This is a genomic window from Pseudomonas putida (assembly GCF_028682175.1).
In the GTDB taxonomy this organism is placed as follows: Bacteria; Pseudomonadota; Gammaproteobacteria; order Pseudomonadales; family Pseudomonadaceae; genus Aquipseudomonas; species Aquipseudomonas putida_AD.
This window is the reverse complement of record NZ_JANHKS010000010.1, coordinates 56,356-149,299: the sequence shown is the minus strand read 5'-3', so window position 1 is coordinate 149,299 and position 92,944 is coordinate 56,356. Positions and strand designations below refer to the sequence as shown.

The following is a 92,944-nucleotide window of genomic DNA, read 5'->3' as shown; positions in this document are numbered from 1 at the left end:
GATCGCCCCCGCCGGCAAGCCGTGCTGCTGCGGGACGGTGTAAAACCAAAGCTCTTGACCTTGATCTTGATCTTCTTACGCGATGGCACAGGCGCCGCCGAACGCGACGTCAAGGCGCCAGGCCGAACGGAGGTGTCGTGGAGTGGGTTGAGCGGCAGGAAGCCGCGAAAGCCGTGCAGGCCATGGATGGCCCATCACGGCGGACCCACGGAGCGGCGCCGGAGTGAGGGAACCGAGACGAAGTCGCGGCCCAGCCTTTCGCAGGGCTTTTTTGGTTACTTTTTCAGCTCTTGGAAAAAGTGACCCGCCGTAAGGGCGGAAAGGTGAATCAGTGCCACCATCGCAAATGGATATGCTCCCCAGAATCTGAGCCACTACCACTGGGGACAGATCCGTTAATGCGGTGGCTGAACTGAAGGGTTTCGCCCCTTACGGGCGACCTACTTTCCTTACGGGGAAAGTAGGCAAAGCCATTGCGACAGGCTGGGGCCCTTCGGGCTTCCCTCGCTCCGGCGCCGTTCCGGGGGCACGCCGTCCCGTCCATCTGAGCGCCGTCCCTGGCCAGCACGGCTAGCGGCATCCCTGCCGCTCATCCCCCTCCACGACACCTGCGCTCGGCCTGGCGCCTTGACGTCGCGCTCTGCGGCGCCTGTGCCATCGCGCACGAAGATCAAAAGCTCACCACCGATCCGTAGCAGCACGGCTTGCCGGCGGGAGCGATCTTGAGAACGCCATCGCGAGCAAGCTCACTCCTACAGGGTTGAGGTCAGCCACACCCGTAGCAGTCCGGCTTGCCGGCGGGAGCGATCTTGAGAACGCCATCGCGAGCAAGCTCACTCCTACAGGGTTGAGGTCAGCCACACCCGTAGCAGTCCGGCTTGCCGGCGTCGGCGATCTTGAGTACGCCATCGCGGGCAAGCGCGCTCCTACAGGGTTGAGGTCAGCCACACCCGTAGCAGTCCGGCTTGCCGGCGTCGGCGATCTTGAAGACGCCCCCGCCGGCAAGCCGTGCTGCTACGGGGTTGTGGTTATTTCTTCTGGGCGTCGAATGCCTGGCCGTTGATGCCGCTGCTGTCGGGGCCCATCAGGTAGAGGTAGACCGGCATGATTTCTTCGGGTGTCGGGTTGTTCAGCGGGTTTTCCGCCGGGTACGCCTGGGCGCGCATGTCGGTTCGGGTGGCGCCGGGGTTGATGCTGTTGGCGCGTACCGAGGCGACGTCTTCGAGTTCGTCGGCCAATGTCTGCATCAGGCCTTCGGTGGCGAATTTCGAGACGCCGTAGGCGCCCCAGTAGGCCCGGCCCTTGCGGCCGACGCTGCTGGAGGTGAACACCACCGAGGCGTCTGCGGACAGCTTGAGCAGCGGCAGAAGGGTTGCGGTGAGCATGAAGGTCGCGTTGACGTTGATGTGCATCACGCGCATGAAGTTCTCGCCCGACAACTGTTCGATCGGGGTGCGCGGGCCGATGATCGAGGCGTTGTGCAGCAGGCCGTCAAGGCGCCCGAACTCGGCTTCGATCATCGCCGCGAGTTCGTCGTATTGGTGGGGCAGGGCGGTTTCCAGATTGAACGGAATCACCACTGGTTGCGGGTGCCCGGCGGCCTCGATCTCATCGTAGAGGGCGGACAGGCTGGCTTCGGTCTTGCCCAGCAAAAGCACCGTTGCACCGTGGGCGGCGTAGGTTCTGGCTGCTGCAGCGCCAATGCCGCGGCCTGCGCCGGTCACCAGAATGACGCGATCCTTGAGCAGTTCGGGGCGAGCGGAGTAGTTGAACATTGTGAGCCTCTTCAGTTCTTGAACAGTCTCTGTAGGAGCGCGCTTGCCCGCGATGGCGTGGCGTCAGCCACCACCGATGTCACAGGCATACCGCTATCGCGGGCAAGCGCGCTCCTACAGGTGTTGCATTCAGCAACTGCACAGCGCGTTATCAAGCACCCGGCGCAATTCCAGCGGGTGATCCACCACCACGTCGGCGCCCCAGTGATCCGGGTTGTCGTGGGGATGAATATAGCCGTAGCGCACGGCGGCGGTCCGGGTGCCGGCATCGCGGCCGGATTCGATATCCCGCAGGTCATCGCCGACGAACAGCACGCTGGCCGGGTCCAGGTCGAGCATCTTGCAGGCCAGCAGCAGTGGCTCGGGGTCCGGCTTGCTTTTGGTCACGTGGTCCGGGCAGATCAGCACGGCCGAGCGTGTGTCCAGTCCAAGCTGCTCCATGATGGGCTGGGCGTAACGCACCGGCTTGTTGGTCACCACGCCCCAGATCAGCTTCGCCTTCTCGATGTCCTCCAGCAGCGCTTCCATGCCCTCGAAGAGCTTGCTGTGAACGGCGCAGTCCTGCTGGTAGCGCTCCAGGAACTCCTGGCGCAGGGCTTCGAATTCCGGCTCGTTCGGCGACATGGCAAATGCCGCCGAGACCATGGCCTTGGCGCCGCCGGAAATCTCGTCTCGAATCAGTTTGTCATCGATGGGCGGGAAGCCACGCTCGGCCAGCATGGCCTGGCAGATGGCGATGAAATCCGGCGCGGTGTCGAGCAGCGTGCCGTCCATGTCGAAAAGAACTGCCCTCAAGCGCATGACTCAGGCCCCCTTGAGCGTCTGGATCATGTAGTTGACGTCGACGTCCGAGGCCAGCTTGTAGTGCTTGGTCAGAGGGTTGTAGGTCAGCCCGATGATGTCCTTGACCTCGAGCCCCGCCTGGCGGCTCCATGCACCCAGCTCGGACGGGCGGATGAATTTCTTGAAGTCATGGGTGCCGCGCGGCAGCAGGTTCATGATGTATTCGGCGCCGATGATGGCGAACAGGTACGCCTTCGGGTTGCGGTTGATGGTGGAGAAAAACACCTGGCCGCCCGGCTTGACCATGCGATAGCAGGCGCGGATCACCGAAGACGGGTCAGGCACGTGCTCAAGCATCTCCAGGCAGGTGACCACGTCGAACTGCTCGGGCATTTCTTCGGCCAGGGCCTCGGCGGTGATCTGCCGGTATTCCACGCTGACCCCGGATTCGAGCTGGTGCAACTGGGCCACGGCCAGCGGCGCCTCGCCCATGTCGATGCCGGTCACCGTCGCGCCGCGCAAGGCCATGGCCTCGCTGAGGATGCCGCCGCCGCAGCCGACGTCCAGCACCTTCTTGCCGGCCAGGCTGACGCGCTCGTCAATCCAGTTCACCCGCAGCGGGTTGATGTCGTGCAGCGGCTTGAACTCGCTGTTGCGATCCCACCAGCGATGGGCCAGGGCTTCGAATTTGGCGATTTCGGCGTGGTCGACGTTGCTCATGTGTGATCCCTCTAAACTTGAATTTCGGTGGCCGGTCATGGGTCTGGCCATGATCGCGCGGCAATGTGACGATGCTGTTCGGTTCAGGTGCTGGCGGCGATGCGATTGCCCCAGGCCCGGGCGGTTCGGGTCAGGGCCTGTTCATCCATGCGCGTCAGGCGCTTGTCCTGCAGGAGTTGCTTGCCCGCGACCCAGACGTGACTGACACAGTCCCGGCCGCTGGCGTAAATGAGTTGTGACACCGGGTCGTAGATCGGCTGCTGCGCCAGGCCCGACAGGTCGAACGCGACCATGTCGGCAGCCTTGCCCAGTTGCAGGGACCCTGTGACGGCTTCGATGCCCAGCGCCCGGGCGCCATTGAGCGTGGCCATGCGCAGGGCGCGATGGGCGTCCAGGGCAGTGGCCGAGCCTGCGACGGCCTTGGCCAGCAAGGCGGCGGTGCGGGTTTCGCCCAGCAGGTCCAGGTCATTGTTGCTGGCGGCGCCGTCGGTGCCCACCGCCACGTTGACCCCGGCCTGCCACAGGCGCTCCACGGGGCAGAAACCGCTGGCCAGCTTGAGGTTCGACTCGGGACAGTGAATCACGCTGGAGTTGCTTTCCACCAGTATCGCCAGGTCTTCGTCGCTGATCTGGGTCATGTGCACGGCCTGGAAACGCGGCCCCAGCAAGCCCAGGCGCTGAAGGCGGGCGAGGGGGCGTTCCTGGCACTGTTGCACGGCGTCGTGCACTTCAAAGGCGGTTTCATGGACATGCATGTGAATCATCGCGTCCAGCTCGTCGGCAATCACCCGGATCTTCTCCAGGTTCTCGTCACTGACGGTGTACGGCGCGTGCGGGCCCATGGCGATGGAAATGCGCTCGTGGTGCGCCAGATCGTTGAACAGTTCGACGCCGATGTGCAGCGATTCATCGGCGTTGCGCGCGCCGGGAATCGGGAAGTCCAGTACCGGAACGGTGATCTGGGCGCGCATTCCACTGTTATGCACGCGTTCGGCGGCGACCTTTGGGAAGAAATACATGTCAGAGAAACAGGTGATGCCGCCCTTGAGCTGTTCGGCGATGGCGATATCGGTGCCGTCGCGAACGAAATCCTCATCCACCCACTTGGCTTCGGCGGGCCAGATATGGTTCTTGAGCCAGGTCATCAGCGGCAGATCGTCCGCAAGCCCCCGGAACAGGGTCATCGCGGCGTGGCCGTGGGCATTGATCAGGCCCGGGGCGAGCAACATGCCGGGCAGTTCGCGCACTTCTATGGCATTTTGCCGTAAGGCCTCGGCTTTCGGGCCGATGTAGACAATCATGCCGTCACGGATGCCGATACCGTGCTGCTTCAGGACCACGCCGGCGGGTTCGACCGGCACCAGCCAGTCTGGCAGCAGCAACAGGTCGAGCGGTGCAGCGGAGTGGGGCATGGGGCGGCATCCATTGGCTTATTACGGGGAGGGCGAAGTATACCCGAGCGTCCGGACGGACGGCTCGCTATAATCCGCGGCTTTTTTCATCTGCTGGCTTGTGTTTCGATTTCAAAATCATATGTGGGGTGTGCAATGCGCGATCGATTACTGGCTGCGGAAAAAGTGAAGGCCATCGATTGGCGGGACGGCACGCTGTACCTGCTGGATCAGCGGGTCCTGCCGCACGAGCAGACCTGGCAAGCCTGTGACACGGCCCTCGGTGTGGCCCAGGCTATCAGCAGCATGGTCGTGCGCGGCGCGCCGGCCATCGGCATCGCGGCAGCCTATGGCCTGGTGCTGGCGGTCATCGAGCGTTACGCCGCAGGCGGCGACTGGCAGATGGCGCTGGAAGAAGACTTCGACCTGCTGGTCAACGCCCGACCTACCGGCGTCAACCTGTTCTGGGCGCTGAACCGCATGCGCGAGCGCCTCTATCGCCTCAAGGATCACGAAGATCCGCGCGCCGTCATGGAAGCCGAGGCGCTGGCGATCCACGAAAGCGACCGCGAAGCCAACCTGACCATGGCCCAGTTGGGCGCCGAGCTGATCCGCAAGCATCAGGGCAACCTGCAGACCGTGTTCACCCATTGCAACACCGGCGCGCTGGCCACCGGCGGTTTCGGCACGGCCCTGGGCGTGATCCGCGCAGCTTATATAGAAGGCATGATCGAGCGCGTGTATGCCGGGGAAACCCGCCCCTGGCTGCAGGGCTCGCGCCTGACGGCCTGGGAGCTGGCCAACGAAGACATCCCGGTCACGGTGACGGCGGATTCGGCGGCTGCGCACCTGATGAAGACCAAGGGCATCACCTGGGTCATCGTCGGCGCGGATCGCATCACCGCCAATGGCGACATCGCCAACAAGATCGGCACCTATCACCTGGCGGTCGCGGCGATGCACCACGGCGTGCGTTTCATGGTGGTTGCGCCCAGCTCGACCATCGACATGAACCTGGCCAGCGGCGAGGACATCCTGCTCGAGGAGCGCGACGGTCGCGAGTTGCTGGAGCTCAACGGCCACCCGGTCGGTGCGCAGGTCGATGCCTTCAACCCGGTGTTCGATGTGACGCCTGCGGACCTGATCGATGCCATCGTGACCGAGAAAGGCATCGTCGAGCGTCCCGATACGGCCAAAATGGCGCAACTGATGTGCCGTAAGCGCCTGCATTGAGCCCATTGTCGTCAGTGCTACCGACGTTCCGGGGGAGGGCTGTCGGGCCCTGTAAGCCCTTCTCAGGCGCCTAATGGCGAAATGGCTCACTTTCAAGGGCTTCAAACACTTCGTGCCTGACGGCGTTTGTGGTAATATCCGGCGGTTTCCAGGAGGGCGCACTGCGGCCCTCTTCATTGCGCAAATCCATGGCTTAACTCGCTGATTTGTCGTAAGTCGCCCCAGGCACAGGCCTGCGGCGGCGAGCTTCGTTTATCCCGGATGGATGCGCGAAGTTTCACCAGAAAAAGGAATCAGGCTTCTCATGGGCGAACTGGCCAAAGAAATCCTCCCGGTCAATATCGAAGACGAGCTGAAACAGTCCTACCTCGACTACGCGATGAGCGTCATCGTCGGACGTGCTCTGCCCGATGCGCGCGACGGCTTGAAGCCCGTGCACCGGCGTGTTCTGTACGCGATGAGCGAACTGGGTAACGACTGGAACAAGCCGTACAAGAAATCCGCCCGTGTGGTCGGTGACGTCATCGGTAAGTACCACCCCCATGGCGACACCGCTGTCTACGACACCATCGTGCGTATGGCACAACCTTTCTCCCTGCGCTACCTGCTGGTAGACGGCCAGGGCAACTTCGGTTCGGTCGACGGCGACAACGCCGCGGCCATGCGATACACCGAAGTGCGCATGACCAAGCTGGCCCACGAGCTGCTGGCGGACCTGCACAAGGAAACCGTCGACTGGGTGCCCAACTACGACGGCACCGAGCAGATCCCGGCGGTCATGCCGACCCGTATCCCCAACCTGCTGGTCAACGGTTCCAGCGGTATCGCCGTGGGCATGGCGACCAACATCCCGCCGCACAACCTGGGCGAAATCATTGATGGCTGCCTGGCGCTGATCGACAACGGCGACCTGACCGTCGACGAGCTGATGCAGTACATCCCCGGCCCCGATTTCCCGACCGCGGGCATCATCAACGGCCGCGCCGGCATCGTCGAAGCCTACAAGACCGGTCGTGGCCGCATCTACATGCGCGCCCGTTCCACTGTCGAAGACATCGACAAGGTCGGCGGCCGCCAGCAGATCGTCATCACCGAGCTGCCGTACCAGCTGAACAAGGCGCGTCTGATCGAGAAGATCGCCGAGCTGGTCAAGGAGAAGAAGCTCGAAGGCATCACCGAGCTGCGCGACGAGTCCGACAAGGACGGCATGCGCGTGGTCATCGAGCTGCGTCGTGGCGAAGTGCCTGAGGTCATCCTCAACAACCTCTACGCCCAGACCCAGCTGCAAAGCGTGTTCGGCATCAACATCGTTGCGCTGATCGACGGCCGTCCGCGGATCCTCAACCTCAAGGACCTGCTGGAAGCCTTCATCCGTCACCGTCGCGAAGTCGTCACCCGTCGCACCGTGTTCGAACTGCGCAAGGCTCGCGAGCGTGGTCACATCCTCGAAGGCCAGGCGGTTGCCCTGTCCAACATCGACCCGGTCATCGAACTGATCAAGGCTTCGCCGACCCCGGCCGAAGCGAAGGAAGGCCTGATCAGCACGCCGTGGGAATCGAGCGCCGTGGTGGAGATGGTCGAGCGCGCTGGCGCCGAGTCGTCCCGCCCGGAAAACCTCGATCCACAGTACGGCCTGCGTGACGGCAAGTATTTCCTGTCGCCGGAACAGGCCCAGGCCATCCTGGAACTGCGTCTGCACCGCCTGACCGGTCTGGAACACGAAAAACTGCTGACCGAGTATCAGGAAATCCTGACTCAGATCGGCGAGCTGATCCGCATCCTCAACAGCTCCACGCGCCTGATGGAAGTCATCCGCGAAGAGCTGGAACTGATCCGTGCCGAATACGGCGACGTGCGCCGCACCGAGATTCTCGATGCGCGCCTGGACCTGACCCTGGGCGACATGATCCCGGAAGAAGAGCGCGTCGTGACCATCTCCCACGGTGGCTACGCCAAGACTCAACCGCTGGCCGTGTACCAGGCCCAGCGTCGCGGAGGCAAGGGCAAATCGGCTACAGGCATCAAGGATGAGGACTACATCGCTCACCTGCTGGTCGCCAACAGCCACACCACGCTGTTGATGTTCTCCAGCAAGGGCAAGGTCTACTGGCTCAAGACCTACGAGATTCCGGAAGCGTCCCGCGCTGCCCGTGGTCGTCCGCTGGTCAACCTGTTGCCGCTCAGCGAAGGTGAGTACATCACCACCATGCTGCCGGTCGATCTGGAAGCCATGCGCAAGCAGGCTGACGAAGAAGAGGCCGAAGGCGTCGAGTCCGATGTCGACGACATCGAGAACAGCAACGAGACCGAAGAAGAGCGCCGCGCGCGCATCAAGGCCGCCGACAAGAAGAAGGCTCCGTTCATCTTCATGTCCACCGCCAACGGCACCGTCAAGAAGACCCCGCTGGTGGCCTTCAGCCGTCAGCGTAGCGTCGGTCTGATCGCCCTGGAGCTGGACGAAGGCGACATCCTGATTTCCGCCGCCATCACCGACGGCGAGCAGGAAATCATGCTGTTCTCCGACGGCGGCAAGGTCACCCGCTTCAAGGAATCCGACGTCCGCGCCATGGGCCGTACCGCCCGCGGTGTGCGTGGCATGCGCCTGGCCGAGGGCCAGAAGCTGATCTCCATGCTGATTCCGGAAGAGGGCAGCCAGATCCTCACCGCCTCCGAGCGCGGTTATGGCAAACGTACCGCCATCACCGAGTTCCCTGAATACAAGCGTGGCGGCCAGGGCGTGATCGCCATGGTCAGCAACGAGCGTAACGGCCGTCTGGTCGGTGCGGTTCAGGTGCAGGACGGTGAAGAGATCATGCTGATCTCCGACCAGGGCACCCTGGTTCGTACCCGCGTCGACGAAGTGTCGAGCCTGGGCCGCAACACTCAGGGCGTGACCCTGATCAAGCTGGCCAAGGACGAGAAGCTGGTGGGCCTGGAGCGTGTCCAGGAGCCTTCCGAAGTCGAGGGCGATGAGCTCGAGGGAGAAGGTTTCGACGGCGAAGTGCTGGAAGGCGAGGTCACTCACCTCCCTGACGCCGACGACGCTGCCGGCGACCTGCAAGCCGATGCCGGAGCCGACGAAGAAGAGTCGCAGGACTGATAGACGTTGTATTTGAGGGCCCATTCGTGGGCCCTCTTGGCTTTGGCCAGAACTGCAGCTTCGTCGCCGGGCGCGTGGTTGCGGATGTTTCGAATTCAACGATTTGACGAGAGTGGATATGAGCAAGCGAGCCTTTAACTTCTGCGCTGGTCCCGCCGCGCTTCCTGAAGCAGTCCTGCAGCGTGCCCAGGCCGAAATGCTGGACTGGCGTGGCAAGGGCTTGTCGGTGATGGAGATGAGCCATCGCAGCGACGATTACGTGGCCATTGCCGAGAAGGCCGAGCAAGACCTGCGTGACTTGCTGTCCGTCCCCTCCAACTACAAGGTGCTGTTCCTGCAGGGCGGCGCCAGCCAGCAGTTCGCCGAGATCCCGCTGAACCTGCTGCCGGAAACCGGAACCGCAGACTACATCGAGACCGGTATCTGGTCGAAAAAGGCCATCGAGGAAGGGCGCCACTTCGGCAACATCAACGTTGCTGCCAGTGCCAAGCCCTACGATTACTTGGCGATTCCGGGCCAGAACGAGTGGCAGCTGACCAAGAACGCCGCCTACGTGCACTACGCCTCCAACGAAACCATTGGCGGCCTGCAGTTCGACTGGGTCCCTGAGACAGGCGACGTGCCGCTGGTGGTCGACATGTCTTCGGACATCCTCTCGCGCCCGATCGACGTTTCGCAGTACGGCCTGATCTACGCCGGTGCGCAGAAGAACATCGGCCCGAGCGGCCTGGTGGTGGTCATCGTGCGTGAAGATCTGCTGGGCCGCGCCCGCAGCAGCTGCCCGACCATGCTCAACTACAAGGTCTCGGCCGACAACGGCTCGATGTACAACACCCCGGCGACCTACTCCTGGTACCTGTCGGGCCTGGTGTTCGAATGGCTCAAGGAGCAGGGCGGTGTCGAGGCCATGGAACAGCGCAACCGCGCCAAGAAGGACCGCCTGTACGGTTTCATCGACAGCAGCGACTTCTACACCAACCCGATCAGCCACAACGCCCGTTCGTGGATGAACGTGCCGTTCCGCCTGGCTGACGAGCGCCTGGACAAGTCGTTCCTGGCCGGCGCCGACGCCCGTGGCCTGCTCAACCTCAAGGGCCACCGCTCGGTGGGCGGCATGCGCGCCTCGATCTACAACGCCCTGGGCCTGGACGCGGTCGAAGCCCTGGTGGCCTACATGGCTGAATTCGAGAAGGAACACGGCTGATGTCTGAACAAGAGCTCAAGGCGCTGCGGGTTCGCATCGACAGCCTGGACGAAAAGGTCCTGGAGCTGATCAGCGAGCGTGCACGCTGCGCGCAGGAAGTGGCGCGGGTCAAGATGGCCAACCTGGCCGAGGGCGAGGAGCCGGTGTTCTACCGTCCCGAGCGTGAAGCCGCCGTGCTCAAGCGCGTCATGGAACGCAACCGTGGCCCGCTGAGCAACGAAGAGATGGCGCGTCTGTTCCGCGAAATCATGTCGTCGTGCCTGGCGCTGGAGCAACCGCTGAAGGTCGCGTACCTGGGCCCTGAAGGCACCTTCACCCAGGCTGCGGCACTCAAGCATTTCGGCCATGCCGTCATCAGCAAGCCGATGGCTGCCATCGACGAAGTGTTCCGCGAAGTGGCCGCCGGTGCGGTCAACTTCGGCGTGGTGCCGGTGGAAAACTCCACCGAAGGTGCGGTCAACCACACCCTGGACAGCTTCCTCGAGCATGACATGGTCATTTGCGGCGAGGTTGAGCTGCGCATTCACCACCACCTGCTGGTGGGTGAGAACACCAAGACCGACAGCATCAGCCGCATCTACTCCCACGCCCAGTCGCTGGCCCAGTGCCGCAAATGGCTGGACGCCCATTACCCGAATGTCGAGCGCGTGGCGGTGTCCAGCAACGCCGAGGCGGCCAAGCGGGTCAAGGGGGAGTGGAACTCGGCGGCCATCGCCGGTGACATGTCGGCAAGCCTGTACGGCCTGACGCGCATTGCCGAAAAGATCGAAGACCGTCCGGACAACTCGACGCGTTTCCTGATGATCGGCAACCAGGAAGTGCCACCGACCGGCGACGACAAGACGTCGATCATCGTGTCGATGAGCAACAAGCCTGGCGCACTGCATGAGCTGCTGGTGCCTTTCCATGAAAACGGCATCGACCTGACCCGTATCGAGACCCGACCTTCACGCAGCGGTAAATGGACCTACGTGTTCTTCATCGATTTCGTCGGCCACCACCGTGATCCTCTGATCAAGGCGGTGCTGGAGCGGATCAGTGGCGAAGCCGTGGCCCTCAAGGTGCTGGGTTCCTATCCAAAGGCCGTGCTCTAAACGGTTTTGATCTTGTAGCAGCACGGCTTGCCGGCGGGGGCGTCCTCAAGATCGCCCCCGCCGGCAAGCGGAGCGCCGCCCGGCCGGGCTGCTACGGTCCGGGTAACCATCGATCTGCGTTTTAGAAGAGGTAAAGCGGTAAATGAGCGGCGACTTCCTCGCGCTGGCACAGCCTGGCGTGCAAAAACTTTCGCCATACGTTCCCGGCAAGCCGGTGGACGAGTTGGCCCGTGAGCTGGATATCGATCCGGCGCGCATCATCAAGCTGGCCAGCAACGAAAACCCCATGGGCGCCAGCCCCAAGGCGTTGCAGGCCATCCAGGATGCGCTGGTCGAGCTGACCCGCTACCCTGACGGCAACGGCTTCGACCTCAAGCAGGCGCTGTCGGTGCGTTGCGGCGTCACGCCCGCTCAAGTGACGCTGGGCAACGGCTCCAACGACATTCTTGAAATCGTCGCGCGCGCCTATCTGGCGCCGGGCTTGAATGCAGTGTTCAGCGAACACGCCTTTGCGATCTATCCAATCGTCACCCAGGCCGTGGGCGCCAGTGCGCGCGTGGCCAAGGCCAGGGACTGGGGGCATGACCTGCCGGCCATGCTGGCGGCCATCGACGGCAATACTCGGGTGGTTTTCATCGCCAACCCGAACAACCCTACCGGCACCTGGTTCGGTCCGCAGGCCCTGGCTGACTTCCTCGCCGACGTGCCCAAGGATGTTCTGGTGGTGCTGGACGAGGCCTACATCGAGTACGCCGAAGGCGCCGAGTTGCCCGATGGCCTGAACTTCCTGGCCGATTACCCGAACCTGCTGGTGTCGCGGACCTTCTCCAAGGCCTACGGCCTGGCCTCGCTGCGGGTCGGCTATGCGCTGTCTTCGCCGGCGGTGGCCGACGTGCTCAACCGCGTCCGCCAGCCATTCAACGTCAACAGCCTCGCGCTGGCCGCTGCCTGTGCCGCGCTGGACGACGCCGATTACGTGAGCCGCAGCCGTCTCCTGAACGAAGCGGGCATGCAGCAACTGGAAAATGGCCTGCGTCAGTTGGGGCTGGGCTGGATCCCGTCCAAGGCCAACTTCATTGCCGTGGACCTGGGCCGTGAAGCGGCGTCGGTCTATGACGGCCTGCTGCGTGAAGGCGTGATCGTGCGCCCTGTTGCCGGCTACGGCATGCCGAACCATCTGCGGGTCAGCATCGGCCTTGCGGATGAGAACACCCGTTTCCTCGAAGCATTGAGCAAGGTTCTGGCGCGTGGTTGATGTCATTGCAGTGCAATCCGCTGCACCTATGATCGGCCGCCTGGTGGTGGTCGGTCTCGGTCTGATCGGGGGCTCGTTCGCCAAGGGCTTGAAGGAAAGCGGTCTGTGTCGCGAAGTGGTCGGCGTCGATCTCGACCCGCAGTCGCGCAAACTGGCCGTCGAACTGGGTGTGGTCGACCGTTGTGAAGACAATCTTGCTACAGCTTGCGTCGGGGCCGATGTCATTCAGTTGGCCGTGCCGATCCTGGCCATGGAGAAACTGCTGGGCGTGCTGGCCAAGCTCGACCTGGGCGATGCCGTGCTGACCGACGTGGGCAGTGCCAAGGGCAACGTCGTGCGTGCTGCACGGGAAGCCTTCGGCGAAATGCCTGCGCGTTTCGTGCCCGGCCACCCGATTGCCGGCTCCGAGCAGAGCGGGGTGGAGGCCTCCAACGCCCAGTTGTTCCGTCGGCACAAGGTCATTCTTACGCCGCTGCCGCAAACCGATGCCGACGCCCTGGCGCTGGTGGACCGCATGTGGTCGGCGCTGGGTGCCGATGTCGAGCACATGCAGGTCGAGCGTCACGACGAAGTGCTGGCCGCGACCAGCCATCTGCCGCACCTGCTGGCGTTCGGCCTGGTGGATTCGCTGGCCAAGCGCAATGAAAACCTGGACATCTTCCGTTACGCAGCCGGCGGTTTCCGCGATTTCACCCGCATCGCCGGCAGTGATCCGGTGATGTGGCACGACATCTTCCTCGCCAACCGCGAGGCGGTGCTGCGCACCCTGGACACCTTCCGCAGCGATCTGGACGCCCTGCGCGACGCCGTGGACGCTGGCGACGGTCACCAACTGCTGGGCGTGTTCACCCGCGCCCGGGTGGCCCGCGAGCATTTCGGCAAGATTCTGGCCCGCCGCGCCTACGTTGAAAAAGTCTCTGCCCAAGAGCAGGTCTTTGTCGCGCAGCCCGGCGGCAGCGTCAGCGGGCAGATTCGCGTGCCGGGCGACAAGTCGATTTCCCATCGCTCGATCATGCTCGGCTCGCTGGCCGAAGGCACGACCGAAGTCGAGGGTTTCCTCGAAAGCGAAGACGCCCTGGCGACCTTGCAGGCGTTTCGCGACATGGGCGTAGTCATCGAAGGTCCGCACCACGGGCGCCTGACGATTCACGGCGTCGGCCTCAATGGCCTGCAACCCGCGCCGGGTCCGATCTACCTGGGCAATTCCGGCACCTCGATGCGCTTGCTGGCCGGGCTGTTGGCGGCGCAACGCTTCGACAGCGTGCTCACTGGCGATGCCTCATTGTCCAAGCGTCCGATGGAACGCGTGGCCGAGCCGCTGCGCCAGATGGGTGCGGTCATCGAAACCGCAGCCGACGGGCGCCCGCCGCTGACCATTCGGGGTGGCAAGCTTCTGTCGGGCATCAGTTACGTCATGCCGATGGCCAGCGCCCAGGTCAAATCCTGCCTGTTGCTGGCCGGTCTTTATGCAGATGGCGCCACCACCGTGACCGAGCCTGCGCCGACCCGCGACCATACCGAGCGCATGCTGCGCGGTTTCGGTTATGCGGTGGCGGGCAACGGCGCGACGGCTTCGGTGAAGGCGGGCGGCGCGCTCGTGGCATCGCGCATCGAGGTCCCGGCGGATATTTCCTCGGCGGCGTTCTTCCTGGTTGCGGCGTCCATCGCCCAGGGTTCGGAATTGTTGCTTGAGCATGTCGGCGTCAATCCGACTCGTACCGGGGTGATCGACATTTTGCGTTTGATGGGGGCGGACATCGCCGTGCAGAATCTGCGCGAAGTCGGTGGCGAGCCTGTGGCGGACCTGCGTGTTCGTCATGCCAGACTCAAGGGCATCGAGATTCCAGAGGCCCTGGTGCCACTGGCCATCGACGAGTTCCCGGTGCTGTTCGTCGCCGCAGCCTGCGCCGAAGGGCGTACCGTGTTGCGAGGCGCCCAGGAGTTGCGCGTCAAGGAGTCCGACCGCATCCAGGCGATGGCCGACGGTCTGACCGTGCTGGGCATCAAGGTTGAACCCACCGCCGATGGCCTCATCATTGAAGGTGGCACGCTCGGTGGTGGCGAAGTCGATGGTCACGGCGATCATCGCATTGCCATGGCATTCAGTATCGCGTCGTTGCGCGCAGCGGCCCCGATCCGTATTCGGGACTGCGCGAACGTCGCGACTTCATTCCCCAATTTCCTGGCCCTGTGTGGCCAGGTGGGTATTCGTGTAGCGCAAGAGGGGCAATCGTGAAAGTTCAAGCTCCGGTCATTACGATCGACGGACCAAGCGGTTCCGGGAAAGGGACGGTAGCGGGCCTGTTGGCCAAGCGCCTTGGGTGGTGCCTGCTGGATTCGGGCGCGCTGTATCGTCTGCTGGCGTTCGCTGCCCGCAACCACGGCGTGGACCTGACCAACGAGGAAGCGCTCAAGCTTCTGGCCGCGCATCTGGATGTGCAGTTCGAGGCGGCGACCGACGATCATGGTCAGCGCATCATTCTCGAAGGCGAAGACGTCACCCTGGCGATTCGCAACGAACAGATCGGCAGCGGCGCCTCGCAAGTGGCTTCGTTGCCTGCTGTGCGTGAAGCCTTGCTGCAGCGCCAGCGGGCATTCCAGGAGTTCCCGGGCCTGATCGCCGACGGCCGCGACATGGGCACCGTGGTGTTCCCGGCCGCGCCGCTGAAGGTTTTCCTGACCGCCAGCGCCGAGGAGCGTGCTCGTCGGCGATATTTGCAGTTGAAGGCCAAGGGCGACGATGTTAGTCTGTCGAGTCTGCTAGATGAGATACGTGTCCGTGATGAACGCGACACCCAGCGAGCGGTAGCCCCGCTCAAGCCGGCGCAAGACGCCATTCAGCTGGATTCCACCGAATTGTCCATCGAGCAGGTGCTGGAACGCATCCTGAGTGAAGTCGCTCTTCGCGATCTCGCTGGATGACCAGAAAGCCATACGGGAAGACCAGTCATAGTCCCGTAGGCTTTCTTTCATATGAACGAAACCCACGTGGTCTGGAACGTGGCAGATGGGCGGCTACTTCGCCCTTATCCAACAGGAATTAAAATGAGCGAAAGCTTTGCAGAACTTTTTGAAGAAAGCCTGAAGACCCTCAACCTTCAGCCAGGTGCCATCATCACCGGTCTGGTTGTCGATATCGACGGCGACTGGGTTACCGTACACGCTGGCCTGAAGTCCGAGGGCGTCATCCCGCTCGAGCAGTTCTACAACGAAGCTGGCGAGCTGACCATCAAGGTCGGTGACGAAGTTCACGTTGCGCTGGACGCGGTCGAAGACGGCTTTGGCGAAACCAAACTGTCCCGCGAAAAAGCCAAGCGTGCTGAGTGCTGGATCGTTCTGGAAGCGGCTTTCGCAGCTGAAGAAGTGGTCAAGGGCGTTATCAACGGTAAGGTTAAAGGCGGCTTCACTGTCGACGTTAACGGCATCCGTGCGTTCCTGCCAGGTTCTCTGGTTGACGTCCGTCCAGTGCGCGACACCACGCACCTGGAAGGCAAAGAGCTGGAATTCAAGGTCATCAAGCTGGACCAGAAGCGCAACAACGTTGTCGTTTCCCGTCGCAGTGTCCTGGAAGCCGAGAACAGCGCCGAGCGCGAAGCTCTGCTGGAATCCCTGCAGGAAGGTCAGCAAGTCAAGGGTATCGTCAAGAACCTCACCGACTACGGCGCATTCGTCGACCTGGGCGGCGTCGATGGCCTGCTGCACATCACCGACATGGCCTGGAAGCGCATCAAGCATCCATCGGAAATCGTCAACGTTGGCGATGAGATCGATGTAAAAGTCCTGAAGTACGATCGCGAGCGCAATCGTGTTTCCCTGGGTCTGAAGCAACTGGGTGAAGACCCATGGGTTGCTATCAAGGCTCGCTACCCGGAAAGCACCCGCGTTACCGCGCGTGTAACCAACCTGACCGACTACGGCTGCTTCGCAGAGCTGGAAGAAGGCGTGGAAGGCCTGGTACACGTTTCCGAAATGGACTGGACCAACAAGAACATCCACCCATCGAAAGTCGTTCAGGTTGGCGACGAAGTGGAAGTCATGGTTCTGGACATCGACGAAGAGCGTCGTCGTATCTCCCTGGGCATCAAGCAGTGCAAATCTAACCCATGGGAAGATTTCTCTGGCCAGTTCAACAAGGGCGACAAGATCTCCGGCACCATCAAGTCGATCACCGATTTCGGTATCTTCATTGGTCTGGACGGCGGCATCGACGGTCTGGTTCACCTGTCCGACATCTCCTGGAACGAAGTGGGCGAAGAAGCCGTACGTCGCTTCAAGAAGGGCGACGAGCTCGACACCGTGATCCTGTCTGTTGATCCAGAGCGTGAGCGCATCTCGCTGGGTATCAAGCAGCTGGAAAGCGATCCGTTCTCCGAGTACGTCACTGTCAATGACAAAGGCGCTATCGTTCGCGGTACCGTTAAAGAAGTTGACGCCAAAGGCGCCATCATCACTCTGGCCGACGACATCGAAGCTACCCTCAAAGCCTCCGAAATCAGCCGTGACCGCGTTGAAGACGCGCGTAACGTTCTGAAAGAAGGCGAAGAGATCGAAGCCAAGATCATCAGCGTTGACCGTAAGAGCCGTGTGATTTCTCTGTCCATCAAGTCGAAAGACGTTGAAGACGAGAAAGAAGCCATTCAGAGCCTGCGTAGCAAGCCTGAAACCGCAGAAAACACTGGTCCTACCACTCTGGGTGACCTGCTGCGTGCTCAAATGGAAAAACAGAACTGAGTTCTGTCTGACCATTGAAAAAGGGCGACTTCGGTCGCCCTTTTTTGTGGGCGGTGTTTTTTTCGGCAATCACCAGGCGCAAGTGATCACATAAGTGGGGCAGTGGGGCTGTTCAAATCCATTCGGTCATGCTAAAACCTTCAAAGCGCTTTACCTAGCTGCTTGAAAAAGAAGGGAAAAATATGACGAAGTCGGAGTTGATCGAACGAATTGTCACCCATCAAGGACTGCTCTCATCCAAGGATGTGGAGCTGGCCATCAAGACCATGCTTGAGCAGATGTCGCAATGCCTCGCCACAGGCGACCGTATCGAGATACGGGGCTTTGGCAGCTTTTCCCTGCATTACCGCGCGCCTCGTGTAGGCCGCAATCCAAAGACCGGACAGTCGGTCAGTCTGGACGGCAAGTTCGTCCCGCACTTCAAGCCCGGCAAGGAATTGCGTGATCGGGTGAACGAAGAGGAGGAGCATGAGCTCCAATAGCGTTCTAAAGGAGTGCTGAATGCGAAATCTCAAACGCCTGGTTTTTTTTATAGTCGTCGTGCTGATCGTCTCGGCGACGGTAGTATTCATGCTTGAAAACCAGCAGCCGGTGGCGTTGGTGTTCTTTGGCTGGTCGGCGCCCGAGTTTTCGGTGGCTGTACCGGTGATACTGGCGTTGTTGCTGGGCATGGCGATTGGGCCTGCTCTGGCATGCCTGATGAAACTTAATAGAAAATCCACCCCGAGGGCTCCCGCCACTCGTCAGGTTTAGACATGGCTGCGGCTGCCGCGCAGCACACATTTTCAATACTCGTTGCCGTCCACGTCTGTGCCCCCCGCTCGAGAGGTGCAGCGCTGTGCGTTCTTCGATTTCTTGACCCCACACGTTAGGACAAGGCCAGCCACAATGGCAAATAGCTCATCGACTGAAAAAACAACTGACGAAATCGATGTCATGGAAGTACTGACGGTGCTTTGGCAGCAGAAAGTGCTCGTGCTGGCCGCCGTTGTCGTCTGCACGCTGATCGCGGCCGCCTATGTGTCGCAGATCAAGCCGGTGTACGAGGCGCGAGGGTATCTATTACCTCCGACCAATGACGACATCAAGGAGATGAACAAGGGCCGCGGTGAGGAGTTGAGCCTCAAGCCCTTTACCGACAAGGACATGTATGACGTCTACACGCGTGAGCTTCAGGCAGAGGCAACGCGCAAGGCCGTATTTGACCGGGTCGTCCTGCCCGCCAACGCCGCTGCGGCTAACGGTGAGTCCCGGGAGGCGGCCTATGAACGCTTCCTGAAATCCGTGACCGTTTCGCCTGTCGGTGCCGAGCTGGACAAACGCTTTGCGATCACCGTTCAAGGCCAGGACCCGGCGCAGGCCGCCGCAGTGATCAAGGCCATGATTTTCGAGGCCCAGGAGGTAGCCGTTCCGGAAGTGATCGCATGGAGCGGGCGTCAGACCACCGTGGCCCTGGCCGATATTTCCCGGGACATCGCTCATCTGCGCGAAATCGAGAGCGAGACGCGCGAAGATGAGATCACTCGTCTTCAGGAGGCCCTGTCTGTCGCGCAGGCGATGGGTCTGGAGAATCCGGCCCCTGTCTCGGCATCGGGCAAGGCCCAGGTGGATGCTCTCGTGAATGACAAGCTCAGTTACATGCGCGGGACCAAGGCCCTCGCTGCGCAGATCCAGGTGCTGTCGGAGCGCAAGTCCGGTGACCCCTTCATCCCGAATCTGCGGACCCTGCAGATGAAAGAGCGCTTCATCGACAATCTCCAGATCAATCCCGAGCGTGTTCGCCTGTATCGTCTTGACGGTTCAATCGATGTACCTACCCAGCCGATGAGTTCGCGCAAGCGCCTGATTCTCGCGATGGGCGTGTTGGGCGGAGCGGGTCTGGGTGTATTCCTGGCCCTGGCCCGTTATTTCCTGATGGGCCGCCGCAAGATAAGTTGAGCCTGAAGGAGCATGTCGGCTAGCTGGATGAATGTCTGGCTGGCCGACATGGCTTGTAAGATTTTTGCCCAAACAGTCGGTCAAGTGCTCTGTAAGCTTGCGCACCCTTATGTGCAGTGTTGCCATGGTGTAGTGTAAAGAGATGTCAATGCGCCATGAATGATCCGGCATCTGTAACCCGGGCGGGGCAATTGTGTAATGGGCGGGAGCGCAACGGTCGAAATATTTATCGGCGACCAACTCTTTCAGATAATCGAAGGCATAATGTCCGGCAGTTCGGCGTCATGTGTTCAGACTTTGGCGACGGCGGCCGCAGGCACGTATCTTCCTTGATGTGGCGTGCAGGCGGAACGGGCTGAAGAAAGCGGGCAATGTTCGGCCAATAGCCGTAACAAATAACGATTATGGTCTCGCTGCTATCAAATTCATGATCTGAAGGTATGACAGGATGGCTTATCTTACGGACTCCCAGTTGGCCGAGGCAGGCTTCAGGAAACTGGGTAAGCACGTGAAAATCAGTGACAAGGCGTGCATCTACAATGCCGACCAGATCGAGATAGGAGACTACTCCCGTATCGATGACTTCTGCGTGATTTCAGGCAACGTGCGGCTGGGCAAATATAACCATATTACGCCCATGTGCCTGATCGCCGGAGGAGTGCCCGGTGTCTTCCTCGAAGACTTCTGTACGCTGGCTTATGGCGTCAAGGTCTTTTCGCAGTCTGACGACTACAGTGGTCACACCATGACCAACTCCCTGGTGTCGAAGAAGTTCAAGAACGAGACCTTTGCCGCCGTGCATCTGGGCAAGCATGTGATCATTGGTGCCTCCGCTGTCGTCTTCCCAGGTGTGACGGTTGCCGAAGGCTGTGCGATTGGCGCCATGGCGCTCGTCACCAAAAGCACCGCCCCATGGGGTGTGTACGCGGGGATACCGGCCAGGAGGGTCAAGGACAGGGAGAGAAGAATTCTGGAACTGGAGCCCTTGTTCCTCGAGGAACAGGCTCTGGCGGGCAATTCATAGGAAGGTGCCGTCAGCGGCACACATTCCCCCCATGGTTCGCTGATGCGCAGCGACCAGGGGCGTAAACACTTAAAGATTTGACTTAAGGCTATAGAATGAAAAGTATCGAAAACATCAAGTTGGCCATCGTGGGCCTGGGTTATGTAGGACTTCCGCTTGCCGTGGAGTTCGGCAAGATCCGCTCGGTGGTGGGATTTGATATCAACCAGTCCCGCATCGATGCCCTGAACGCCGGGCAGGATTCGACCCTGGAAGTCAGCGAAGAAGAACTCAAGCAGGCCAGACACCTGGTCTACAGCGCCGACCTGGAACAGCTCAAGCAGTGCAACACCTACGTGGTCACGGTGCCTACTCCGATCGACGAGTACAAGCAGCCTGACCTGACCCCCTTGATCCGTGCATCCGAGACCATCGGCAAGGTGCTGAAGGCCGGCGACATCGTCATCTACGAATCGACTGTCTACCCGGGTGCGACCGAGGAAGACTGCGTGCCGGTACTCGAGCGCGTCTCGGGCCTGAAATTCAACGTGGACTTCTTCGCGGGCTACAGCCCCGAGCGCATCAACCCGGGCGACAAGGAGCACCGCGTCACCACCATCAAGAAGGTGACTTCCGGTTCCACCCCTGAAATCGCCGAAGTGGTCGATCAGCTCTACAACCAGATCATCATCGCCGGTACTCACAAGGCCAGCAGCATCCGCGTTGCAGAAGCGGCCAAGGTCATCGAGAACACCCAGCGCGACCTGAACATCGCCCTCATCAACGAACTGGCCATCATCTTCAACAAGATGGGCATCGACACCGAAGAAGTGTTGAAGGCAGCCGGCACCAAGTGGAACTTCCTGCCGTTCCGTCCAGGTCTGGTCGGTGGCCACTGCATCGGCGTTGACCCGTACTACCTGACCCACAAGGCCCAGGCCATCGGCTACCACCCTGAAATCATCCTCGCTGGCCGTCGCCTCAACGACAGCATGGGCGCTTACGTCGTTTCCCAGATGGTCAAGTCCATGCTCAAGCGCCGCATCCATGTCGAGGGCGCGCGCGTCCTGGTCATGGGTCTGACCTTCAAGGAAAACTGCCCGGACCTGCGCAACACCCGCATCGTGGACATCGTTCAGGAACTGGCTGAGTACAACATCAGCGTGGACGTCTTCGATCCATGGGTCGATATCGCAGAAGCGCAGCATGAATACGGCATCACCCCGGTCACTGCTCCTGCAGAGGGCCAGTACGACGGCATCTTCCTGGCCGTGGCGCACAATGAATTCCGTGAACTGGGCGCGGCCCGGATTCGCAAGTTCGGCAAGGCGGAACACGTTCTCTACGACTTGAAATACCTGCTGACGGCTGAAGAATCGGATATCCGTCTGTAATCCGGGTGTTTCAAATTGCGTGTATCTGTCACGCTGAATGATTGGTTCAAGAGGTAAACATGAGTCGATATGACGAGGTTTTGAAGTCCCTTGCTTCAGAACCGAAAAAATGGCTGGTCACCGGGGTGGCCGGCTTCATCGGGTCGAATCTGCTGGAGACCCTGCTCAAGCTGGGTCAGACCGTCGTCGGCCTGGACAACTTCGCCACCGGCCATCAGCGCAACCTCGATGAGGTCAAGTCGCAGGTGGGTCCGGAGCAGTGGGGCAACTTCACCTTCATCGAGGGCGACATCCGCACGCTCGATGATTGCCACCGCGCCTGTGCCTCGGTCGATTACGTACTGCACCAGGCTGCGCTCGGGTCTGTTCCGCGTTCCCTGAATGACCCGATCACGACCAACGCGACCAATATCGACGGCTTCCTCAATATGCTGGTGGCTGCCCGTGACGCGAAGGTGAAAAGCTTCACCTACGCGGCCAGCAGCTCCACCTATGGCGACCATCCCGGCCTGCCCAAGGTCGAGGACGTGATTGGCAAGCCGCTGTCGCCCTACGCTGTGACCAAGTACGTCAACGAGCTGTACGCCGACGTGTTCGCGAAGAGCTACGGCTTCACCACCATCGGGCTGCGCTACTTCAACGTCTTCGGCAAGCGCCAGGACCCGGATGGTGCCTACGCCGCCGTGATTCCGAAGTGGACGTCGGCGATGGTCAACAATGAAGACGTCTTCATCAATGGCGATGGCCAGACCAGCCGCGACTTCTGCTTCATCGAGAACACCGTGCAGGCCAACATCCTGGCAGCGGTCGCCGAGGATGAGCAGGCGCGCAATCAGGTCTACAACGTGGCAGTCAGCGGCAGGACTGACCTGAATCAGTTGTTCGACCTGATCAAACTGAACCTGGGTGCGAACGGCGTGGTCTACGACAAATCGCCTGTATACCGCGATTTCCGTGCCGGCGACGTCCGTCATTCCCAAGCGGACATCGGCAAGATCACCCGCATCCTGGGGTATCAGCCAGATTTCGACATCGGGCAAGGAATTGCCAAAGCCATGCCGTGGTATATCGACTTCCTGTAAGTTCGATAAGGGGCCAGGTTTTCAGCGGTAACCTGGCCCTCTCTACGGAAAAAGCAAAAATTATAATGATAGTGACCGAATCATGATTCCATTCAACCGCCCTCCCTACACTGGTAACGAAGACCAGTACATTCTGTCTGCCATCAAGAGCGACAAGATTTCCGGCGACGGTGCATTCAGCAAGCGATGCCAGGCCTGGTTCGAAGAAGACCTGGGCTGCGCCAAGGTACTCCTGACCTCTTCGTGCACCCATTCGCTCGAAATGGCGGCGATCCTGATCGACGTGCAGCCTGGGGATGAAATCATCATGCCCAGCTACACCTTCGTCAGCACGGCCAACGCATTCGTACTGCGCGGCGCCACGATCGTGTTCGTCGATATCCGCCCGGACACGATGAACATCGACGAGACGCTGATCGAACAGGCCATCACACCCCGGACCAAGGCGATCGTTCCTGTTCACTACGCCGGCGTGGCCTGTGAAATGGACACCATCATGGACATCGCCAGGCGCCATGACCTCTACGTCGTCGAGGATGCCGCACAGGGCATGACGTCTTTCTACAAAGGCCGTCCACTGGGCACCATCGGTCACCTGGGTGCGTTCAGCTTCCACGAGACCAAGAACTACACCAGCGGCGGCGAGGGCGGGTTGCTCATCATCAATCACGAAGACTTCGCCAACCGGGCGGAAATCATTCGTGAGAAGGGCACCAACCGCAGCCAGTTCTTCCGCGGAATGGTCGACAAGTACACCTGGGTGGACGTGGGCAGCAGTTACCTTCCTTCGGACTTGCAGGCCGCATACCTGTGGGGGCAACTTGAGAAGTGCGACGAGATCAAGCGCAACAGACTGGCGACATGGAACACCTACCATGAGCTTCTGACGCCGCTGATGGCTGCCGGGCATATCGAGCTGCCGACGCTGCCAGAGGGCTGCGAACACAACGCCCACATGTTTTACGTGAAGGTGAAGGACATCGACGTGCGGACGGCACTGCTCAAGCATCTGTCCGAGAACGGTGTCTACGCAGTGTTCCATTACGTACCTTTGCACACCGCGGTCGCCGGGCCTCGGTTCAGCCGTTTCCATGGGCAGGACACCTACACGACCCTGGAAAGCGAACGGCTCATCAGGCTGCCGATCTTCTACGGCCTGAGTTCGACCGACTTGCAACACATTGCCTCGCAACTGGAGAGGTTCTTCAGTTGAAGTTGAAGGCTGTTGCTGTCTATGCCACCGGTACGGTACTTGGCGCTTTCTTCAGCTTGGTCACCCTGCCGGTCATGGCATGGTTCTTCAGTCAGGAGGATGTAGGTCGAATCGCACTGTTTCAGGTCGTGCTGTCGCTAGCGGTCGTCGGACTGAGCCTGGGCCTGGATCAGGCGTACGTCAGGCGGTTCAACGAGGAGCAGGGCGGCGAGCGGCTGGCCAAGACCTGCCTTGTGCCGGGCCTTGTGCTGCTGCTGGTGCTCGTCGCGGTGCTGGCCTGCTTTGGTGACAGGCTGTCGGGGCTGCTGTTCGATCTGGACAGCTTTGCCCTGTACGGACTGGCCGCGCTGACCCTGCTGATTCTGTATCTCGAACGCTTCCTGTCCGTGTTCCTGCGGATGAAGGAAATGCCGTTCGCGTACTCGTTGACCCGAATCATCCCCAAGGCGCTGATCCTGGGGATGGTCGCGGCCGTCTACCTGTTTCCCGAGTACAAGAACTTCACCTATCTGGTGATAGCGCAAGTCGTGGGCTGGGGCATGGCGGTCGCGATCATGTTCTATTACTTGCGGCCCAGTCTTACCCGGTACTTCGGTGCGCCCGTCGACAAGGCGAGTATCAGCACCCTGTTGTCGTTCGGCCTGCCTCTGGTGATCAATGGCATCGCCTTCTGGGGGCTGAGCTTCATGGACCGGATCATGGTCAAGGCGTACTCCTCGCTCTCGGAGTTGGGCGTGTATGCCCTGGCGTCGACCCTGGCCGGTATTGCCATCCTGTTTCAGCAAATATTTTCGACCATCTGGCACCCGATGATCTATAGATGGGTGGCAGAAGGCGTTTCGGTCGACAGGATTGTCGAGGTGAGTGAAGGCCTTCAGGTCTTTTCCTTCGTGCTGGTGTGCATCGTCGCCATGTTCGCGTGGTGCGTGCCTTACTTTCTGCCGGCAGGTTATGGCGCTATCGAGTACATCCTGATGGCCTGCCTTCTACCGCCGTTGTTCATCATGATTGCAGAGGCGACAGGTGTTGGAATCAACATCTCCAATGCCACCAGGTTCGCGCCTCTGGTGACGTTGCTCGCGCTGCTGATCAATGCCGGACTCAACGTGTGGCTGATTCCAGCCCACGGCGCTGCCGGTGCTGCTGCCGCTTCGGCGATTTCGTTTTATGCGTACGTGGTGTTTCGCACGGAAGCATCGATCCGGGTGTGGAAATATATGCCAAGACTACGTTTTTACTTCTGCGCCCTTATCGTGACTGCGATGGCCTGTGCCCAGGCATTGGCAGGGACGCTGCTGGGTTCCTATTCGCCTGTGATGTGGGTTTTTGCCTTGGTCACCTGTCTCATTGCTTATCGGCATAGCCTGGTGGCGTCGGTTTTGTATATACGGAAATTTGATTGATATGCTTCTAATCCATGGTTCGTTGGCGATTGGCGGGATTGAGACATTCTTCGTGCGCCTGGCAAAGGAGAGGGCTGCCCAGCATCTGCCCACCAGTATTCTCCTGTTGAGCCCTCCGTCTAAAAGTAATGCGGAACTGGTTGAGAAGGCGCGTCTTTACGCAAACGTCTATTTCCTGACCGACTGGATCAACCCTGTGCTGGGTCCCTTGACCCGCCGGGTGCCGTTTCACCTGTCCTCCATGCTTCCGTTGAACAGGAAAGCCGTGAAGGATGCATTTGCAACCGTTGACTCAGTCCATGTTTCCAACGGGTTCTGTGCGCACTTTGCATTTCGCCTGATGGCGCTGGCCAAGGTCAATGTGCCCATCAGCATGGGACTTTATCATTCGCTCGAGTACTGCTGGGGCGCCCCCCGTCTGCCGCACTACGAGCGATGCAATCGTCGGCTGTTTTCCCAGGTGCTGCAGCGCAACAACCTGCTGTTCTTCAATGAAGTGCTGGTGGATTTCTACCAACGCCAGTACCAGCAGAGTTTCGCCGACGTGAATGTGTTCCCGTTGGGTGTCATCGATTTGAACACCCGGCAGACTTACGAACGCGCACCCGTGCCTGAATTTGTGCTGGGCAGTGTGGGCAGGCTGGTGACGTTCAAGAGTTACAACTTCTGGATGCTGGATGTCGTCAAGGCACTGCGTGACCAGCAGATCCCCGCGAAATATGTCATCTATGGGGAAGGGCCGCAGAAAGAAGAGATGGCCAGCAAGATCGATGCATTGGGTATTCAGGAGTATGTCAGCCTGAAGGGTAATCTGGAGCACTCGAATTTTGTCCGCGAAGTGAGCCAGTTCGACGTCTTCGTAGGCTCCGGTACTGCCATCGTGGAAGCCGCGGGTGCGGGTGTTCCGTCCGTCATTGGCATTGAGAACCTCAACGAGCCCCTGACGTATGGCTTCTTCAGCGACATCCCCGGTTTCTCGTACAACGAAGATGGCCTGTACCCGAAACAGCAAGCCCTGCAACTGTTGCTCGACTACTACGCCTCGTCGCCCGAGCAAAAGCGTGAATTGAGCGCCCGGCAGGTCGAGAAGGCTGCGCTGTTTTCCATCCAGCAGTGCTCGAACAACTTCCGTGACCTGAAGTTGACACCACTCAGTGATGCCGAGATCCAGAAACGAGGCGGCTTTCTTTTCCGCCTGGCGTATGGCACCAGCTTCCTGATGTTTTCGATAGGGGTCAGGCTGAGCGGGAAAACCTTGAACGATGTTATCAGCACACCCGCCGGTGGCTGAGCAGTTAAATAGAGCAGGGATTTATTCAAGGTGAGATCTAACCTTATGTACCCACCGGTGACCTTTCAGACGATTGTTCATCATCATCGCTACAGGTGTCTGTTCCTGGCTTTCGTCTTCGCGGCCATCCTGGCAAGCCTGCCAGTGGACATGTTTATCGATCGCGATAACTACATCCTGTACGCCATTGACGCCGTGAACGTGTTCAAGTCGAACTTGAGCCAGGGCTGGCTCAGAAGCCTGACCAATGAACCGGTCTGGCTGGGCATCAACATACTGCTGGGAAATCTGGCCGACCCGAAGGGCGTCCTGCGGATCATCATCTTCATATCGTCGTTCGTGGTCGCTTACCTGACGTTGCAGACCGAGCCCCGTGCGCTGATTATCCTGGTGCTGTTCCTGTTGCTCCCGCAGATCCTCAAGAACCATGTGATCCACTTGAGACAGGGCGTCGCGGTGGCGGTGTTCCTGCTGGCGTGGTTCGGTGCAAGCAAGTCCACCCGGGTCGTGCTGTTGTGCCTGACACCGCTTATTCATGCCTCGTTCTTTTTCGTCATCTTTCTCTACGCATTGAACTGCTTTTTCGTCAGGTTCAACTTCTCCGCCGGGTTGCGGCTTCTCACTTACCTGATCGTCAGTTTGCTGCTGGCCGGTACGAGTCTCTGGCTGGCCTCGCAATTGGGCGCCAGGCAGGGTGATCAATACCAGTCCGCCGCGTTGGAAATCAGTGGCCTGGGCTTTGTGTTCTGGCTGGGCTTTTTCACGCTCTTTATCTTGCAGGGTCCCACTTTCCTGCGAGCCAACAGCTTTCAGGCGGGGCTCTTGCTGTTCTACCTGGTCAGCTACTTTGCGCTTCCGATCGGGGCGAGGATCTTTGAAAGCGGACTGATCCTCATCATGTTGGCTGCCCTGCAACTGACAGGCTGGCGCAAGCAGGCCTTCTATCTGATGTTTGCTTTCTACTTCTGCATGCAATGGTTGCCGAGACTGTTCTTGCCCGGGTTCGGCTGGGCGGTCTGAAAAAGAGCTGTGCATGCACGCTCTCTTGAATTCGGCCTTCTCGAGAGCAATGGCGATGTCACGTATGATGCCGGATGGACGTAAATGGAGTTGCAATGAATCGCCGTATTTTGTTTGTAGTCAATGACCCTGCTTTTTTCGTATCCCATCGCATGGCGATCGCGTTGAAAGTCAGTGCCATGGGCTGGGATACCCACGTGGCGACCATGCCGGGCGCCGCAGTCGAGGAGATAACGGCACAGGGTTTGAAACACCACCCCCTGCCTCTGGATCGAAGTGGTCGTAACCCGTTGAAGGAGCTGGTGCTGTTCTGGGCGATTTTGCGGCTGTTTCGCTCACTGAAACCGGATCTGGTCCACCTGGTGACGATCAAGCCTGTGATCTATGGCGGTATAGCGGCTCGAATTGCCCGCGTGCACTCGGTCGTCGTCGCGGTGTCGGGGCTGGGTTTCATCTTCATGGCCCAGGGCTTGAAAGCCCGCATCGTGCGGACACTGGTCACGACCCTGTACCGCATTGCACTGGGCAAGCGAAACCTGACCGCCATTTTCCAGAACACCGACGACCGCGACACGCTGATCGAGGCTGGCGCCCTGTCGGGTGAAAAGGCCTGCATCATTCGCGGTTCGGGGGTGGATCTGTCCCTCTACAAGGCCAGTGACGAGCCTGTGGGCGACCGTGTTGTCGTGGCCATGGCGGCCCGGCTGTTGAACGACAAAGGGGTAAGGGAGTTCGTGCGCGCCGCGCAAATTCTCCAGCAGCGCAATGTGCCCGTGCACTTTCGTCTGGTGGGCGACATCGACCCGGGCAACCCGACCTCGATTTCGGCGCAGGAGCTGGACGTCTGGCGTCAGGCCGGCACCGTGGAAGTGATGGGCTATCGCCGGGATATTGCCGGGATCTTTGCCGATTCGAACATTGTCGTGCTGCCGTCCTACCGCGAAGGCCTGCCCAAGGTACTGGTCGAAGCGGCTGCGTGCGCCCGGGCGGTGGTGACCACCGATGTCCCGGGATGTCGCGATGCCATCGAGCCCGGCACCACCGGGCTGCTGGTTCCCGTCCAGGACGCCGAGGCCCTGGCGGACGCCATCGAACGCCTGGTCAGGGATGCCGAACTGCGCGCCCGGCTGGCACGCAACGGCTGGGAGTTGGCGCAAAGAGAATTTGGCATCGACAAGATCGTCGATGCGCACCTGCACATCTACCAGCAGTTGGAGGCCCGAGCGTGAGCCAGGAACGTGATGGCAAGATCCTGATTACCGGCGCCAACGGTTTTGTAGGTGGGGCTTTGCTGCAGGCATTGCTCGAGCGCGGCAGTGGCGAACTGGTTGCCGCCGTTCGCCGTGCAGATGCCCATTTGCCCGATGACCCGCGTGTCAACAGGCTGGTGTTCTCGCTGGCCCCGGACTTTTCCTGGGCCCAAGGGTTGGCAGGGGTTTCGACCGTCATTCATGCGGCCGCCCGGGTTCACATGATGGACGACCAAAGCGCCGATCCGCTCAGCGAGTTCAGGAAGGTCAATGTGGCGGGCACCCTGACCCTGGCTCGCGAAGCTGCAGAAGCGGGTGTGAAACGCTTCATCTTTATCAGTTCGATCAAGGTGAACGGGGAGGGGACACCCCCATCCTCGGCGTATACCGCGAACGACACGCCGATGCCGGCAGACCCCTATGGCATCTCGAAACACGAGGCTGAACAGGGCTTGCTGGAACTGGCCGCTACCACCGGGATGGACGTCGTCATCATTCGCCCGCCTCTGGTCTACGGGCCGGGCGTGAGGGCCAACTTCCTGAGCATGATGCGCTGGCTCGACAAGGGCGTTCCCTTGCCGCTGGGAGCGATCCACAACCGACGCAGCCTGGTGGCGCTGGGCAACCTGGTGGATCTGGTGGTGACCTGTATCGAGCATCCTGCGGCTGCCAATCAGGTCTTCCTGGTCAGCGATGGAGAAGATCTGTCCACCAGCGATCTGCTGCGGCGGATGGCCCAGGCCCTTGGCCGGCCCGCGCGCCTGTTGCCGGTACCAGAAAGCCTGTTGCGCGCCGGTGCCGGGTTACTGGGCAAACAGGCCTTTTCACAACGACTCTTCGGGTCGTTACAAGTTGATATCAGCAAGACTCGCTCCCTGCTGGGATGGGAGCCTCCGTTGGCGGTGAATGATGCATTGAAGCTCGCCGCCAGGCATTTTCAGGAACATCAAGACAAATGATCTATTGGTTACTGTTTCCCCTCGTGGCCGTCGTTTCGCTGCTGCTGACCTGGCAACTGCGTCGCTATGCCCTGGCCCGCAGCATCATCGATATCCCCAACGCGCGCAGCTCGCACACCATCCCCACGCCACGCGGTGGCGGGGTGGCGATCGTCGTCTCGTTCATCGCGTCGCTGCCACTGCTGTACGGGGCAGGTCTGGCCACAGCCAGCCAGGTCATTGCCATCGGCGGGGCAGGGGCACTGATCGCCGTGATCGGTTTCATGGATGACCACGGTCACATCGCCGCAAGATGGCGCCTGCTGGGGCATTTCGCGGCTGCTGTCTGGGCGTTGTTCTGGATGGGCGGGTTGCCGACCGTGATTCTGTTCGGGGTGAGCATCGAGCCGGGCTGGATCGGCCTGGTGCTCGCCGCCTTCTATCTGGTCTGGATGCTCAACCTGTACAACTTCATGGACGGTATCGACGGGATCGCCAGCGTCGAGGCGATCTGTGCGTGCCTGGGCGCGATTCTGATCTACTGCTTCAGTGGCGCCGCCGATCTGATCTGGCTGCCACTGGTGCTGGCCATGGCAGTGGCTGGCTTCCTGTACTGGAACTTTCCGCCTGCACGTATCTTCATGGGCGACGCCGGCAGCGGGTTCCTCGGTATCGCACTGGGCATCATCGCGCTTCAGGCAGCATGGTCCTCCACGCAGCTGTTCTGGGCCTGGTTGATCCTGCTGGGCGTGTTCATCGTTGACGCGACCTTCACCCTGGGCCGTCGCCTGCTGCGTGGAGACAAGGTCTACGAGGCTCACCGCAGCCACGCCTATCAATACGCATCGCGCAAGGTCGGCAGGCACTTGCCGGTGACGCTTGCAGTTGCCGCGATCAACCTCTTCTGGCTGCTGCCGGTGGCATGCTGCGTGGCGCTGCTGGGCCTGGATGGCATCGTCGGGCTGGTCCTGGCGTACGTGCCGCTGGTTCTGCTGGCGGTCAAATACCACGCCGGCGAACTCGAGAAGGCGGCGTAGACAGGCCATTGGCCATGGGGACCCGGGCCAGCCAGGCACGGGTTCCGCTCATCGACAACTGGCGGTTTTCCTTGCGATCCGCGCAGCTATGACGTTATCTGAAACGATTGCCCCTGGTGGTTGCCAGACTTTGTAACACTTTGTGTGATCGGTACGATCGGACATGTGTACAGCGCTATCTTGGCAGGGTGAATGTTCAGCAACTAACAATAATCAAGCTCGCGTGATTGCAAGGACGGTGACATGACGAAAGCTAGTGCGACTACCCCCACCCATGAACAGGAAATCAAGACCGGCGAACGATTCGAGTTTGGCGAAAACTGGACCCGTTTCCTGAAGTTGCTCGATGAATCAAGAATCCAGCAGGCCGTCGACAGCCTCAAGCAGATGTTGGGTGTCGATGATCTGACCGGGAAGCGATTCCTCGATATTGGCAGTGGCAGTGGCCTGTTTTCCCTCGCGGCACGGCGCCTGGGCGCAAAAGTGGTTTCCTTCGACTATGACCCCAAATCGGTCGCGTGCGCAGTAGAACTGCGCAGACGCTATTTTCCTGCCGACCGCGATTGGGACGTGCAGACAGGTTCGGTGCTTGATCGTCAGTATCTGGCAGGCCTGGGGACTTTCGATATCGTCTACTCGTGGGGTGTGCTGCACCATACGGGCAAGATGTGGGAAGCCCTGGCCAATGTCGACGCCAATGTGGCGGAGCAGGGGAAGTTGTTCATAGCCCTGTACAACGACCAGTCATTCGTCAGCCGGTACTGGACCTTCGTCAAGAGGACCTACAACAAGTATTCCTTCACCCGCCCGCTCTTCGTTTTCATCCACGGCCTGTATCCAACACTCCCCAGCATACTTCTGAAGGTATTGAAGAACAGGACCTATCCTCGGGGAATGAACGTCTGGTATGACCTTTACGACTGGTTGGGCGGTTATCCGTTTGAAGTCTCCAGCCCTGGGCAGATCTTCGACTTCTATAAAAACCGGGGCTATGAGTTGCGCACACTGAAAACAGTGGGCGGCAAGATGGGCTGCAACGAATACGTGTTTCAAAAGAATCGCGCAATAACCTCTCCCCAATAAAAAAGCCGCCGGGAAGTTCCGGCGGCTTTCTTTCAGGTCTGGGGCTGCTGATGTGCGGCAGCCCCTGTTCTGCGTGTCCCGGTCCGTCTCAGACCAGCGCTGGTCTGAGCCGTGGCCGTTCTTTCATTCGCCAGAGCCAATACCATCCGAGTGCCGAGAACGAGTACATGACTGGCATCATGAATACCCGCTGGCGCGTACTCCATTCGCCAAAGAACACGATGTAGGCTACGGCGATAATGCCCAGGAGCGCGACCAGCATCAGGGTTTTCAGGTTTCTCCTGGCCATGATGATCAACCCCAGCAGCGTGCCCGGTAGCGCGATGACCCAGGTCGTCGCTGCCAGCATGTAGAGCTCGAGCTGGTTGTTGCCGGCCAGGCCGTGGGTGAGGGCGACCCATGGGTACGGCGCAAGCAGCGTGCGAACAACGGCCCGCGCCAGTGCGCTGACGGGTTGGTCATGCAGGTAGGAACGCCAGCCGATCACCGAGCCGTCCGCCCCTTCCTCGTTCGCCGTGGCGGTCAAGGTAGTGGTCTGGCCCTGAAGGGTGGTGGCCTGTGCCTTGAGGGTGGTCGTTACGGTGGTGGTCAGCGAAAACGAGGCCGTTTCGGTCGGCTTGCTTGCGCTTGGGGCAGCAGGCGGCGTGGTCTTTGCCGGAGGGGCGGCAGTCAGTACCTGCTCTACCTGGGCGGGAGTGGCCTTCGCTGGAAGCGGCGCGGTGGCCACGGTCGCCGGTTGGGTCAGCTTCTGCTCGAATGGCACGTAGTAGAGCACGCCCCATATCATGACTGCCGCCATTGACGCCGAAACGAAGGCCGCTGCCGTTGCCCTGGGCTTCTTCACGACAAAATAGAGCGCCAGCACGCAGAAGACCATGCAGAAGGAGATGAACGCGACGTACTTGACCGCAGCCAGAAAGCCCAGCGAGACAGCAAGGATACTGGCGAACTTGAGGGTCGGCTTGTTGCACAGTTGGCAGGCGCTGATGATGACCACCATGCACAGCAGCGTGGCCAGGGTGTCTTTCAGCAACCAGGCACTGTTCAGTGCGATGGACGGCTCAAGGGCGACCAGCAGTGCTGCAAAGTGGCACACCTTCGGTGGCCCGCCCAGTTCACGGGTAATGATATAGGCAGCGGCCGGGAAGGCGCCTGTCAGTATGGAGTTGGCGATGATTGCCGAGGCAAGGCTGTTGCCTGCCAGCGTCCACAGGCCAAGCAGGCCCGAGAATATCCACTCGTGGCTGCCGAACACGCCCGCGTAGGGAATCTGGTCAGTGGGTAGCCAGACGGGATGCCCGCCGTGTGTCCACATGTTGAGCAGTCCCGCCAGCTCGTACACATTCGCGTCGACGGACTGGCCCGTCCAGTGAAGAAACAGTGCCTGGGCGTGGTGTTGATAGATGAGCGAGTCCAGAGGGGTGTCCAGCCACTGCGGGGTCATCTGGATCAGCAGGCTCTTGCAGACCCCCAACGAAATGCCGATCAGCGTCCAGCAGGCAACCGTTTTCCGGATCTCTTTGTCGGCCAGCATCTTCATTGAAAACACCAGCACCACGACGACTACAGCCAGGCTCAAAAACGTTGAATTCATTGTCTTCCGTTGATATTCGTGGGGCAGAAATTAGTGTCGAGAGCGCGTTCACCCAGGCCAGATTCACTGCGGGGCGCACTGTGCAGACTGCCATGTCTGATTTTTCGCGTTTGCTGACCCCGTGTCGGTGGCAGATTGTAGGAGATGTGGTTCGTGAACTCCAGAAACAAGTTGTTGTCCCTTGCAATCGGGTTTTTCGCAGACCTGCTCTAATCCCCGAATATGCTGGGCGAAGAGGCGATTTGATGAGGTAATGATGCGCCTCGAAAGATGGCGGGTGACATGTTCTGTGCGTGGCCTGCGACCGGTGATCCGCTGTTGAGGGCCTCGGCAATGTGGCTGATATTTTCACTTGGCACCTGAGCGTTAATATGTTTCCTTGAAGATGGAACGCTTCTCAAGGGTCCATGCTTGTGGCAGTATGGGCGCGCAGTCTGCGCTAAGTCTTTAATTAAAAGGCGCATTTTTACTCTTCTATTGGCTTGTTTTTGTTTTAGTTGCGGTTCTTTAAATGAAGCAGCAGTTGATTGCAGTGGTGGTATTGACGGCCTGTTCTCAGTTGGCCGCTTTTTTCAAGTTGTGGTTTACTGCGGGCGTCTTCGGTGTTGGTAGTGAACTGGACGGTTATAACCTGGCGCTGGTCGCCCCGACTTTTCTGTCGGGCGTTCTGTCTGGCGTGCTTCAGGTAGGTTTTTTCCCGGTCCGGGCACGCTTGCATGCCGCCGGGGATGCCGCCGCCACCATGGCATTCGAACGTGCGGTGTTCTGGTGCTGCGGATTGATCGGAGTGCTTGTTGCACTTGCGATTGCACTGGGCAGCCCGTTGTTGGCTCATTATTTTGTGCCTGATAATCAATTGGCGGTTCGCGATACTTTCTTGTTTGTATTGCCGTTAGTTGCTTTTCTGATTCCGCTGAACATGGCCGGTGACAGTGCCGGTTATATGCTCGCCATGCGTGACCGGTTCGGCTACGCGGCGGGGGCGCCCATCGTCAACGGTATAATCGGCGGATTGTTGCTGTTTGCCTTTCCTGAACTTGGAATGGTCAGCATGGTATTGGGCACGCTGATCGGTTTGTTGGCGCAGTTTCTGATCTGCATCTATGGCCTGCACCTGAGCGCATTTTCGTTTTTTGGCCGGTTGCCGACCCGCAGCAGTTTTCTGGAATCGGGCAAGTCCATGTTGACCCTGGGCGGGTGGATTCTTCCCGGGATTTTCTTTTCCAATATCGTCGCCTCGATACCGCCAGTGTGGGCTGCATCATATGGCGAAGGTGTGGTTTCGGCGTTCGGATATGCCTACCGGTTGCACATGTCGGTGGTTCAGCTTTTGATCATGTCGAGTTCGACCCTGATTCTTGCGCGATTTTCGACACTGGTTTCACAGAATGACCAGGCGGGCATCAAGATTCTGGTGAAGCAGGCGACATTAATGTCGATCGTGCTGGGCGTGATATGCCCGCTCTGCGTGCTGTTCCTCGGCGAGCCGGTTCTTGCGTTGCTGTTCAGCGGGCGTTTTGACGCTGCCGCAGCGCATCAGGTGACGCGTCTGTGGTTCTGGCTCACGATCGGAATCGGCCTGATCATCTTGAGCAATGTGTTTGGCAAGCTTTGGCAGGCGCAGGCGCGGCCCAAGCTGATGTCGATGATGTCGGCGTTCAGTTTGCTGGGTGTGTACGGCTCATATTTCATCTTTCGGCAATTTCTGGATGAAAGGTCAGTGGCCCTTGCGCTGCTGGGAAGCCCTGCAGCGGTCATTTTCGTCGGCTTCTGGCTTCTCAATCCGTTGAAACGGGCAAAGTCTGAAAGAACGTCTTGATGTGTGCCGGTTTCTCGAAAACAATCTGAGTTTTTTGGTGGCGTGGTCGTACGCTTTTTCACTTTAGTGGTTTTTGGTCCCCAGAGCGTAATATGAAATTGCTTTATGTCATCGGTTCCATGGAGGTTGGAGGCGCAGAGCAACACTTGCTGCGCGTCTCCAGTGAGCTACGCCAGAGAGGCTTCAAGCCGGCGGTGTTCGCGATAACGACTGGAGGACCTCTCACCCAAGCCTTTGTCGAGGCGAACGTTCCCGTACACGGCATCAAGCTGCCTGCCTGGATCAGGAGAATCCTGCCGAGCGAGCGAGCGCGAGTGCGCGTCGAGCTGGTGTATGCATCCTTTGCCCTGTGGTGCCTGTACTGGCGGATGCGCCCTCAGGTCGTCCATTTCTTTCTTCCCGCAGCGTATATCGTGGGCGGCATCACCTCGCTGGCTGCACCTCGCGCACGCCGTATCATGAGCCGCCGGAGCCTGAATCATTACCAGGCCAAGCATCTGACCCTGTCACGCCTGGAGCACTGGCTTCATACCAAGATGGACGCTGTTTGCGGCAACTCCAAGGCGGTAGTGCGTGATCTCGAGGGAGAGGGTGTCAGGTCGGAGCAGTTGCGACTGATCTACAACGGCCTGAACCTGCAGCGTTTTGCGCGCACCCGTACCCGTTCCCAAGTCAGGGCCGAGCTGGGTATTGCGGACGGTGCCCTGGTGTTCACCATCGTCGCCAACCTGATTCCCTACAAGGGTCATTCCGACCTGATCGAGGCGTTTGGCATGATCCGTCAGGCGCTGCCACAGGACTGGCACTGCCTGTTCATTGGCAGGGACGACGGCATCGGTGCATCGCTCAAGCAGCAGGCCGAATCGCTGGGCATCGGCGAGCGCATCCATCTCCTGGGATCCAGAAAAGACGTGCCGGATCTTCTCAATGCTGCGGACATCGGTATCCTCGCCTCCCACGAAGAAGGTTTTTCCAACGCGATCCTCGAGGGGATGGCTGCCCGGCTTCCCATGGTGGTTACCGATGTCGGCGGAAATGCCGAGGCGGTCCTGCACGAAGTCACCGGGCTGGTAGTGCCTGCGCGTGCTCCCCGCGAGCTTTCGCAAGCGTTGCTTGCCGTTGCCAGCAATCCAGAACGGAATCTCATGGGAGAGGCCGGGTTCCACAGGATCGAGACCGTGTTTTCCATGGAAGCCTGCCTGCAAGGTTATGCTGACCTGTACGTCGCTCCTGCGATCCCCGAGATTTCCCTTAAAAAAATCAAGTGACCTAATTACCTATGTGCGGAATCGCTGGACAGTTGAAATGGCCCGGGCAGGCGACGCAAGCGTCGCTGCACGACGAATGTTTGCGGATGGCCGATGCCATTCTTCATCGCGGCCCGGACGATCATGGTGTCTGGGTCAGCCCTGACGTCAGCGTGGGTCTTGCCCACCGTCGCCTGGCGATCGTCGACCTTTCCCCGGCCGGCCACCAGCCGATGCTGGCGGATTCGGGGCGGTACACCATGGTGTTCAACGGTGAGATCTACAATCACCTGGACCTGCGCCGCCAGCTCGATGAAACGGGCAGGGTGCATGCATGGCGCGGTCACTCCGACACCGAGACGCTGCTGGCTGCGTTCGATGCCTGGGGCATCGAGCAGACCCTGAAACAGTGTATCGGCATGTTCGCCATTGCCCTGTGGGATCTTCAGGAGCAGACGCTGATTCTCGCCCGTGATCGCCTGGGCGAGAAGCCGCTGTACTACGGCTGGCAAGGGCAGGGCGAGCAGGCGGTGTTCATGTTCGGTTCGGAATTGAAGGCCCTGCGCGCGCACCCTTCGTTCAGCCCGTCCATCGATCGCAACGCCCTGGCGCTGTACTTCCGGCACAACTACATCCCTGCGCCGCATTCGATCTACCAGGGCATCAGCAAGCTGCAGCCAGGCTGCATCCTGCGTGTGTCGGTCAAGCAGCCAGAGCCTGTCATCCAGGAATACTGGTCGGTGCTTCAGGTGGTGCAAGACGGTTCCGCCTCGCGCCAGCAGGAGCGCGACCCCGTTCAGGCGGTCGACGAGCTTGAAACGCTGCTCAAGTCGGCTGTTTCGCAACAAATGATGGCGGACGTTCCCCTGGGCGCGTTCCTGTCGGGCGGCATTGACTCCTCCACCATCGTGGCGCTGATGCAGGCGCAGTCGAGCCGGCCGGTGAAAACCTTCACCATCGGTTTCCACGAAAAGGGCTATAACGAAGCCGAACATGCCAAGGCCGTGGCCGCCCACCTGGGCACCGACCACACCGAGCTGTACGTGACTTCGCAGCAGGCGCTCTCGGTAATTCCGTCGCTGCCGGGCATCTACGACGAGCCGTTTTCCGACTCTTCGCAGATTCCGACCTTCCTGGTTTCCCAACTGGCGCGCCAGCACGTCACCGTGTCCCTGTCGGGCGATGCCGGGGACGAGCTGTTCAGCGGATACACCCGTTACACCGCCGGTGCCAGTGCCTGGAGCAAGATCGAGCGTCTGCCTGTGGCCCTGCGCAAGCCGCTGGCCAGTGCCATCACGTCGATCTCGCCGGATACCTGGTCGAAACTTGCCGGCTGGCTGCCATCGCCGATCTTCCGCAACCGCTTCGGCGACAAGGTGCACAAGGGCGCTGGCGTGCTGGCAAGCACCTCGATCAACCAGTATTACCACGCGCTGGTGTCGCACTGGTCCGACCCTGCACAGGTGGTGATTGGCGGCCAGGAGCCGACCACCTGGCTGACCGGAAACGTCCCGCAGATCGACGCCCTGGACCCGATCGAGCGCATGATGGTCCTGGACCTGCTGACCTACCTGCCCGATGACATCCTCACCAAGGTGGATCGTGCCTCGATGGCGGTGACGCTCGAGTCCCGCGTGCCGATGCTCGACCATCGTGTGGTGGAGTTCGCCTGGCAGTTGCCGCAGTCGCTCAAGCAGCGTGACGGCGTGGGCAAGTGGGCCTTGCGCCAGGTGCTGTACCGGCACGTGCCGCAGTCCCTCATCGACCGTCCGAAGATGGGCTTCGGCGTACCGATCGACGCCTGGCTGCGTGGCCCGCTCAAAGACTGGGCCGAGGCGTTGCTGGACGAGGGGCGCTTGCGCAGGGAAGGCTATCTGCACCCTGAGCCGATCCGGCAGAAATGGGCCGAGCACCTGAGCGGTAGCCGCAACTGGGCCTACCACCTGTGGGATGTCCTGATGTTCCAGGCCTGGCTGGAAGAAAACCCGGTCTGATCCGTTCTGCGCCATTCTGGCGCGGATGCACCTGCCGTCTCGAATCCAGCCCCGTCGTGCTGGATTCGAGGCGTGCAGGCCCCTTCGCTACACCTTCCTCACGCTTTTCCCGCCGTTCGTCACTTGCTGCGCAATGCACGCAAAGGGCCGGGTTTGAGCACTCGAGCACATTTGACACCCCTGCAAACACATTCAGCCAGGCACTGCCTTGCCAGCGCCGCAGGTGCGGCTATCGTTCTTGCCGTACAGGGCAGGTGTGGGGGTGGCCGAGATAAATGTCGTGGTATTGATAACAAATCCGCTTTTTCGGTGCCTAAGGGTCGCCTCACGCTGTTATGCACGAGGGTAGCGTGCAGTCCGTTCAGAGGGCTGCTTCATACTAAACAGAGGAGCCTTCGGGCTGTTTCGTCGCATAGGTCTTACACATGAAACCCGACTATCCCGTAATTCAGACCCGTTGTTTCAAAGCCTACGATATTCGCGGGCAGGTCCCAACCGATCTGGACGCCGACATCGCCTATCGTATCGGGCGCGCCATGGTGGCGCAGTTGGGCGCGAAAACTATCGTCGTCGGCAGGGACATGCGTCTTGAAAGCCCTGGCCTGGCCCAGGCTCTGATGAATGGCATCCAGGAAGCAGGCGCGGATGTGATCGACATCGGCCTTTGCGGAACCGAAGAAGTGTATTTTGCCACCAGCCATTACAAGGCTGATGGCGGGGTGATGGTGACCGCCAGCCACAACCCCAAAGGCTACAACGGCATGAAACTGGTGCAGCGCGAATCCCGTCCCATCAGCGGCGACAGCGGCCTGGACGCGATCCGCCAGCGTGTCGATGCCGGTGATTTCGGCCAGGCTTCAGCCACGCCAGGCAGAGTCAGACAGGCGCCAGACAAGTCCGCCTACATCGCTCACTTGCTGACCTACATCGAAGGCGCGCAACTGCGCCCGCTGAAGATTCTCGCCGACCCGGGCAACGGTGCAGTCGGCCCGGCACTTGAAGCGATCAAGGGCAAGCTGCCCTTTGAATGGGTGATCATCAACGCCGAGCCTGACGGCAACTTCCCCAATGGCGTGCCCAACCCGCTGCTGCCGGAAAACCGCACCATCACCCGCGAAGCGTTGCTCAAGCACGGCTGCGACATTGGCCTGGCCTGGGACGGGGACTTCGATCGCTGCTTCTTCTTCGACGAGCGCGGGCGTTTCGTCGAAGGCTACTACCTGGTAGGGCTGCTGGCGGAAATGTTGCTCAAGCAACATCCGGGTTCCAAGATCATCCATGACCCGCGCCTGACCTGGAACACCATCGATCAGGTCCAGCTTGCCGGCGGCACGCCAGTGCTGTGCAAAACCGGTCACGCGTTCATCAAGGAGCGGATGCGCAAGGAAGACGCCGTGTACGGCGGCGAAATGAGCGCACACCACTATTTCCGCGATTTTGCCTACTGCGACAGCGGGATGATTCCGTGGTTGCTAGTCACGGCGCTGATGTCGGTGTCGGGCAAGCGCTTTTCCGAGCTGGTCGATGAGCGCATGGAAGCCTACCCGTGCAGCGGCGAGATCAACTACAAGGTGTCGGACGTCAAGGGGATCCTGGCCAAGGTGCTGGAGCATTATTCGGCCTTGAGCACGAACGTCGACAAAACCGATGGTATCAGCGTTGAATTTGCCGAGTGGCGGTTCAACCTGCGTGGCTCCAATACCGAGCCGCTGTTGCGTCTGAACGTGGAAAGTCGCCGTGACATGCCGCTGGTCGAGGCCAAGGTAAAGGAAATCGAAGCGCTGTTGAACGCCGGGTAACGCCCGGCCCATCACGGCCACCGGACCTGAACGTCAGGTGGCCGTCAGGGTTTTTTTCTGTTTCCCACGACATCTGTCCGGCAATCGCGAGGTGAATTTCTCGCGGTTTTCCAGTGTATGGCTTATTCTTGCCCAGAATTTTGTCGTAGACACTGCAGTTACCCTCATTTGCCGGCCTCAGTGCGGCAGCAAAGTATTGGGGCTCCGGGAAGCAGTGCCGTCTCACCGTTGAACCACGGTGAGCACAGCTTCAGGTGATGCCTGATGTCGGTGTGATCATTTTCTGATCGTTGTCACTCGCCAAGCTGTCGCGATTTGCGCGCATGATGTCCGCGTCGTCGGGCAGCCATGGAGCCGTCGTGGGGCACGAGGATGGCTGTAGTCAGCGCTGAGGCGATTTTTCCGCCTTTGTGGGGACCCTTGCATGGCAGGGATACATTCCCGGTATTTGCGGGTCGATAGGAGATAGAACATTTGTTCGAGGGAAGCATGGATAAAGTACGCGCTTTGCTGCTCGCGTTGCCACGTCGCAAGAAACGCATCATTCAGGTCATCACAGACATCTTTCTAGTCTGGTTCTCGCTGTGGATGGCGTTCGTGGTTCGTCTCGGCATCGACGAGATGATCAACCCGTTTGAAGTGCATACCTGGCTTTTCCTCTGCGCCCCCGTCGTGGCCATTCCCTTCTTCGTTCGTTTCGGCATGTACCGTGCGGTCATGCGCTACTTCGGCAACGATGCCCTGGTGGCGATCATCAAGGCCGTCAGCCTGTCTGCATTGAGCCTGGGCATGGTGGTGTACCTCTACAGCAACCACCAGCATGTGGTGCCGCGCTCGCTGATGTTCAACTACTGGTGGCTCAGCCTGGTCATGATCGGTGGCCTGCGGCTGGCCATGCGCCAATATTTCCTGGGTGACTGGTTCTCGGCTGCGCAGCACGTGCCGTTCACCAGTCGCGACAATGGCCTGCCAAGGGTTGCGATCTACGGCGCAGGCGCTGCCGGCAACCAGTTGGCCACGGCACTGCGCATGGGCCGGGCGATGCGTCCGGTCGCGTTCATCGACGACGATTCCTCGATCTCCAACCGGGTCATATCCGGCTTGCAGGTCTACAAGCCCAAGCACATCCAGCAGATGATCGACGTGACGGGGGCGCAGGAAATTCTCCTGGCCATCCCTTCGTCGGCCCGGGCACGGCGCCGGGAAATCCTGGGCTTCCTCGAAGGTTTTCCGCTGCATGTGCGCAGCGTTCCGAATTTCTCCGACCTGGCCACTGGTCGGGTCAAGGTCGATGACCTGCAGGAAGTCGATATCGCCGACCTGCTCGGCCGGGACTCTGTGCCCGCCCAGGAGGGCCTGCTGGAGCACTGCATCAAGGGCCAGGTCGTACTGGTGACCGGTGCGGGCGGCTCCATCGGCTCGGAGCTGTGCCGGCAGATTCTCTCCCTGCGCCCCAGCACCTTGCTGCTGGTCGATCACGGCGAGTTCAACCTGTACTCGATCCTGTCCGAGCTTGAGCAGCGGGTGAATGCCGAATCCCTGCGGGTGAATGTGCTGCCCATCCTTGGCTCGGTGCGCAACCACGAGAAGCTGCTGGACGTCATGAAGACCTGGAAGGTCGACACCGTCTACCACGCCGCCGCCTACAAGCATGTGCCAATGGTCGAGCACAACATTGCCGAAGGTGTGATCAATAACGTCATTGGCACGCTGAATACGGCGCAGGCTGCGTTGCAGGCCGGTGTGGCCAACTTCGTGCTGATTTCCACCGACAAGGCCGTGCGGCCCACCAACGTGATGGGCAGCACCAAGCGCCTGGCCGAGATGATCCTGCAGGCCCTGAGCCGCGAAGTGGCACCGGTGATGTTCGGTGACCGCTCCCGGGTTCACCAGGTCAACAAGACACGCTTCATCATGGTCCGCTTCGGCAACGTGCTGGGGTCATCGGGCTCGGTCATTCCGCTGTTCCACAAGCAGATCAAGTCAGGTGGCCCGGTAACGGTCACCCATCCGCGCATCACCCGGTACTTCATGACGATTCCGGAAGCGGCCCAATTGGTGATCCAGGCGGGCTCCATGGGGCAGGGCGGCGATGTGTTCGTGCTCGACATGGGTGAGCCGGTCAAGATCATCGAGCTGGCGGAGAAGATGGTGCACCTGTCGGGCCTGAGCGTTCGGTCCGAAAAGAACCCTCACGGCGACATCGCCATCGAGTTCACCGGGCTGCGGCCGGGTGAAAAGTTATACGAGGAGTTGCTGATCGGCGATAACGTTGTTGCCACCAGCCACCCGATGATCATGAGTGCCCACGAAGACTTCCTGCCCTGGGAAGGCTTCAAGCTGGTGCTCTCGGACCTGCTCAAGGCCGTGGAAGAGGACGACTACGACCGGGTCCGGCAGATTCTGCGGGACACCGTGAGTGGCTACGCACCGGAAGGCGAAATCGTCGACTGGATACACCAGCAGCGCCGCCAGGAGCCCTGATCCGGATCCCTGATGCGTTGCCCCGGCCTCCCGTTGCGGGGGGACATATCCGGTGACGCATCATCGCGGGTGAGTTCATGAGATTGGTCTAGGTTAGGGAAGCAGCTCAGGAAAGCTGCTCCCTAATCAACGATGTCATGGAGTATTACTCATGCGCATGTCCTACCTTTCTTCCCTCGTCCTCGCCGTGGTCGCCAGCTTCTCGATGGCTGCCAACGCACAAACCCCAGCCGCGACAGCCAGCCCGGCGCCCGCCACGACGATGGCCGCACCCGCAGCGCAGTCGGGCAAAGTCAACATCAACACCGCTTCAGCGGACGTCCTGCACAAGGAACTGTCCGGCATTGGCGCAGGCAAGGCAGCGGCGATCGTCGCCTATCGTGATGAAAACGGTGCGTTTGCGTCGGTCGACGAGTTGATTGAGGTCAAGGGCATCGGCAAGGCGCTGGTCGACAGGAACCGGGAAAAGCTGGCGCTTGACTGAGCCGCGGACGCAGCAGAAGACCGATCGATGATCGGTCTTTTTTTTCCAGTGACAGTTGGGGGATGAGGTTGCAGTCATCGCCCGGGCTTGACACTTCAAATGACAAAAATCATATAATCTTGAAAATTACGGTCGTAATATACCTCGATTGCTACGCTCAACGCCCATGGACACAGACTCATGGGCAATCGCAGGCACGACGTTACACATCTGGCGCTTGAATCTGCGCCTTTCCATGCAATGAAGGTTTAAAGGGTGAAGCCATGAACGCACGTCGCATCGTAGTCACGGGGATGGGGCTGGTGACGCCTTTGGGTACGGGAGTCGAGGCCGTCTGGCAGCGGCTGCTCGAAGGGCGCTCCGGTATCGTCCGGCTGCCTGAGGAAACAGTGGCTGATCTGCCGGCCAAGGTCGGCGGGCCAGTGCCGACGCTGGCCGAGGATGCCGAAGCCGGGTTCGACGCTGACGCCGCAGCGCCGCCCAAAGAGCAGAAGAAGATGGACCGTTTCATCCTGTTTGCCCTCGGTGCGGCCCAGCAGGCGGTGGCGCAGGCGGGCTGGGCACCCTCCACTGATGAGGAGCGCGAGCGCACGGCGACGATCATCGGTTCCGGGGTGGGCGGTTTCGTCTCGATTGCCGATGCGGTACGCACCACCGACTCTCGTGGGCCACGCCGGCTTTCGCCGTTTACCATTCCATCGTTTCTGGTCAATCTGGCGGCCGGGCACGTTTCTATTCAGCATGGTTTCCAGGGACCGCTTGGCGCGCCAGTGACCGCTTGCGCCGCAGGTGTGCAGGCCATCGGCGATGCGGCGCGGATGATCCTCGCCGGTGAGGCGGACATCGCCATATGCGGCGGGGCCGAGGCCTGCATCGACCGAGTGTCGCTGGGTGGATTCGCGGCGGCGCGGGCGCTCTCCAGTGGCTTCAACGACACGCCAGAGCGCGCTTCGCGGCCGTTCGATCAGGACCGCGACGGCTTCGTGATGGGTGAGGGTGCCGGCATCATGGTCATCGAGTCTCTTGAGCATGCGCTGGCGCGAGGTGCCAAGCCAATTGTCGAACTGGTGGGTTATGGCACCAGCGCCGACGCCTATCACCTGACCGCCGGCCCCGAGGACGGCAGCGGCGCACGTCGGGCCATGCAGGCGGCCATTCGCCAGGCCGGCATCAAGCCGTCCGACATTGCGCATCTGAACGCCCACGCCACTTCAACGCCGGTGGGTGACAAGGGCGAGATGGCGGCGATCAAGACAGTGTTCGGCGATCAGGGCGGGGTGGCGGTGACGTCGACCAAGTCAGCGACCGGGCACCTGCTGGGTGCGGCGGGTGGCATCGAGGCGATTTTCACCGCGCTGGCGATTCGGGATCAGATTGCGCCGATGACGTTGAACCTGGAGAAGCCGGATGAGGCGGCAGCGGGCATCGATATCGTCCACGGCAAGGCGCGTCCGATGAAGATCGAGTATGCGCTGTCCAACGGCTTCGGCTTTGGCGGCGTCAATGCGAGCGTGTTGTTCCGCCGCTTCGAAGCCTGATTGAAACGCCATGCCCCTGCCTGTGGCGGCAGGGGCATTTCACCTCATGCCTGAGGGATCTGCAGCTTGAGCTGCTCGCGGGTGGTCTTGAGGATGCGCTCGGCCAGTTGCGGGTCTTTGGCGCTACGGGCCAGGACCAGGGCGCCGACCAGGCTGGACATCATCATCACGGCCTTGTCGCTGTTCTCGGAGCCCTCGGGCATGCCGGCCTGAAGTGCCGCGAGCATGCTGTTGATCAGCTCGTCGGTGATTTCGCTCGGCTGGCCGCGCTGGCCGAGTTCCGAGGACATGGTCGGCAACGGGCAGCCGTTCTCCGGCTCCAGACGATGAGCCGGGGCCAGGTACATATCAATGAACGCCTCGGCCGAGGTGTCATTGCCCAGCTTTTCAGCGCGCGATGCCTGCAAACTGTCCACCGCGCAACGCAGGGCCTTTTCGACCAGATCATCCTTGGATTTGAAGTGGGCGTAAAAGCCACCGTGGGTCAGCCCCAATGCCTTCATCAGCGGCTGCAAACCGGTCGCGCCGATACCGTCACGACGAAACCGCGCGCCCGCCTCGACAAGGATGCGCTGATGGGTTTGGGCTTTATGATCTTCGGCGTAACGCATTGAAAGGAGCCTCCCGACTATGGCTCTTGAAATGTTGATCGACATTCTTACATGGATGAACAGCCGGCGCAGTATCCACGGTTCGGGAGGGGGCGACCATTGGTCAGAAGGTCACAGGGGTATTACAGACATCTGCGTCGCCTGACAGGGCCCTATCGCGAGCAAGCTCACTCCTACAGGACTGTGCATTTCAAATAATCGGTGGACCGCTGTAGGAGCGCGCTTGCCCGCGATGACGGTGGTACATCCGCCACATCGCTATCGCCTGACATGGCCCCGTAGCGGGCAAGCGCGCTCCTGCGGGGTGTGGCAAATAATCGATGCGCCGCTGTAGGAGCGCGCTTGCCCGCGACGACGGTGGTACATCCGCCACACCTCTATTGCCTGGCAGGGCCCTGTCGCGGGCAAGCGCGCTCCTACGGATGGATGCGAGGCGAGGGAATGCTGCAATCCTGTAGGAGTGAGCTTGCTCGCGATGAGGCCGGTACACCCTGCACAGCTCTCGGGCTTATTTAGGCCCCATCATCTTCGCCAGCACGTCAGGCCGCGGTGCGCCTTGTTGCTGTTGCAGGTGGCCATTGGCATCCTTGTAGAAAATCGACGGTGTCGCCGACAGGCCCATGTCGTCCATCAGCTTCATGTTCGCATCGAGCTTGGCCTGGATGTCTTTGGGGATGGTGTCCATGGCCTTGAGCGTGCTGCTCTTGCCCGCCTGTTCGTGCTTCTGCAGGGCCAGTTCAGGGTTGGCATCAGCCAGCAGGGTGGCGGCCTTGGCGGCGCTGTCTTCGCGGATCACTCCGACCATGATGTGACGCAACTGCACCTTGCCGGACTTGACCCAGGGCCGCGCCTGTTCCCAGAAGATGTTGCAGTACGGGCAGTTGGCGTCGCTGAACAGGTAGATGACCTTGGGCGCGGTCTTGGCGCCGTCGGCGATCCAGGTGCTGTTTTCCATCTGGTTCCACATCTCTTTGGTCATGGGCTCGTAGACCAGCTTCTGCAGCGGCGCCTCGCTCAAATCTTCGCCTTTCTCGTCAAACAGATTGCCCGCCAGTACGTGCTTGCCATCGGCGGTCAGGTACAGCGCCATGGCTTGTTTCTGGTATTCGGCGGCGTAACCCTTGAGCCCACCGGGCGCATCGAAGCTGCCCTTGATCGTGGCACCCTTGGCTTCCAGCGCCTTGATCGGCGCGGGCAGTTCTTCGGCCTGCAACAGGGCGGTCTGGAAGGTGAGCAGGCTGGCGACGGCCAAGGTGGAAATCCGCATGTAACTCATTGAGTACTCCTGATTCGGGAGGAAGCCTGTGCCGCCGGTTCAGCGAGCTGCCCAAGGGCATGGGTCAGGCTGGCGTTGGACAGTTCGCCCAGGTGGCTGGCCGAAAGGCGGCCATCGGGGCGGTAGAAAAGGGTGGTAGGGAGCGCGGCCGAACCGACGCGTCGGGCCAGTTCACCAGAACCATCGAACAGCAGATTGTCTAGTTGCAGACCCTGGCTCGTCAGAAAAGTCCCGACCTCCCGTGGAGTCTCGGCCTGATTGACGAACAGGAAGACCACATCGGGGTTCGCCTGCTGGGCCGCCTGCAACACCGGCATCTCGCGCCGACACGGCGGGCACCAGGTGGCCCACAGGTTGATGACCAGTTTCTTGCCTTGGAAATCGCTCAACTGCACAGGCATACCTGCGGCGTTGCGCAAGGTCAGGTCCGGCAGGCGCGCATCCTGTTGCGATGCGCTGACCGCAAGGCTGGCCAGCCACCAGAACACCAGGCCACTGACCACGCCTATCCCCATCGGGGTGCGCAAGGCGGGCCGGCTGAAGCCGTGCACCAGGGCGCCGATCACCACGGCGACCACCCCCGGCCAGACCAGAAACCCGCCATCGCGGATGTCGATGATGCTCGCCGGATGGCTCTGGTACTGCGTCCAGTACACCAGCACGAAACCCACGCGCGCCAGCAACAGCCCCAGCAGAAACAGGCCGAACAGTGCGCGTTCCGGGTTGACCCCTTGGCGACGGCCGCTGAGCCAGCCGACTAAGGTCGCCAGCACCAGAGCCGCCAACAGCAGCAAGTGGTTGAGCGCCAGGGAGAAGGGCCCCAGGGAAAAACTCAGCATCAACCCTGCTCCCGGGTCGCTTGCCACTGCTGCAGGAAGCCCTTGTCATCGACCTCGCCGGTGATGCGATGGGACCGGCGCTCGCTGCCGTCCGGGCCTAGCCACAACAGGGTTGGCGGGCCGGGGACCTTGTAGCGTTCGAGCAATTGACGGCTGGCGTCGTTGTCGGCGGTCACGTCCAGGCGCAGCAGGCGCACACCGTTCAGCGCCTCGATGACCTGGCTCTGCCCGAACACGGTCTTTTCCATGATCTTGCAGGACACGCACCAGTCGGCGTAATAGTCCACCAGCACCCACTGGCCATTGGCGCTGGCTGCGGCGAGTTCGCGGTCCAGTGTGGCCGCATCCTTGATGGTGGTGAAGGCATCGTGGTTGCTTGCGCTTTCGCTGTTGATCCTGGAACCGCTGTAGACCTTCAGCGGTTGCCAGGGATCGTCCGCGCCCCCGGCGGCACCGACCAGCATCATCGTGCCCCACAAACCGAGAATCAGCCCGACTGGCGCACAGATCGGCGCCGCGCGTTTAAGGCGGCGGGTCTGAGCGATAGCGCTGAACGCGAGGATCAGCAGCAACGCGCCGAACAGCGCAAGCCACAGGGGTTCGGCCAGCAGCGGACGAATCATGAACAGTGCCGTGCCCAGCAACAGGAAGCCGAACACGCCCTTGACCAGGTCCATCCAGGCGCCCGGTTTTGGCAGAAAGCGGTTGCCCACGGTCACCACCAGCAACAGCGGCAGGCCAATGCCCAATCCCAGAACGAACAGCACCAGACCGCCCTGCAAGGCGTTCCCGCTCTGGGCGATATACAGCAGTGCACCGGCCAGCGGCGCGGTCATGCAGGGGCCGACCAGCAAACCGGACAACGCACCCAGGATGGCCGCACCTACCAGGCTGCCACCCTGACGCTGGCGTCCGGCATTCTCCAGGCGATCACGCACAAAGGCTGGCAGTTGCAGTTCGAAGAAGCCGAACATCGGCAGCGAGAGCAACACGAACAATCCGGCGAAACTGCCCAGCAGCCAGGGTTGCTGCAGCGTGGATTGCAGGTTGCCACCCAGCAGCGCCGCGACCACGCCCAGCCCCGCGTAGATCAACGCCATGCTCAGCACATAGACCCCGGCCAGGGCGAAACCGCGACGCGGGCGGGCGCCACTGCCCACCACCACGCCGGCGAGAATCGGCAGCATCGGCAGCGAGCAGGGGGTGAAGGCCAGCAACAGACCCAGACCGAAGAAAATCAGCAGGCTCAGGCCCAGCGAGCGTTCCTGCAGCGTGCTGGCCAGCGCCTGATCCTGTGCCTGGCCGTTGACCACGGTCGCACCGCCTTTGCCCAGGTCCACCACCTGGGTTTGCGGCGGATAGCAAAGGCCCGCGTCGGCACAGCCTTGCCAACCCACCTTCACCTGCCCGCTGGCAGAGGCCGGGATCGTCAGCTCAAGGCCCTGCCGATAGACCTGCTGCTGGCCGAAATACTCGTCGTTGTGGTCTTCGCCAGCCGGCAGAACCGGCAGCAGGCCCGCACTCAGGCCGTCGAACTTGAGGCGCTTCTGATAAAGGTAATAGCCGTCTGCGATTTGCCAGTACAGACGGGTTTCTCCGGACTCGAGACGCTCGGAGCTGAATATGAAGGCCTGCTCGACAGGCAGGAAATCGGGCTTCTTGAACAGATCGCCGCCGGGTAACGCCTGAGCCAGCAGCGGGAACAACAGAAGCACCAGTATCAACAACTTACGCATGCGTACACCTTGCCAATCATCTATGAGCCGAGGTTGGAGCCCTGTGATTAAGTGCCGATTAACCCATCAACCAACCTGTCGAAATACCCGCCCGGGGATCATGCATAATCCACTCTTAATCCCGCGTTGTTTCAATTGCCTTTTCTGCCGAGGCCGCCCATGCACGTACTGCTTTGTGAAGACGACGACCTGATTGCCAGCGGCATCGTCGCCGGCCTCGATGCCCAGGGCCTGACCGTGGACCGCGTCGCCAACGCTGCGGGCGCGCGGGCGATGCTGTCGGCGGCGCACTTCGATGTCATGGTGCTGGACCTGGGGCTGCCTGACGAAGACGGCCTCAGGTTGCTGCGCCATCTTCGCCAGCAGGGGGTGGAAATTCCAGTGTTGATCCTCACGGCCCGCGACACTGTTACCGACCGTGTCGACGGCCTGCAGGCGGGCGCCGATGACTACCTGCTCAAGCCCTTCGACCTGCGTGAACTGAGCGCCCGCCTGCATACGCTGGTGCGGCGAATGGCCGGGCGCAGCGTCAACGTGATCGAGCATGGCCCCTTGACCTATGACCCCAGCACCCGCGAAACCCGCCTCTCGGGCCAGGCGGTGGACCTGTCCCGGCGCGAACAGGCGCTGCTTCAGGCCCTGCTCAACAATCACGGGCGCGTGCTGTCCAGCGAACAGCTCAAGGATTGCGTCTACGGCTTTGGCGATGAAGTGGAGAGCAACGCATTGAACGTCCATATCCATCACCTGCGGCGCAAGCTCGGCAGCAGGATCATCGAAACCGTTCGTGGCCTGGGCTACCGCCTGGGGCCGGCCGGCGATGTCGCGGAGCAACAGGGATGATGAGCCTGCGCACGCGCCTGAGCCTGATCCTGGGTTCGGCGTTCATCCTGATCTGGGTGCTGGCAGCGGCGTGGATGCTGCGCGACCTGCGCACGCAGATGATGCAGTCCCTTGACCAGCGGCTGGAGGCTTCGGCGCGGATGGTGGCGGGGTTGCTGGAGCAGATGCAGATGCCCGACGACGGCCAGAGCAGCGCGATGCACACCGCTGATCTGCGCATCCCCAACGGCATGGCCTGTCAGTTGAGCAGCCTGCGCGGCCAGGTGCTGGCGCGCACCGAAAGCTCGCCCGCCGAACCCTTGAAAGCTGACGCCAGCGGCTTTGTCGACCAGATGATCAACGGCGAGCACTGGCGCGTGTACACCATGATGCACGGCAACGTGCGGGTGAGCACCGCGGACCGGCAGATCGAACGCGATGTGCTTGGCCAGTCGGTGCTGCTGGCGGCGTCGGTGCCGGTGCTGGTGGCGTTGTTCGGCAGCCTGATCCTGGTCTGGTTCGGCATTGGTCGCGGGCTGGCGCCGCTCAATCGCATGCGTGACGCCTTGAACCGGCACAGCGCCGATTCGGTCGAGCCACTGGACGTGCCGAACCTGCCCAGCGAGCTGCAACCGTTGCTCAAGAGCCAGAACCAGTTGTTCCTGCGCATCGCCCAGACCCTGGAGCGCGAGCGCCGCCTGACCGGGGATGCGGCCCACGAATTGCGCAGCCCGCTGACCGCCATCAAGACCCACCTGCAAGTGGCGCGCATGACCGAGGGCGGCAAGCGCGACAGGGCGCTGGCCCATGCCGAGGAGGGCGCTGACCGTATGCACCGCACCCTGGAGCAGTTGTTGCTGCTGGCACGGGTCGAGGGCAGCCTGTCGTTCGATGACGGCGTGCAGTGCGATGCCGAGAAGGTCGCACGGCTGGCGATTCACGATGCCAACCATGGCGATGACGAGCGCATCCAGTTGATCCTGCCGGGGCACCTGTCTACCGCCCCGGTGGAAATGCCGGCGGCGCTGGCGGTCGCTGCATTGCGCAACCTGCTGGACAACGCACTGCGCCACACCCAGCCCGGTGCGCGAGTGGAGTTGAGCCTTGAGACCTTTGACGGCCATGCGCATTTCCGGGTGCGCGACTACGGCCCGGGCATTCCGGAGCCGGATCTGGACAAGATGACCCAGCGCTTCTGGCGCAACGGCAAGAGCCCGGGCGCGGGGCTGGGGCTTGCGATCGTGCAGGCGATCGTCCAGCGCTGCGCCTGCTCGTTGCGGTTTGACAGCCGCAACGATGGATTGCGGGTCGAGTTGAGCGTGCCGTTGCGGCGAAACGAGTCGCAAGAACGCTGAGAACCTGTAGGAGTGAGCTTGCTCGCGATAGCGGTGTGTCAAACGACGTCGATGTACCTGACAGGCCGCCATCGCGAGCAAGCTCACTCCTACAGGGGGGGGGATTTTTCACCCCATCCAACCGTCGGAAACCTCTGAATCTGCGACCATCCCTCCGACAACCCTTTGATTCTGCTCTCTAATCCCGGACAATCGCGCCCCTTTCCCTGTACAGAACCGGTCAGGGGCGCTGACTGCCAAGTTTTTCGACGCGCTTTTGACCTTGTAGCTATCACCGGCAACGGAGAAATCGACCGGATGAATGATCAGGCCAACAGCGTCGAGCAACCTATCGACGCCGCGCCCGCGAGCGTGACTTCCAGCCTCACCAAATGGCAGCGCCACGACACCACCTGGATGCTCGGGTTGTTCGGCACCGCCATCGGCGCAGGCACCCTGTTCCTGCCGATCAACGCGGGCATCGGTGGCTTCTGGCCGCTGCTGATCCTGGCCCTGCTGGCCTTCCCGATGACGTTCTACGCACACCGCGGCCTGACGCGTTTCGTGCTCTCGGGCCGTGAAGGCGCGGACATCACCGAAGTCGTCGAGCAGCACTTCGGCAAGAAGGCCGGTGCGCTGATCACCCTGCTGTACTTCTTCGCGGTGTTCCCGATCCTGCTGATCTACAGCGTGGCACTGACCAACACCGTCAGCAGCTTCCTGGAACATCAACTGCACGTTCAGCCACCTTCGCGCGCGCTGCTGGCCTTCGTGCTGATCCTCGGCCTGCTGGCCGTGGTGCGCTGCGGGGAGCAGTTGATCGTCAAGGCCATGAGCCTGATGGTCTATCCGTTCATCGTCGCCTTGCTGTTCCTGGCGGTGTTCCTGATTCCGCACTGGACCGGCGGCATCCTCACCACCGCAAGCCAGGTGCCTGCGCCGTCGGCGCTGCTGCACACCCTGTGGCTGGCGATTCCGGTGATGGTGTTCTCGTTCAACCACTCGCCGATCATCTCCGCGTTCGCCGTGGATCAGCGTCGCCAGTACGGCCCGGCTGCCGAACAGCGCAGCTCGCAGATCCTGTCCCGCGCTCACGGCTTGATGGTGGTCATGGTGCTGTTCTTCGTGTTCAGCTGCGTACTGACCCTGTCTCCTGAGCAACTGGCCGAAGCCAAGGCGCAGAACCTGTCGATCCTGTCGTACCTGGCCAACCACTTCAGCAACCCGACCATCGCCTTTGCCGCGCCGTTGATTGCCTTCGTGGCCATTACCAAGTCTTTCCTGGGCCATTACATCGGCGCCAGCGAAGGCCTCAAGGGCCTGGTCATCAAGAGCGGCAGCCGTCCGTCGCCCAAGATTCTGGACCGCCTCACCGCTGGCTTCATGCTGGTGGTCTGCTGGCTGGTGGCGACGCTCAACCCAAGCATCCTGGGTATGATCGAAACCCTGGGTGGCCCGGTGATTGCGGCGCTGCTGTTCCTGATGCCGATGTACGCCGTGCGCAAGGTCCCGGCCATGCGTCAGTACGCAGGCAAGCTGTCCAATGTATTTGTGGTGGTGGTCGGCCTGGTGTCGATTTCGGCCCTGGTGTATTCGCTGCTGCCTTGATTCATTCTCGCAACACATGATCGCCGGGCTTGAGCCACCGCGTCAGCCGGTAAAAGCTGAAGCTGAAGCCCGGAAAGATCACCGTCACCTTGCCGCTGTTGCTCTGATACCAACTGCGGCACCCTCCCCAGAACCACACGGTGCGTTTCATCTCCCGATGAATCATTGCGGTGTATCGCTCTTCCGCTTCGGGGCGCACTTCGATGCTGCCTTGGGCTGAGTTTCTCACGCTGGCAATACTGGCCATGACGTAATGCATCTGCGCTTCGAGCATGAACAGTGCCGAGGTGTGGCCGGTGCTGGTGTTGGGCCCGGTGATCAGGAACAGATTGGGAAAGCCCGGTACGCAGGTGCCCAGGTAGGCCCGCGGGAAGGGCTGCCAGACCTCCGCCAGCCGCTGGCCGTCCCTACCCTCGATTGGATAGGGAATGGCGTTATCGGTGGTCTCGAAACCAGTGGCCCAGACGATCAGGTCCAGCGCCAGATGCTCGCCGTCCGTGGTGACGATACCGTTCTGGTCGAGCCGGGCGATGGACGCGCTGTGCAGCGTCACGTTGCTGCGCTGCAGCGCCGGGTAGAGTTCGCTGGAGAGCAGCACGCGCTTGCAGCCCAGGGTGAAGTCGGGTGTCAGCTTGCGCCGTAGCTCAGCGTTCGGCACTTGCCGCTTCAGATGCCTGCGGGCCATCCATTGCACCAGCGCAAGCCCGGCCTTCGAATACTTGAAGCCGATGAAGCGGGTCTCAAGCTTCAGGTAAATCAGCGCGCGCAGCAGGCGCAAGGCCAGGGGGCTGGTCAACAGTCGGCGTTGCAGCTGGCTGAAGGTGTGATCGGGGCGCGGCAGCACCCAGTGGGCGGTGCGCTGGAAGACGTGCAATTGGGAGACATCCGAGGCAATCGCCGGAATGATCTGCGCAGCGCTGGCGCCGCTTCCTACAATCGCCACCCTTTTGCCCCGGTGATCGAAGCCAAGGTCCCAGTGATTACTGTGGAAACTCGTGCCTTTGAATACATCCATACCCTCGAACGAGGGAATTTGTGGCTGGCTGAGGGGGCCGCTGGCATTGATGACGAACCGGCTGCTGAACGTGCCTTTGCTGGTCTGGACTGTCCAGTGCCGAGTGGCGTCATCCCAGGTGAGCCCTTGGACCTCGGCGCCGGTTTCGATCCTGTCCATCAGCCCGAAGCGTTCGACCACATGCCGGGTGTAGCGCTGCAGTTCTTCCTGGCCCGCGTACATCTGTGTCCAGGGAAAGGGCGCGAACGACAGCGAGTAGAGCGGCGAGGGAATGTCTACCGTGGCGCCGGGGTAGGTGTTCTGGCACCAGGTACCGCCGAAGAAGTCGCGCCGCTCCAGCAGGCGAAAGTCGTCGATGCCGGCCTTGAGCAGGTTGATCGCCGCGCACTGTCCGCCAAAGCCGCTGCCGATGATCAGCACCTCAAACGTCTTCATGGCTGGTCTCTTTCAATCCTCATGGAGGCACCCGTAGCAGTCCGGCTTGCCGGCGGCCGTCCCGTCGAAAATGCCGACGCCGGCAAGCCGGACTGCTACGGGGTTGATCGATGATTTATAGCTGGGGTTTGACCAGTCGTCTGGAAAGTGTCGCGAGGTCATGATCCGGACGTTGCCTATCGTCGATAGTGGCCACATGCTGTCACCACCTTTTTCCCCGGAACCGTGGTCGATCATGAGCAATGAATCCCTGCCGCCAGGCACCGACAGCGACGTCTACAAAACCTTGCTCGAATCGACCCGGGCGATTCCCTGGCGGATTGATTGGCAGAGCATGACGTTCAGCTACATCGGCCCGCAGATCGAAGAGTTGCTGGGCTGGGAGCAGGGCAGTTGGGTCGGGATCAACGACTGGGTCGAGCGCATGCATCCGGATGATCGCGATTACGTGGTCAACTTCTGCGTGTCGCAGTCCAAGGCCGGCGTCGATCACGAGGCCGATTACCGCGCCCTGACCAAGGATGGCGACTACGTATGGATTCGCGATGTGGTGCATGTGGTGCGCAAGAACGGCGAGGTCGAGGCGCTGGTGGGCTTCATGTTCGACATCAGCGAGCGCAAGAAGACCGAAGAGCACCTGGTGCGCCTGCAAAAGCAGCTCGAAGCGTTTTCCTATCAGGACGGCCTGACCGGCATCGCCAACCGGCGCATGTTCGATACCGTGCTCGAACGCGAGTGGGCCAGCGCCCAGGAAACCCATCAGCCGCTGTCGTTGATCATGATGGATATCGACTACTTCAAGCAGTACAACGACCACTACGGCCACATCAAGGGCGATGAAGCACTGCGCACCGTGGCCAAGACGCTGTCGCTGGCGGCGAACGAACCGGGTGATTTCATTGCCCGTATCGGCGGCGAAGAGTTCGTCTGGCTGCTGCCGCACACCTCTCGGGACAAGGCGCACCGGGTGGCCGAGAAATGCATGCAACTGGTTCGACAGCAGCAGATTCCCCACGAAAAGTCCGACGTGTCGCCGCTGCTCACCCTGAGCCTGGGCGTGGGGACTGTCACGCCGGCGGCGGGCGATAGCGCGGTGGCGTTCATCGAGAAGGTCGATGCGTTGCTTTATCGGGTCAAGCGCAACGGTCGCATGCGCGCCGAGTACGGCGAGTTCTGAGCGGGATAGTAGCGGTTTGTGACCGGCGGGTCGCAAATCGACGAATGGTTTCTGAAGCTGGTCTATAGTCTCCCGGCGCCCTTGCGCACATCTTTTTTGGACAGGGAGGCTCAAACATGACTGACAGATCCGTAGTATCGACGAGCGCAGAAATCCTGGACTCGTCCGTGTCCTTCAAACCTGTTGACTATCCCCGTATCGGGAGAGCCAGAGCGGAGTCAGGCAATTTCGAGCTGAGCGAACTCAAACCATGGTTCACGCTGGTGGACGACGAGGAAGAAGAGGAGGAATAGCCACCTTGAGACCGCCGAGAAAGACCAGGGGTGTCACGGTCGTGCGCCTCTGGTCCCCACCCGTTTGGCTAAACCTCTTCAGTCTGGTTCTTTAGCTCGCATTGCCGTCATGTTTGACACTGGCGTCGTTGCCCACGCATGATCCTGCTCGTTCATGAGCGATCCAGCGTGATACCGAGGCCATTATGTCTGCCAATCCCGAAGCCTTTCCCGGCGAGCGTCAGCGTCTGATTACCGAGCGTCTGGCCGTTCATGGCCGGGTGATTGCTGCAGAGCTGGCCGCTGAATTCAACGTCTCCGAGCATTCCATCCGCCGTGACCTGGGCACGCTGGCGTCGGCCGGGTTGTGCAAGCGGGTGTACGGTGGGGCCATTTCCCTGGCCAGCGACGGGCCTCTGACGGTACGCATCGAGCACGAACCTGGACGCAAACGCGCATTGGGTGTGGCGGCGGCGGGCCTGATCGGTGCCGGTCAGCACGTGTTCATCGATGGCGGCTCGACTAACCTCGCGATTGCCCGCGCCCTCGATCCGCAGATGGCCCTGACGATCACCACCAACTCCCCGTTGATCGCCGTGGAGTTGATGAAACTGCCGCAAGTGGAGGTGATCCTGCTGGGTGGGCGACTGAGCCCGGTGGCGGGCAGCACCTATGGTTTCACCACCATTTCGCAACTGACCCACTTCAATTTCGACCTGTGCTTTCTGGGCGCCTGCGCGCTGGATGCGGTCAAGGGCGTCACTGCGTTCGACATGGACGTGGCCGAGTTCAAGCGCGCCGTGGTGGCGCGCAGCGGGCAGGTGATGGTGGCGGTGATCAACGAGAAGCTTTCCAGCATCGCGCACTATCAGGTCGCGCCCTGCGACGAGGTCGGCACGCTGGTGGTCGAGCACGACGCGCCGTCTGACCGGCTGGAGCTGTTTCGCGGCCAGGTCGCGCAGATCGTCAAGGCTCAAGCCAGCGAGTGAGCCACCACGCTGCTGCCCTGCCAGATTTCCGTGCGGTTGCGCCCGTCATGCTTGGCCAGATAGAGCGCGGCGTCGGCCCGTTCGACGAACTCCTCCAGGCTGGTGCACTCGTGGGCCGCGCAGCCGTAGACCCCCAGGCTGATGCTGACGATGCCCACAGGATTGCCCTGATGTTCCAGGGCGCGGGTCAGCACTGACAGACGAATCTTCTCGGCCAGCAGGAACGCGCCCTGGGCATCGCTGTAGGGCAGGAACACGGCCATTTCTTCGCCGCCATAGCGCACCGCCAGGTCACCGGTGCGGTTGAGGTTGCTGCGCACGCACTCGGCCACCGCGACGATGCACTTGTCGCCGGCCACGTGGCCATAGTTGTCGTTGTAGCTTTTGAAGAAATCGATGTCGATCATGATCAGGCTCAGCGGGTGCAGATTGGCCTGGCCGTTGGCGAACTCCAGCCCGAGGATTTCCTGGAAATGGCGGCGGTTGGCCAGGCCCGTCAGGCTGTCCTGCAAGGCGAGTTTTTCCAGCGAGTGACTGGCGATGCGCAATTGCGATTCGGCATTGAGGCCGAAACGGATCTGCTGGAACAACAACACCCCGAACAGCAGGTTGGCCACTACCACGCAGACGATGATCGCCAGCGAACGCCAGGCGTACTGACGCCATTCCTCCAGCACTTCGTCCTCCGAGAGCCCCGCCAGCACCACCAGCGGGTAGCGGTCCAGGCGCTTGTAGCCGTACAGGCGCAGCTCGTGGTCCAGCACCGAGCGCACGGTCGCGGTGCCTTCGTAGTTTTCCTTCAGGTATTTGCGAAACAGCTCACCGTCGGCAATGGAGGCGCCTCGCACGTTGTCGATCGCCGGACGACGAGCCAGCACGATACCGTCCGCCATGGCCAGGGTAATCACGCCCCGCTGGCCGATGCTGAAACGGTCGAAAAAGCGGTCGAAATACGCAAGTTCGATAGTTGCCAGGACTACCCCTGCGAAGTTGCCGGCAGAGTCATTGACCCGTCGGGAAATGGGGATGATCCAGTCACCGGTGGTGCGGCTGCGCAAAGCCTGGCCGATGTGGGGCAGCGTGCTGTCGATAGTCTTGTGGAACTGGAAATATTCGCGATCTGCGTTGTTGGCGTTTTCCGGCATGCGGTTCATCGAGGTGGCCGCCCAGTTGCCGTCCTTGTCGTAGATGAACAGACCCTGAATCTGTTCGACGCTGCCGGCGGTGGCCCGAAGAAACTCATGCATGCGCGAACTGCTGGCGGCGCCGAAGCCGTCGTAGGACAGACGCTCGACGATACCCGCCACCGGAATGTCGGCCTGATCGAATGTGTCCTGCGCCTGCTGCGCCATGGAGCGCGACAGGTTGGCGGCGTTGGTATCGGCCAGTTCCAGCTCGTGGATGCGCGTCTGGCGCAATTGCCACAGCGTGATGCTGGTAATGGAAAAACACACCAGCACGGTGAAAAAACCGGCAAGCCAAAGCACCGGCATGCGCTTGAGGCGCCTGCTCCTAGCGTCCAGGTCCGTCCCTTCTACCTGTCTCAATCCCCGCCCTCGCTGACGAACATGACTTCAGACCCGCCCACGGGACGAACGCCTCGCGGTTCGTGGCCATGGGTATCGCAACAGCGATCATAGAATCACAGCGTAGGACAAGTACGGGATTTTGAAGGGAAAATTGTCGAATCTTGTCAGATGAAGGAGGCTCGCCGGGTTGTTCAGTGAAAATGCCTGCGTGGAGCAGGGCACAGGTGCGGCCAATGACACACCAATGTCGCTGCCGATGCGGGCCTTTCATCCCCATGACCGGTATCATTGGCCCATCTACCTGACCTCGGTGCGACATGAATTCTCCGGAACCTGGCAAGGCGCCTTCCCCTGATCGCGATCGTATTTCCGCATCCTTGCTGGGGCCGGGTTGCGAGCCTGATCCTCGCTTCACCCTGGCCAACGAGCGAACCTTCTTGGCCTGGATTCGCACGGCGCTGGCGTTCCTGGCGGGCGGCATTGCGGTAGAAGCCTTCACCGGCGATGTGTTCAGCCCGGGGCTGCGCCGTGCGGTGGCGTTGTCATTGCTGGTGCTGGCGATGCTGGTCAGCGCCAGCGCCTGCATCAGATGGCTGAAGGTCGAGCGGGCGATGCGCGTGCGCAAGCCGCTGCCATTGCCGGTGCTGGTGCCGATCCTCTCGCTGGGCGGTGCGCTGGTGGCGGCGGGGCTGATCGTCTTTCTGATCTACGGCGCGTCGTGAGCCGCCGCGCCCAGGCGCCTGTCACGCTGGGGCACGACGACCCCGGCCTGCAGCCGGAACGCACCTTGCTGGCCTGGCGGCGTACGCTGATGACGCTGCTGGTGGTGTGCACGATTTTCCTGCGCTGGATTCCACACTTCGGGCTGATTGCCTTGCTGCCCATCGTGTTCTCGCTGATGGCCGGGATCCTGATCCAGATCGGCCTCAACGCCCGCTATCGCAAGAGCGCCAAAGGCCTGAAGCAGGAGCGCATCCCCGCGCCCTTGCGCGAAGTGGTGGTGCTGGGCGCGACGGTGATCGTGCTCAGTGGGGTGGGAATCTATGCGGTGGTGTTCGGCTAAAGCCAGCATGTTCCCCAATCCTGTAGGAGTGAGCTTGCTCGCGATAGCGTCCTTTCAATCGACTGATGTGGGACTGAACCGACGCTATCGCGAGCAAGCTCACTCCTACAGGTCTCCTGCGTAGCCGGCGTTAATCGTTCACCTGCACCACCGCGATGGTTTGCCCCTCTGCCGCAGCCCCTGCGCGGCTCTCCTTGCGCTCGCTCAGCCAGTCGGCGACCTGCGCGCCGAATTCCGGCGGAGCCTTGCGGCCGGTGCGCCGCGCAAGGTCTAGGATGGTCTGCTGCGCTAGGGCATCTTCCATGCGCTTCTGCGCGGTCATCATGGCGGCGTTTATCCCGCACATCCCTTCAGTCGCCCACTCGGGCGCGCAGCCGTCGAAAACTGCGCAACGGCCACGAATGTCCCGGCAATCGAAAATCAGCTTGCGCCCGTCAATCGCCGTGACGATGTCCAGCAGGGTGATTTCGTCCGAGGGCCGTCCCAGCCGAAATCCGCCGCGCACCCCTTCAGTGGCAACCACCAGCCTGGCCTTGGCCAGTTTGGTGAACACCTTGGCCAGGTATTCCTGAGGCACACCTTGCAGCTCTGCCAGGTCGCGCACGCTGGCCTCGCGGCTGTCGCCGCGTTCATCGACCAGGTACAGCAGGCAGTGAATGCCGTATTCGACACCGGCACTGTAGAGAGACATGTCGATCTCCGACTGAATTGATCGTGCAAAAGCTAACAATTTGCGCAGTTCCTCGCAAGGAACGCTGAGTCATGGCGATCAGTGGCAGCAGCGGCAAACCTGTTCCTGCGCCAGGTCGACGGTCGGTGTTTCTTTATAATCTATTGATTAACAACGTATTTATAAAGATGCAGGACGTGAATCTGGAATTGCACCTGAAAAAAGTGCTTGCCGAAATAAACTCCGATCAATACAGTCGTAGTTGTCTTGAGGCGGTCGCCAACTCCGACCCGCACACACCTGAAACGTCCTTTTGTTATTTGGAGCACACGATGAAAAAGCAGATTCTGATTGTCGGCGCGGGTTTTGGCGGCATGTGGAGTGCCCTGAGTTCCACCCGTTTGCTGGACATGCATCAGCGCCACGACGTCGAAGTCACGGTGCTGGCGCCTGAAGCGGTGCTGGGCGTACGTCCGCGTTACTACGAGCAGCAAGTGCATCAGATGCAGTCGCCGCTGGGCCCGTTGTTCGATGCCGTGGGCGTGAACTTCATCAAGGGCATGGCCGACACCATCGACGTGGCCGGCAAAAAAGTGGGCTACACCGATGCCAACGGCGTCCAGACCTCGATCAACTACGACAAACTGGTTCTGGCCACCGGCAGCCGTGTCGTGCGCCCGGCTTCCGTGCCTGGGGTCGAACATGCATTCGACGTTGACCACATGAACGAGGCGACTCGCCTTGAGCAGCACATCAAGTCGTTGGCCCAGCAGCCTGAGTCGGCGATGCGCAACACAGTCGTGGTGGCGGGCGGCGGCTTCACCGGTATCGAAACAGCGACCGAAATGCCTGCGCGCCTGCGTGAAGCCCTGGGGGCGGATGCCAAAGTGCGCGTCATCATCGTTGACCGTGGCGAGAAGGTCGGCGCTGCACTGGGCGCGAACATCAGCCCGGCCATCGTCGAAGCCACCGAGGCGCTGGGCGTGGAATGGGTCGTCGATGCGTCTGTCGCCGCCGTGGATGCCAATGGCGTGACCCTGGCGGACGGGCGTCGCATCGATGCCAAGACCGTGGTGTGGACCGTTGGCGTGCGCGCCAGCTCCCTGACCGAGCAGATCCCCGGCGAGCGCGATGCCGCAGGCCGCCTGCACGTTGACCGCAACCTGAAAGTCATCGGCCAGGCCGACATCTTCGCCACCGGCGACACCGCCTACGCCGCCACCGACGATGAAGGCAACTTCGCCCTGATGACCTGCCAGCACGCCATCGCGCTGGGCCGCTCGGCCGGCAACAACGTCGCCGCCGACCTGCTGGGCGAAGCGCCGATTCCGTACAGCCAGGTGAAATACGTCACCTGCCTGGACCTCGGCGCCTGGGGCGCGGTGTACACCGAAGGCTGGGATCGCCAGGTCAAGCTCATCAAGGAAGAAGCCAAGCAACTCAAGCAGCAGATCAACTCGGTGTGGATCTACCCGCCAGTGGCCGAACGCGAGGCCGCGCTGGCTGCGGCGGATCCGTTGATTCCTGTGGTCGCATGACAACCCTGATCGCGAGCAAGCTCACTCCTACAGAGGCATGCACCGTCCTGTAGGAGTGAGCTTGCTCGCGATGGGGCATTATCAGGTGCTACTCGCTCAACGATTCATATCCAGAATCATGCAGGTGGTGGTACCGGTCGCGAACAACCGTCCCTCGGCATCGTAGATCTTGCCTTCGGCCAGCGCGGTGGAGCGTCCAAGGTGCACCACAGTGCCCTCGGCGCGGATCGGGCCGCTCTTGTCGGTCAGGGCGCGGATGTAGCTGATGCGCAGATCCAGGGTGGTGTAGCCCTGGCCTTTCTTCAGGCGAGTGTGGACCGAACAGCCCATGCAGGAGTCGAGCAGGGTGGCGGCGTATCCCCCGTGCACGATGCCCAGCGGGTTGTAATGCTGCGGGCCGGGAGTGCCCTGAAAGATGAAGGAGCCGGGCGTCCACTGGATCGGCACGAAGTCCATCAGTTCGCCGATCGGCGGGTGAGGGTAGAGCCCGCTGCCGATACCGTTGAAGAACTCCTCCGGCGTCAACTGCGCCACCTCCATCAGGTTCATGCTGCCAGCCTTGCCCAGCCGGGCACGCATTTCCTTTTCCTGTGCTTGCCAGAGGGCCAGGGTTTCTTCGCGAGAGGTGCTTTGCATGGGCGTACGCTCCGGGACGCATCCGGCGGAATGTCGGATGAGAAAAATTATGGTCATAATCCCGCTGCTTGATGACGACCGCAATATCAAAAATGTCCAACAGTGGCAAAAGCGCCCGGCACGTTTTTGTCTGGTGCGACACATCAAGTGTCGATTTGCACGTCCGTGGTTCGACTACTGTGCGAAACCCTGGACTATGGTGTTCGGGGAACCCTCTACAGAAGGACGCCGACCATGCGATTCATGATGCTGATGATCCCCAAGGGATACGAAACCGCAGCCCCTGGCACCCTGCCCGAGGCTGACGCCGTGGAGCGGATGATGAAATACAACGAATCCTTGCAGCAGGCCGGGGTGCTGCTGACCCTCGACGGCCTGCATCCGCCGACCATGGGCGCCCGCGTCACGTTCGACAAGGGCCAGGCACAGGTGATCCAGGCGCCGTTTCCAGGTGTCAGCGAAGTGCTGGGTGGCTACTGGATGCTTGAATTGCCGTCCCTTGAAGCCGCCATCGACTGGGCGAAACGCTGCCCGGCGGGGGACAATGAAACCGTCGAAGTGCGTCAGGTGATGAGCTTCGATGATTTTACGCCGGACATTCAGCAAGCAGCGGCGGGGTTCAACGAGATGCACCAGGACAAGCCCTGAACTGTCCCGTAGCAGCACGGCTTGCCGGCGGGAGCGGTGCATCAGAGAAAAATGCGCCGCCTGACACAACGCTCCCGCCGGCAAGCCGTGCTGCTACGAGGGCGGGGCCTCACACATGCCCATCCTTCTTCACAAAATGCTTGTGCATGTCTGCTGTCAGCGCCTCGACGCGTTCGGTCAGCACCTTGGTCATTTCCGTCAGGCGGGTGTTCTGCTCCAGCAGTTCGAGCATCTGCGCGGTGTTTTGCGCGGCGCGGGCCATGCGCTCTTCGTTGGCGACAGCCAGTGCTTCGCGGTGCTGGGCGTCGGCGTCGGAGCTGGCCTTGTCGCGGGCGGCCTGGCGGGTCTGGGCCAGCAGGATCAGCGGCGCGGCGTAGGCCGATTGCAGGCTGAATGCCAGGTTGAGCAGGATGAAGGGGTAGACGTCGAAGGTCACCAACCCCGTCATGTTCGCCCCCACCCAGAGCAGCACGATCAGCGTCTGCGCCCCCAAAAAGGTAGGCGTGCCGAAGAACCGCGCAAAGGCTTCGGCTTTCAGCGCAAAGGCGTCAGTGCCGAAGGTCGGCCCCAGGTGCGCGTGGCCCTTGTGGAAACGCAGGTGATGATCGGTCGGGGACTGGCCCGGTTCGGCAGAGGATGGCGTGGCAGACATGGAGGCTTTCCTGAGGGCAGAAACATCCGCCCACTATAGGCCGCCTCCAGGGCTCTGTGCACTGAACGCCGGTGGAACGAGCCGCCGGGTGTCAGTCCAGCGGGTCCGGATACAGGGGCTTGGAGCGGTACATGATATTGGCGTAGTCGTAGACGTACTGCCGCCCCGCGTGGCTGGTCAGGCGCAGGTTGTCGATCAGTTGCCGCTCTTTCTTGTTCAGGTATCTCACCCCTTGGAGGCCACTGGACTTGAGGCGATCTCGTTCATGGGCGTCAGGAAAGGTGATGACGTTCGTCATGAAAAATCTCCTTGATGGGGTCCATACCCGGCTCCCTGTGCCGGTGTCGCCGTTTATCGTGCGACGGCCCACCATACTCACAACAGGTCGGAGCCTTCAACCCCGCGAGCGATCGATGGCTCATGCGATCTGGATGATCTCGAAGGATTGCCGGCTGCCATTGACGGTGATTTCCAGCTCATCGCCGTCGAACTTGCCCAGCAGATTCTGCCCCAGCGGCGCCCTGGCGGTGATCACCGTCACCAGGGTCTGGTCCAGGCTGACCTTGAGGCCAGCCGCATCGGGGCCCAGGAACAGCGTCTGTTGAACGCCGTTTTCCGATTCCAGGCTGATCAGGTCACCGGGCTGAATGCCGCGCTGGTCGTCGAAGGGCTTGAGCACCAAGCTGCGGTAGGCCGCCAGCGCCAGACGGATTTCCTCGACCCGACGCGCCTGCCCGGCGGCCAGGTACGACGCCTCCAGCCCGAGGGTGTCGTACTTGTTTTCGGCGATGTTTTCTTCATGAGTCGCGGTTTCGTAGGCCGTTTGTGCGGCGCGAATCGCGACCTCCAGGTCGATTTCCAGCTTTTCGACGATCCGTTGCAGGACCTGTTGCTTGTTCATAGGGCTTGCTTGTCTCTCGCGGTTCAGCCGCAGTACTGATAAATGGCGGCGCGGCTCTTTTCGCTCGGCGCGGTCTGGTTCTGCTGCATCCAGAACTGGCATTTGGGGCCATTGAAGCTGCGTTGGCGCTCGGCCTGTTCGGCCTCCTGCGCCTGGCGGGCTTCACTGTCGCGCAGGATCTGCCGGTACTGGTCGAACATCGGGTTGTCGCTTTCAGGTTTGGCTTTTGCCGCAGGCGGCGCAGTCAATTGCGTGGCTGCGTTGCTCACGGCCTGCGTCTGCTCGGCGGGCAGCAGCCGGTAGATCAGCCAGCCGGTCAGCGCGACGGCGAGAAACCCCAGCCAGATACCCGCAGCAATGGACAGCACCAGCTTCAGAGGACGCAGCGTGACGGACAATTCGCGATGGTTGACGTACATGGCAGACTCCCTACTTGCGCATATGAGGTCGACTCGGGCTGCAATTGTCGCATGATCGGGGGTGGTGATTGTGCGCCGGAATGAAGGACAATCCGCTTTTTTGAACAGTCTCGAGGAGCCGGGATGAAAGCCTCTTGGGATATTTTCTGCACGGTTGTGGATAACTTTGGCGACGTCGGCGTGACTTTTCGTCTGGCGCGCCAGTTGGTGGCAGAGCACGGCATGGACGTGCGTCTGTGGATCGACGATCTGTCGGCGTTCGCCCGTCTGTGCCCTGGCGCGGACGCTGAGGCCCGTCAACTGTGGCGCGAGGGCGTCAATGTGTGTTTCTGGCCCGCAGACTGGCAGCCAGTGGAGCCTGCCGATGTGGTGATCGAAGCCTTTGGCTGCCATCTCCCGCCTGCGCAGATCGAAGCGATGAAGGCCCGCAACCCCAAGCCGCTGTGGCTGAATCTGGACTACCTCAGCGCCGAGGAGTGGGTCACCGGTTGTCACGGCCTGCCGTCGCTGCAATCGAGCGGCATCCAGAAATTCTTTTTCTTTCCGGGGTTTCGTCCGACCACCGGCGGGCTTTTGCGCGAGGCCGGGCTGATCGAGCGCCGTCACGCATTCGAGCAGGATCCGGCGGCGCAACAGGTGTTTCTGGCGCAGTTGGGCGTTTATCCACAGCCCGGCGCGCAGCTTATTTCGCTGTTTGCCTATGAGCACGCAGGGCTGGGGTCATGGCTGGACAGCCTGGCTCAGGCCGGGCAGGCCACCCATCTGCTGGTGCCTGAAGGCCGCATCATCGGTGACGTGCAGCGCTGGCTGGGTGTCGAGGGGTTGAACGCTGGGGCGCTGCATGTGCGCGCCAACCTGACGATTCAGGTGCTGCCTTTCGTCCGCCAGGAGCAGTACGACCTCTTGCTGTGGTGCTGCGCATTCAACGTGGTGCGCGGCGAAGACTCGTTCGTGCGGGCGCAATGGGCGGGCCGGCCGTTCATCTGGCACATCTATGAGCAGGACGATGACGCCCACTGGGCCAAGCTCGATGCGTTTCTGGAACTGTATCTGGCGGGGTTGTCCGAGGCGGCGGGGCAAGCACTGACCCAGGTCTGGCGTGCGTGGAACGCCGGGCAGGACATGGCCGAAAGCTGGAACACCCTGCAACACCATCGCCAGGAGCTTGCAGGGCACGCCGAGCGCTGGTGTCTGGAACAGGCCTTGCAAGATGATCTGACGACTGCGCTGGTAACGTTTTACCGAAATTGGATATGATACGCGGCCTTGTATTAAGCCCTGTACGAAAAGTGGCTTTTCGTACAGGGCTTAGAAAGAACTTCAATCCAAATTCGGATACTCGTAATGAAAACTGGTAAAGAGCTTAAACCCGGCACCGTGATCCGTATCGACAACGATCCTTGGCTGGTTCAGAAAGCTGAATTCACCAAGTCGGGTCGTAACAGCGCGATCATGAAGACCAAGCTGAAGAACCTGCTGACCGGCTACAAGACTGAAACCGTCTACTTCGCCGACGACAAGCTGGACGACGTGATCCTGGATCGCAAAGAAGCCACCCTGTCTTTCATCAGCGGTGACTCCTACACGTTCATGGACACCACCGACTACACCATGTACGAGCTGAACGCCGAAGACATCGAAAGCGTTCTGCCATTCATCGAAGAAGGCATGACCGACGTCTGCGAAGCCGTTTTCTTCGAAGGCCGTCTGGTTTCCGTAGAGCTGCCGACCACCATCGTGCGTCGCGTTGACTACACCGAAGGTTCCGCTCGCGGCGACACTTCGGGCAAGGTCATGAAGCCTGCCAAGCTGGCTAACGGCACCGAGCTGCAAGTAGCCGACTTCATCGAAATCGACGACATGATCGAGATCGACACCCGTGAAGGCGGTTCGTACAAAGGCCGTGCGAAGTAAGCACTGCTTTTTGTAACGCCGGATACGAAAAAGCCCGACCATTGAGTCGGGCTTTTTTGTGGGCGGCGGTTACCAGTTCATGGAAATCATCCAATGCATGACATGGGGTTGAATGCACCGGCCTCATCGCGAGCAAGCTCACTCCTACAGGCGACGCGTGACCCTGTAGGAGTGAGCTTGCTCGCGATGAGGCCGGATAAAACACCAGGGATCTATCCGGCCTGCGTCGTTTTACTTCAAATGAACCTTCAATTCCTGCGAGGCCTGCAACATTGCCGAGCGCACTTCCGGCACCTGGCTGACCACGTTCAGCAGACCGTAGTCATGGATCATGCCGTTGTAGCGCACCGCCGTGACTGGAACGCCCGCCTGGTCGAGCTTGCGGGCATAGGCTTCGCCTTCGTCGCGCAGCACGTCGGCACCGGCTGTCTGCACCAGCGCAGGCGGCAGGCCCTTCAGCTGATCCAGGGTTGCGCGCAGAGGTGATGCGTAAATCTCGGCGCGTTGCTTTGGATCGGTGGTGTAGTTGTCCCAGAACCACTTCATCATGTTGCGAGTGAGGAAGTGGCCCTCGGCGAACTGCTCGTAGGATCCGGTATCGAAGTTGGCGTCGGTCACCGGCCACAGCAGCACCTGGTAACGAATGGCCGGGGTGCCCTTGTCTTTGGCCATCAGGCTGACGACCGCCGCCATGTTGCCGCCGACACTGTTACCCGCCACCGCCAGACGCTTGCCGTCGACGTTGATTTCCTTGCCATGTTCAGCCACCCATTTGGTCGCTGCGTAGGCCTGGTTGATCGCCGTCGGGTAGTGCGCTTCAGGCGAAGGGGTGTAGTTGACGAACACCGCCACCGCACCGGAACCCTCCACCAGATCACGCACCAGACGCTCGTGGGTCGGGTAGTCGCCCAGCACCCAGCCGCCGCCGTGGAAGTACATGAACACAGGCAAGGTGCCCTTGACGCCAGCCGGACGCACGATGGTCAGGCTGATGTTCTGGCCGTCGACCGAGATGGTCTTCTGGCTGACGTCGGCCTTGGGCAGGGTCAGCTTGACGCCTGCCTGGGCGCCGGTCAGTACGGCGCGGGCGTCTTTGGGCGAAAGCTGCTCAATCGGTTTGCCGGTGCCCGAGTTCAGGGCATCGAGGAACGCTTGAGTGTTGTGCTCAACGCCGGTATCGGTTGCCGCGAAGGCATTGCCGATGGACAGCGCGAGCAGCGAACCAGCCAGAATCTTGCCGAACGTGTTCATGTTCATCTCCTGAGCAGGCGGGTGAGTTAGACGGTCACGTGCAGACGGACGTCAACGTTGCCACGGGTGGCGTTGGAGTACGGGCAGACCTGGTGAGCCGCATCGACCAGCGCTTGAGCGTCGGCTTGATCCAGACCCGGCAGGTTGATGTTCAGGTCGATGTCCAGACCGAAACCGCCAGGAATCTGGCCGATGCCGACGTGGGCAGTGATCGAGGCATCAGCCGGGATGCTGCGCTTGCTTTGACCGGCAACGAATTTCAGTGCGCCGATGAAGCAGGCCGAGTAGCCGGCAGCGAACAGCTGCTCAGGGTTGGTCGCTTCGCCACCGGCGCCGCCCAGTTCTTTCGGGGTGGCCAGTTTCACGTCGAGAATCTTGTCGCTGGAAACAGCACGGCCATCACGGCCACCGGTTGCGGTTGCGACTGCGGTATAGAGAGCTTGCATGATATTTCCTCACTTGATGATGTTGGGCTGAAGCTGGTTGTGCTTCGCACTAAAGGTTTGTGCGCTAAGCAAGTGAGATGAAATGTACTGCGCAAATAGTTTGCGCGCAAGATTAATTTTCAAATTTTCTTCGCTTGCAGCTCATTTTTTGCTTATCTATCTGATTTATAAGCGTAAAAAAATCACGTAGGAGCGGCGCTTGCCCGCGACCGCGGTGTTCCAGTGGATACATCGACATCTGACTTACCGCGGTCGCGGGCAAGCGCGCTCCTGCAGCCAAAAAAAAGGCCAGCGCGATGGCTGGCCTTTCGGAAAGAGAAGCGGCTTACAGCTTGTCGTGCAGATTCCCACGCACGTTGACCAGATCTTCCTGCAGAGCCTTGAGCTGCTCCAGCGAAATGCCGCTGGCGGAAAGAATGCACGGCGGGATGCTGCGGGCCTTGTCGTACAGGGCCTTGCCCTGATCGGTCAGGTACAGTTGCACAACGCGTTCATCTTCCTTGCTGCGAGTGCGGCGGATCAGGCCTTCGCCTTCGAGGCGCTTGAGCAGGGGGGTCAGCGATCCGGGGTCGGTCAGCAGCCGTGCGCTGATTTCGCCCACCGTGATCCCTTCGCGCTCCCATAGCACCAGCATCGCCAGGTACTGTGGATAGGTCAGGTTCAACGCCTGGAGCAGCGGTTTATAGACCTTGGTCATCATCAGCGAGGTGGAATACAAGGCAAAACACAATTGGCTGTCCAGCAGCAATTCGTTACAGCTGCCAGCGCCGGCTGCGGTGTCGCCTGGGTCGGCGGTCATCGTGGGTGTCCTCGGGGTATCAGTCATGGGCGCTAATTTAGTGTGGTGATGTTTAATGCACCAGATAATTTAGGCAATCGGTCATGTGGCCTTTATCTATCGGCCTGCTCACTAGGCCCAGGCGTCAATTGGAACACGAACTGTGAATCAACTCATCACAGAACGTCGATGTTATTGGCCCGCTGCGGATTTCCTCGGCCGGCCCGACTGCGTAGCATGCGCGCAGAATTCATACAGAGGACCGGTCGTGATCGTTGATGTTGTGATGTACCTGTTGTTGGGCGCGGCCATGGGCACTTTGGGCGGGCTGTTTGGAATCGGCGGCGGGCTGGTGGCGATTCCGGCGCTGGGCGTGCTGTTTGGCCTGGATCAGCAACTGGCCCAAGGCACGGCGCTATTGATGGTACTGCCCAATGTGCTGTTGGCGCTGTGGCGTTACAACCAGCGTAACCGGATTTCCGTGCGCAACGCGATGATGCTGATCGTGCCGAGCTTCTTCGTGTCCTGGCTGACCTCGCTGTGGGCCGTGCGGGTCGACGCCCAGAGCATGCGCATCGGCTTCGTCGCGTTTCTGGTGGTGCTGACCCTGTTCAACCTGATCCAGATGTACTGGCGCAAGGGCAACGCCGATGCTCAACTGCGTCACAGCAAGTGGCTGTGGGTGCTGGGGGTTGGGTCCGGTGTGACGGCGGGCATGTTTGGCGTGGGCGGCGGGGTGATCGCGACGCCGATCCTGACCGGCGTTTTCGGCGCGACCCAGGTGGTCGCTCAGGGCCTGGCGCTGGCCTTGGCGGCCCCTGCGACGGTGATCACCCTGACCACTTACGCCTTTCACGGTCATGTGAACTGGCTGATGGGCATCCCGCTGGCCATTGGCGGCCTTGCGAGTATCAGTTGGGGTGTCGCGCTGGCCCACAGCCTGCCAGAGCGCCTGTTGCGCTCGATGTTCTGCGTGTTTCTGGTGATCTGCGCGATCATGCTCTGCTTCAGGATCTAAAGCTTGAAGCCTTCGGCGATGTGATCGGCCAGGCATTCGGTGATCGGCGAGGGATTGTTCGGGTTGCGCAGCAGCACGATGCTGGCCGAGGGCAGTTGCGGCAAGCCCTCGTCCTCGCCGAGTACCCGCAGATCCGAGGTGATCAGGCTCTGCAGTTGGGCCGTGACCGCAAGCCCCGCGCTGACCACCGCCATGATCGCCGAGAGGCTGGCGCTGGTGTAGGCCACACGATATTCACGGCCTGCCGCATCCAGTGCGTTGCTCGCCCACAGCCTGCAGAAACAGTCGCTGTTGAACATCGCCAGCGGAATCGGCGTTTGTTCGTGTGGGCAGAATCCTGCGGCCTCAGCCCAGACGAAACGCTCCTGACGCAGGATCTGCCCGATTTCCTTCCCGGGCTCGCGAGTGACGATGCTCAGGTCCAGGTCCTGGCGTTGCAGCAACTGCGCCGATGACTCGCAGTGCACCTCCACTTGAATCAGCGGATAGGCTTGTGCGAAGCGCGAGAGAATGCCGGGCAGGAAGCGCATCACGTAATCGTCCGGCGTGCCGATTTTCACCGTGCCGACCATGTGCGGCTCGCGCAGGGTGTTGAACACTTCACTGTGCAATTTGAGGATGCGCCGGGCATACCCCAGCAGGACCTGGCCTTCAGCGGTGAGGTTCAGCACGCGGCCGTCTTTCTGGAACAGCGGGCGCTGCACGACGTCGTCTTCCAGCCGCTTCATCTGCATGCTCACCGCCGACTGCGTGCGGTTCACCACTTCGCCGGCCTTGGTGAAACCGCCCTGATCGGCAATGGCGACAAAGGTGCGCAGCAGCTCGCTGTCGATACTTGGGTAGGTGGCCATTGCATCAATCTCCCAGATGGGGTGCATCAGAAACATTCGTTGGTTTGATCTTATTCCCGGGCAGACAATCTAGCCATCCCCACGTGGAGGGCAAGACGATGAAAGGTCAAAAAGGTTATGTACTGGTACTTAAAACCCTGTCGGGTGAGTCCACCCTTGAGCGCTGGATGAAATCGGGCGTGGCCCAGGTAGCCCGCTGGCGCAAGCTGCATCACGAGCGCGCCATACTGGCGAGCCTGAGCGATGACGCCCTCAAGGACATCGGCCTGAGCCGTGCCGATGTGCTGGAGGAAACCGACCGCCCGTTCTGGGATGACCCGCTCAAGCATTAATGCGATGTCGCGCGCCCGTAGCAGCACGGCTTACCGGCGGGGCGGTTTCAGGATCGCCCCCGCCGGCAAGCCGTGCTGCTACGGGGCCGGGTTGTGCCCCACCCGATCGCACCACCCCCAAGCCCACACATGGCAGGTCGGCCCTGGATCAGGTAGCTTTGCGGATCGATCAGGAGGTTCTGAATGTCCGCAGATCTGTCGACTCAACAACTGTCCGTCAAGCAAGCACGCCGGGTAGCGCTGGTGGCCCAGGGTTTCAATGGCCGCCAGCCGCCTGCGACGGTCACTTCGCGTCACGTCACGCAACTGATCGAACGCCTGGGTGTGGTGCAGATCGATTCGGTCAACGCCCTGGTGCGCTCGCATTACCTGCCGCTCTATTCGCGCCTTGGCAATTACCCGCAGAAGCTGCTGGATCAGGCCGCATGGAGCCAGGGCCGACAACGCAAACTCTTCGAATACTGGGGCCATGAGGCCTCGTTGTTGCCCATCGAGCTGTACCCGCTGATGCGCTGGCGCATGCAGCGTGCATCCCAGGGCGAAGGCATTTATCAACAGCTGGCCAAATTCGGCCGTGAACAAGCCTCGACCCTCACCCGTGTCCTGCAGGCCGTGCGCGACCAGGGCGCATTGGGGGCGGGCAGTATCAGCACCCGCGAAGACCGTGCCGGGCAATGGTGGGACTGGAGCGCCGAGAAGCTCGCGCTGGAATGGCTGTTCGCTGCGGGCGAGGTGACGGTCGCCGGGCGACGCGGGTTCGAACGACTCTACGATCTTCCGGAACGTGTGCTGCCGTCGCCGATCATCAATCACCCCGAACTGACCGAAGCCGATGCCCAGCGCGGCTTGCTGCTGCACGCGGTCAAGGCCTTGGGCATCGGCACCGAGAAAGACATCCGCGATTATTTCCGTCAGGATCCGGCGCCCGCCAAGATTGGGCTTGCAGAACTGGTAGAAGAGGGCGCCATCGAGGTGGTTCGGGTCAAGGACTGGAAACAGCCGGCCTATGTGCTGCCGAACACCAACGTGCCGCGAAAAGTCACTGCCAGCGCACTGCTTTCGCCTTTTGATTCACTGGTGTGGGAGCGGGCGCGCACCGAGCGTCTGTTCGATTTTCACTACCGGCTGGAGATCTACACCCCGGCGCACAAGCGGGTGTACGGCTACTACGTGCTGCCATTCCTGCACAACGAACGCATCGCCGCGCGCATCGATCTGCGTGCCGAGCGCGCAGCCGGGCGCCTGGCGGTGCATGCCGTGCATGAGGAGCAGCCGGGGCTGGACGAGGAGGGGATGCACGCGCTGGCGGCCAACCTGCGGCAACTGGCGAACTGGCTGGGGTTGCCAGAGGTGCTGATCAACTGCCAGCGCGCCAGTGCCGCGCGCCTGCGGGTGGCGTTTGTGGCGAAGGGGTTGGACCTTTTGTAACGGACGTGCATCGATCTTAATCAATGCACGTCCCTGTAGGAGTGAGCTTGCTCGCGATGGGGGTGGGTCAGTTGCACCCATGTCGACGATTCGGCCCAATCGCGAGCAAGCTCACTCCTACAGGTCTTGTGGCGGCTACCTGCGCACCTGCTTCAACGTCTCGGCGATCAGAAACGCCAGTTCCAGCGACTGATCGGCGTTCATCCGTGGGTCGCAGTGGGTGTGGTAGCGATCCGACAACCCATCCTCGGTGATCGGCCGTGCGCCGCCGATGCATTCGGTGACGTTCTGCCCGGTCATCTCGATGTGGATGCCGCCGGCGTAGGTGCCTTCCGCCTGGTGCACCTGGAAGAACTGCTTCACCTCGCCCAGAATCTGCGCAAAGTCGCGGGTCTTGTAGCCGCTGCTGGCCTTGATGGTGTTGCCGTGCATCGGGTCCGAGCTCCACAGCACCTTCTTGCCTTCGCGCTCGACGGCGCGAATCAGCCCCGGCAGATGGTCGCCGACCTTGTTGGCACCCATCCGCGCGATCAGGTTCAGGCGGCCCGGGTCGTTGTCCGGGTTGAGAATGTCGATCAGGCGGATCAGGTCGTCGGTGTTCATGCTCGGGCCGACCTTCACGCCAATCGGGTTCTTCACCCCGCGCAGGAACTCCACATGGGCGCCGTCGAGCTGGCGCGTGCGGTCGCCGATCCACAGCATGTGCGCCGAGCAATCGTAGAAGTCATTGGTCAGGCTGTCGCGCCGCACGAAGGCTTCTTCGTAGTTCAGCAGCAGGGCTTCGTGGGCGGTGAAGAAACTGGTTTCGCGCAGTTGCGGCGAGGTGTCCATGCCACAGGCGCGCATGAAGGCCAGGGTTTCGTCGATGCGGTTGGCCAGTTGGCTGTACTTGTCGGACAGCGCCGAGCCCGCGATGAAGTCCAGGTTCCACTGGTGCACCTGATGCAGGTCGGCAAAACCGCCCTGGGCGAACGCGCGCAAAAGGTTCAGGGTCGCGGTGGACTGGTGATAGGCCTGCAACAGGCGGTCAGGGTCCGGCACGCGGCTCTTCTCATCGAAACCGATGCCGTTGACGATGTCGCCGCGGTAGGCGGGCAGGGTCACCCCGTCGATGGTCTCGTCATTCGACGAACGAGGCTTGGCGAACTGACCGGCCATGCGCCCGACCTTGACCACCGGGCAGCCGGCGGCGAAGGTCATGACGATTGCCATCTGCAGCAACACCTTGAAAGTGTCGCGGATCTTCGCGGCGGAGAATTCGAAGAAACTCTCGGCGCAATCGCCACCCTGCAACAGGAAGGCGCGGCCTTCGGTGACCTCGGCAAACTGGCGGCGCAACTCGCGGGCCTCACCGGCAAACACCAGCGGCGGATAACTGGCCAGCGTCTGCTCGACACGCAGCACGTGCTCGGCGTCAGGGTACTGGGGTTGTTGCTGGATAGGCAGGGTCCGCCAGCTGTCGGGGCTCCAGGGTTGGCTCATCATGAACTCGAAGTCAGTGCGATCGGACAGCCATGTTAGCAGCAAGCCCCGAGAATTTGCGTGACCTGCCGGGGCGCAATCGCCGACAATCCGCCGCTTATCCAGGCCGTTGTCGCGGCCCGTAGCAGTCCGGCTTGCCGGCGACCGCGTTTTTGCAGCGGCCACGCGCCTCAAGCCGTACACCCCGACCGACCATTGTCAAGAGAACAGCAATGACCCAGGAGCGTGTAGAGCGCGTGCTGGCCGAAGTCCATGATGACTTCGGCATGATCCGCGTGCTGGAAGTGGAAGACTACCGCTTCCTGGAGTTCGGCGATGCCATCGAGCAGAGCTGCACCTTCACCGCCGATCCCGCGTGGCTGGAGTACGACTATACCCGCGCCATGCTGATCGGCGCGCTGTGCCACGAAGCGCCGGAAAGCGCCCTGTTCATGGGCCTCGGCGCAGGTACGCTGACCCAGGCCTGCCTCAAGTTCCTGCCGCTGGACGACGTCGAAGCCATCGAGCTGCGTCCCGATGTGCCGCGCCTGGCCATGGAATACATGGGTCTTTCGGACGATCCCCGGCTGTACATCCGCATCGGCGATGCGCTGGAACTGCTGCCCACGGCCGAAAGCGCCGACCTGATCTTCGTCGACCTTTATACCGATACCGGCCCTGCGGTCGGCCATCTGGCGTGGGGCTTTCTGGAGAAGTGCCAGCAGCGGCTGAACCCCGGTGGCTGGCTCATCATCAACCAGTGGGCGTCGGACGACGGCAAGCCGCTGGGCGCGGCGCTGTTGCGCGGCCTCTACCACCGCCACTACTGGGAGTTGCCGGTGAAGGAGGGCAACGTGATTCTCATGGTGCCGGCCGACCTTGAGCAGACGCTGGACATCGACGCCCTGACCCAGCGTGCCGAGGCCCTGGCCCCGCATCTGGGTTATTCCCTGCTGTCGTTGATCCAGAGCGTTCGCCCGGCCACCTGAGCCGCCTGTTCATTGACCGGTGAAGTGCCCCGGCCTGCGTTCTATAAGGGCGCGCAGGCCCTCCTTGGCATCCTCGCTGGACATCACCTGCCTGACCTGAGCCAGCAACTGTAGCGCGGCGGCCTGCTCGCCTTCGCGCACCGCCTGGCGCGCCGAGGCCAGAGTCGCCCTGACCCCCAGTGGCGCCCGCTCGGCGATGCGCCCGGCCAGGTGCAGCGCGCAGGGCAGCAGGTCCTCCTGTGCCATGATTTCCTGCACCAGCCCCAGGCGCAGTGCTTCGTGGGCATCGAACTCATCGCCCGTCAGCAACCAGCGCATGGCGTTGCCCCAACCCGCCAACTGGTGCATGCGCAGGGTCGCGCCACCAAAGGCGAACAGGCCGCGCTGCACCTCGATCTGCGAAAAGCGGGCGTTGCTCGCACACAGGTTGATGTCTGCGGCCAGCATCAGTTCGATCCCCAGCGTCAGGCAATAGCCCTGCGCTGCGACGATGACCGGCTTGGTAACTCGCGGCCCTGCGAAAACACCCCAGGGATCGTAGCCGCCTTCGGGCAGTTGCCAGCCATTGGCGAGGGTCGGGCCGGTGTCGGCCAGGTCCAGCCCGCCGGTGAAGTGATCACCATGGGCGAAGACCACGGCCACCCGCGCCTCTGGGTTGCGCTCGAACTCGCCGTAAGCGAGGCTGAGCTGGTTGAGCATTTCCATGTCGAATGCGTTGCGCTTGGCCACGCGATCCAGCCCTATGAGCAGGATGGCGGCGCGCTGTTCCCGGGTGACGTGGCCTTTGGTCGGAGAGGTCATGTCGCAAGTTCCTGCTGATGAGTAGGAAAGGAGAGTGGGCTGCCTGACTGATCAAGGTGAATCGTTTAAGCTGCAACCACCAGTAATACCGGGCACTAGAAAAATAGACAGTGGCACAGCTTTGCGCAAAGCCTGTGACACTTGGACGCAAGGTCTTATCTGGCCGAAAAAAATCCTCACATTTTTCGGCATTTCCGGTATAGTGCGCGCCGGCCTTTCATAGGGCCCTCGTCACGGTATGGTTTGTGAAGCCTTCTTCACTGGCCGGTTCGCTTGCGAACAGTCCCTGACGATCCATTCATCCATACGTTTTCGCAAATCCCCGCCGACAAAGCAGCCAGGGTGACCTTCGGGTCTTACACGGCACGCGCAGCTTTGAAGCATGGGTCTTTGCGGATGCACTCAGAGGCAGACCCATGACCCAGGAAACCGGCGGCTTCGCCGCTCTTGATCTTCACCCAAGTATTGTTGCCGCCGTAATCGCCACTGGCTACGAAGAGCCTTCGGCCATTCAGCAGCAATCGATCCCTATTATTCTTGCCGGCCACGACATGATCGGTCAGGCGCAGACAGGTACCGGTAAAACCGCAGCCTTCGCCCTGCCAATCCTGAACCGCATCGACCCGGCAAAACGTGAGCCGCAAGCGCTGATCCTCGCGCCGACTCGCGAACTGGCCCTGCAAGTGGCCACCGCGTTCGAAACCTACGCCAAGCAGATGCCAGGCGTGACCGTGGTTGCGGTCTACGGCGGTGCGCCAATGGGCCCGCAGCTCAAGGCCATCCGCAACGGCGCGCAAATCGTCGTCGCCACCCCAGGCCGTCTGTGCGACCACCTGCGTCGTGACGAGAAAGTCCTGGCGACCGTGAACCACCTGGTTCTCGACGAAGCCGACGAAATGCTCAAGCTGGGCTTCATGGATGACCTGGAAGTGATCTTCAAGGCCATGCCGGAAACCCGCCAGACCGTACTGTTCTCGGCGACCCTGCCGCAGTCGATCCGTGCGATCGCCGAGCGTCACCTGAAAGACCCGAAACACGTCAAGATCCAGAGCAAGACCCAGACCGTCACCGCGATCGAGCAGGCTCACCTGCTGGTTCACGCCGACCAGAAGACCTCTGCCGTTCTGAGCCTGCTGGAAGTCGAAGACTTCGACGCCCTGATCATGTTCGTGCGTACCAAGCAGGCCACCCTGGACCTGGCCAGCGCCCTGGAAGCCAAAGGCTACAAGGCCGCTGCGCTGAACGGCGACATCGCCCAGAACCAGCGTGAGCGCGTCATCGACTCGCTCAAAGATGGCCGTCTGGACATCGTTGTCGCGACCGACGTTGCTGCCCGTGGTCTGGACGTTCCGCGCATCACCCACGTATTCAACGTGGACATGCCGTACGATCCAGAGTCCTACGTTCACCGTATCGGTCGTACCGGCCGTGCCGGTCGCGAAGGCCGTGCACTGCTGCTGGTCACCCCGCGTGAGCGCCGCATGCTGCAAGTGATCGAGCGTGTAACCGGTCAGAAGGTTGCCGAAGTTCGCCTGCCGGACTCCCAGGCCGTTCTCGATGCCCGCATCAAGAAACTGACCAACAGCCTGGCGCCGCTGGTTGCCGACGCTGAAGCCAGCCACGGTGATCTGCTGGATCGTCTGACTGCCGACATCGGTTGCTCGCCACGTGCACTGGCCGCTGCGCTGCTGCGCAAGGCTACCAACGGTCAGGCCCTGACCCTGGCAGCCATCGAGAAGGAACGTCCACTGGTGCCGAACAGCGCGCCACGTGGCGATCGTCCGGATCGTCCATCGGGTGACCGTCCTGATCGTGGCGACCGCGAGCGTCGTGCGCCAATGCCGCTGGCCGAAGGCCGTGCCCGTTGCCGTACCGCGCTGGGCGCGCGTGATGGCATCGCTGCCAAGAACCTGCTGGGCGCCATCCTCAACGAAGGTGGTCTGGCCCGTGAAGCCATCGGTCGCATCCAGGTGCGTGACAGCTTCAGCCTCGTCGAGCTGCCGGAAGAAGGCCTCGAGCGTCTGCTGGCCAAGCTGAAAGACACCCGCGTTGCCGGCAAGCAGCTGAAACTGCGTCGCTACCGCGAAGACTGATCAGCCCCTGTGCTGATCGTCTGAAATAAAAAATCCCCGACTGGTTCGGGGATTTTTTTTGCCTCATGGAATGCAATTCGGCTTTATCGCGGCGGCGATCTTGCGACCGACCCGCCGGCAAGCCGTGCTGCTACGTGATGCAGGGTGTCCCACCTTCAGCCGTCACCCCGCCCTCGTAGCAGCACGGCTTGCCGGCGGGAGCGATCTCAAGACGCTCACCCAAACCGGTAGATATCCATCCCCAGCGCACCCATGGTGAAACCCTGATGCGCAATGCTGAACTCGCCACCCGCACCACGGGCGAAGTAGAGGGGCAACAGGTGCTCGTCACTCGGATGATTACGCACCGCGTTCGGCGCCTGTCGGCGGTAGTCGTGCAGGGCTTCGTCGTCGCCAGCGGCGAGTTTTTCCACCATCCAGTCGCGAAATGACAGCGCCCAGGGCTCTACGCTCTCTGGCCCTGCATGCCAGTCCAGCTCCCGCAGATTGTGGGTAATGCTGCCCGACCCGATCACCAACACCTCTTCCTCGCGCAATTTCGCCAGTGCCTGGCCGACCCGGGTCTGCAGTTCAGGACCCATACGTGTTGGCAGGGAGACCTGCACCACAGGGATGTCCGCCTGCGGGTACATCAACGACAGCGGCACCCACACGCCATGGTCGAACGGTCGGCGAGTGTCCATGCGCGCAGTCAGATCGGCGTCCGCCAGCAGCTCCATGACGCGATGAGTGATGTCCAGTTGGCCCCGCGCTGGGTATTGCACGGCGAACAGTGCGGCCGGGAAGCCGCCAAAGTCATGCCAGGTTTCTGGCTGTGGGTTGCCGTTAACCAGCAACTCGTTGCTCTCCCAGTGGGCAGAGACGATCACGATGGCCTTTGGTCGGGGAAGCTCGGCCGCCAGACGTGCCAGCGCCGGGCCGCTTTCGCCGGGTTCCAGTGCAAGCATGGGGGAGCCGTGAGAAATGAACAGGCTGGGGAGCATGTCGGGAGTCCTGAGCGTATAAGATGACTGCATGATCGGGCAGATCATCGATCTAAATCTAATATAAGTTTTAGGGCTTTTTGATCGAAGTATCAGGAGTATTTATGGAGCCGCAGTTTTGGCATGAACGCTGGGCGATCAATCAGATTGGTTTCAATCAATCGGACGTGAATCCATATCTGGTGAAGTTGTGGCCCGAATTGAATGTGAATCGAGGTGAACGGGTCCTGGTGCCGTTGTGCGGCAAGACCATCGACATGACCTGGCTGGTTTCCCAAGGGTTGCACGTGGTGGGCGCCGAGCTGTCGGAAACGGCGGTGGCGGCCTGGTTCAGTGAAAACGGACTGACGCCGGTAATCGAGGAGCGGGGAGCCTTCAAGGTTTACCGTCACGACCATTGTGAAATCTGGTGTGGTGATTTCTTCGCGCTCAAACCGGGGGATGTGGGTCATTGCACGGCGTTCTACGACCGCGCGGCGTTGATTGCGCTGCCTGCGGACATGCGCTGGCGCTATGTCGAGCAACTGAACCGGCTGGTGGCACAGGATTGCCGAGGCCTGCTGGTGACGCTGGACTATGATCAGTCGCAGATTCCCGGGCCGCCTTTTTCGGTCGATGAAGACGAGGTGCAACAGCTGCTGTCGCCGGAATGGCGGGTGAAGATGGTCGGCGACTGGGATGTGCTGGAGCAGAGCGCCAAGTTCAAGCAGGCAGGCGTGACACGGTTGATGGAATACGCCTATCGGCTGTTCCGCCGCTGAGCGTAGCAGCACGGCTTGCCGGCGGGGGCGGACTTGAGATCGATCCCGCCGGCAAGCCGTGCTGCTACAGAGCGGGGAGTGAAAGAAAAGGGCGACTCGAAGTCGCCCTTTCTTATCGCAGCAGCTTTGGAATCAACCGCGCCGGCGCAGGGCCTCGATGCGGTCTTCCAGGGCCGGGTGGCTCATGAACAGGCCGGCGAGGCCGTGTTTCAGGCCGCCGTTGATGCCGAAGGCTGTCAGGCTGTCTGGCATCTGTACCGGAACGCCCTGTTCGGAACGCAGGCGCTGCAGGGCGCTAATCATCGCGCCAGTACCGGCCAGGCGTGCACCGGCGTCGTCGGCGCGGTATTCGCGTTTGCGCGAGAACCACATGACGATGGCGCTGGCCAGGAAGCCCAGCACGATTTCGGCGAAGATGGTCGCGATGTAGTACGCGATGCCCTGGCCTTCCTCGTTCTTGAAGATCACCTTGTCGACGAAGTTGCCGATGATCCGGGCGAAGAACATCACGAAGGTGTTCACCACGCCCTGCACCAGCGCCAGGGTGACCATGTCACCGTTGGCGACGTGGCCGATCTCGTGGGCCAGCACCGCTTTCACTTCCTCGGGCGAGAAACGCTCCAGCAGGCCCTGGCTGACGGCGACCAGCGCGTCGTTCTTGTTCCAGCCGGTGGCGAAGGCGTTGGCTTCATAGGCCGGGAAAATCCCGACTTCCGGCATCTTGATGCCAGCGTCGCGGGACAGTTGTTCAACGGTCTGCATCAGCCATTGTTCGTGGCGGGTGCGTGGTTGGGTGATGATCTGGGTACCGGTGCTCATCTTTGCCATCCATTTGGAGATGAACAGCGAGAACAGCGAACCGGCGAAACCAAACACGGCGCAGAAAATCAGCAGCTGATTGAGGTTCAGGTCAACCCCGTTGGCCGCCATGAACCCGTTGAAGCCAAAAAGGCTCAGGGTGATGCTGGCAATCAGCACGACCGCAAGGTTAGTGGCCAAAAACAGCAAGATGCGCATCATGGTGTGGAGTGTCTCCTCGTGAAGAATGTGTAACGTGTTGCGGGGTATATAAGGTGATGTCGGTGGCTATTCAACCGGGCGACTATTTCAAACTGTGTCGTTTCGAGCCGCCAGGGCAATTATGGCCCATTGGCGAGAGGGCGGGGGTAGAGCGATTGGCAACGCAGACCTGTAGGAGTGAGCTTGCTCGCGATTGCGTTTTGTCGGTGAAACATTCATCGACTGACACAACGCTATCGCGAGCAAGCTTACTCCTACAGGAAAAAAGGGTTACTGCTTGTAGGATTTGAGGAAGTTGCCAATCCGCCCAATGGCCTGTTCCAGATCGTCCACACGCGGCAGCGTCACCACGCGGAAGTGGTCCGGCCATGGCCAGTTGAACGCCGTGCCCTGAACGATCAGCAGCTTCTCGGAAAGCAGCAGGTCGAGTGCGAACTTCTCGTCGTTGTGGATCGGGCAGACTTTCGGATCGATGCGCGGGAATGCGTACAGCGCACCCATCGGCTTGACGCAGCTCACGCCCGGAATGTCGTTGAGCAACTCCCAGGTGCGGTTGCGCTGTTCCAGCAGGCGGCCCGGCGGCAGGATCAGGTCGTTGATGCTCTGGTAGCCACCCAGCGCGGTCTGGATCGCGTGCTGGCTCGGCACGTTGGCGCACAGACGCATGTTGGCCAGGATGTCGATGCCTTCGATGTAGCTCTGGGCGTTGTGTTTCGGGCCCGAGATGGCGATCCAGCCGGAGCGGAAACCGGCCACGCGGTAGGACTTGGACAGGCCGTTGAAGGTCAGGCACAACAGGTCCGGCGCCAGCGAAGCGGTGCAGATGTGCACGGCGTCGTCGTACAGGATCTTGTCGTAGATTTCGTCGGAGAACACCACCAGGTTGTGCTGACGGGCGATTTCCAGCATCCCCAGCAGCACTTCTTTCGAATACACGGCGCCGGTCGGGTTGTTCGGGTTGATGATGACCATGGCCTTGGTGTTCGGCGTGATCTTGGCCTTGATGTCGTCAAGGTCCGGCCACCAGTTGGCCTGCTCGTCGCACAGGTAATGCACCGGGTTGCCACCGGACAGCGCCACGGCGGCGGTCCACAGCGGGTAGTCGGGGGCCGGGACCAGCACTTCGTCGCCGTTGTTGAGCAGCGCCTGCATCGACATCACGATCAGCTCGGATACACCGTTGCCCAGGTAGATGTCTTCGATGCCGACACCTTCGACCTGCTTTTGCTGGTAGTACTGCATCACCGCCTTGCGCGCGCTGAACAGGCCTTTGGAATCGCTGTAGCCCTGGGCGGTCGGCAGGTTGCGGATCACGTCCTGGAGGATTTCGTCCGGCGCCTCGAAACCAAACGGCGCCGGGTTGCCGATGTTCAGCTTGAGGATGCGATGGCCTTCCTCTTCCAGGCGTTTGGCGTGCTTGAGCACGGGCCCGCGGATGTCATAGCAGACGTTGGCGAGCTTGTTCGATTTGCTGAACTGCATGTGATTGATCCCAAATAGAGAGGTTCGCGCTGGATGGAAAAGGCGGACCGCTAAGCACAACGCCATCAAAATGAATTTGTATGCCTGTAAGGCCGGTGACAGACTGGCGTCAAACGAAGGCGCAATCATACGTGCCACCCGACCCGTGGAAAAGACACAGATCGGGCTTTTTCAGCTGTGGAGGTGTACCCGTGGAGAAGCTTGCGAAAACCCTTGAAGAATGGAAGCAGATGCTTGACCCAGAGCAGTATCAGGTCTGCCGCCTGAAGGCCACCGAGCGGCCTTTCACCGGCAAGTACAACAGCACCAAGACCGCCGGTGTCTATCACTGCGTGTGCTGCAACGAGCCATTGTTCGACTCTGAAACCAAGTTCGATTCGGGCTGCGGCTGGCCCAGCTTCTATGCGCCGATCGAGGGCAGCGCGGTGGTGGAAGTGCGTGATGTCAGCCACGGCATGATCCGCACTGAGGTGGTCTGTGCCAAATGCGATGCTCACTTGGGCCACGTTTTCCCGGACGGCCCGCCGCCGACCGGTTTGCGTTACTGCATCAATTCGGTCTGCCTGGACCTGGTGCCCCGAGACGCCTGATGCACTGATATCACCGTGGATAATTCGATAGCGCGCCAATCAGTGGCGCGCTAACTTGGCGGTTTAACTTTCGAGGCATCGTCATGAGCGACAATTTGCTGAACATCCCGGTGCAGACGATCAAGGGCGAGCAAAAGACCCTCGCCGATTACGCAGGCAAGGCGGTGCTGGTGGTCAATACCGCGAGCAAGTGCGGCTTCACCCCGCAGTACAAGGGGCTTGAAGAGCTGTGGCAGCGTTATCGCGACCAGGGGCTGGTGGTGCTGGGGTTTCCCTGCAACCAGTTCGGCAAGCAGGAGCCAGGTAATGAAGGTGCAATTTCCGAGTTCTGCGAGCTGAACTACGGGGTGAGCTTTCCGCTGTTCAAGAAGATCGATGTCAACGGCAGCGCCGCCCATCCGTTGTTCGTGCAATTGAAGAAACAGGCGCCGGGGTTGCTGGGCTCGGAGCGGATCAAATGGAATTTCACCAAATTCCTCATCGGCCGCAACGGCCAGTTGGTCAAGCGCTACGCGCCGTTGACCAAGCCCGAAGACCTTGAGTCCGATATCAAGGCCCTCCTTAAGTAAACGCCCCGTAGCGGTCCGGCTTGCCGGCGTCGTCGATCATGAGGCCGCCACGCCGGCGAGCCGGACTGCTACGAGTCAGCGTTCATACCCCAATCTCGCATACGCCCACGCCCCCGTAGCAGCACGGCTTGCCGGCGGGGGCGATCTTGAGGGCGCCGGTCAGTGATCCTGCGTGACCGGGATCCACTGGTCGAGAATGGCGATAAGCTCTTCGCGATGGAACGGCTTGGCCAGGTAATCGTTCATGCCGGCGGTTTTGCAATGCTCGCGTTCTTCGGGCATGGCATTGGCGGTGAGGGCGATCACCGGCAGGTCTGGCCATTTCTCGCTCTGGCGAATCTGCCGGGTGGCTTCATACCCGTCCATCACCGGCATGTTGCAGTCCATCAGCACCAGGTCGAACTGGCCGCGCTCAAGCTGCTGCAACGCCTCACCGCCATGGCTGCTGACCACCACTTCACACCCCAGCTTGCCCAGCATGCCCTTGGCGACGAGCTGGTTCACCGGGTTGTCCTCTACCAGCAGAATCCGCGCGCGATACGACGCCGACTGGCTGCTGGCCAGGCGCGCACTCGGCTGTTGGCCTTCGATCCCCAGCACCCGGCCCAGCGCCCGATGCAGGACACTGCGCGACAGCGGCCGCGCCTGCTGCTGCAGCGGCGCCATCGCCTGCACCTGCTCGCCGGGCATGAAGTTGCCGTAAGCGGTCACCAGCAGGATCGGAATGCGGGTGGCGGGGCGGATGCCGATCAGGCATTCGGGGCAGTCGGTAATCAGCAGGTCGGGCTCGATCTGCGGCTGGGGCGCGTTGGCCGAAAAATGCTGATACTCGATGCCCCATTCCGGCAGCAGGCCGCTGAGCAACTCCACCAGGCCACTGCCCGGCGTGCTCACCACCACCACCCGGCCTTTCATCGCAGGCCAATGCGGTGCCGGCGTGTGGGCGGGCAGGGGCAGGTCAACATAGAAGCGGCTGCCGACCCCAGGGGTAGATTCGATGCGCAGTTGCCCGTTCATCGCTTCGCACAGGTTGTGCGTCAGGCTCAGGCCCAGCCCCGTGCCGCCGTACTGGCGAGTGATCGCGGCCTCGGCCTGGGTGAAGGGCTGGAAGATCCTGGCCTGAGCGTCCTGGGCGATGCCGATGCCGGTGTCGCAGACTTCGATCCGCACCTTGTCCGCCTGCTGGGTGAGGCGCACGTCCACGCGCCCGACCTGGGTGAACTTGAGCGCGTTGGACAGCAGGTTGCTGACGATCTGCCGCACCCGCGTCGGGTCGCCCAGCACCAACGCCGGGAAATGCGGATCGATCAGGCAGGTCAGCTCCACTTTTGGCGCGGCGTTCTGTGACAGCAGGTTGGCCGTGTCTTCGATCAAGGTGCCCAGGTCAAACGGAATGCGTTCGAGCTCCAGTTGGCCTGCATCGAATTTCGACAGGTCGAGGATATCGTTGAGCAACTCCACCAGCACTTTGCCCGAGTCATGGGCGATCGACAGTTGCTGGCGTTGTTCGGCACTCAGAGGGCCGTCGAGCGACAGCGCGAGCATGCCCAGCAGGCCGTTGAGCGGGGTGCGGATCTCGTGGCTCATGTGCGCCAGAAAGGCCGAGCGGGCATTGGCCATGTCCAGTGCGGTGCTGCGGGCAATCTCCAGTTCTTCGTTGGACTGGCTCAGCCGCGTGTTGCTGGATTTGAGTTCCTGAGTGCGCGCCTCGACGATGTCTTCAAGTTCGTTGAGGTGGTCGGTCAGGCGGTTTTCCGCTTCCAGGCGCCTGCCGAATTCGCTGGCGACATGGTCGAACTGCTGGTTGGCGACGTGGATCAGCACACCGATCTCGTCGTTTTCATGACCGGGCGGGCAGGGCAGCGGGGCCTGCTTGGGGCTGCGCGAATCGCGGCTGGCCAGGGCGCGGATGATCCCGGTCAACGGCTTGGTCAGCGTCAGGTAGAACAGCCCCATGAGAATGCAGGTCAGCACCAGGCTGCGCACGAAGCCGTTGAGCAGGGTGATTTCCGCCCGTTGCAGGAAGTGGCTGCCGAACGCGAAAGTGTCCACTTCCAGAAACAGCGTGCCGATGGCCTCCTTGGGCATGTGGTCCAGATGCAACACGTCCTCGAACTGCCGGCTCTTGCCGAACAGGCTGTCGCTGAGCATCCGGTAGCGGCTTTCGGCCAGCGGGCGAGACACTGCGGCCAGCAGCACATTGTTGTTATCGGTCAGGCGCGCGCTGACCACCGCAGGCGAATGCAGCAGCCCCAGGGTCAGCTCCTGGGCCAGTTCAGCGTCGATGTTGTAGGCGATGCGCGAGGCGGGGTTGTGACTGATTTGCAGCAGGGAGCGAATTTCACGATCGATCGAGGCGTCTTCGCTGGCATAATCGATGGCAATCTGAACAAAGCTGAGCAGGGTTCCCAGCAGGAAGCCGATCAGAACGGTCAAACGGGCCTGTTTGAACGATAGCCGGTGGGTGATCGGTATTTCCATAAGGGCGCTGTCACTTCCTGGGTCCTTCGCGGGCAAAGCATAGCCGATCGCAGACCGGCTTTAACCAGTTAAATCAAGGAGACATCGTGGATTCTAGGTTGAACGCATTCCTGGAACGCGCCGAATCGGTTCTGGCGCGACTCGAACCTCTGCTGCCTGCCGTGCGCGAGCCAGTGGACTGGGACAAGGCACTGGCGGCGCGCTGGGTGCGCGAGGGCCGCAGCGGCTATCTGCTGCCGCTGGACGTGACCCTGGACATGCGCCTGTCGGACCTGATCGGCGTTGACCAGCAGCGCGCTCAACTGGGGCGCAACACCCAGCAATTCATCGACGGGCTGCCGGCCAACCACGCGCTGCTCTGGGGCTCGCGCGGCACTGGCAAATCGTCGCTGGTACGTGCGCTGCTCGCCGAGCATGCCAAGGCCGGCCTGCGCCTGATCGAGATCGAACGCGATCATCTGGGGGACCTGCCGCGGGTGGTCGAGCAACTGCAAAAGCTGCCGCAGCGTTTCGTGCTGTTCTGCGATGACCTGTCGTTCGATTCCGGCGAAGGCGACTACCGCGTGCTCAAGAGCGTGCTCGATGGCTCGCTGGAGCAGGCGCCGGACAACGTCCTGCTGTACGCCACCTCCAACCGCCGCCACCTGGTGCCGGAGAAGGAGAGCGACAACGCCCATTGGCAACGGGGCGATGACGGCGAAATTCATCCAAGCGAAGCGGTCGAGGACAAGATTGCCCTGTCTGATCGTTTCGGTTTGTGGCTGTCTTTCTATCCATTCACCCAGGAACATTTCCTGGACGTGGTGGAACACTGGATTGGCGAACTGGCGGCCAAGGCCGGGCTCTCGTGGCAGCGGGACCATGAACTGGACATCCTGGCCGTGCGCTGGGCGACCGGTCGTGGCAACCGCAATGGCCGCTGCGCCTATCAGTTCGCCCGTTATTGGGTTGGTTTGAAAATGCTGGAGCAACATCCATGATCGATTTGAGTGCAGCAGGCCAGGGTCTCGACGGCTACCGCCTGCTGGCCGCACAGCTTGAGTCCTTGCTTGCGGACGAGCGCGATTTCATCGCCAATGCCGCGCAATTCTCGGCGTTTCTTTACACCCAGCTGGACGACCTCAACTGGGCCGGCTTTTATCTGAACCGCAACGAAGAGCTGGTGCTGGGGCCGTTCCAGGGCCAGATCGCCTGCGTGCGGATTCCGTTTGGCAAGGGCGTGTGCGGGGCTGCGGCACAAAGCCGTGAAACCCAGCGCGTGCTGGACGTGCATGAATTCCCGGGGCACATCGCCTGCGACAGCGCGTCCAACAGTGAGTTGGTGGTGCCGTTGGTCAAGGAAGGGCGCCTGATTGGCGTGCTGGACCTGGACAGCCCGAGCCTGGCGCGTTTCAGCGAGGCGGATCAGGTGGGTATCGAAGCGCTGGTGCAGATTTTCCTGCGTCTGACTGACTGCTGAGGCCTCAGCTTTAAACCGTAGCAGCACGGCTTGCCGGCGGGAGCGGTGTGTCTGTGACGAATATACCGTCTGACACACCGCCCCCGCCGGCAAGCCGTGCTGCTACAGGATCAACGTCAATCGTAGATGGCTTTCTTCTTCCACTGCGCATCCGATTCGTCGGCTTTCAGGCCTTCGGTCAGCTCGTTGTGGTCGTCTTCGGTTGGGGCGATGGTGTCCAGCACCATGGCGTTGGCCCGCGCCAACTGACGCTCCATGGCCTGCAGGTGGGTTTTCCACGGTGCCGGCTCGGCCTGGTTCTTCAGGTATTGCACGCCACGCTCGAACGCCAGCCGCGCTTGCCCCGGCTGATCCTGATTCAGTGCCTGGGTGCCCAGGTTATTGAAGAACTCAATGTGCAGCAGCACCAGCATGTTGCGAATCTCGCGAATCCAGTGCTTGGCTTCAGCGGTCTGCAGGAAACCGTCGTGGGCGGCGCGCGTCACCTGACCATGCATTGCTTCGAGCAGAAAGCGCACATCCTTGGCCTTGGCTTCGGTCTGGATGGGGCTGGCCGGGTTGTCCACCTTGATGTTGTCGCCCTGGGCCACCAGCGCTTCGAGTTCGGTTTCGCGTTCCTGGATGCCAGGGTTGTTTCTTCTTTCCAGCGCGATCAGCCGTTTGACGACGTTCAGCTCCAGACGCACCAGCAACAGCTTGAGCGCCGGGCTCATCAATTGCCCGGGGAAGGTCTCGGACAATTCGCAGCAGCGACGCAGGCGATCGTTGAGCTCGACCAGCGTGCGCGCGCGCTCGACCTTCTTCGCCTCTGCGACGTGGTTCAGATAGCCGACGGCGATCAAGAGTACGATGCCTGTTACAACCATCAGGGTGATAATGAGTGGTGTCACCGTACAAGCCTCAATCCGGGTAAATGTGCGCCGAGTGTAGTGGCTATGCACTAGCACTGGAAGGGTGGTGGTCGGGATGTCTATATAGAGATACATCCGCCTGATCCCTGTATCGGCCACCCATTACCTAAATAGAGGGCGAAGTCATTGATTTGAATAAATTTTCATTGGGGGGTTGACGACCTCTCCAACCATCCATAGAATGCGCGCCACTTGCAGCGTAAAGCACACAGCGAAGCGCAGCAGGGAGTGAATGTTGTAGTGTGTCCCCTTCGTCTAGTGGCCTAGGACACCGCCCTTTCACGGCGGTAACAGGGGTTCGAGTCCCCTAGGGGACGCCAAAGCGGGAATAGCTCAGTTGGTAGAGCACGACCTTGCCAAGGTCGGGGTCGCGAGTTCGAGTCTCGTTTCCCGCTCCAATTTTTAAGCAGCTTGGCCTTCGGGCGGAGCTGAGTGAAACCAGGAAGCATCTTCGGGTGTATTTCTGGAACTGAAACACTACACCATGGTGTTTCAGGCAGTGTCCCCTTCGTCTAGTGGCCTAGGACACCGCCCTTTCACGGCGGTAACAGGGGTTCGAGTCCCCTAGGGGACGCCATATTGCGGGAATAGCTCAGTTGGTAGAGCACGACCTTGCCAAGGTCGGGGTCGCGAGTTCGAGTCTCGTTTCCCGCTCCAAATTCACAAGAACGCCGCTCAATAGAGCGGCGTTTTTGTTTGTGCGCGTTTTTTAGTTCCTTCCTTTATATGGCTGCGCGAACCTGCCGCGCAGCATCTCTGCGAATCAGCGGGCCGCCTGCGTATCCTTTTTCAGTGCCGCCTGTTCGGCAGCCAGTCGAATGGCGTTGAAGTCCGGATCAAATCCCTGCGACACATCGACATGTTTGTTCAGAATGCCTTCGCGCTGATAAATGTCGGCGGTGTTTTGCAGGCCCTTGATCACGCCGTCATCAATGCTCACGCGCTCCATGGTGGTTTCCCTGGCGGTGGCCAGGTGCACTTCAACCGGTAGGCCGGTGACTTTGGCCTGGGCGGCGGCGTACTCGGCAGGGTGAGTGTTGACCCAGCGATAGGCGCGATCCAGGCGCACGACGAAGTCATCCAGTTGAGCGCGTTTTTCGGTGATGGCCTTGCTGGTGGCGGCGAGGTAGGAGTGATTGGTCAAAAGGTCCGGGCCGTTGGGCAGGATACGTGCGCCACTCTGGGTGGCCACGGTGGTGTAGGGCGCCCAGGTGGCCCAGGCGTCGGCGTTGCCATTGTCCAGGATCAGCCGGGACTCGCTGGGCAGCAGATACACGAAGCTGACATCGCTGGATTGAAGGCCGGCCTCGTTCAGCGCGCGGATGGCCAGGTAGTGCCCGATCGAGCCGCGTCCGGTGACGATGCGCTTGCCCTTGAGGTCGGCCACGCTCTTGATGGAAGAGTCGTTGCGCACGATCAGGGCCGTGGTGTAGCGGCCACTGACATGGGTGATGCTGATGACTTTCAACGAAGCACCGGCGCCCAGTGCAAACACATAAGGCGCATCGCCCAGGGCGCCGACGTCTACGGCCCCGGCATTCAGGGCTTCACCCAAGGGCGAGGCCGACGGGAATTCGGAGAATTTGATTTCGTAAGGCACGTCCTTCAGTTCGCCCGAGGCCTGGAGCAGGACTTTGAGCGCCGATTTCTGGTTGGCGACGAGCAGTGGCTCCAGGGCTTCGGCAGCCTGGGCAGATTGATTGACGGCCAACAGCAGTAATGCGGCAGACAGGAGGCGGGTGAGAGGGATGTTCATGGGGGATCTCCAGGCTTGAATGCGAGAGCGGCCTCCGCCTGGAGAAGGGGTCGGCCATCGAATGGGTGAATGCCCGCGGTGGGGCGATTTAAGGCGGTGGAAATGTGGGGGATGAGCCATCGCCGTCGCGGGCAAGCGCGCTCCTACAGCGCGCGCTGATTATTTTGCCTTGCACCAATCCTGTAGGAGTGAGCTTGCTCGCGATAGCGGTGTGTCAGTCAACACATGCGTCACAGACAAAGCGTCATCGCGAGCAAGCTCACTCCTACAGGGGCCGAGGCGGTCAGATCACGTAGAAACCATGGGTGCCGTCACGAGCCAGTTGCTCCACCAGGCCGAACTCCCAGTCCAGATACGCCTGCATCGCTTCGCGGGGGGCGTCGGTGCCTTCATAAGGGCGACGGTAGCGGTCGATGCGCGGGGAGGCGAGGTGGCTGTCGCCGGTTTCCAGCTCGAAACCTGCCGCGACCCAACTGGCTGTGCCGCCGCCCAGCAGAAACACTGGCTTGCCGGTCAGGGCCTCGACTTCCGGCACCACCAGGCGCGCCAGCTTGCTGCTGCCGCAGGTCAGCACGTAGCGTTCGGCGGCGGGGATCTTCTGCAGGGCGCTTGAAAGGTTGGCGCGCAGTGTCCACCAGGCGCCGGGGATGTGCTGTTTCACGTAATTGGCGCTGGCGGTGAAATCCAGCACCGCGACGCCGCCCTGTTGCTGCCACTGGCGCAGGGTGTCGGGGCTGATCTCTTCGACCTGCCACGGGGTCGGGATCGGTGCATTCCAGGCGCCTTTTTCCTTGAAGTCCTGGGGCTTGAGGCCGTCCAGCACGAAGACTTCCCAGCCCATTTGCGCCAGCCACGAGGCCGACATGTTGGCGCGTACGCCATCGTCATCCACCAGCACGATCCGGGCGCCACGCACACTGGCGTAGTGATCGGTTTCCTGCACCAACTGGCCACCCGGCGTCGAGCGCGCGCCCGGCAGGTGGCCCGCTTCGAATTCTTCCGGAGTGCGCACATCGAACAGGTAGGTGGTGCGCGTCGTCTCGGCCTGCCAGGTGTCCAGATCAGCGCGGATGCCGCGTTTCACTTTCGCCGTGTCGGCCACTTTGCGCGCATCGGCCTGGGCGGCTTGTTGGGTCTGCTCGCTGACTGCGCCAAAGCGCTGTGCCTGGCCGTGATCCAGGGTCTGGCCAGCCAGCAGCCAGCCGATGGTGCCGTTGCGCAGGGCGGAGATGGGGTTGGGCAGCCCGGCATTCACCAGTGACTGGGTGCCGATGATGCTGCGGGTGCGCCCGGCGCAGTTGACGATGATCCGGGTCTTGGGATCCGGCGCCAGCTCGCGGGCGCGCAGCACCAGTTCGGCACCGGGCACGCTGACGCCGGTGGGTATGCTCATGGTCTGGTATTCATCGAATCGGCGGGCATCGAGCACCACCACATCAGCCTTGCTGTCGAGCAGGGCTTTGACTTCCTCGGCAGCCAGGGACGGGGTGTGGCGATGATGTTCCACCAGCTCGCCAAAGGACTTGCTCGGCACGTTGACGTCGATGAACAGCTCACCGCCGGCCTCGCGCCAGCCTTGCAAGCCGCCTTCGAGGGCTTTGGCGTTGGTGTAGCCAAGCGCTGCCAGGCGGGCGAGGGCTGGCTGGACCAGGCCTTCGCCGTTGTCGTAGACAGTGATTTGCGTGTCACGGCGCGGGATGCGGGAGAACACTTCCAGTTCCAGCTTCGACAGGGGGATATTGGCGGCGAACAGCGGGTGCGCCTCGGCGAAGGGCGCTTCCTCGCGCACATCCACCAACGCCACTTCCTGGCGAGCGAGCAGGGCATTTCGGATATCGCTGTAGGATCGAGTGCTTTGAGTCATCAGTTCTGGTTCTCTTTGGACAGGTCCCAAATGTTGGGGAGAAAGGCGTTGGAATAGCCGGAGATGAACAGTTTTTCGCTGCCGTCAGCTTGATAGACGGCACGTTTGACCGCGCCGATGTTGGCGCCGTAGACGTGGATGCTGATCGACACCTGGTCGGCGAAGGCGTTGCTGACCTGATGGATATCGTTGCTGCGCGGTGACAGGGCTTCGACGTGCCCGGGGTCCAGGCGAATGGCCGGGCCTTCCTTCTCAAGCCGGCCGTCGGTGGTGCGGGCGAACCCCTGGGAGAACTCGGCGCCGCGCAACATGCCGATCAGGCCCCAGACGCGGTGATCGTGAATGGGCGTGCTCTGACCCGGCCCCCAGACAAAACTGACAATCGAAAAGCGCTGCCGGGAGTCGGCATGCAGCAGGAATTGCTGATAACGGGTGGGGTCGGGTATGGCGAACTCGTCCGGTAGCCAGTCGTCGTGCCTGACCAGTTGGCCCAGCAGCTTGCCGCCACGATGCAGCAGGTCGGTTTCGTGGGGGTGACTGTCCACCAGTTCAGCCAGTGCGGCGATGAAGGCCCGGAGTCGTTCGGGGTGTCGGGAGGTAGGCATGTCGGCTCCGCATCAAAGGATTGCGACAATATAA

Annotated in this window: 83 protein-coding genes and 4 tRNA genes; 55 read left to right on the top strand and 32 right to left on the bottom strand. The window is 61.2% G+C overall.

Annotated features, from left to right (window positions below; genetic code table 11):
• Positions 1–1,028: 1,028 nt before the first annotated feature.
• The 4 genes from NPS29_RS10050 to NPS29_RS10035 all read right to left on the bottom strand — a co-directional run bounded on the left by NPS29_RS10050 (position 1,029) and on the right by NPS29_RS10035 (position 4,690).
• Complete coding sequence (locus tag NPS29_RS10050; protein WP_274132328.1) at positions 1,029–1,775, bottom strand: YciK family oxidoreductase; 747 nt, start codon at positions 1,773–1,775, stop codon at positions 1,029–1,031.
• Positions 1,776–1,904: 129 nt separating this feature from the next.
• The gene (gene mupP, locus NPS29_RS10045; RefSeq protein WP_274132327.1) at positions 1,905–2,576 is read right to left on the bottom strand and encodes an N-acetylmuramic acid 6-phosphate phosphatase MupP; all 672 of its coding nucleotides are present in this window, start codon (positions 2,574–2,576) and stop codon (positions 1,905–1,907) included.
• A gap of 3 nt (positions 2,577–2,579) precedes the next feature.
• Positions 2,580–3,278 (bottom strand): bifunctional 2-polyprenyl-6-hydroxyphenol methylase/3-demethylubiquinol 3-O-methyltransferase UbiG, encoded by a 699-nt coding sequence (ubiG, locus tag NPS29_RS10040; RefSeq protein ID WP_274132325.1) that lies wholly within the window; start codon positions 3,276–3,278, stop codon positions 2,580–2,582.
• 83 nt (positions 3,279–3,361) lie between these two features.
• On the bottom strand, positions 3,362–4,690 hold the full coding sequence (locus NPS29_RS10035; protein ID WP_274132324.1) for a TRZ/ATZ family hydrolase: 1,329 nt from the start codon (positions 4,688–4,690) through the stop codon (positions 3,362–3,364).
• Between the two features lie 135 nt (positions 4,691–4,825).
• On the opposite strand from NPS29_RS10035, the gene mtnA reads away from it, so the two are divergent.
• From mtnA to NPS29_RS09925, 22 genes are all read left to right on the top strand, one after another.
• Entirely contained in the window at positions 4,826–5,902 is a 1,077-nt protein-coding gene (mtnA, locus tag NPS29_RS10030; protein ID WP_274132323.1) for an S-methyl-5-thioribose-1-phosphate isomerase, read from the top strand.
• Between the two features lie 304 nt (positions 5,903–6,206).
• A complete protein-coding gene (gene gyrA, locus NPS29_RS10025; protein WP_274132322.1) occupies positions 6,207–9,002 on the top strand; it encodes a DNA gyrase subunit A in 2,796 nt (931 codons plus the stop codon).
• Between the two features lie 118 nt (positions 9,003–9,120).
• Entirely contained in the window at positions 9,121–10,206 is a 1,086-nt protein-coding gene (serC, locus tag NPS29_RS10020) for a 3-phosphoserine/phosphohydroxythreonine transaminase (RefSeq protein ID WP_274132321.1), read from the top strand.
• Complete coding sequence (gene pheA / locus NPS29_RS10015; protein ID WP_274132320.1) at positions 10,206–11,300, top strand: prephenate dehydratase; 1,095 nt, start codon at positions 10,206–10,208, stop codon at positions 11,298–11,300. The genes serC and pheA overlap by 1 nt, the downstream gene beginning before the upstream one ends.
• 142 nt (positions 11,301–11,442) lie before the next feature.
• Positions 11,443–12,555 carry a histidinol-phosphate transaminase gene (hisC, locus tag NPS29_RS10010; protein ID WP_274132319.1) on the top strand — a complete coding sequence of 371 codons (1,113 nt, stop codon included), beginning with the start codon at positions 11,443–11,445 and terminating at the stop codon, positions 12,553–12,555.
• 28 nt (positions 12,556–12,583) lie between these two features.
• Positions 12,584–14,791, top strand: coding sequence for a bifunctional prephenate dehydrogenase/3-phosphoshikimate 1-carboxyvinyltransferase (locus NPS29_RS10005; protein WP_274132336.1), 2,208 nt, complete (start codon positions 12,584–12,586; stop codon positions 14,789–14,791).
• A complete protein-coding gene (gene cmk / locus NPS29_RS10000; RefSeq protein ID WP_274132318.1) occupies positions 14,788–15,477 on the top strand; it encodes a (d)CMP kinase in 690 nt (229 codons plus the stop codon). Before NPS29_RS10005 ends, cmk begins: the two co-directional genes overlap by 4 nt.
• Before the next feature lie 123 nt (positions 15,478–15,600).
• Positions 15,601–17,286: a 30S ribosomal protein S1 gene (gene rpsA / locus NPS29_RS09995; protein WP_274132317.1), complete on the top strand. Its 1,686-nt coding sequence runs from the start codon at positions 15,601–15,603 to the stop codon at positions 17,284–17,286.
• Positions 17,287–17,468: 182 nt separating this feature from the next.
• Entirely contained in the window at positions 17,469–17,768 is a 300-nt protein-coding gene (ihfB, locus tag NPS29_RS09990) for an integration host factor subunit beta (RefSeq protein WP_037011901.1), read from the top strand.
• Between the two features lie 19 nt (positions 17,769–17,787).
• Complete coding sequence (locus NPS29_RS09985) at positions 17,788–18,039, top strand: lipopolysaccharide assembly protein LapA domain-containing protein (protein WP_274132315.1); 252 nt, start codon at positions 17,788–17,790, stop codon at positions 18,037–18,039.
• A 135-nt stretch (positions 18,040–18,174) separates the two neighbouring features.
• The gene (locus NPS29_RS09980; RefSeq protein WP_274132314.1) at positions 18,175–19,224 is read left to right on the top strand and encodes a Wzz/FepE/Etk N-terminal domain-containing protein; all 1,050 of its coding nucleotides are present in this window, start codon (positions 18,175–18,177) and stop codon (positions 19,222–19,224) included.
• Positions 19,225–19,672: 448 nt separating this feature from the next.
• Positions 19,673–20,248, top strand: a complete 576-nt coding sequence (locus NPS29_RS09975; protein ID WP_274132313.1) for an acyltransferase — start codon at positions 19,673–19,675, stop codon at positions 20,246–20,248.
• Between the two features lie 95 nt (positions 20,249–20,343).
• Positions 20,344–21,621 (top strand): Vi polysaccharide biosynthesis UDP-N-acetylglucosamine C-6 dehydrogenase TviB, encoded by a 1,278-nt coding sequence (gene tviB / locus NPS29_RS09970; RefSeq protein ID WP_274132311.1) that lies wholly within the window; start codon positions 20,344–20,346, stop codon positions 21,619–21,621.
• Positions 21,622–21,680: 59 nt separating this feature from the next.
• The gene (locus NPS29_RS09965; RefSeq protein WP_274132310.1) at positions 21,681–22,703 is read left to right on the top strand and encodes an NAD-dependent epimerase/dehydratase family protein; all 1,023 of its coding nucleotides are present in this window, start codon (positions 21,681–21,683) and stop codon (positions 22,701–22,703) included.
• 82 nt (positions 22,704–22,785) lie between these two features.
• Entirely contained in the window at positions 22,786–23,916 is a 1,131-nt protein-coding gene (gene rffA, locus NPS29_RS09960; RefSeq protein WP_274132309.1) for a dTDP-4-amino-4,6-dideoxygalactose transaminase, read from the top strand.
• Entirely contained in the window at positions 23,913–25,319 is a 1,407-nt protein-coding gene (locus tag NPS29_RS09955) for a lipopolysaccharide biosynthesis protein (RefSeq protein ID WP_274132308.1), read from the top strand. The genes rffA and NPS29_RS09955 overlap by 4 nt, the downstream gene beginning before the upstream one ends.
• A 1-nt stretch (position 25,320) precedes the next feature.
• Entirely contained in the window at positions 25,321–26,610 is a 1,290-nt protein-coding gene (locus NPS29_RS09950; protein ID WP_274132307.1) for a glycosyltransferase family 4 protein, read from the top strand.
• A gap of 45 nt (positions 26,611–26,655) precedes the next feature.
• Complete coding sequence (locus NPS29_RS09945) at positions 26,656–27,630, top strand: hypothetical protein (protein ID WP_274132305.1); 975 nt, start codon at positions 26,656–26,658, stop codon at positions 27,628–27,630.
• A 95-nt stretch (positions 27,631–27,725) separates the two neighbouring features.
• Positions 27,726–28,859, top strand: coding sequence for a glycosyltransferase family 4 protein (locus NPS29_RS09940; protein WP_274132304.1), 1,134 nt, complete (start codon positions 27,726–27,728; stop codon positions 28,857–28,859).
• On the top strand, positions 28,856–29,839 hold the full coding sequence (locus NPS29_RS09935) for a UDP-glucose 4-epimerase family protein (RefSeq protein ID WP_274132302.1): 984 nt from the start codon (positions 28,856–28,858) through the stop codon (positions 29,837–29,839). Before NPS29_RS09940 ends, NPS29_RS09935 begins: the two co-directional genes overlap by 4 nt.
• Positions 29,836–30,855: an MraY family glycosyltransferase gene (locus tag NPS29_RS09930; RefSeq protein WP_274132300.1), complete on the top strand. Its 1,020-nt coding sequence runs from the start codon at positions 29,836–29,838 to the stop codon at positions 30,853–30,855. The genes NPS29_RS09935 and NPS29_RS09930 overlap by 4 nt, the downstream gene beginning before the upstream one ends.
• A gap of 243 nt (positions 30,856–31,098) precedes the next feature.
• The gene (locus NPS29_RS09925; protein ID WP_274132297.1) at positions 31,099–31,938 is read left to right on the top strand and encodes a class I SAM-dependent methyltransferase; all 840 of its coding nucleotides are present in this window, start codon (positions 31,099–31,101) and stop codon (positions 31,936–31,938) included.
• Between the two features lie 88 nt (positions 31,939–32,026).
• Here the strand turns inward: NPS29_RS09925 and NPS29_RS09920 are convergent, their stop codons facing one another.
• Positions 32,027–33,532 (bottom strand): hypothetical protein, encoded by a 1,506-nt coding sequence (locus NPS29_RS09920; protein ID WP_274132296.1) that lies wholly within the window; start codon positions 33,530–33,532, stop codon positions 32,027–32,029.
• Positions 33,533–34,043: 511 nt separating this feature from the next.
• Between NPS29_RS09920 and NPS29_RS09915 the strand changes: the two genes are divergently transcribed.
• From NPS29_RS09915 to fabF, 7 genes are all read left to right on the top strand, one after another.
• A complete protein-coding gene (locus tag NPS29_RS09915; protein WP_274132295.1) occupies positions 34,044–35,351 on the top strand; it encodes a lipid II flippase MurJ in 1,308 nt (435 codons plus the stop codon).
• Between the two features lie 92 nt (positions 35,352–35,443).
• Positions 35,444–36,619: a glycosyltransferase gene (locus tag NPS29_RS09910; RefSeq protein ID WP_274132294.1), complete on the top strand. Its 1,176-nt coding sequence runs from the start codon at positions 35,444–35,446 to the stop codon at positions 36,617–36,619.
• A gap of 11 nt (positions 36,620–36,630) precedes the next feature.
• Positions 36,631–38,592, top strand: a complete 1,962-nt coding sequence (asnB, locus tag NPS29_RS09905) for an asparagine synthase (glutamine-hydrolyzing) (RefSeq protein WP_274132293.1) — start codon at positions 36,631–36,633, stop codon at positions 38,590–38,592.
• 425 nt (positions 38,593–39,017) lie between these two features.
• Positions 39,018–40,391 carry a phosphomannomutase gene (locus NPS29_RS09900; protein ID WP_274132292.1) on the top strand — a complete coding sequence of 458 codons (1,374 nt, stop codon included), beginning with the start codon at positions 39,018–39,020 and terminating at the stop codon, positions 40,389–40,391.
• A 489-nt stretch (positions 40,392–40,880) separates the two neighbouring features.
• A complete protein-coding gene (locus NPS29_RS09895) occupies positions 40,881–42,875 on the top strand; it encodes a polysaccharide biosynthesis protein (protein WP_274132291.1) in 1,995 nt (664 codons plus the stop codon).
• Between the two features lie 151 nt (positions 42,876–43,026).
• Positions 43,027–43,359 carry a ComEA family DNA-binding protein gene (locus NPS29_RS09890; RefSeq protein ID WP_274132290.1) on the top strand — a complete coding sequence of 111 codons (333 nt, stop codon included), beginning with the start codon at positions 43,027–43,029 and terminating at the stop codon, positions 43,357–43,359.
• 263 nt (positions 43,360–43,622) lie between these two features.
• Complete coding sequence (fabF, locus tag NPS29_RS09885) at positions 43,623–44,897, top strand: beta-ketoacyl-ACP synthase II (protein WP_274132288.1); 1,275 nt, start codon at positions 43,623–43,625, stop codon at positions 44,895–44,897.
• A 44-nt stretch (positions 44,898–44,941) separates the two neighbouring features.
• On the opposite strand, the gene NPS29_RS09880 is transcribed toward fabF, so the two are convergent.
• The 4 genes from NPS29_RS09880 to dsbD form a co-directional block, all read right to left on the bottom strand.
• The gene (locus NPS29_RS09880) at positions 44,942–45,508 is read right to left on the bottom strand and encodes a TetR/AcrR family transcriptional regulator (protein WP_274132286.1); all 567 of its coding nucleotides are present in this window, start codon (positions 45,506–45,508) and stop codon (positions 44,942–44,944) included.
• 508 nt (positions 45,509–46,016) lie between these two features.
• Positions 46,017–46,775, bottom strand: coding sequence for a thiol:disulfide interchange protein DsbG (gene dsbG / locus NPS29_RS09875; RefSeq protein ID WP_425312481.1), 759 nt, complete (start codon positions 46,773–46,775; stop codon positions 46,017–46,019).
• Positions 46,776–46,780: 5 nt separating this feature from the next.
• The gene (locus NPS29_RS09870; protein ID WP_274132283.1) at positions 46,781–47,623 is read right to left on the bottom strand and encodes a TlpA disulfide reductase family protein; all 843 of its coding nucleotides are present in this window, start codon (positions 47,621–47,623) and stop codon (positions 46,781–46,783) included.
• Positions 47,623–49,359 carry a protein-disulfide reductase DsbD gene (dsbD, locus tag NPS29_RS09865; RefSeq protein ID WP_274132282.1) on the bottom strand — a complete coding sequence of 579 codons (1,737 nt, stop codon included), beginning with the start codon at positions 49,357–49,359 and terminating at the stop codon, positions 47,623–47,625. Before dsbD ends, NPS29_RS09870 begins: the two co-directional genes overlap by 1 nt.
• A gap of 159 nt (positions 49,360–49,518) precedes the next feature.
• On the opposite strand from dsbD, the gene NPS29_RS09860 reads away from it, so the two are divergent.
• From NPS29_RS09860 to NPS29_RS09850, 3 genes are all read left to right on the top strand, one after another.
• Positions 49,519–50,202 carry a response regulator gene (locus tag NPS29_RS09860; protein ID WP_274132280.1) on the top strand — a complete coding sequence of 228 codons (684 nt, stop codon included), beginning with the start codon at positions 49,519–49,521 and terminating at the stop codon, positions 50,200–50,202.
• Complete coding sequence (locus NPS29_RS09855; protein WP_274132279.1) at positions 50,199–51,536, top strand: ATP-binding protein; 1,338 nt, start codon at positions 50,199–50,201, stop codon at positions 51,534–51,536. The genes NPS29_RS09860 and NPS29_RS09855 overlap by 4 nt, the downstream gene beginning before the upstream one ends.
• Before the next feature lie 297 nt (positions 51,537–51,833).
• Complete coding sequence (locus NPS29_RS09850; RefSeq protein ID WP_274132278.1) at positions 51,834–53,123, top strand: serine/threonine transporter; 1,290 nt, start codon at positions 51,834–51,836, stop codon at positions 53,121–53,123.
• A gap of 1 nt (position 53,124) precedes the next feature.
• Here the strand turns inward: NPS29_RS09850 and NPS29_RS09845 are convergent, their stop codons facing one another.
• Entirely contained in the window at positions 53,125–54,573 is a 1,449-nt protein-coding gene (locus tag NPS29_RS09845) for a flavin-containing monooxygenase (protein WP_274132277.1), read from the bottom strand.
• Between the two features lie 12 nt (positions 54,574–54,585).
• Entirely contained in the window at positions 54,586–54,810 is a 225-nt protein-coding gene (locus NPS29_RS09840) for a hypothetical protein (protein WP_274132276.1), read from the bottom strand.
• On the opposite strand from NPS29_RS09840, the gene NPS29_RS09835 reads away from it, so the two are divergent.
• From NPS29_RS09835 to NPS29_RS09825, 3 genes are all read left to right on the top strand, one after another.
• Complete coding sequence (locus NPS29_RS09835; protein WP_274132275.1) at positions 54,809–55,750, top strand: sensor domain-containing diguanylate cyclase; 942 nt, start codon at positions 54,809–54,811, stop codon at positions 55,748–55,750. The genes NPS29_RS09840 and NPS29_RS09835 overlap by 2 nt on opposite strands.
• 116 nt (positions 55,751–55,866) lie before the next feature.
• Entirely contained in the window at positions 55,867–56,043 is a 177-nt protein-coding gene (locus tag NPS29_RS09830) for a hypothetical protein (RefSeq protein WP_274132274.1), read from the top strand.
• A 185-nt stretch (positions 56,044–56,228) separates the two neighbouring features.
• Positions 56,229–57,011, top strand: a complete 783-nt coding sequence (locus NPS29_RS09825; protein ID WP_274132273.1) for a DeoR/GlpR family DNA-binding transcription regulator — start codon at positions 56,229–56,231, stop codon at positions 57,009–57,011.
• On the opposite strand, the gene NPS29_RS09820 is transcribed toward NPS29_RS09825, so the two are convergent.
• On the bottom strand, positions 56,996–58,504 hold the full coding sequence (locus NPS29_RS09820) for a sensor domain-containing diguanylate cyclase (protein ID WP_274132272.1): 1,509 nt from the start codon (positions 58,502–58,504) through the stop codon (positions 56,996–56,998). The genes NPS29_RS09825 and NPS29_RS09820 overlap by 16 nt on opposite strands.
• Positions 58,505–58,857: 353 nt before the next feature.
• On the opposite strand from NPS29_RS09820, the gene NPS29_RS09815 reads away from it, so the two are divergent.
• Both NPS29_RS09815 and NPS29_RS09810 read left to right on the top strand, forming a co-directional pair.
• The gene (locus tag NPS29_RS09815) at positions 58,858–59,262 is read left to right on the top strand and encodes a YidH family protein (RefSeq protein WP_274132271.1); all 405 of its coding nucleotides are present in this window, start codon (positions 58,858–58,860) and stop codon (positions 59,260–59,262) included.
• Positions 59,259–59,603 carry a DUF202 domain-containing protein gene (locus tag NPS29_RS09810; protein WP_274132270.1) on the top strand — a complete coding sequence of 115 codons (345 nt, stop codon included), beginning with the start codon at positions 59,259–59,261 and terminating at the stop codon, positions 59,601–59,603. Before NPS29_RS09815 ends, NPS29_RS09810 begins: the two co-directional genes overlap by 4 nt.
• Positions 59,604–59,733: 130 nt before the next feature.
• On the opposite strand, the gene NPS29_RS09805 is transcribed toward NPS29_RS09810, so the two are convergent.
• Positions 59,734–60,294, bottom strand: a complete 561-nt coding sequence (locus tag NPS29_RS09805; RefSeq protein ID WP_274132268.1) for an RrF2 family transcriptional regulator — start codon at positions 60,292–60,294, stop codon at positions 59,734–59,736.
• 311 nt (positions 60,295–60,605) lie between these two features.
• Here NPS29_RS09805 and NPS29_RS09800 point away from each other — a divergent pair, with 311 nt between their 5' ends.
• A complete protein-coding gene (locus tag NPS29_RS09800; protein WP_274132267.1) occupies positions 60,606–61,811 on the top strand; it encodes an NAD(P)/FAD-dependent oxidoreductase in 1,206 nt (401 codons plus the stop codon).
• Positions 61,812–61,907: 96 nt separating this feature from the next.
• On the opposite strand, the gene NPS29_RS09795 is transcribed toward NPS29_RS09800, so the two are convergent.
• Positions 61,908–62,447 (bottom strand): PaaI family thioesterase, encoded by a 540-nt coding sequence (locus NPS29_RS09795; RefSeq protein ID WP_274132266.1) that lies wholly within the window; start codon positions 62,445–62,447, stop codon positions 61,908–61,910.
• A 234-nt stretch (positions 62,448–62,681) separates the two neighbouring features.
• Here NPS29_RS09795 and NPS29_RS09790 point away from each other — a divergent pair, with 234 nt between their 5' ends.
• Positions 62,682–63,095, top strand: coding sequence for a YciI family protein (locus NPS29_RS09790; RefSeq protein WP_274132264.1), 414 nt, complete (start codon positions 62,682–62,684; stop codon positions 63,093–63,095).
• A gap of 109 nt (positions 63,096–63,204) precedes the next feature.
• Here NPS29_RS09790 and NPS29_RS09785 read toward each other — a convergent pair whose 3' ends face one another.
• The 4 genes from NPS29_RS09785 to NPS29_RS09770 form a co-directional block, all read right to left on the bottom strand.
• A complete protein-coding gene (locus tag NPS29_RS09785) occupies positions 63,205–63,747 on the bottom strand; it encodes a DUF1003 domain-containing protein (protein WP_274132263.1) in 543 nt (180 codons plus the stop codon).
• A gap of 91 nt (positions 63,748–63,838) precedes the next feature.
• Entirely contained in the window at positions 63,839–64,045 is a 207-nt protein-coding gene (locus NPS29_RS09780) for a hypothetical protein (RefSeq protein ID WP_274132262.1), read from the bottom strand.
• Between the two features lie 120 nt (positions 64,046–64,165).
• Positions 64,166–64,648: a GreA/GreB family elongation factor gene (locus tag NPS29_RS09775; RefSeq protein WP_274132260.1), complete on the bottom strand. Its 483-nt coding sequence runs from the start codon at positions 64,646–64,648 to the stop codon at positions 64,166–64,168.
• A gap of 23 nt (positions 64,649–64,671) precedes the next feature.
• Positions 64,672–65,067: a hypothetical protein gene (locus NPS29_RS09770; RefSeq protein WP_274132258.1), complete on the bottom strand. Its 396-nt coding sequence runs from the start codon at positions 65,065–65,067 to the stop codon at positions 64,672–64,674.
• A gap of 123 nt (positions 65,068–65,190) precedes the next feature.
• Here NPS29_RS09770 and earP point away from each other — a divergent pair, with 123 nt between their 5' ends.
• On the top strand, positions 65,191–66,324 hold the full coding sequence (earP, locus tag NPS29_RS09765; RefSeq protein WP_274132256.1) for an elongation factor P maturation arginine rhamnosyltransferase EarP: 1,134 nt from the start codon (positions 65,191–65,193) through the stop codon (positions 66,322–66,324).
• 87 nt (positions 66,325–66,411) lie between these two features.
• Complete coding sequence (locus NPS29_RS09760) at positions 66,412–66,981, top strand: elongation factor P (protein WP_274132254.1); 570 nt, start codon at positions 66,412–66,414, stop codon at positions 66,979–66,981.
• A 231-nt stretch (positions 66,982–67,212) separates the two neighbouring features.
• On the opposite strand, the gene NPS29_RS09755 is transcribed toward NPS29_RS09760, so the two are convergent.
• The 3 genes from NPS29_RS09755 to NPS29_RS09745 form a co-directional block, all read right to left on the bottom strand.
• Positions 67,213–68,232, bottom strand: a complete 1,020-nt coding sequence (locus NPS29_RS09755; RefSeq protein WP_274132253.1) for an alpha/beta hydrolase — start codon at positions 68,230–68,232, stop codon at positions 67,213–67,215.
• A 26-nt stretch (positions 68,233–68,258) separates the two neighbouring features.
• Entirely contained in the window at positions 68,259–68,678 is a 420-nt protein-coding gene (locus tag NPS29_RS09750) for an organic hydroperoxide resistance protein (RefSeq protein WP_274132252.1), read from the bottom strand.
• A gap of 325 nt (positions 68,679–69,003) precedes the next feature.
• The gene (locus NPS29_RS09745; RefSeq protein WP_274132251.1) at positions 69,004–69,477 is read right to left on the bottom strand and encodes a MarR family winged helix-turn-helix transcriptional regulator; all 474 of its coding nucleotides are present in this window, start codon (positions 69,475–69,477) and stop codon (positions 69,004–69,006) included.
• Positions 69,478–69,742: 265 nt separating this feature from the next.
• Between NPS29_RS09745 and NPS29_RS09740 the strand changes: the two genes are divergently transcribed.
• Positions 69,743–70,474, top strand: a complete 732-nt coding sequence (locus tag NPS29_RS09740; RefSeq protein ID WP_425312480.1) for a sulfite exporter TauE/SafE family protein — start codon at positions 69,743–69,745, stop codon at positions 70,472–70,474.
• On the opposite strand, the gene NPS29_RS09735 is transcribed toward NPS29_RS09740, so the two are convergent.
• Complete coding sequence (locus NPS29_RS09735) at positions 70,471–71,325, bottom strand: LysR substrate-binding domain-containing protein (protein ID WP_274132249.1); 855 nt, start codon at positions 71,323–71,325, stop codon at positions 70,471–70,473. The two genes, NPS29_RS09740 and NPS29_RS09735, sit on opposite strands and share 4 nt — an antisense overlap.
• 167 nt (positions 71,326–71,492) lie before the next feature.
• Between NPS29_RS09735 and NPS29_RS09730 the strand changes: the two genes are divergently transcribed.
• Entirely contained in the window at positions 71,493–71,657 is a 165-nt protein-coding gene (locus tag NPS29_RS09730) for a DUF1127 domain-containing protein (protein WP_400605157.1), read from the top strand.
• Positions 71,658–71,840: 183 nt separating this feature from the next.
• Positions 71,841–73,085 carry a winged helix-turn-helix domain-containing protein gene (locus NPS29_RS09725; protein ID WP_274132245.1) on the top strand — a complete coding sequence of 415 codons (1,245 nt, stop codon included), beginning with the start codon at positions 71,841–71,843 and terminating at the stop codon, positions 73,083–73,085.
• A gap of 135 nt (positions 73,086–73,220) precedes the next feature.
• Here the strand turns inward: NPS29_RS09725 and NPS29_RS09720 are convergent, their stop codons facing one another.
• Positions 73,221–74,567 carry a class II 3-deoxy-7-phosphoheptulonate synthase gene (locus tag NPS29_RS09720; protein ID WP_274132243.1) on the bottom strand — a complete coding sequence of 449 codons (1,347 nt, stop codon included), beginning with the start codon at positions 74,565–74,567 and terminating at the stop codon, positions 73,221–73,223.
• A gap of 212 nt (positions 74,568–74,779) precedes the next feature.
• Here NPS29_RS09720 and NPS29_RS09715 point away from each other — a divergent pair, with 212 nt between their 5' ends.
• Positions 74,780–75,535: a spermidine synthase gene (locus NPS29_RS09715; RefSeq protein WP_274132241.1), complete on the top strand. Its 756-nt coding sequence runs from the start codon at positions 74,780–74,782 to the stop codon at positions 75,533–75,535.
• A gap of 9 nt (positions 75,536–75,544) precedes the next feature.
• Here the strand turns inward: NPS29_RS09715 and NPS29_RS09710 are convergent, their stop codons facing one another.
• Positions 75,545–76,336: a crotonase/enoyl-CoA hydratase family protein gene (locus tag NPS29_RS09710; protein ID WP_274132240.1), complete on the bottom strand. Its 792-nt coding sequence runs from the start codon at positions 76,334–76,336 to the stop codon at positions 75,545–75,547.
• A 416-nt stretch (positions 76,337–76,752) separates the two neighbouring features.
• Here NPS29_RS09710 and NPS29_RS09705 point away from each other — a divergent pair, with 416 nt between their 5' ends.
• Positions 76,753–78,429, top strand: a complete 1,677-nt coding sequence (locus NPS29_RS09705; protein ID WP_274132239.1) for a DEAD/DEAH box helicase — start codon at positions 76,753–76,755, stop codon at positions 78,427–78,429.
• Between the two features lie 215 nt (positions 78,430–78,644).
• On the opposite strand, the gene NPS29_RS09700 is transcribed toward NPS29_RS09705, so the two are convergent.
• Positions 78,645–79,412 carry a DODA-type extradiol aromatic ring-opening family dioxygenase gene (locus tag NPS29_RS09700; protein ID WP_274132238.1) on the bottom strand — a complete coding sequence of 256 codons (768 nt, stop codon included), beginning with the start codon at positions 79,410–79,412 and terminating at the stop codon, positions 78,645–78,647.
• A gap of 104 nt (positions 79,413–79,516) precedes the next feature.
• Here NPS29_RS09700 and NPS29_RS09695 point away from each other — a divergent pair, with 104 nt between their 5' ends.
• Positions 79,517–80,173: a thiopurine S-methyltransferase gene (locus NPS29_RS09695; protein ID WP_274132237.1), complete on the top strand. Its 657-nt coding sequence runs from the start codon at positions 79,517–79,519 to the stop codon at positions 80,171–80,173.
• Positions 80,174–80,305: 132 nt separating this feature from the next.
• Here NPS29_RS09695 and htpX read toward each other — a convergent pair whose 3' ends face one another.
• Both htpX and NPS29_RS09685 read right to left on the bottom strand, forming a co-directional pair.
• Positions 80,306–81,193: a protease HtpX gene (htpX, locus tag NPS29_RS09690; protein WP_274132236.1), complete on the bottom strand. Its 888-nt coding sequence runs from the start codon at positions 81,191–81,193 to the stop codon at positions 80,306–80,308.
• A gap of 270 nt (positions 81,194–81,463) precedes the next feature.
• A complete protein-coding gene (locus tag NPS29_RS09685; protein ID WP_074757687.1) occupies positions 81,464–82,675 on the bottom strand; it encodes a pyridoxal phosphate-dependent aminotransferase in 1,212 nt (403 codons plus the stop codon).
• Positions 82,676–82,866: 191 nt separating this feature from the next.
• Between NPS29_RS09685 and msrB the strand changes: the two genes are divergently transcribed.
• Together msrB and NPS29_RS09675 are read left to right on the top strand one after the other, a co-directional pair.
• On the top strand, positions 82,867–83,265 hold the full coding sequence (msrB, locus tag NPS29_RS09680) for a peptide-methionine (R)-S-oxide reductase MsrB (RefSeq protein ID WP_274132235.1): 399 nt from the start codon (positions 82,867–82,869) through the stop codon (positions 83,263–83,265).
• A gap of 83 nt (positions 83,266–83,348) precedes the next feature.
• Complete coding sequence (locus NPS29_RS09675) at positions 83,349–83,834, top strand: glutathione peroxidase (RefSeq protein WP_274132234.1); 486 nt, start codon at positions 83,349–83,351, stop codon at positions 83,832–83,834.
• A gap of 159 nt (positions 83,835–83,993) precedes the next feature.
• Here the strand turns inward: NPS29_RS09675 and NPS29_RS09670 are convergent, their stop codons facing one another.
• The gene (locus NPS29_RS09670) at positions 83,994–86,315 is read right to left on the bottom strand and encodes a hybrid sensor histidine kinase/response regulator (protein ID WP_274132233.1); all 2,322 of its coding nucleotides are present in this window, start codon (positions 86,313–86,315) and stop codon (positions 83,994–83,996) included.
• Between the two features lie 86 nt (positions 86,316–86,401).
• On the opposite strand from NPS29_RS09670, the gene NPS29_RS09665 reads away from it, so the two are divergent.
• On the top strand, positions 86,402–87,295 hold the full coding sequence (locus tag NPS29_RS09665; RefSeq protein WP_274132232.1) for an ATP-binding protein: 894 nt from the start codon (positions 86,402–86,404) through the stop codon (positions 87,293–87,295).
• Positions 87,292–87,774 (top strand): GAF domain-containing protein, encoded by a 483-nt coding sequence (locus tag NPS29_RS09660; protein WP_274132231.1) that lies wholly within the window; start codon positions 87,292–87,294, stop codon positions 87,772–87,774. The genes NPS29_RS09665 and NPS29_RS09660 overlap by 4 nt, the downstream gene beginning before the upstream one ends.
• Before the next feature lie 116 nt (positions 87,775–87,890).
• Here NPS29_RS09660 and NPS29_RS09655 read toward each other — a convergent pair whose 3' ends face one another.
• Positions 87,891–88,664, bottom strand: a complete 774-nt coding sequence (locus NPS29_RS09655; protein ID WP_274132230.1) for a hypothetical protein — start codon at positions 88,662–88,664, stop codon at positions 87,891–87,893.
• A gap of 265 nt (positions 88,665–88,929) precedes the next feature.
• On the opposite strand from NPS29_RS09655, the gene NPS29_RS09650 reads away from it, so the two are divergent.
• The 4 genes from NPS29_RS09650 to NPS29_RS09635 all read left to right on the top strand — a co-directional run bounded on the left by NPS29_RS09650 (position 88,930) and on the right by NPS29_RS09635 (position 89,342).
• Positions 88,930–89,005, top strand: a tRNA-Glu gene (locus NPS29_RS09650).
• Between the two features lie 2 nt (positions 89,006–89,007).
• Positions 89,008–89,083, top strand: a tRNA-Gly gene (locus tag NPS29_RS09645).
• A gap of 103 nt (positions 89,084–89,186) precedes the next feature.
• A tRNA-Glu gene (locus NPS29_RS09640) sits at positions 89,187–89,262 on the top strand.
• Between the two features lie 4 nt (positions 89,263–89,266).
• A tRNA-Gly gene (locus tag NPS29_RS09635) sits at positions 89,267–89,342 on the top strand.
• Between the two features lie 106 nt (positions 89,343–89,448).
• Here the strand turns inward: NPS29_RS09635 and NPS29_RS09630 are convergent.
• The 3 genes from NPS29_RS09630 to NPS29_RS09620 form a co-directional block, all read right to left on the bottom strand.
• Positions 89,449–90,441 (bottom strand): ABC transporter substrate-binding protein, encoded by a 993-nt coding sequence (locus tag NPS29_RS09630; protein WP_274132229.1) that lies wholly within the window; start codon positions 90,439–90,441, stop codon positions 89,449–89,451.
• Between the two features lie 283 nt (positions 90,442–90,724).
• A complete protein-coding gene (locus NPS29_RS09625; protein WP_274132334.1) occupies positions 90,725–92,308 on the bottom strand; it encodes a rhodanese-related sulfurtransferase in 1,584 nt (527 codons plus the stop codon).
• Positions 92,305–92,910 carry a cysteine dioxygenase gene (locus tag NPS29_RS09620; RefSeq protein WP_274132228.1) on the bottom strand — a complete coding sequence of 202 codons (606 nt, stop codon included), beginning with the start codon at positions 92,908–92,910 and terminating at the stop codon, positions 92,305–92,307. The genes NPS29_RS09625 and NPS29_RS09620 overlap by 4 nt, the downstream gene beginning before the upstream one ends.
• Between the last annotated feature and the right edge of the window lie 34 nt (positions 92,911–92,944).

Coding starts and splice junctions, on each gene's coding strand:
- NPS29_RS10050 (WP_274132328.1), bottom strand. CDS start 1,775: ATGTTCAACTACTCCGCTCGCCCCGAACTGCTCAAGGATCGCGTCATT.
- mupP (WP_274132327.1), bottom strand. CDS start 2,576: ATGCGCTTGAGGGCAGTTCTTTTCGACATGGACGGCACGCTGCTCGAC.
- ubiG (WP_274132325.1), bottom strand. CDS start 3,278: ATGAGCAACGTCGACCACGCCGAAATCGCCAAATTCGAAGCCCTGGCC.
- NPS29_RS10035 (WP_274132324.1), bottom strand. CDS start 4,690: ATGCCCCACTCCGCTGCACCGCTCGACCTGTTGCTGCTGCCAGACTGG.
- mtnA (WP_274132323.1), top strand. CDS start 4,826: ATGCGCGATCGATTACTGGCTGCGGAAAAAGTGAAGGCCATCGATTGG.
- gyrA (WP_274132322.1), top strand. CDS start 6,207: ATGGGCGAACTGGCCAAAGAAATCCTCCCGGTCAATATCGAAGACGAG.
- serC (WP_274132321.1), top strand. CDS start 9,121: ATGAGCAAGCGAGCCTTTAACTTCTGCGCTGGTCCCGCCGCGCTTCCT.
- pheA (WP_274132320.1), top strand. CDS start 10,206: ATGTCTGAACAAGAGCTCAAGGCGCTGCGGGTTCGCATCGACAGCCTG.
- hisC (WP_274132319.1), top strand. CDS start 11,443: ATGAGCGGCGACTTCCTCGCGCTGGCACAGCCTGGCGTGCAAAAACTT.
- NPS29_RS10005 (WP_274132336.1), top strand. CDS start 12,584: ATGATCGGCCGCCTGGTGGTGGTCGGTCTCGGTCTGATCGGGGGCTCG.
- rpsA (WP_274132317.1), top strand. CDS start 15,601: ATGAGCGAAAGCTTTGCAGAACTTTTTGAAGAAAGCCTGAAGACCCTC.
- ihfB (WP_037011901.1), top strand. CDS start 17,469: ATGACGAAGTCGGAGTTGATCGAACGAATTGTCACCCATCAAGGACTG.
- NPS29_RS09985 (WP_274132315.1), top strand. CDS start 17,788: ATGCGAAATCTCAAACGCCTGGTTTTTTTTATAGTCGTCGTGCTGATC.
- NPS29_RS09980 (WP_274132314.1), top strand. CDS start 18,175: ATGGCAAATAGCTCATCGACTGAAAAAACAACTGACGAAATCGATGTC.
- NPS29_RS09975 (WP_274132313.1), top strand. CDS start 19,673: ATGGCTTATCTTACGGACTCCCAGTTGGCCGAGGCAGGCTTCAGGAAA.
- tviB (WP_274132311.1), top strand. CDS start 20,344: ATGAAAAGTATCGAAAACATCAAGTTGGCCATCGTGGGCCTGGGTTAT.
- NPS29_RS09965 (WP_274132310.1), top strand. CDS start 21,681: ATGAGTCGATATGACGAGGTTTTGAAGTCCCTTGCTTCAGAACCGAAA.
- rffA (WP_274132309.1), top strand. CDS start 22,786: ATGATTCCATTCAACCGCCCTCCCTACACTGGTAACGAAGACCAGTAC.
- NPS29_RS09950 (WP_274132307.1), top strand. CDS start 25,321: ATGCTTCTAATCCATGGTTCGTTGGCGATTGGCGGGATTGAGACATTC.
- NPS29_RS09945 (WP_274132305.1), top strand. CDS start 26,656: ATGTACCCACCGGTGACCTTTCAGACGATTGTTCATCATCATCGCTAC.
- NPS29_RS09940 (WP_274132304.1), top strand. CDS start 27,726: ATGAATCGCCGTATTTTGTTTGTAGTCAATGACCCTGCTTTTTTCGTA.
- NPS29_RS09930 (WP_274132300.1), top strand. CDS start 29,836: ATGATCTATTGGTTACTGTTTCCCCTCGTGGCCGTCGTTTCGCTGCTG.
- NPS29_RS09925 (WP_274132297.1), top strand. CDS start 31,099: ATGACGAAAGCTAGTGCGACTACCCCCACCCATGAACAGGAAATCAAG.
- NPS29_RS09920 (WP_274132296.1), bottom strand. CDS start 33,532: ATGAATTCAACGTTTTTGAGCCTGGCTGTAGTCGTCGTGGTGCTGGTG.
- NPS29_RS09915 (WP_274132295.1), top strand. CDS start 34,044: ATGAAGCAGCAGTTGATTGCAGTGGTGGTATTGACGGCCTGTTCTCAG.
- NPS29_RS09910 (WP_274132294.1), top strand. CDS start 35,444: ATGAAATTGCTTTATGTCATCGGTTCCATGGAGGTTGGAGGCGCAGAG.
- asnB (WP_274132293.1), top strand. CDS start 36,631: ATGTGCGGAATCGCTGGACAGTTGAAATGGCCCGGGCAGGCGACGCAA.
- NPS29_RS09900 (WP_274132292.1), top strand. CDS start 39,018: ATGAAACCCGACTATCCCGTAATTCAGACCCGTTGTTTCAAAGCCTAC.
- NPS29_RS09895 (WP_274132291.1), top strand. CDS start 40,881: ATGGATAAAGTACGCGCTTTGCTGCTCGCGTTGCCACGTCGCAAGAAA.
- NPS29_RS09890 (WP_274132290.1), top strand. CDS start 43,027: ATGCGCATGTCCTACCTTTCTTCCCTCGTCCTCGCCGTGGTCGCCAGC.
- fabF (WP_274132288.1), top strand. CDS start 43,623: ATGAACGCACGTCGCATCGTAGTCACGGGGATGGGGCTGGTGACGCCT.
- NPS29_RS09880 (WP_274132286.1), bottom strand. CDS start 45,508: ATGCGTTACGCCGAAGATCATAAAGCCCAAACCCATCAGCGCATCCTT.
- dsbG (WP_425312481.1), bottom strand. CDS start 46,775: ATGCGGATTTCCACCTTGGCCGTCGCCAGCCTGCTCACCTTCCAGACC.
- NPS29_RS09870 (WP_274132283.1), bottom strand. CDS start 47,623: ATGCTGAGTTTTTCCCTGGGGCCCTTCTCCCTGGCGCTCAACCACTTG.
- dsbD (WP_274132282.1), bottom strand. CDS start 49,359: ATGCGTAAGTTGTTGATACTGGTGCTTCTGTTGTTCCCGCTGCTGGCT.
- NPS29_RS09860 (WP_274132280.1), top strand. CDS start 49,519: ATGCACGTACTGCTTTGTGAAGACGACGACCTGATTGCCAGCGGCATC.
- NPS29_RS09855 (WP_274132279.1), top strand. CDS start 50,199: ATGATGAGCCTGCGCACGCGCCTGAGCCTGATCCTGGGTTCGGCGTTC.
- NPS29_RS09850 (WP_274132278.1), top strand. CDS start 51,834: ATGAATGATCAGGCCAACAGCGTCGAGCAACCTATCGACGCCGCGCCC.
- NPS29_RS09845 (WP_274132277.1), bottom strand. CDS start 54,573: ATGAAGACGTTTGAGGTGCTGATCATCGGCAGCGGCTTTGGCGGACAG.
- NPS29_RS09835 (WP_274132275.1), top strand. CDS start 54,809: ATGAGCAATGAATCCCTGCCGCCAGGCACCGACAGCGACGTCTACAAA.
- NPS29_RS09840 (WP_274132276.1), bottom strand. CDS start 54,810: ATGATCGACCACGGTTCCGGGGAAAAAGGTGGTGACAGCATGTGGCCA.
- NPS29_RS09830 (WP_274132274.1), top strand. CDS start 55,867: ATGACTGACAGATCCGTAGTATCGACGAGCGCAGAAATCCTGGACTCG.
- NPS29_RS09825 (WP_274132273.1), top strand. CDS start 56,229: ATGTCTGCCAATCCCGAAGCCTTTCCCGGCGAGCGTCAGCGTCTGATT.
- NPS29_RS09820 (WP_274132272.1), bottom strand. CDS start 58,504: ATGCCGGTGCTTTGGCTTGCCGGTTTTTTCACCGTGCTGGTGTGTTTT.
- NPS29_RS09815 (WP_274132271.1), top strand. CDS start 58,858: ATGAATTCTCCGGAACCTGGCAAGGCGCCTTCCCCTGATCGCGATCGT.
- NPS29_RS09805 (WP_274132268.1), bottom strand. CDS start 60,294: ATGTCTCTCTACAGTGCCGGTGTCGAATACGGCATTCACTGCCTGCTG.
- NPS29_RS09800 (WP_274132267.1), top strand. CDS start 60,606: ATGAAAAAGCAGATTCTGATTGTCGGCGCGGGTTTTGGCGGCATGTGG.
- NPS29_RS09795 (WP_274132266.1), bottom strand. CDS start 62,447: ATGCAAAGCACCTCTCGCGAAGAAACCCTGGCCCTCTGGCAAGCACAG.
- NPS29_RS09790 (WP_274132264.1), top strand. CDS start 62,682: ATGCGATTCATGATGCTGATGATCCCCAAGGGATACGAAACCGCAGCC.
- NPS29_RS09785 (WP_274132263.1), bottom strand. CDS start 63,747: ATGTCTGCCACGCCATCCTCTGCCGAACCGGGCCAGTCCCCGACCGAT.
- NPS29_RS09780 (WP_274132262.1), bottom strand. CDS start 64,045: ATGACGAACGTCATCACCTTTCCTGACGCCCATGAACGAGATCGCCTC.
- NPS29_RS09775 (WP_274132260.1), bottom strand. CDS start 64,648: ATGAACAAGCAACAGGTCCTGCAACGGATCGTCGAAAAGCTGGAAATC.
- NPS29_RS09770 (WP_274132258.1), bottom strand. CDS start 65,067: ATGTACGTCAACCATCGCGAATTGTCCGTCACGCTGCGTCCTCTGAAG.
- earP (WP_274132256.1), top strand. CDS start 65,191: ATGAAAGCCTCTTGGGATATTTTCTGCACGGTTGTGGATAACTTTGGC.
- NPS29_RS09760 (WP_274132254.1), top strand. CDS start 66,412: ATGAAAACTGGTAAAGAGCTTAAACCCGGCACCGTGATCCGTATCGAC.
- NPS29_RS09755 (WP_274132253.1), bottom strand. CDS start 68,232: ATGAACACGTTCGGCAAGATTCTGGCTGGTTCGCTGCTCGCGCTGTCC.
- NPS29_RS09750 (WP_274132252.1), bottom strand. CDS start 68,678: ATGCAAGCTCTCTATACCGCAGTCGCAACCGCAACCGGTGGCCGTGAT.
- NPS29_RS09745 (WP_274132251.1), bottom strand. CDS start 69,477: ATGACCGCCGACCCAGGCGACACCGCAGCCGGCGCTGGCAGCTGTAAC.
- NPS29_RS09740 (WP_425312480.1), top strand. CDS start 69,743: ATGTACCTGTTGTTGGGCGCGGCCATGGGCACTTTGGGCGGGCTGTTT.
- NPS29_RS09735 (WP_274132249.1), bottom strand. CDS start 71,325: ATGGCCACCTACCCAAGTATCGACAGCGAGCTGCTGCGCACCTTTGTC.
- NPS29_RS09730 (WP_400605157.1), top strand. CDS start 71,493: ATGAAATCGGGCGTGGCCCAGGTAGCCCGCTGGCGCAAGCTGCATCAC.
- NPS29_RS09725 (WP_274132245.1), top strand. CDS start 71,841: ATGTCCGCAGATCTGTCGACTCAACAACTGTCCGTCAAGCAAGCACGC.
- NPS29_RS09720 (WP_274132243.1), bottom strand. CDS start 74,567: ATGAGCCAACCCTGGAGCCCCGACAGCTGGCGGACCCTGCCTATCCAG.
- NPS29_RS09715 (WP_274132241.1), top strand. CDS start 74,780: ATGACCCAGGAGCGTGTAGAGCGCGTGCTGGCCGAAGTCCATGATGAC.
- NPS29_RS09710 (WP_274132240.1), bottom strand. CDS start 76,336: ATGACCTCTCCGACCAAAGGCCACGTCACCCGGGAACAGCGCGCCGCC.
- NPS29_RS09705 (WP_274132239.1), top strand. CDS start 76,753: ATGACCCAGGAAACCGGCGGCTTCGCCGCTCTTGATCTTCACCCAAGT.
- NPS29_RS09700 (WP_274132238.1), bottom strand. CDS start 79,412: ATGCTCCCCAGCCTGTTCATTTCTCACGGCTCCCCCATGCTTGCACTG.
- NPS29_RS09695 (WP_274132237.1), top strand. CDS start 79,517: ATGGAGCCGCAGTTTTGGCATGAACGCTGGGCGATCAATCAGATTGGT.
- htpX (WP_274132236.1), bottom strand. CDS start 81,193: ATGATGCGCATCTTGCTGTTTTTGGCCACTAACCTTGCGGTCGTGCTG.
- NPS29_RS09685 (WP_074757687.1), bottom strand. CDS start 82,675: ATGCAGTTCAGCAAATCGAACAAGCTCGCCAACGTCTGCTATGACATC.
- NPS29_RS09675 (WP_274132234.1), top strand. CDS start 83,349: ATGAGCGACAATTTGCTGAACATCCCGGTGCAGACGATCAAGGGCGAG.
- NPS29_RS09670 (WP_274132233.1), bottom strand. CDS start 86,315: ATGGAAATACCGATCACCCACCGGCTATCGTTCAAACAGGCCCGTTTG.
- NPS29_RS09660 (WP_274132231.1), top strand. CDS start 87,292: ATGATCGATTTGAGTGCAGCAGGCCAGGGTCTCGACGGCTACCGCCTG.
- NPS29_RS09630 (WP_274132229.1), bottom strand. CDS start 90,441: ATGAACATCCCTCTCACCCGCCTCCTGTCTGCCGCATTACTGCTGTTG.
- NPS29_RS09620 (WP_274132228.1), bottom strand. CDS start 92,910: ATGCCTACCTCCCGACACCCCGAACGACTCCGGGCCTTCATCGCCGCA.